This is a genomic window from Microvirga vignae (assembly GCF_001017175.1).
GTDB lineage: Bacteria > Pseudomonadota > Alphaproteobacteria > Rhizobiales > Beijerinckiaceae > Microvirga > Microvirga vignae.
Genome location: NZ_LCYG01000023.1, coordinates 1 through 113,851 on the forward strand (window position 1 = coordinate 1; position 113,851 = coordinate 113,851).

Annotated in this window: 104 protein-coding genes, 3 tRNA genes and 2 pseudogenes (1 of these 109 cut by a window edge); 55 read left to right on the top strand and 54 right to left on the bottom strand. The window is 62.5% G+C overall.

Annotation, left to right across the window (positions count from 1 at the left end):
* Positions 1-204: 204 nt before the first annotated feature.
* Together AA309_RS10505 and AA309_RS10510 are read left to right on the top strand one after the other, a co-directional pair.
* Complete coding sequence (locus AA309_RS10505; RefSeq protein ID WP_150117486.1) at positions 205-690, top strand: hypothetical protein; 486 nt, start codon at positions 205-207, stop codon at positions 688-690.
* Positions 691-703: 13 nt separating this feature from the next.
* Entirely contained in the window at positions 704-907 is a 204-nt protein-coding gene (locus AA309_RS10510) for a hypothetical protein (protein ID WP_047188980.1), read from the top strand.
* A 277-nt stretch (positions 908-1,184) separates the two neighbouring features.
* Here the strand turns inward: AA309_RS10510 and AA309_RS10515 are convergent, their stop codons facing one another.
* On the bottom strand, positions 1,185-1,997 hold the full coding sequence (locus tag AA309_RS10515; RefSeq protein ID WP_047188981.1) for an IclR family transcriptional regulator: 813 nt from the start codon (positions 1,995-1,997) through the stop codon (positions 1,185-1,187).
* A 178-nt stretch (positions 1,998-2,175) separates the two neighbouring features.
* On the opposite strand from AA309_RS10515, the gene AA309_RS10520 reads away from it, so the two are divergent.
* The 8 genes from AA309_RS10520 to AA309_RS10555 all read left to right on the top strand — a co-directional run bounded on the left by AA309_RS10520 (position 2,176) and on the right by AA309_RS10555 (position 9,330).
* Positions 2,176-3,240, top strand: coding sequence for an ABC transporter ATP-binding protein (locus AA309_RS10520; RefSeq protein WP_047188982.1), 1,065 nt, complete (start codon positions 2,176-2,178; stop codon positions 3,238-3,240).
* A 9-nt stretch (positions 3,241-3,249) separates the two neighbouring features.
* Positions 3,250-4,110, top strand: coding sequence for an ABC transporter permease (locus tag AA309_RS10525; RefSeq protein ID WP_047188983.1), 861 nt, complete (start codon positions 3,250-3,252; stop codon positions 4,108-4,110).
* Between the two features lie 5 nt (positions 4,111-4,115).
* On the top strand, positions 4,116-4,910 hold the full coding sequence (locus tag AA309_RS10530) for an ABC transporter permease (RefSeq protein ID WP_047189108.1): 795 nt from the start codon (positions 4,116-4,118) through the stop codon (positions 4,908-4,910).
* A 10-nt stretch (positions 4,911-4,920) separates the two neighbouring features.
* Positions 4,921-5,211 carry a (2Fe-2S)-binding protein gene (locus AA309_RS10535; protein ID WP_047188984.1) on the top strand — a complete coding sequence of 97 codons (291 nt, stop codon included), beginning with the start codon at positions 4,921-4,923 and terminating at the stop codon, positions 5,209-5,211.
* Positions 5,208-6,584, top strand: coding sequence for an FAD/NAD(P)-dependent oxidoreductase (locus AA309_RS10540; protein WP_047188985.1), 1,377 nt, complete (start codon positions 5,208-5,210; stop codon positions 6,582-6,584). The genes AA309_RS10535 and AA309_RS10540 overlap by 4 nt, the downstream gene beginning before the upstream one ends.
* Entirely contained in the window at positions 6,581-7,756 is a 1,176-nt protein-coding gene (locus AA309_RS10545; RefSeq protein WP_047188986.1) for an NAD(P)/FAD-dependent oxidoreductase, read from the top strand. Before AA309_RS10540 ends, AA309_RS10545 begins: the two co-directional genes overlap by 4 nt.
* Complete coding sequence (locus AA309_RS10550; RefSeq protein WP_047188987.1) at positions 7,753-8,805, top strand: polyamine ABC transporter substrate-binding protein; 1,053 nt, start codon at positions 7,753-7,755, stop codon at positions 8,803-8,805. The genes AA309_RS10545 and AA309_RS10550 overlap by 4 nt, the downstream gene beginning before the upstream one ends.
* 282 nt (positions 8,806-9,087) lie before the next feature.
* Positions 9,088-9,330: a hypothetical protein gene (locus tag AA309_RS10555; protein WP_047188988.1), complete on the top strand. Its 243-nt coding sequence runs from the start codon at positions 9,088-9,090 to the stop codon at positions 9,328-9,330.
* Between the two features lie 430 nt (positions 9,331-9,760).
* Here AA309_RS10555 and AA309_RS10560 read toward each other — a convergent pair whose 3' ends face one another.
* Together AA309_RS10560 and AA309_RS10565 are read right to left on the bottom strand one after the other, a co-directional pair.
* Positions 9,761-10,609 (bottom strand): lysine/arginine/ornithine ABC transporter substrate-binding protein, encoded by an 849-nt coding sequence (locus AA309_RS10560; protein ID WP_047188989.1) that lies wholly within the window; start codon positions 10,607-10,609, stop codon positions 9,761-9,763.
* Positions 10,610-10,843: 234 nt separating this feature from the next.
* Positions 10,844-11,206 carry a hypothetical protein gene (locus AA309_RS10565; RefSeq protein WP_047188990.1) on the bottom strand — a complete coding sequence of 121 codons (363 nt, stop codon included), beginning with the start codon at positions 11,204-11,206 and terminating at the stop codon, positions 10,844-10,846.
* Between AA309_RS10565 and AA309_RS10570 the strand changes: the two genes are divergently transcribed.
* The gene (locus AA309_RS10570; protein WP_047188991.1) at positions 11,205-11,726 is read left to right on the top strand and encodes a hypothetical protein; all 522 of its coding nucleotides are present in this window, start codon (positions 11,205-11,207) and stop codon (positions 11,724-11,726) included. The two genes, AA309_RS10565 and AA309_RS10570, sit on opposite strands and share 2 nt — an antisense overlap.
* An 821-nt stretch (positions 11,727-12,547) precedes the next feature.
* Here the strand turns inward: AA309_RS10570 and AA309_RS10580 are convergent.
* Together AA309_RS10580 and AA309_RS10585 are read right to left on the bottom strand one after the other, a co-directional pair.
* On the bottom strand, positions 12,548-12,889 hold the full coding sequence (locus AA309_RS10580) for a cupin domain-containing protein (protein WP_047188993.1): 342 nt from the start codon (positions 12,887-12,889) through the stop codon (positions 12,548-12,550).
* A gap of 20 nt (positions 12,890-12,909) precedes the next feature.
* Positions 12,910-13,107 carry a CsbD family protein gene (locus tag AA309_RS10585; protein WP_047188994.1) on the bottom strand — a complete coding sequence of 66 codons (198 nt, stop codon included), beginning with the start codon at positions 13,105-13,107 and terminating at the stop codon, positions 12,910-12,912.
* Positions 13,108-13,740: 633 nt separating this feature from the next.
* On the opposite strand from AA309_RS10585, the gene AA309_RS10590 reads away from it, so the two are divergent.
* A complete protein-coding gene (locus AA309_RS10590; protein WP_052954622.1) occupies positions 13,741-14,334 on the top strand; it encodes a class I SAM-dependent methyltransferase in 594 nt (197 codons plus the stop codon).
* A gap of 99 nt (positions 14,335-14,433) precedes the next feature.
* On the opposite strand, the gene AA309_RS37200 is transcribed toward AA309_RS10590, so the two are convergent.
* A complete protein-coding gene (locus AA309_RS37200; RefSeq protein WP_280136894.1) occupies positions 14,434-14,565 on the bottom strand; it encodes a hypothetical protein in 132 nt (43 codons plus the stop codon).
* A 148-nt stretch (positions 14,566-14,713) separates the two neighbouring features.
* On the opposite strand from AA309_RS37200, the gene AA309_RS10595 reads away from it, so the two are divergent.
* Both AA309_RS10595 and AA309_RS10600 read left to right on the top strand, forming a co-directional pair.
* The gene (locus tag AA309_RS10595) at positions 14,714-15,706 is read left to right on the top strand and encodes a Bug family tripartite tricarboxylate transporter substrate binding protein (RefSeq protein ID WP_425286865.1); all 993 of its coding nucleotides are present in this window, start codon (positions 14,714-14,716) and stop codon (positions 15,704-15,706) included.
* A 576-nt stretch (positions 15,707-16,282) separates the two neighbouring features.
* Positions 16,283-16,489: a hypothetical protein gene (locus AA309_RS10600; protein WP_047188996.1), complete on the top strand. Its 207-nt coding sequence runs from the start codon at positions 16,283-16,285 to the stop codon at positions 16,487-16,489.
* Between the two features lie 603 nt (positions 16,490-17,092).
* Here the strand turns inward: AA309_RS10600 and AA309_RS10610 are convergent.
* The 7 genes and pseudogenes from AA309_RS10610 to AA309_RS10635 form a co-directional block, all read right to left on the bottom strand.
* Positions 17,093-17,422, bottom strand: a pseudogene (locus AA309_RS10610) (AMP-binding enzyme); the annotation flags it as partial.
* 752 nt (positions 17,423-18,174) lie between these two features.
* Positions 18,175-18,489 (bottom strand): integration host factor subunit alpha, encoded by a 315-nt coding sequence (locus AA309_RS10615; protein WP_047188999.1) that lies wholly within the window; start codon positions 18,487-18,489, stop codon positions 18,175-18,177.
* Positions 18,490-18,852: 363 nt separating this feature from the next.
* The gene (locus tag AA309_RS37635; RefSeq protein ID WP_425286866.1) at positions 18,853-18,963 is read right to left on the bottom strand and encodes a hypothetical protein; all 111 of its coding nucleotides are present in this window, start codon (positions 18,961-18,963) and stop codon (positions 18,853-18,855) included.
* Between the two features lie 64 nt (positions 18,964-19,027).
* Positions 19,028-19,285 carry a helix-hairpin-helix domain-containing protein gene (locus AA309_RS10620; protein WP_047189000.1) on the bottom strand — a complete coding sequence of 86 codons (258 nt, stop codon included), beginning with the start codon at positions 19,283-19,285 and terminating at the stop codon, positions 19,028-19,030.
* Between the two features lie 153 nt (positions 19,286-19,438).
* Entirely contained in the window at positions 19,439-20,194 is a 756-nt protein-coding gene (locus tag AA309_RS10625) for a Crp/Fnr family transcriptional regulator (RefSeq protein ID WP_047189001.1), read from the bottom strand.
* A 704-nt stretch (positions 20,195-20,898) separates the two neighbouring features.
* Entirely contained in the window at positions 20,899-21,267 is a 369-nt protein-coding gene (locus tag AA309_RS10630) for a hypothetical protein (RefSeq protein ID WP_150117487.1), read from the bottom strand.
* A gap of 384 nt (positions 21,268-21,651) precedes the next feature.
* Positions 21,652-21,729 (bottom strand) — tRNA-Pro (locus AA309_RS10635).
* 257 nt (positions 21,730-21,986) lie between these two features.
* On the opposite strand from AA309_RS10635, the gene AA309_RS10640 reads away from it, so the two are divergent.
* Positions 21,987-22,598 carry a DUF4142 domain-containing protein gene (locus tag AA309_RS10640; RefSeq protein ID WP_047189003.1) on the top strand — a complete coding sequence of 204 codons (612 nt, stop codon included), beginning with the start codon at positions 21,987-21,989 and terminating at the stop codon, positions 22,596-22,598.
* A gap of 229 nt (positions 22,599-22,827) precedes the next feature.
* Positions 22,828-23,397 carry a DUF1003 domain-containing protein gene (locus AA309_RS10645; protein WP_084731076.1) on the top strand — a complete coding sequence of 190 codons (570 nt, stop codon included), beginning with the start codon at positions 22,828-22,830 and terminating at the stop codon, positions 23,395-23,397.
* A gap of 43 nt (positions 23,398-23,440) precedes the next feature.
* Here AA309_RS10645 and AA309_RS10650 read toward each other — a convergent pair.
* The 7 genes from AA309_RS10650 to AA309_RS10680 form a co-directional block, all read right to left on the bottom strand.
* A tRNA-Val gene (locus tag AA309_RS10650) sits at positions 23,441-23,516 on the bottom strand.
* Between the two features lie 156 nt (positions 23,517-23,672).
* Positions 23,673-23,951 (bottom strand): HU family DNA-binding protein, encoded by a 279-nt coding sequence (locus AA309_RS10655; RefSeq protein ID WP_047189004.1) that lies wholly within the window; start codon positions 23,949-23,951, stop codon positions 23,673-23,675.
* A 192-nt stretch (positions 23,952-24,143) separates the two neighbouring features.
* Entirely contained in the window at positions 24,144-26,570 is a 2,427-nt protein-coding gene (gene lon, locus AA309_RS10660; protein ID WP_047189005.1) for an endopeptidase La, read from the bottom strand.
* A 230-nt stretch (positions 26,571-26,800) separates the two neighbouring features.
* On the bottom strand, positions 26,801-28,069 hold the full coding sequence (clpX, locus tag AA309_RS10665; RefSeq protein WP_047189006.1) for an ATP-dependent Clp protease ATP-binding subunit ClpX: 1,269 nt from the start codon (positions 28,067-28,069) through the stop codon (positions 26,801-26,803).
* A gap of 225 nt (positions 28,070-28,294) precedes the next feature.
* On the bottom strand, positions 28,295-28,927 hold the full coding sequence (locus AA309_RS10670; RefSeq protein ID WP_047189007.1) for an ATP-dependent Clp protease proteolytic subunit: 633 nt from the start codon (positions 28,925-28,927) through the stop codon (positions 28,295-28,297).
* Positions 28,928-29,006: 79 nt separating this feature from the next.
* Positions 29,007-30,401 carry a trigger factor gene (gene tig / locus AA309_RS10675; RefSeq protein WP_047189008.1) on the bottom strand — a complete coding sequence of 465 codons (1,395 nt, stop codon included), beginning with the start codon at positions 30,399-30,401 and terminating at the stop codon, positions 29,007-29,009.
* Between the two features lie 108 nt (positions 30,402-30,509).
* Positions 30,510-30,594 (bottom strand) — tRNA-Leu (locus AA309_RS10680).
* A 167-nt stretch (positions 30,595-30,761) separates the two neighbouring features.
* Between AA309_RS10680 and AA309_RS10685 the strand changes: the two genes are divergently transcribed.
* A complete protein-coding gene (locus tag AA309_RS10685; protein WP_047189009.1) occupies positions 30,762-32,120 on the top strand; it encodes a multicopper oxidase family protein in 1,359 nt (452 codons plus the stop codon).
* Here the strand turns inward: AA309_RS10685 and AA309_RS10690 are convergent.
* Positions 32,113-33,597 (bottom strand): NAD(P)H-hydrate dehydratase, encoded by a 1,485-nt coding sequence (locus AA309_RS10690; protein WP_150117488.1) that lies wholly within the window; start codon positions 33,595-33,597, stop codon positions 32,113-32,115. The genes AA309_RS10685 and AA309_RS10690 overlap by 8 nt on opposite strands.
* A gap of 180 nt (positions 33,598-33,777) precedes the next feature.
* On the opposite strand from AA309_RS10690, the gene AA309_RS10695 reads away from it, so the two are divergent.
* The 3 genes from AA309_RS10695 (at position 33,778) to AA309_RS10705 (ending at position 36,180) form a co-directional block, all read left to right on the top strand.
* Positions 33,778-34,116, top strand: coding sequence for a P-II family nitrogen regulator (locus AA309_RS10695; RefSeq protein ID WP_009490961.1), 339 nt, complete (start codon positions 33,778-33,780; stop codon positions 34,114-34,116).
* Positions 34,117-34,181: 65 nt separating this feature from the next.
* Positions 34,182-35,591 (top strand): type I glutamate--ammonia ligase, encoded by a 1,410-nt coding sequence (glnA, locus tag AA309_RS10700; RefSeq protein ID WP_047189011.1) that lies wholly within the window; start codon positions 34,182-34,184, stop codon positions 35,589-35,591.
* Between the two features lie 238 nt (positions 35,592-35,829).
* On the top strand, positions 35,830-36,180 hold the full coding sequence (locus AA309_RS10705) for a DUF1236 domain-containing protein (protein ID WP_047189012.1): 351 nt from the start codon (positions 35,830-35,832) through the stop codon (positions 36,178-36,180).
* A 119-nt stretch (positions 36,181-36,299) separates the two neighbouring features.
* Here the strand turns inward: AA309_RS10705 and AA309_RS10710 are convergent, their stop codons facing one another.
* Both AA309_RS10710 and AA309_RS10715 read right to left on the bottom strand, forming a co-directional pair.
* Positions 36,300-36,947, bottom strand: a complete 648-nt coding sequence (locus AA309_RS10710) for an outer membrane protein (RefSeq protein WP_052954624.1) — start codon at positions 36,945-36,947, stop codon at positions 36,300-36,302.
* Between the two features lie 310 nt (positions 36,948-37,257).
* Positions 37,258-37,956, bottom strand: a complete 699-nt coding sequence (locus AA309_RS10715) for an alpha/beta fold hydrolase (protein ID WP_047189013.1) — start codon at positions 37,954-37,956, stop codon at positions 37,258-37,260.
* Between the two features lie 179 nt (positions 37,957-38,135).
* Between AA309_RS10715 and AA309_RS10720 the strand changes: the two genes are divergently transcribed.
* Complete coding sequence (locus AA309_RS10720) at positions 38,136-39,584, top strand: DEAD/DEAH box helicase (protein ID WP_047189014.1); 1,449 nt, start codon at positions 38,136-38,138, stop codon at positions 39,582-39,584.
* A gap of 168 nt (positions 39,585-39,752) precedes the next feature.
* Here AA309_RS10720 and AA309_RS10725 read toward each other — a convergent pair whose 3' ends face one another.
* Positions 39,753-40,109, bottom strand: coding sequence for a TfoX/Sxy family protein (locus AA309_RS10725; protein ID WP_047189015.1), 357 nt, complete (start codon positions 40,107-40,109; stop codon positions 39,753-39,755).
* A gap of 5 nt (positions 40,110-40,114) precedes the next feature.
* Positions 40,115-40,495 (bottom strand): HesB/IscA family protein, encoded by a 381-nt coding sequence (locus AA309_RS10730; RefSeq protein ID WP_047189016.1) that lies wholly within the window; start codon positions 40,493-40,495, stop codon positions 40,115-40,117.
* Between the two features lie 174 nt (positions 40,496-40,669).
* Here AA309_RS10730 and ybaL point away from each other — a divergent pair, with 174 nt between their 5' ends.
* Together ybaL and AA309_RS10740 are read left to right on the top strand one after the other, a co-directional pair.
* Complete coding sequence (ybaL, locus tag AA309_RS10735; RefSeq protein ID WP_047189017.1) at positions 40,670-42,535, top strand: YbaL family putative K(+) efflux transporter; 1,866 nt, start codon at positions 40,670-40,672, stop codon at positions 42,533-42,535.
* A gap of 169 nt (positions 42,536-42,704) precedes the next feature.
* A complete protein-coding gene (locus tag AA309_RS10740; protein WP_150117489.1) occupies positions 42,705-43,469 on the top strand; it encodes an SDR family oxidoreductase in 765 nt (254 codons plus the stop codon).
* Positions 43,470-43,556: 87 nt separating this feature from the next.
* Here the strand turns inward: AA309_RS10740 and AA309_RS10745 are convergent, their stop codons facing one another.
* The 6 genes from AA309_RS10745 to AA309_RS10770 all read right to left on the bottom strand — a co-directional run bounded on the left by AA309_RS10745 (position 43,557) and on the right by AA309_RS10770 (position 50,217).
* Positions 43,557-43,853 carry an SUF system Fe-S cluster assembly protein gene (locus AA309_RS10745; RefSeq protein ID WP_425286867.1) on the bottom strand — a complete coding sequence of 99 codons (297 nt, stop codon included), beginning with the start codon at positions 43,851-43,853 and terminating at the stop codon, positions 43,557-43,559.
* A gap of 98 nt (positions 43,854-43,951) precedes the next feature.
* Positions 43,952-45,187, bottom strand: coding sequence for a cysteine desulfurase (locus AA309_RS10750; RefSeq protein WP_047189020.1), 1,236 nt, complete (start codon positions 45,185-45,187; stop codon positions 43,952-43,954).
* A 135-nt stretch (positions 45,188-45,322) separates the two neighbouring features.
* Positions 45,323-46,636, bottom strand: a complete 1,314-nt coding sequence (gene sufD, locus AA309_RS10755; protein ID WP_047189021.1) for a Fe-S cluster assembly protein SufD — start codon at positions 46,634-46,636, stop codon at positions 45,323-45,325.
* Position 46,637: 1 nt separating this feature from the next.
* Positions 46,638-47,390 (bottom strand): Fe-S cluster assembly ATPase SufC, encoded by a 753-nt coding sequence (gene sufC / locus AA309_RS10760; protein ID WP_047189022.1) that lies wholly within the window; start codon positions 47,388-47,390, stop codon positions 46,638-46,640.
* 114 nt (positions 47,391-47,504) lie between these two features.
* A complete protein-coding gene (sufB, locus tag AA309_RS10765) occupies positions 47,505-48,977 on the bottom strand; it encodes a Fe-S cluster assembly protein SufB (RefSeq protein ID WP_047189023.1) in 1,473 nt (490 codons plus the stop codon).
* A 67-nt stretch (positions 48,978-49,044) separates the two neighbouring features.
* Positions 49,045-50,217: a cysteine desulfurase family protein gene (locus AA309_RS10770; RefSeq protein ID WP_047189024.1), complete on the bottom strand. Its 1,173-nt coding sequence runs from the start codon at positions 50,215-50,217 to the stop codon at positions 49,045-49,047.
* A gap of 238 nt (positions 50,218-50,455) precedes the next feature.
* Between AA309_RS10770 and AA309_RS10775 the strand changes: the two genes are divergently transcribed.
* A complete protein-coding gene (locus AA309_RS10775; RefSeq protein WP_047189025.1) occupies positions 50,456-51,118 on the top strand; it encodes an alpha/beta hydrolase in 663 nt (220 codons plus the stop codon).
* A gap of 243 nt (positions 51,119-51,361) precedes the next feature.
* Here the strand turns inward: AA309_RS10775 and AA309_RS10780 are convergent, their stop codons facing one another.
* The gene (locus AA309_RS10780) at positions 51,362-53,122 is read right to left on the bottom strand and encodes a M10 family metallopeptidase (RefSeq protein WP_084731078.1); all 1,761 of its coding nucleotides are present in this window, start codon (positions 53,120-53,122) and stop codon (positions 51,362-51,364) included.
* 204 nt (positions 53,123-53,326) lie between these two features.
* Here AA309_RS10780 and tyrS point away from each other — a divergent pair, with 204 nt between their 5' ends.
* On the top strand, positions 53,327-54,601 hold the full coding sequence (tyrS, locus tag AA309_RS10785) for a tyrosine--tRNA ligase (RefSeq protein WP_047189026.1): 1,275 nt from the start codon (positions 53,327-53,329) through the stop codon (positions 54,599-54,601).
* 190 nt (positions 54,602-54,791) lie between these two features.
* Here the strand turns inward: tyrS and AA309_RS10790 are convergent, their stop codons facing one another.
* Complete coding sequence (locus AA309_RS10790; protein ID WP_052954626.1) at positions 54,792-58,310, bottom strand: YhdP family protein; 3,519 nt, start codon at positions 58,308-58,310, stop codon at positions 54,792-54,794.
* 102 nt (positions 58,311-58,412) lie between these two features.
* Here AA309_RS10790 and AA309_RS10795 point away from each other — a divergent pair, with 102 nt between their 5' ends.
* Positions 58,413-58,877 carry a peroxiredoxin gene (locus tag AA309_RS10795; protein ID WP_047189114.1) on the top strand — a complete coding sequence of 155 codons (465 nt, stop codon included), beginning with the start codon at positions 58,413-58,415 and terminating at the stop codon, positions 58,875-58,877.
* A 48-nt stretch (positions 58,878-58,925) separates the two neighbouring features.
* On the opposite strand, the gene prfB is transcribed toward AA309_RS10795, so the two are convergent.
* The 3 genes from prfB to AA309_RS10815 form a co-directional block, all read right to left on the bottom strand.
* Positions 58,926-60,054 (bottom strand): peptide chain release factor 2 gene (gene prfB, locus AA309_RS10800; RefSeq protein WP_150117490.1). Its coding sequence is split into 2 segments (ribosomal slippage): positions 58,926-59,984 and positions 59,986-60,054, totalling 1,128 coding nucleotides; the frame shifts between segments, so codons are not numbered across the junction.
* Positions 60,055-60,224: 170 nt separating this feature from the next.
* Entirely contained in the window at positions 60,225-62,654 is a 2,430-nt protein-coding gene (locus tag AA309_RS10810; protein ID WP_047189029.1) for a penicillin-binding protein 1A, read from the bottom strand.
* A gap of 148 nt (positions 62,655-62,802) precedes the next feature.
* Positions 62,803-64,062, bottom strand: coding sequence for an N-acetylmuramoyl-L-alanine amidase (locus tag AA309_RS10815; protein WP_047189030.1), 1,260 nt, complete (start codon positions 64,060-64,062; stop codon positions 62,803-62,805).
* A gap of 609 nt (positions 64,063-64,671) precedes the next feature.
* On the opposite strand from AA309_RS10815, the gene AA309_RS10820 reads away from it, so the two are divergent.
* Complete coding sequence (locus tag AA309_RS10820; protein WP_047189031.1) at positions 64,672-67,398, top strand: Rne/Rng family ribonuclease; 2,727 nt, start codon at positions 64,672-64,674, stop codon at positions 67,396-67,398.
* A 177-nt stretch (positions 67,399-67,575) separates the two neighbouring features.
* Here AA309_RS10820 and AA309_RS10825 read toward each other — a convergent pair whose 3' ends face one another.
* On the bottom strand, positions 67,576-68,757 hold the full coding sequence (locus AA309_RS10825) for a pyridoxal phosphate-dependent aminotransferase (RefSeq protein WP_047189032.1): 1,182 nt from the start codon (positions 68,755-68,757) through the stop codon (positions 67,576-67,578).
* A 234-nt stretch (positions 68,758-68,991) separates the two neighbouring features.
* Here AA309_RS10825 and AA309_RS10830 point away from each other — a divergent pair, with 234 nt between their 5' ends.
* The 5 genes from AA309_RS10830 to aat all read left to right on the top strand — a co-directional run bounded on the left by AA309_RS10830 (position 68,992) and on the right by aat (position 73,251).
* Positions 68,992-69,771, top strand: coding sequence for a DsbA family protein (locus AA309_RS10830; protein ID WP_047189033.1), 780 nt, complete (start codon positions 68,992-68,994; stop codon positions 69,769-69,771).
* A gap of 295 nt (positions 69,772-70,066) precedes the next feature.
* Entirely contained in the window at positions 70,067-70,534 is a 468-nt protein-coding gene (gene aroQ, locus AA309_RS10835) for a type II 3-dehydroquinate dehydratase (protein WP_047189034.1), read from the top strand.
* Between the two features lie 26 nt (positions 70,535-70,560).
* On the top strand, positions 70,561-71,037 hold the full coding sequence (gene accB, locus AA309_RS10840; RefSeq protein WP_047189035.1) for an acetyl-CoA carboxylase biotin carboxyl carrier protein: 477 nt from the start codon (positions 70,561-70,563) through the stop codon (positions 71,035-71,037).
* Positions 71,038-71,045: 8 nt separating this feature from the next.
* The gene (gene accC, locus AA309_RS10845; RefSeq protein ID WP_047189036.1) at positions 71,046-72,401 is read left to right on the top strand and encodes an acetyl-CoA carboxylase biotin carboxylase subunit; all 1,356 of its coding nucleotides are present in this window, start codon (positions 71,046-71,048) and stop codon (positions 72,399-72,401) included.
* A 184-nt stretch (positions 72,402-72,585) separates the two neighbouring features.
* Complete coding sequence (gene aat, locus AA309_RS10850; RefSeq protein WP_047189037.1) at positions 72,586-73,251, top strand: leucyl/phenylalanyl-tRNA--protein transferase; 666 nt, start codon at positions 72,586-72,588, stop codon at positions 73,249-73,251.
* A 141-nt stretch (positions 73,252-73,392) separates the two neighbouring features.
* Here aat and AA309_RS10855 read toward each other — a convergent pair whose 3' ends face one another.
* From AA309_RS10855 to AA309_RS37205, 4 genes are all read right to left on the bottom strand, one after another.
* Positions 73,393-74,013 (bottom strand): DUF2155 domain-containing protein, encoded by a 621-nt coding sequence (locus tag AA309_RS10855; RefSeq protein WP_047189038.1) that lies wholly within the window; start codon positions 74,011-74,013, stop codon positions 73,393-73,395.
* Positions 74,014-74,161: 148 nt separating this feature from the next.
* Positions 74,162-74,389 (bottom strand): hypothetical protein, encoded by a 228-nt coding sequence (locus AA309_RS33005; RefSeq protein WP_084731082.1) that lies wholly within the window; start codon positions 74,387-74,389, stop codon positions 74,162-74,164.
* Between the two features lie 29 nt (positions 74,390-74,418).
* Complete coding sequence (locus tag AA309_RS10860) at positions 74,419-74,832, bottom strand: NADH:ubiquinone oxidoreductase subunit NDUFA12 (protein WP_047189039.1); 414 nt, start codon at positions 74,830-74,832, stop codon at positions 74,419-74,421.
* A 284-nt stretch (positions 74,833-75,116) separates the two neighbouring features.
* Entirely contained in the window at positions 75,117-76,748 is a 1,632-nt protein-coding gene (locus tag AA309_RS37205; RefSeq protein WP_052954627.1) for a calcium-binding protein, read from the bottom strand.
* Between the two features lie 907 nt (positions 76,749-77,655).
* On the opposite strand from AA309_RS37205, the gene AA309_RS10870 reads away from it, so the two are divergent.
* From AA309_RS10870 to AA309_RS35160, 3 genes are all read left to right on the top strand, one after another.
* Positions 77,656-81,366 (top strand): vitamin B12-dependent ribonucleotide reductase, encoded by a 3,711-nt coding sequence (locus AA309_RS10870; protein ID WP_047189040.1) that lies wholly within the window; start codon positions 77,656-77,658, stop codon positions 81,364-81,366.
* Between the two features lie 592 nt (positions 81,367-81,958).
* A complete protein-coding gene (locus AA309_RS10875) occupies positions 81,959-82,177 on the top strand; it encodes a hypothetical protein (protein ID WP_047189041.1) in 219 nt (72 codons plus the stop codon).
* 228 nt (positions 82,178-82,405) lie between these two features.
* The gene (locus tag AA309_RS35160; RefSeq protein WP_047189042.1) at positions 82,406-82,681 is read left to right on the top strand and encodes a hypothetical protein; all 276 of its coding nucleotides are present in this window, start codon (positions 82,406-82,408) and stop codon (positions 82,679-82,681) included.
* A gap of 132 nt (positions 82,682-82,813) precedes the next feature.
* Here AA309_RS35160 and AA309_RS10885 read toward each other — a convergent pair whose 3' ends face one another.
* Both AA309_RS10885 and AA309_RS34190 read right to left on the bottom strand, forming a co-directional pair.
* Entirely contained in the window at positions 82,814-83,161 is a 348-nt protein-coding gene (locus tag AA309_RS10885; RefSeq protein ID WP_047189043.1) for a hypothetical protein, read from the bottom strand.
* Positions 83,162-83,319: 158 nt separating this feature from the next.
* Positions 83,320-83,550: a hypothetical protein gene (locus AA309_RS34190; RefSeq protein WP_150117491.1), complete on the bottom strand. Its 231-nt coding sequence runs from the start codon at positions 83,548-83,550 to the stop codon at positions 83,320-83,322.
* Positions 83,551-83,918: 368 nt separating this feature from the next.
* Between AA309_RS34190 and AA309_RS10890 the strand changes: the two genes are divergently transcribed.
* The 4 genes from AA309_RS10890 to AA309_RS10905 all read left to right on the top strand — a co-directional run bounded on the left by AA309_RS10890 (position 83,919) and on the right by AA309_RS10905 (position 86,067).
* Complete coding sequence (locus AA309_RS10890; protein ID WP_047189044.1) at positions 83,919-84,155, top strand: hypothetical protein; 237 nt, start codon at positions 83,919-83,921, stop codon at positions 84,153-84,155.
* Between the two features lie 123 nt (positions 84,156-84,278).
* Entirely contained in the window at positions 84,279-84,509 is a 231-nt protein-coding gene (locus AA309_RS10895; protein WP_047189045.1) for a hypothetical protein, read from the top strand.
* Positions 84,510-84,699: 190 nt separating this feature from the next.
* Positions 84,700-84,960 (top strand): hypothetical protein, encoded by a 261-nt coding sequence (locus tag AA309_RS10900; RefSeq protein WP_150117492.1) that lies wholly within the window; start codon positions 84,700-84,702, stop codon positions 84,958-84,960.
* 96 nt (positions 84,961-85,056) lie between these two features.
* A complete protein-coding gene (locus AA309_RS10905) occupies positions 85,057-86,067 on the top strand; it encodes a DUF6635 family protein (protein ID WP_200901977.1) in 1,011 nt (336 codons plus the stop codon).
* Positions 86,068-86,130: 63 nt separating this feature from the next.
* On the opposite strand, the gene AA309_RS10910 is transcribed toward AA309_RS10905, so the two are convergent.
* Complete coding sequence (locus AA309_RS10910; protein ID WP_084731085.1) at positions 86,131-86,859, bottom strand: NADPH-dependent F420 reductase; 729 nt, start codon at positions 86,857-86,859, stop codon at positions 86,131-86,133.
* A gap of 465 nt (positions 86,860-87,324) precedes the next feature.
* On the opposite strand from AA309_RS10910, the gene queC reads away from it, so the two are divergent.
* The 6 genes from queC to folK are packed head-to-tail and all read left to right on the top strand — an operon-like array spanning position 87,325 to position 90,792.
* Entirely contained in the window at positions 87,325-88,035 is a 711-nt protein-coding gene (queC, locus tag AA309_RS10915) for a 7-cyano-7-deazaguanine synthase QueC (protein WP_047189048.1), read from the top strand.
* An 8-nt stretch (positions 88,036-88,043) separates the two neighbouring features.
* The gene (gene queD, locus AA309_RS10920) at positions 88,044-88,400 is read left to right on the top strand and encodes a 6-carboxytetrahydropterin synthase QueD (protein WP_047189049.1); all 357 of its coding nucleotides are present in this window, start codon (positions 88,044-88,046) and stop codon (positions 88,398-88,400) included.
* Complete coding sequence (gene queE, locus AA309_RS10925; RefSeq protein ID WP_047189050.1) at positions 88,397-89,128, top strand: 7-carboxy-7-deazaguanine synthase QueE; 732 nt, start codon at positions 88,397-88,399, stop codon at positions 89,126-89,128. The genes queD and queE overlap by 4 nt, the downstream gene beginning before the upstream one ends.
* Positions 89,128-89,961 carry a dihydropteroate synthase gene (gene folP / locus AA309_RS10930; RefSeq protein ID WP_047189051.1) on the top strand — a complete coding sequence of 278 codons (834 nt, stop codon included), beginning with the start codon at positions 89,128-89,130 and terminating at the stop codon, positions 89,959-89,961. The genes queE and folP overlap by 1 nt, the downstream gene beginning before the upstream one ends.
* A complete protein-coding gene (folB, locus tag AA309_RS10935) occupies positions 89,958-90,326 on the top strand; it encodes a dihydroneopterin aldolase (RefSeq protein ID WP_047189052.1) in 369 nt (122 codons plus the stop codon). Before folP ends, folB begins: the two co-directional genes overlap by 4 nt.
* Positions 90,319-90,792 carry a 2-amino-4-hydroxy-6-hydroxymethyldihydropteridine diphosphokinase gene (gene folK, locus AA309_RS10940; RefSeq protein WP_047189053.1) on the top strand — a complete coding sequence of 158 codons (474 nt, stop codon included), beginning with the start codon at positions 90,319-90,321 and terminating at the stop codon, positions 90,790-90,792. The genes folB and folK overlap by 8 nt, the downstream gene beginning before the upstream one ends.
* 308 nt (positions 90,793-91,100) lie before the next feature.
* On the opposite strand, the gene AA309_RS10945 is transcribed toward folK, so the two are convergent.
* From AA309_RS10945 to ftsH, 7 genes are all read right to left on the bottom strand, one after another.
* Positions 91,101-91,331: a hypothetical protein gene (locus AA309_RS10945; RefSeq protein ID WP_047189054.1), complete on the bottom strand. Its 231-nt coding sequence runs from the start codon at positions 91,329-91,331 to the stop codon at positions 91,101-91,103.
* Positions 91,332-91,357: 26 nt separating this feature from the next.
* A complete protein-coding gene (locus tag AA309_RS10950; RefSeq protein WP_047189055.1) occupies positions 91,358-92,509 on the bottom strand; it encodes a hypothetical protein in 1,152 nt (383 codons plus the stop codon).
* Between the two features lie 30 nt (positions 92,510-92,539).
* A complete protein-coding gene (locus AA309_RS10955) occupies positions 92,540-93,700 on the bottom strand; it encodes an SMP-30/gluconolactonase/LRE family protein (RefSeq protein WP_047189056.1) in 1,161 nt (386 codons plus the stop codon).
* Positions 93,701-93,792: 92 nt separating this feature from the next.
* Positions 93,793-94,392 carry a hypothetical protein gene (locus tag AA309_RS10960; RefSeq protein WP_047189057.1) on the bottom strand — a complete coding sequence of 200 codons (600 nt, stop codon included), beginning with the start codon at positions 94,390-94,392 and terminating at the stop codon, positions 93,793-93,795.
* An 18-nt stretch (positions 94,393-94,410) separates the two neighbouring features.
* Entirely contained in the window at positions 94,411-95,586 is a 1,176-nt protein-coding gene (locus tag AA309_RS10965; protein ID WP_047189058.1) for a zinc-dependent alcohol dehydrogenase, read from the bottom strand.
* Positions 95,587-95,831: 245 nt separating this feature from the next.
* Positions 95,832-98,114: a PAS domain S-box protein gene (locus tag AA309_RS31880; protein ID WP_052954628.1), complete on the bottom strand. Its 2,283-nt coding sequence runs from the start codon at positions 98,112-98,114 to the stop codon at positions 95,832-95,834.
* Positions 98,115-98,345: 231 nt separating this feature from the next.
* Positions 98,346-100,250 carry an ATP-dependent zinc metalloprotease FtsH gene (ftsH, locus tag AA309_RS10975; protein ID WP_084731086.1) on the bottom strand — a complete coding sequence of 635 codons (1,905 nt, stop codon included), beginning with the start codon at positions 100,248-100,250 and terminating at the stop codon, positions 98,346-98,348.
* A gap of 184 nt (positions 100,251-100,434) precedes the next feature.
* Here ftsH and AA309_RS10980 point away from each other — a divergent pair, with 184 nt between their 5' ends.
* Entirely contained in the window at positions 100,435-102,180 is a 1,746-nt protein-coding gene (locus AA309_RS10980) for a cation:proton antiporter (RefSeq protein ID WP_052954629.1), read from the top strand.
* A 146-nt stretch (positions 102,181-102,326) separates the two neighbouring features.
* Here AA309_RS10980 and AA309_RS35810 read toward each other — a convergent pair whose 3' ends face one another.
* From AA309_RS35810 to AA309_RS10995, 3 genes are all read right to left on the bottom strand, one after another.
* Complete coding sequence (locus AA309_RS35810) at positions 102,327-102,671, bottom strand: hypothetical protein (protein ID WP_200901978.1); 345 nt, start codon at positions 102,669-102,671, stop codon at positions 102,327-102,329.
* A 62-nt stretch (positions 102,672-102,733) separates the two neighbouring features.
* A complete protein-coding gene (lon, locus tag AA309_RS10990) occupies positions 102,734-105,145 on the bottom strand; it encodes an endopeptidase La (protein ID WP_047189059.1) in 2,412 nt (803 codons plus the stop codon).
* Between the two features lie 12 nt (positions 105,146-105,157).
* Positions 105,158-105,562, bottom strand: coding sequence for an Hsp20/alpha crystallin family protein (locus AA309_RS10995; RefSeq protein ID WP_150117493.1), 405 nt, complete (start codon positions 105,560-105,562; stop codon positions 105,158-105,160).
* Positions 105,563-105,859: 297 nt separating this feature from the next.
* On the opposite strand from AA309_RS10995, the gene AA309_RS11000 reads away from it, so the two are divergent.
* From AA309_RS11000 to AA309_RS11040, 9 genes and pseudogenes are all read left to right on the top strand, one after another.
* Positions 105,860-106,123, top strand: a complete 264-nt coding sequence (locus AA309_RS11000; protein WP_150117494.1) for a hypothetical protein — start codon at positions 105,860-105,862, stop codon at positions 106,121-106,123.
* Positions 106,124-106,162: 39 nt separating this feature from the next.
* Complete coding sequence (locus tag AA309_RS11005; protein ID WP_047189062.1) at positions 106,163-106,408, top strand: hypothetical protein; 246 nt, start codon at positions 106,163-106,165, stop codon at positions 106,406-106,408.
* A gap of 226 nt (positions 106,409-106,634) precedes the next feature.
* Positions 106,635-109,505, top strand: a complete 2,871-nt coding sequence (locus AA309_RS11010; protein WP_047189063.1) for an ATP-dependent Clp protease ATP-binding subunit — start codon at positions 106,635-106,637, stop codon at positions 109,503-109,505.
* Between the two features lie 148 nt (positions 109,506-109,653).
* Positions 109,654-110,199: an ETC complex I subunit gene (locus AA309_RS33010; protein ID WP_084731087.1), complete on the top strand. Its 546-nt coding sequence runs from the start codon at positions 109,654-109,656 to the stop codon at positions 110,197-110,199.
* A 105-nt stretch (positions 110,200-110,304) separates the two neighbouring features.
* Complete coding sequence (locus AA309_RS11020; RefSeq protein WP_084731089.1) at positions 110,305-110,922, top strand: DUF1269 domain-containing protein; 618 nt, start codon at positions 110,305-110,307, stop codon at positions 110,920-110,922.
* A gap of 38 nt (positions 110,923-110,960) precedes the next feature.
* Positions 110,961-111,406: pseudogene (locus tag AA309_RS11025) on the top strand (TCP-1/cpn60 chaperonin family protein); the annotation flags it as partial.
* 116 nt (positions 111,407-111,522) lie between these two features.
* Positions 111,523-112,140: an Hsp20/alpha crystallin family protein gene (locus AA309_RS11030; RefSeq protein ID WP_047189065.1), complete on the top strand. Its 618-nt coding sequence runs from the start codon at positions 111,523-111,525 to the stop codon at positions 112,138-112,140.
* 79 nt (positions 112,141-112,219) lie between these two features.
* The gene (locus AA309_RS11035; RefSeq protein WP_047189066.1) at positions 112,220-112,735 is read left to right on the top strand and encodes a phosphate-starvation-inducible PsiE family protein; all 516 of its coding nucleotides are present in this window, start codon (positions 112,220-112,222) and stop codon (positions 112,733-112,735) included.
* Between the two features lie 73 nt (positions 112,736-112,808).
* On the top strand, positions 112,809-113,851 hold the 5' portion of the coding sequence (locus AA309_RS11040) for an FAD-dependent oxidoreductase (RefSeq protein ID WP_047189067.1). It continues 664 nt past the right edge of the window; 1,043 of the gene's 1,707 nt are visible here — the first part of the coding sequence; its start codon is at positions 112,809-112,811; its stop codon lies off the right edge, out of view.

Below are 113,851 nucleotides of genomic sequence, written 5' to 3' on the forward strand. Positions count from 1 at the left end.
AGACAGGCCCGGGACACCACCCCGGGCCTTGCGTCCATTGTCGACCTGCCAAAGAGGGAAAAGAGCAGACCGCGAGCAACCCACTTCCCTGGGCACGAGGCCCCTGCAGTGTTCGCGTTGAAGTTTGCGCCGTGACAACGATGAGCCGTGCTGGATGCGCAAGCGTGGCCGCAACGAATCCTGAAAACCGAAGGGGGACCTAACTTGAAGACCCGTACCTTGCTGCCGACGATCCTCGTGTCGGTGGCAGCGCTTGCTGTGACTGCCGCCGGGATGAGGACCTATGACGCCTGGCAGAGGCGGGAGGACGCAGCAACCCTCCTCAAGGTCAACCATGTAGAGGAGCGTCTGCTGGATGTCGCCGGGGCGCTCGCCGTTGAGAGAGGACTGACCGTCAACGCGTTGAGCTCGCTCCAGCCGATCACCCCCGCACAGCGACAGGCCATTGATAACCAGAGAGTGAGGGCAGATCAGGCTTACTCGGAGGCCGTCAAAGGCTTGGCGGAGTTCCCTGTCGCCGCCGCAACCCAGGCGATTCTGACACGGGCCGAGCAGCGATACGAAAGGTTCAAATCGTTTAGGGAAGCCCTGGACAGAGCATTGTCGCAGAGGATGCTGGGGCGTCCAACGGAGCCCGTGCAGGACTTCGTCCCGCTGCCAGGGGGCCGACACATTCCGGCGCGTCTTTAGCCAGGAGGTTCCCATGGCAGATATCATTCACCTTCCCGTTCCCGTTCCGGACGAGGGCCGCACGAAGGACGCCAAGACAGACATCCTGGAAAGCCTGGTGCAGGTTAGCCGTGGCCTGAGGCAGATCCAGGGGCGCATTGCTGAGTCCGACCTGGACGATAGCGAGAAGCTCGCGGCAAGTCAGGCCATTTTGGCGGCGGTCCGGGAGCTTCAATAGACTGCCGCAACGGTGGAGCGATCCATTGCCTTGCCCGCACCGGTGCAGGAGCTCGCTCACTGAGCTGCTGTGGACTGGCGATCCTTGCGGCTTTGTCGCACGGGGCTGACTGCGCACGCACTGATCGCGTCCACAGACCAGGTACAAAGGATACGGCCGTGTTCCGTCCGCGAACACAGCGCATCCCCCGTCGCTCGTTTGAAGCGGCTTGCGAACGTCTCCACCAAGGCACGACGCTTGTAAGCGCGTCCAGAACCAGGGCTGCTTGCTAAGACGACTATGTCGCTTCCATACCAAGGCTTCGGGTGGGGTAGCGCAGCGTTGGGTCGAAAGGATTGAGTTGCCGACCAATTCCCTCCGCTTCCTTCCGCAGCAACTCGACCACAAGCGGCAACCGGTCTCCCTCCAAGCGCTCCGACAAAGTCCCGATACTCAGGGCGGCCACCGCGCGCCCCTCCGGGTCGAGGATGGGAATACCCACCCCGGCCATTCCGGGAATGAGGCCCGTGTTGAGGCTGGCGAAGCCTATCTTGCGGACGTTCTGGATCTGCATCCGCAATCCGACCTCGTCGAAGCCGCCCCGGTCGAGCAGACGGGGAATGTTGAAGCGAATGACAGTCTCGCGCTCCTCCTCCGGCAGAAAGGAAAGGATGGCGAGACTGCCCTGCCCGATGCCGAGAGGCACCTTGCCGCCGATATCGCCCGTGAAGGTCCTGATCGGGAACGGGCCTTCCACCCGGTCCAGGCAGACTGCATCGAACCCGTTCCGGACCAGAAGAAAGACGCTGTCGCTCAAGGTTGAGGCGAGGCGCAGAAGCGCCGGTCGGGCCATGCTGCGCAGACCTCCCGCGTGCGCAGCTCGCGCGGCCAGGACGAAGAAGTCGAGGGCTAGTCGATACTTTCGGCTAGCGTCGACCTGCTCGACAAAGCCTTCAGCCATCAGAACCTTCAAGGCCCTATGGGCGCTAGGTTGGCTCATACCGCTTACCGAAGCGATGTCCGTAAGGCGCATGCCCTGCGGGCTTCCGGCCCCAAGGACCTTGAGAAGGGCGAGAGCGCGCTGTGTTCCGGATACAGTATCTTCCGACATAAAAAATTATCTCTCCATCTTCCGACATCTTTTTCCGTTATATGGAAGAAAAGTCAAAAAAATTTCGTTTATTGAAATTACCGCGTTGACTCGGCCCGAGGCCTTGTCCGTGATGTCGATCCGGGCGTCGTGCTCACTCGGGCTGCGGCCCGATGCTTTGCAATGATCGGAGGACAGAATGGCGTTCCTGACACTCGAAGGAGTTTCCAAGGAATTCGGCACGTTCACGGCCGTTCGCGATGTCGACCTGAAAATCGACAAGGGCGAATTCGTTTCGCTTCTTGGTCCCTCAGGCTGCGGGAAGACAACGACGTTGCAAATGATTGCCGGCCTCGTCGAACCGACACAGGGCCGGATTTCTCTCGACGGTCGCGACATTACCCATGAGAAGCCCAATCGCCGCGGCCTCGGCGTCGTCTTCCAGAGCTACGCCCTCTTTCCTCACATGACCGTTGCGCAGAACGTCGCCTTCGGCCTCGAAATGCGGCGCGTGCCGCAAGCGGAGCGCACCAAGCGCGTGCGCGAGGCGCTCTCGCTCGTGCAGCTCTCTTCCTTCGCCGATCGCTATCCCCGCCAGCTCTCGGGTGGACAAAGGCAGCGTGTCGCCATCGCCCGCGCCCTCGTAATCGCGCCACCCGTCCTCCTGCTGGACGAACCCCTGTCCAACCTCGATGCCAAGCTGCGGGAGGAAATGCAGTTCGAGTTGCGCCGGATCCAGCGCAAGGTCGGTACGACGACCATCATGGTCACGCACGATCAGGCGGAAGCGCTCTCCATCAGCGACCGCGTGGTCGTGATGGAAGGCGGATGCATGACGCAAGTGGATGCCCCCTACCGGCTCTACGAGCAGCCCTCGAACGCATTCATCTCGTCCTTCGTCGGCAAGACCAACCTTCTCGCCGGCACCTGGCGCCGCAACGGCGCATCAAGCGCCGTGGATATCGGAGGTGTGCTGCTGGAGGCCACAGCGAAGGATATCCCGGCCGCGACACCGGTCACGCTTTCAATCCGCCCCGAGAAGATCCTCCTGCGCGAAGCGGGCACGGGCCGCCTCGACGGACGCATCGCCAGCCGCTTCTTCCTGGGCAGCCAATGGCTCTTCACGGTCGACACACCTGTCGGAATCGTGACGGTCTCCGCACCCAATCAGGGTGGCGAGCCTCCCGAGGAAGGATCAGCAGTCGGCCTCGACTGGTCGCCCGCCAATCTCCGGGTCATCGCGGACACCGCCGTAGCGGCTTGAGGAGCAGAAATGACCGCGCGCTCTTCCTTCGTCCCCGCTCCATGGCTCCTCGCCGGTCCCGGAACCCTTTTCTTCGTCGGGCTGGTGCTTCTGCCCTTGGCGCTGACGGTCATTCTGTCGTTTCACGCCTATGATCATTCGAGCGGCATCCAGAACACCTTCACCCTGTCGCACTACGTCGCCGTCGTCACCGACGAATACTACCTCAGCATCTTCTGGAGAACCTTGCGGATCGCGGCACTGACCACGCTCATTTGTGCTGCCATAGGTGTCCCGGAGGCCTACATCCTGTCCCGCATGCGCGATCCCTGGCGCTCGATCTTCCTTCTCGTCATCATCGGTCCGCTACTCGTCTCCGTCGTCGTCCGCACCTTCGGGTGGAGCATGCTGCTCGGTTCGCAGGGCCTCGTGAACCAAGCTCTCGAGCTGTTCGGATTTCCGGCGGCCAAGATCCTCTACACGGAAACGGCCATCGTCATCGCTCTCGTCCACGTCATGCTGCCGTTCATGGTCATTCCCGTGTGGACGGCACTGCAAAAGCTCGATCCCATGGTCGAAGCCGCCGCCTGGACACTTGGCGCCTCGCGCTTCACGGCCCTTCGCCGGGTGGTCATGCCTCAGGTAACGCTCGGCATGCTCTCCGGCAGCCTCATCGTCTTCGGTCTATCGGCGAGTGCCTTCGCCGTTCCGGCCCTCCTCGGCGGCCGCCGCCTCAAGATGGCAGCGACGCTGGTCTATGACGAGTATCTGCACGAGCTGAACTGGCCGCTTGGAGCAAGCATCGCAATCATCGTGCTTGTCGCAAACCTCTGCATCATGCTGGCTTACAACCGCTTGGTCGAGACCCGCGCACGTCGGACATTGGGGTGACCACCATGCAAAAGAACGGCCCCGTGGCCCTCATCTTTCACACCCTCGTCCTGGCCTTCGTCCTGGCGCCGCTCGTCATCATCTGCCTCGTTGCGTTCACGCCCGAGAACACACTGAGCCTGCCGACGACAGGTCTGTCCCTGCGCTGGTTCAAGGCCGTCTTCGCGCATCCGGATTTCGTGACGTCCTTCTGGAACAGCATCTGGCTGGCAACGCTCTCCGCGACACTGGCCATCGCGCTCGCAGTCCCTGCGGGTCTTGCCATCAGCCGCTACACTTTCCCAGGCCGGGACTTCATGAACGCCCTGTTCCTGTCGCCGCTGATCATTCCCCATCTGGTGCTCGGCGTCGCCTTTCTGCGTCTCTTTGCTCTCCTCGGTGCCACGGGGAGCTTCGCGTGGCTTGTCGCAACACACATCATCGTCGTGACACCCTATGTGCTGCGCCTCGTGCTGGCGGCCTTGTCGGGTCTCGACCGCAGCGCAGAGCAAGCCGCGCGGACGCTCGGCGCGGGGGAATGGACTGCGTTCCGCCGCATCACCGCCCCCATGATCCTCCCCGGTATTACGGGTGGGTGGCTGCTGGCGTTCATCAACAGCTTCGACGAACTGACCATGTCGATCTTCGTCACCTCACCCGCGACCGTGACGTTGCCGGTGCGCATGTACATGTACGCGACGGAATCCATCGATCCGATGATGGCGGCGGTCTCGACCCTCATGATCGCCATCACCGCGATCGCCATGCTGGTGCTGGACCGCGCCTTCGGGCTCGATCGCATCCTAGTCGGACAGCGCTGAGGAAATGCATATGGCTCTTCTCAAACGCCTTGCTCGCCAGAAGCTGCCGCCCATCGCCTTCACCCTGAACGGTCAGGCATGTTCCGGCCGCGCGGGCGACACGGTCCTGACTGCACTTCTTACGCAAGTCGATTGCTTGCGCCTCAGCGATTTCTCGCACGAGCCGCGTGCCGGCTTCTGCCAGATGGGAGCGTGTCAGGATTGCTGGATTCTGACGGCCGAAGGCAAGCGCATCCGCGCCTGCAATACGGTTCTCGAACCGGGAATGAACCTTCGAACCATCGCGGAGCCGAGATCGTGAGCGATATACTTCGACCGCTGATCGTCGGCGCCGGCCCTGCCGGCATTCGTGCCGCGCAGACGCTCGTGGGCGCGGGCATCAGACCTATTGTCGTCGATGAGGCACCGTCCGGTGGCGGGCAAATCTATCGCCAGAGGATCGTGCCCGACGAGCGCTCTCCGCAGGATCTCTATGGATCGGAGGCTGCGAAGGCCACCGCCCTGCATGAAACCTTTGCGCAGATCAGGGACCGGATCGATTATCTCCCGGAGACCCTCGTGTGGAACGTCCGCGACAAGGCCGCCGATGTGGCAACCGGCAATCGGACCCGCCGCATCGACTTCAGCCACTTGATCCTTGCTACGGGCGCGACTGACCGCGTGCTCCCCTTTCATGGCTGGACCACTCCGGGGGTCTTTACCCTCGGCGGTTCGCAGATTGCCCTGAAGTCGCAAGGCTGCGCCATCGGCGAGCAGGTCGTCTTTCTCGGCTCCGGACCTCTGCTCTATCTCGTCGCATGGCAATACGTGAAAGCAGGCGCAGGGGTTGCCGCCGTACTCGACACGGCACCGTTCTCAGCGAAGTTTCATCTTCTGCGCGGCCTGCTGGCTCAGCCTGCTGTCGTGCTGCGCGGTTTCCGCTACGCGGCCGAACTCATGGCGAGAGGCGTCCCCGTTCACTTTGGTGTTCAACCGGTCCGGATCGAGGGTAAGGCCAGGGTCGAAGGGATCGTCTGGCGCGAGCGCGGCAAGGAGCGCCGCCTTGCCTGCGATGCAGTCGGTTACGGCTTCGCACTGCGCTCTGAAACGCAGCTTGGGGATCTTGCGGGATGCCGCTTCATCTTCGATGCGCGGGATCGGGCGTGGCGACCTGAATGCGACATGGCAGGACGCACCAGTGTGCCAGGCATCTATATCGCGGGCGACGGTGCCGGCATTGCCGGCGCGGATGCTGCCGAACTCGCTGGAGAGCGGGTTGGCCTCATCCTTCTCGAAGATGCAGGTTTTTCGGTCGACCGCACGCGGATCAGCGTGCTGGAGCGTAGGCTTGCCGCCATCCATCGATTTCGTGACGTTCTCGAAGCGGCTTTCCCTTTTCCCGACCCGTGGGCAGGCAGCATCGCCGACGATGTGACCCTCTGCCGGTGCGAGGAGATTTCCGTCGGCCATGTGCGCGCTGCTGTACGCGATCAGGGAGTTTTCGAACTCAACCGTCTCAAGGCACTGACACGTGTCGGCATGGGCCGGTGCCAGGGACGGATGTGCGGAAGCGCTGCGGCGGAAGTTCTGGCAACCGCATGCAACCAGTCGCTGGACTCCGTCGGACGATTGCGCGCGCAGCCGCCGATCAAGCCCCTCCCCCTTGAGATTGCGGCCGATGGAGAAGCCGCATGAGCCCGACACTTCTCAGGGATGTTGCCATCATCGGTGGCGGGCTTGTCGGAAGTTCCGCAGCGCTCGCCCTGCGGCGCATGGGGTTTTCCGTGGTCCTTCTCGACAAGGGCTTCTGCGGTGCGCAGGCGAGTGGCGTGAACTACGGCGGTGTGCGTCGTCAGGGTCGCCCTCCGGAGCAGATCGCCCTTTCCCAACGGGCCCATGCCATCTGGCCGCGCCTGAATGAGATCATCGGCATCGACGGTGAATTCGTGCGCTCGGGCCATCTCAAGCTGGCCAGGACCGAGGTCGAGATGGCATCCCTCGAAGCCTATGCCGCACGCGTCGCGGAGCTGGGGCTCGACCTCGAACTGATCGGCAGCAACCAGCTTCGGGAGCGTTTTCCCTGGATCGCGGGAAATGTCACAGGAGCATCGCTATGCCCGGGTGACGGACATGCCAATCCACGCCTCGTCTCCGCAGCCTTCGCCCATGCAGCGCGGCTTGCCGGTGCGGATGTTCTCGAACATACCCCTGTGTCCCATGTCGAGAAGGCACCGGACGGCTTTTATCTGTCGGCAGGCTCAGCCACGCAGATCAAGGCGCAGTTCGTCATCAACAGCGCCGGAGCTTGGGCAGGCCCCTTCGCGGAAGCTTTCGGGGAGCCCGTGCCGCTCAATCGCATCTACCCGAGCATGATTGTCACCGAGCCCCTCAACGTGTTCATGGACGTGAATATCGGTGCCGAAGGCGGCGGCATCTATGCGCGTCAGGTGGAGCGCGGCAACTGCATCGTCGGCGGCATGCGTGGTGAACCGCTTGCAGCTTCCGACTTCTCCCGCCCCACGGGCTCAGGCGCCGTCACCATCATGAACCGCGCCGCAGCGCTGTTCCCGCCCCTACGCCATGCTTACGCCATCCGTTTCTGGAGCGGCACCGAAGGCGAGATGGCGGACCGGAACCCCGTGATCGGCTTCAGCCGGACCACGCCGAATCTTATTCACGCCTTCGGCTTCTCGGGAGCCGGATTTCAGATCGCGCCGGGAGTTGGCGAAGTCCTGGCCGAGCTCGTCCGTGACGGTGAAAGCCGCACGCCGATTCAAGCTTTCGCCATCGATAGATTTGCCCGCACGGCCCAAAGCTCCCGGGCGGGTAGCGTACCTGAGCCAATAAAGAGGGAAACAGCGCAATGACCAAGACCAAGCTTTTGCAGGCCACGGCCTTCGCCGTGCTCGCCATCACTGCCGCCGGCGCAGCCCAAGCGCAGACAAAGACGCTCTATGTCGGCATGAACGGCGGCAACTTCGAAAAGACCTTCACGCAGCATGTCTTCCCGGATTTCGAGAAAGCGAACGACGTGAAGGTTGTCGTTGTGCCGGGCACATCGTCCGACATTCTGGCCAAGGCCACCGCAGCCAAAGCCAATCCCCAGATGCACGTGATGTTCCTCGACGACGGCGTCATGATGCGCGCCATCGGCGCCGGCCTCTGCGAGAAGATCAAGGATACGCCGGCCCTGGCCGATCTCGCTCCGGGAGCCCGGCTGAAAGACGACATGGCGATCGGCATCGACCTTGGCATGACAGGCCTCGCCTACAACAAGAAGATGTTCGAGGAGAAGGGCTGGGCTCCGCCGACCTCCTGGATGGATCTCGCTGACCCGAAATACAAGGGGAAGGTCGTGTTCCAATCGGCTGCTGCCTCGTCCTTCGGCCTGCATGCCTTCCTGATGTTCAACCGGATCCAGGGCGGCAATGAGAAGAATGTCGAGCCAGGATTCTCCAAGTTCAAGGACACCATTGGCCCGAACGTGATCGAGTACATCCCGAGTTCGGCCAAGATCTCCGAGATGGTGCAGACGGGCGAAGCGGCAATCTTCCCGCTGACTCCCACCGCCGTCGCGGCCCATCAGGAGAAGAACATCCCCGTGGAATATGCTCAACCCAAGGAAGGCTCCGTCGTGTTGATGGTGACCCAGTGCGTCATTGCCAACAACAGCGAGCCGGAACTGGCTCAGAAGCTTGCCGCATATCTCTTGTCACCGGAAGCTCAGAGCAAGGCGCTCCAATACGGCAACATCGTCCCCTCGAATGTGAACGCCAAGGCCCCCACGCCAGAAGCAGATGTCAAGCTCAAGAAGTTCCACGAGTACATGAAGACCGCCGTCACGCTTGACTGGGATACGATCAATGAAAAGCGGCCGGAATGGAACAGCCGCTGGAACAAGACTATCGAGCGCTGATACGGCGAAGCAAGGCGGACGCGTTCAGCGTCCGCCTTTTGCTCCTCTACCAGTATCAGAGACACGGAAGAGCGACGGAGGATAACGGAATGCCTGCGGCACAGGCCAAACAGCCCGTGTCCAAACTCCCGCTCGCACCACCGCGATCCAAGCCATTCACATGAAGCCGTCCCTAGATCGAACCAGGAACCCCCGCCCCTTTTCGGAGTGCCTGCTTAGATCAATGGCGCAAGGGTGACTTGACACGACCAAGCTGCGCGTCATCCGGAAGTTCGCCCGGTTGTGGGCGAGGAGATCGTAGAGGCGGCGATCCCTTTCATCTCATTGAGCGAGACCGACGAGGCCATGCAGGCGACGATGCAGGGCATTCGCGGCAGCATCGACGCAGAGGCCGAGCGGTTCAGAGAGTCGGGCTTAAGCAAAGAACACATCACCGTGTGGCGGAACGTCATTACAGAGACAATATGGGCACACCCAGTACCATTCCTTGGTCTGCAGAAGGAAACCCGCCCGACGATCCAATGACGGGCGTGTAGCCCCGTCCGCCTTGATTTTTGAGCACAGGGCCGCGAGGAGTCGCACCTTGCTCAGTAAGGTTCGGGACTGCTTGTAGAAAACGTGGACTATGGCTCAATCTATAGCGCTACGACGTCGAGCGAATGAGACTTTGCCACTATTGACATCTCACGACATTTCCTCTGACTGTTCGGTCCCAGCCACAAAGCGGACCAAGATGTCACTTCCGCTTTGTGCCAACTCCGGACCTTCGTTTTTAATCAAACGTAAATTGGCTCAAGTGCCAAGATCACGATTTGATGACAGCCGGACAGGGTGGGCCTGGAGGATTTGCTTTCCATCAGGCCGATCATTCGGACAGCTAGAGCATCGTGCGGAAATGTGGATCCGGCTTTCGGCTCCGAACGATGCACTCACCGGAAGGCTGAGGATCGATGCGCTAGCCCTTTGGCGTCACGTCGACCTTGAACCACTTCATCGACAGGGTCTTGGCAGTGCCGTCCTTGATGGCAGCCTGAATGGCCTCGTTGAACTTTGCCTTCAAGTCGGTGTCGTCCTTGCGCAGACCGATGCCGATGCCACCACCGAGCACCCCTCCGGTGAGGGAGGGACCCACAAGCGCGTACCCGGTTTTGAAGTCAGGCTTTTCGAGCGTGCCCATGATCTGTGTTGCGCCCGCAAAGACTGCGTCTAAACGACCGGCTGCGAGGTCGAGATCGTGCTGTTCAACGGTCTTGTATTCGCGGACGTCCGCGATGCCCTTCAGGTACTTGTCGGCGAAGGCGGACTGGATTGTCGAGACCTGCACGCCAATGGTCTTGCCTTTCAGCAATGGCTTGATGGCCTCGATAGCCTTCTCGGCCTCCGCGGATTGGCTGGAGAGATTGTAGGCTTGTCCCGTGCCCGGCATCTTGGCGAGCGGCGAGTCGCTGGAAACGAGGAAGCCGTTCGGGGAATCGGCGTAGCGGTCGCTGAAGTCGATGGTCTTCCGGCGCTCGTCCGTGATGGTCATGGCATCCATGATGGCGTCGAACTTCTTGGCATTCAGGGCCGGGATCATGCCGTCCCAATCCTGAGCAACGATCTCGCATTTCATCTTCATGCGGGCGCAGAGATCATTGGCGAGATCGATCTCGAAACCTTCGAGCTTGCCACCCGCTCCCGTGAAGTTCCATGGCGCATAAGCGCCTTCCACGGCGATCCTCACCGTTCGGTCCTGAGCCGTCGCGGAACCGGCGGCGAGGGTTCCGGAGAGAAGAGCAATGCTGAGTAGCTTGACGAATTTCATGGCGGTTTTCCCGGATCGGAGACTGATCGCAGAGCGAAGGCTCCCCGGATCACCGATCTCTGTGCGCGTGGCCACTGGATCCCATGTGTATCGCCCATCGCTCAACACGGGCCAGGACACTAGAGCATCGAACCCAAAAGTGGAATGCACTTTTGGGCTCCATCCGATGTTCCATGTTCTTCACCGGCGCATCGTTGAGCGCGGAAGACCGGCTCCACTTTTCCACACGATGAGCTAGTCGCCGGCCGCCGCCGATTTCTTCCGCGGGGAGGACCGCCTGCCGCCCTTCCTGCTGTCGCCGGTGCCGCGGTCCATGCCCGCCCCACCGCCGAGTGCGCTCGTCACGACCTCACCTGCGGCTCCGATAGCAGCCGCTGCGACCTCCAGCGGAGCGGCGACCATCTCGGCGCCGAGGCTGCCTGCGGCCGACACAGCATCCCGGCCTTGCTGCGTTCCGCTGCCCTGTCCCCGCTCGCTGCCCTGTGGCTTCTCAAGCACGTTCGCGACCGCCCTGAGGGCCTCCGCTAGCACCGCGCGGGCCTGCGGGGAGGTGATCGTTGTCTCGAGGGTCGAGAGCCATGCCATCGGGTTCATCATGCTGCCCTGCGACCGCGAGCGAGCCTGCGTTGTGGAACGCGACCTCGTCGCGCCGGAGGTCGAGCGTGCTGCCGTGCGCGATCCTGCGGAGGACCGGGACTTCGCGGGAACAGCTTGGGACTTCGTCGCGGACCGGGAGCCGGCCATCGCCTTGGGCTGCGCGCGTTTGGGAGCGGCAGTCCCTCTCTTGGTAGCAGTCCGGGAGGTGGCCTTCGATGCCGACTTCTCCGGTGCCTTCCGCCTCCTGCTGGGTTGTGAAGTACCGTCTTTCTTGTTCGTAGCCATTGTCATTCCTTCTTCTGCTGGGGCCGTAAGCCGGCCGTGCCGAGGAACAGTGGTCCTCGCCGATGACAATGACGATGTGGCCGTTCGGTTCGCCCGCACAGGCAGCAAGGACGGGGATCCTGCCGCTGAACCTTTGAGCACGTTCGTGATTGGCAGCGGAAGATCCGCACCGGGTCAAACTCGGAAACTCCCGTGCCCTTCGCGAAGGTCTGCTGAGGCCTCCGGAGCGGACTGAGGCGTTACGTCCGCTCTGTGCCATCAGGAGACATTCCGGGATCACAGGATCCCACACGCCAAATCCTTGACTGCTTACAGGCAGAATTTCGTGGATGCCGTTTATGGAATGACGCTGGCGGGTTGAGGCCCGCCAGGATACAGGTCCTCGATGTTCTTGACGCCTCGGCAGTCAGAACTTGCACTGCGGCGCAGGCGCGTCCAATTCGCCGCGGAATGATTGTCCGACCGGAGCAAAGATGACTGTGACGCCACTGGCTGGCGCTCCGGACTCGTTGCGGCCGATATGCCTCTTTCCGGTATCGACAAACCATGGCCCTTCGAGACCACCTTGGGCTTACACGACGGATCGTCGCGCGCGTAGAACGTGTCCCGCCGCAGCGCCGCGGCGGTCGTGCCCTGGTTCATCCCTCTACTGTCTGATCCGGTTTGCCGCCTCCCGCCATGCTGCCCTCCGGCGCTTTGCCAGGGAATGATCTTCACCGTGTTGAAAGGCGACGGGATCAAGAAAAGCAGCCAACTCAGCAATCCGCAGGTCCTGATCATTATGCTTTGGCATTCTACGCGACCTCAAAGCTGTCCCACAAAAACATTGGATGAAGCTGTCCAACGATCTGAGGAAGTGAGAGTTTCTCTGCCGGGATGCGCACATGAAGACACGCGGCCGCTCCTGGGGCGGAACAAACCCAAGCGCTTATCGGGGTCTGCTTAACCCTGACAGCCGCCATCTGCTGCCACAAGGGTGGAGGTCCAGTCACTCAACATTCCCTGCCGGACAGATTCCGGCAGCCACCCGGGCCCAGCGACGACCCGACAGCGTCACTAAGGCTGCTCACGCTTATGGACCTGAGCAGGAGGAGCAGTTGCTTCGACGGCCGTAAATGTCTCCAGAATGCGATAAGTATGCTCGGACCCTGCAGGTACGACCCAGGAGTCGCCCGGCTCCAGCCGCACGGTCTGACCCTCGATCTCCAGTTCCGCCCTTCCTGAGATCACGTAGCCGACAACCTCATACTCGTGCTTGCGGCTGGGCTTGTCCTGGGTTGGCGGCTCATCCCGCCACAGTCGCATGGACATCCGCTTGCCCGACGCGAGATAGACCTCGCCCTGGCTGCCACTTGGTGAGTAAGCACTGCTCACTTTGGTCACGGTCGTGTCGGTCATTCGACCCTCCTGTGCTCGGCCTAGAGATGGTGCTCCCACTCCCGAACCTCCTGCTGCGCCCGCTCATGAGCATAGCCATAGCGTTCCTGTAGGCACGAAATGAGAGTCTCGCGATGGCCTTTGATCCGGGCGATATCCTCGTCCGTCAGCCTGTCCCAGTGGAGCTTCGCATGGCGCTGGAACTGCTTCCAATTGGCTTGAATGTGACCCCAACTCATGAGCACCTCCTTGGAGGTCTGCCGGAAGCAAGTAGCACCTACTCAATAAGTTCCGCAGGGAGTGATAAACCCGCGTTGCGGGGACGCTTACGTCAGACACTGAGACCCGGAGGAGGCATACGGATAGGAAGCATGCCCTGGTTGAGCAGTGTTCCTCCACGCATCGCTAACGAAGGTTAACGCCGAGCTGTGCGAGCGGACAAACGGTCTATTGCCGCTTAGTGCCATTAGGAGACATTCCGGCCCCACATCTTCCCTCACGTTGCAACCTCCTTACAGGTAGAACTTCGCGCAACGCTATTTATGGGATGCGCTTCTGGTTGGCGGCGAGAGCGGCTCCGAGGCGAGCACGTGACGCCCTCACCAGATCGTTGGCGGGGACAGCGGCCGCTTGGAACCTCGCTCTAAGCCTCTTCAAGGAAGCCCAAGACGCCGATCAGCCGCTTTCAGGAGATCACGGGCAAGAACGTGCGCCAGCACACCGTGTGCCGCAGGACTAGGTATATCGTGTTCCGTGTGTCGGATGTGCCGCGTGAGCTAAGCCTCTAGAGGAGGATCACGGGTTCACGACATCATCCGCTCAAGAGTCGTCAGAACAGTGTGCGAGAGCACTCCTCGCGCAGGAGGCGATCCATGTTGTGCTTTTACGATCTTTCCGATGAGGAGCGCTGCAGACGCACAGCGTCGGCGCTCATGGCGGGCCGGACATTGCTGGAGCGATGGCAGGCCCTCGAGGCGGAGGGGCAAAACCGATGGGCGCGCAGGGCCCAGAGAGCCGCCGATTGGTTCATAGATGCCAACATCACGAGAGTTCTTGATCTCGGGTGCGGGACGATGACCCTCGAACGCTCTCTTCCCACCTTCATCCGCTACCTGCCCTCTGATGTCGTCCGGCGGGACGATCGTACAATTGTTTGCGACTTGAACTGCGATCTGCCGCCAAAGGTCGAAGCTGACGGGGTTGCTTGTCTTGGTCTGCTGGAATACCTTCTTGATCCGCAACAGGTCTTAACCGAACTGGCTGGTCGCCATCGTGTCTGTGTTCTGAGCTACAACACGACGAACACACTGCCTAATCTCACCATCAGGCGCAGTCACGCTTGGTTCAACGACTTTTCCCAATTCGATCTTGAAAGGCTCTTCGAACGAGCAGGTTGGTCCGTTGATCGGGCGGAGCGCTTCGGGCCGACGCAGATGCTGTGGCTTCTGAGAACATTGCCGCACTGATCGTGGATCAGGACACTTACTTTTCCCGGCAATACCACTGTGCAAGGTTTCCCGCGCAAGGATTCCTAAAGCCGCGTTTTCGGTCCTCTTGTCGAGGTCTTAGGAAACGCGCGTCAGGACCACTCCGGCAAGAACCGGATAGAACGTAGTCCCAATGACATTGCCGATGACACGGCCCGCACGGACAGCCGGATCGTTAGCGGTTTCGTTGCCGAGCAGTTGAGCAATCATTGTTCATCCGTGAGAGTGTACGCGACGCTCTCTTTACTGTTTCCGGCGTTCAACTCCGCACAGGTTTTCGAGCCACGGACGTGGATCACGCGTTGGTTCTGTGAGATTACCCAGCATTCCTCGAAACCGAAACGTCTTCATGGGAGAAGTGATCGTGAACAAGGCAACTCGACGCCAAGCCCTTCTCATCAGCGGTGCCCTTCTGGCCAGCACCGCCCTGGGTCTAGGGCCTTCGACAGCCCAGACCTTTCCCACGCGCCCGATCACTATGGTCGTGCCCTTTGCGGCCGGCGGCTCAACCGACGTGGTCGCGCGTATCATTGCCCAGAAGATGTCCGAGGGCCTGGGCCAGCAGGTGATCATCGAGAACGTGGCCGGTGCCGGCGGCAGCACCGGCGCCGCCCGTGTCGCGAAGGCAGAGCCGGATGGCTACACGATCCTGATGGGCACGGTCGCCACCCACGCGCTCAACCCGCTCATGCTCAAGCGCAAGCCCTACGATGCCATGACGGACTTTACCCCGGTCTCCCTGCTTGTCCTCGTGCCCAACGTGCTGGTGGTCCATCCCAGCCTGCCGGCCAAGACCGTCCCGGAGCTGATCGCGCTCCTGAAGGCGGACCCCTCCAAGCACAACTACGCCTCCTCGGGTGTCGGCACGCCCCTGCATTTGTCGGGCGAACTCTTCAAGAGCATGGCCAAGGTCTCGATGCAGCACATCGCCTACCGCGGCTCCGGCCCCGCCCTGAATGATGTGGTGGCCGGCCAGGTGCCGATCATGTTCGACAACCTGCCGTCGGCCTCCGAGTTCATCCGGGCCGGCACGCTGCGTGGCATCGCGGTGACGACAAAAGAGCGAGCGCCGTCGTTCCCCGACATGCCAACGATCGCCGAGTCCCTGCCGGGCTACGAGACATACACCTGGAATGCCCTGTTCGCGCCGCCCAAGACCCCGAAGGAGATGGTGGACCGCCTGAATGCCGAGGCCCGCGAGGCCGTGGCGGACCCGGCCGTGCAGGAGCGGCTCAAGACCTTCAGCGCCACGGTGGTCGGCTCGACGCCGGAGGCTCTGGCCGAGCACGTCAAGACCGAGATCGCCAAGTGGACCCCGGTCGTGAAGGAGGCGGGCGTCCAGATCGACTGATCCGGACAGAACCTTGTTCATTGCCCGGGTCGAGCAAGGGACGAGAGAGGTGCGAAGGCCTGCCAATCACATGATTGGCAGGGGCTCTCGCCATAGGCGGTGCGTTGATGGGCACCGTCCCACCCGGAGCGAAGCAGATACCGAGACGAAGATCATGGATCGGGCGTAAAATCAGGACCCTTTGTTCGGGAGCTTGAACACAAGTCGCAGGACTCCAGCCACAGCGATGGCGAGGATTATCTCCAACAAGATGTTGTCCAAGCGTAGATCGGTCACGACGCCGAGAGCGCCGGCGATCACGATCCCAGCTACGTGCTTTGCATCCATGAGGTCAGCTTACGCCGTAGAACCTCCAATGCACTCAAGGATCCTTTCACGAAACCGGCCGGCACATGCCTTGGCATCGCAATGTCCCACCTGACAGTGCCGTGCCGGGTTGCATGCATTTCGGGTTGTGTGACAGCGCAATGGACTGCACACACCCTCGCAGCTGTAGCAAGAACCACTGGAGGGCGGCAGCGTTAACGACCGACCTGTCGGGACAGCGATCTACCCGACTAAGCGGGAGACATCCGAATGACGAATCTCCTTGAATCCCTTGATGAGAAACTTTCGGAGAATCTTCAGAAGCACGGCCATTACCTGACCGATCCGCACGCCGGCGATGAGGAGAAACTGAACGGAATCATCGACGGGCTGGCAGCCTTCGTGCCGGAGGATCGGTGGCCGCAGGTGCGTGAGGAACTGTTGAACATCATCAGGAGCAACCAAGTGTCACGCTAGCGGCACGCCAATCCATTGCTTCCATGTGCTTACGGGATTGGTCAGCCGTGGAACATCCGAGGCTCGACGTCAGTTAGTCGAGGCCTGCACCCGCCCGTTCAGATCGTCTCAAAGATCACGCCGGGCTCCATGACCGAACAAAACGGCGTAGTTTCGGCTCCTTAACCTCCTCGGAGGCCTGCGGCCAAGGTAACCATGTTCCTCAAGCGTATCATCCTCGGTCCGCCCCTTCCCAATCGCGTCCATGCAGAACGCAAGATCGGCGCCTTCGAGGGCGTATCGGCCATGGGTCTCGATGGCCTGGGTTCCTCGTCCGTTGGTACAATCTGGCCGGCCGCCCGTTTCAGGAAGCCCATCTGCCGCTGCTGCAAACCGAAAACCTCGCATCATTCGACGGAATGTCCGGGTAGCGTCGGACTCGGAAGTCCCCTGCCCTTCTTGAACGTCCGCTTACCGCTCGCAAGCTGACCAAAGCGCAATGTCTGAGAAGTGCCAGAAGGAGACGTTCGGCAATTCGCATGAGATCAGGATCAGTTAGGAAAGCGCAGATGTTGGGCCGCGATTTCTCTGTATAATCGCCCGTGATATCCTCTGCCTCGCCGTCTAGGACGCCCGTGCCGACGGAATGTACAGATCGGCGAAGTGCTCGCGCAGCACGTTCTTCTGCACCTTGCCCATGGTGTTGCGCGGCAACTCATCGACGAAGACGACCCGCTTGGGCAGCTTGAACTTCGCCAGCCGGCCATCGAGCGCCGCCAGGATCGTCTTCTCGTCGACCCCTGCCTCCTTCGAGCGGACCACGACGGCCGTGACGCCCTCGCCGAAGTCCTTGTGCGGCAGGCCAATCACGGCGCTCTCGAAGACGCCCGGGATGGCATCGATCTCGTCCTCGATCTCCTTCGGATACACGTTGAAGCCGCCGGTGATCACCAGAGTATACACATGGCGTTTTCTAATCAGGTGAGGACCTTCCTCAGTTGACGATAATCTTACGCTGCTTTCGGCCCCTTTCGTGTGCGCAAATGGATAGCGGCCCTTTGATTAATTGATGGTGTAGGCTTGTGGGACGTGCGGCAACTGGACGTGCCCCCTCGACGCGATTCTCAATCAGGACGAGGGCGCGTTGAATCGATCGGATTGATGACGTTCCGGCGATCAGGTCGCGATATCGTCCTGGTCCTGATTGCGGATACGATCCGCGCGACTCAAGGCTTGAGGACGGATCGCGCGGCGGCACACTTCTCCCCCTGCAACGATGCGGCGGCGGCAGTTGTGGTACAGTCGCGGATCCGACGTTCCTGAGCCTTACTGCTTGACTAAGCTTCTGTGTGAGCTTCCTGATTTAAGCTAGGCCCTGCTTCAACCTGGTCGGGCGTGCTTTTTGTATCGCCAAGCTGAAACGGATACTCGACTGGATCATTCCTCTCGCGGAGGTTGCTTCCCGAAAGAACCTTCAGGACTAGGAGGCCTTCTCACCTACTGACAAAAGCGGGTGAGAAGGCCTTTCCTGTGCCGAAGCCATCCCCAAGGCGCAGTTCAATCGGAAGCATGGGAAGTCCGCAAGCGCCATTGGTATAGGTAGAGACAACAGGCCATTGACTCCCTGCTGCTACACAACTCCCTGCTGTTACACACAAGGCAGGCTGCATTGCGTATCAAGCCTCCAAACAGAACCCCGTTCGACTCTACCCCGGGAGGGGTTTCTTTTTGCCGCTATTCACATGGGCCTTGAGAACATGTGAGGCATGAAACGAAATGGACCGGCGGGGCTCGATGGGCGCCTCAACCCCTGTCTTTGGATTCCGCCCCACCCGCAGGCCCTTCTCGCGCACGGTGAACGTGCCGAACCCCGACAGCTTCACGGTCTTGTCCGCTGCAAGAGTGTCGCAAATCTCCCGAAGAACCTGCCCGACCAACTCGGTCGACTCTGCCCGCGAGAGGCCGAGTTGCTGACGCACGGCCTCCATCAACTCCACTCGGGTTACGTTCTTGCCCGCCATCATCGTGCTCCCGTTAACGAGAAACGCCCCGGCATAGAGCCGAGGCGCTTCCCAAGAACCAAGAAGGAGTGCCCCCGCAGCCTTCCAATTTGAACAGGGGAAGAGTGCCTGATTTGCCGGGGTGTGGCTGTACCGGGAAAGACACAGGCCGTGATCCGACCGAGTGCTGCGGTGGAGCGATGTTTTCGCTATCGGCTGCCTCCTGCCGTAACGGCTCTCCACCAGTTCCACAAAGGGGCTTCTCGGAATGACACTGCTTTACCGATTGGCACCGATCACTTCCGAGAACGGAACCACCAACAGCGTTTGGCCACTCTCGTTCGCGACCTCGATGACGGCGTGAAAATGAACTTCAGGCCAGTCTCACAGCTCTCGCGCCATCCTCAAGGCGAGAGCATGGGCCGTGTCGATGTCGCCTAGGGTTGCGCCGTCGGAATCGAGGTCAAGATACTCTCCCTCGGGGCGGTTTCGAATGTGGAAATACTACTGAGGCATGTGGGTCTGATTAAAGGCACTTCTGCGAATTACGGTACAGGTGCTACTCCTTGTCCGAAGGCGGCGCTTCGGGCGGTGTGGCACGGGCGAGCTCCTCTCGGATCAGTTGCGCCGTCTTAGTTCCAATGCCCGGCAACTTATGGAGCCGGTCAGCCACAGCCCTGAGCTGGTCGAGGGTCGTGATGCCTTGCTCATGCAGCATCTCCCAAGCATAGCGGGGCAGACGCAGCCCTGGGATGTCTCCCTCGTGGGCATGATTACGGTAATAAGCCCTGGAATTGCGGTAATAAGACTTGGACACCTGCCATCACCTCCCGCCCCTTTGTTCCTATCATCAGGGTACGAGGAGGACAGTGACCCTATCCCAGAGGGATTGCCTTATATCCTTATTTTCCTTGCAGTGGCGCCTGAACTGCGTCGTTCCATAAGGGTATCCTGCGAGTTGCGCAGATGCTCACGGCGATTTCGATCCAGACGGGACCTGTGGTGAGTAAGAGCCGGGCAAGAGGCGCTGGTAGATGCGCCGGATCCGGCCGTAGCATTCGCAGGTGCTGTCTTCGAGCCCCGCCCGGTTGGTCACGGTGATGCTGCCGCGGCTCTGCTGGATCAGTCCGGCCGCCTGCAACGTTCGCAGGACAACGCTCACGGTCGGGCGTTGCACCCCCAGCATCTCGGCCAGGAATTCATGCGTGAGCAGCAAGGTGTCCCTCCCCACCCGATCCTGTAGCCTCAGGATCCAGCGGCAGCAGCGCGCCTCAACGCTGTGAACGGCATTGCAGGCAACCCTCTGAAACGCCTGCGCCAGCAACGCTTCGCCATAGCTCATGATCAGCCGCCGCAGGGCCGGGCAGGCATTCCTCACCTCGTTCAGGAAGTCGACCGGAATGCGTGATGCCGTGCCGGGCATCTGCACGACATAGCGCCCGAAGGCCTCCTGCGTGACTTGCGCACTCAGCAGGCCTAGAACCCCCTCGCGCCCGAACACGCTCACCTCGGCGGTCTGGCCATCCTCAAGAACATTCACGAGCGACACGACAGTGTCATTCGGGAAGTAAGCGTAGGATATGGCCTCGCCCGTGTCATAGAGCACCTGGCCCCGCGCCAGTTCGACGAGTTCGAGGTGGGGCTCCAGAAGCGCAAAATCCTCCGGCTTCAGGGCAGCCAGGAGCCGGTTGGTGCGATGATCGGCTGAAAGAGCCTGGGGTGGCATTTCTTATCTTCTTGATTGCCTCGACAACAGGGGAGGCTTGTATAGACAGGCTTATCGGCTCTTCGCCCACCGTATTCCTACGTCGGAATGTACCGACAGGGCGAAACAGATCTTTCCGGATCGGAGGCCACTGTGACTTGTGCCCCTACGGATCGGACCTTCGAGCGCCCATGAGACGTCGGGCGCTTTTTTACGCTGAACCATCGTCTCTGGCACAGGCTATTCATTGCAAGCGATGCATCCAAGGTTCGACCGCGGGCTGTACGCCTCACCGCAGGCAACGCATGCCAACAAGGGCGATGCTGATGCGCGACATCGTTTTCACTGCATCAGGAACGAACTTAAGACGCTGGAAGCGCAGGTTTCTGGCCGTTCAGCCTTATCGGAATTACGCAGCCGCCATCGGAAATGCGTTGACGGGATCCTTATAGCTGAAGGCCTTGTCTCTCCCCGGTCATCCGTGCCGAGAAATTGCTTTCGGTGTCCAGTCTTAGGTCATTCAGGCTGAGGGGCGGCGCCTCAGGTTAATCGAATTCACATCCTTGAGGATATGGGCGCTGTCATCGAGAAGAACCTCGCGCAGGAGTTGACCCCTCCGGTCTTTGCTGCCACCTGAGTTCTGTCGCAGAGAAGCCAGGACAGATACCGCTCAAAAACGCCAGTGGTCAGGTCCTGCTCAACAATCAGGACATGGTCACCCCGGATCAAAAGAAGCTCATGCCGCGCAAGACTTCGGCATCGTTTGGCTTCACAAGCTCTCGAACCTCAAGCTCGGCCACGTTGGCTGCACTCTGCATAAGAAGCGGGATATGAGTATCCTCGCGGAAGCGGACTAGCTCTCCGTAGACATCGTCACTCTTGGTTGCCTTTCGGCCATTGAGCAGAATACTCCCATGATCCAGATCCAGGCAGGTCCGGAGTTTGGCTGCCGCATCAAGCGGCACACCATCGACCTGATGCTGTAGAGCCTGAGCAACCGAGTCAGCCAATGTCCCGGCAATCAGCGGTCCGAACTTCGGTGGAGACAGCGGTAATGAACACGAACGCGCTTGGTCGGCATCGATAAGCCTCAATACCTAAACTGCTGGAACCTCACGGGCTGATAGCCTCACGGGACAAGGGCGGCAGCGCGCTCGTGCGTAGGTTCTGGCCCGCCAGAACGGCAATCGAGTACGACGGCTGCCTCCGGGGCTTTGGCTGGGAGCATCGTCGGCGTGCCCAGCCCAACGTTGTGCGGAAAGCTGGGAGAGCTATTGGCGCTCATGGCGCTATTGGCACATCGTTGATGACAGGGGGCGGGTCAGAGCTGAAGAGACCTCTACATGCCGGAGGATTTCAGGGCATCGCCTGAGAACTAGGCTAAAGGTTCGATAGCGGCACAGAGGACGCCCCCCGGCTTCATGCTTCCGGAATATCGAACTTCCGGACGCAGAAAACCTCTAAGCTCTTGAAAAGAATGGTCGGAGCGGCGGGATTTGAACCCACGACCCCTAGTCCCCCAGACTAGTGCGCTAACCGGGCTGCGCTACGCTCCGACACCTTGAACGGCCTGTGTCAATTAGCTTCGGAAGCACCGGTTCGCAACCCCTGAAATGCACTTTCGTGGCCAAAAGGACCTGAAATGCACATCTCGAGACCAGCCACCTCAAGAACAGCTTATTCCGCCTCGCTTCCCGTCAAGCTGAAACAAAGGCAATGGTCCAGCGTTCGCGACAGCAGCGGCAGCCCAGAGTCGAGCGCCATCCCCGGCGTGTCGCGGCCCGGCCGTGAGCTTTCAGCAGGAGAAATTCCTATGGACCGTCGCGCCCTCCTTCTCGGTGGCCTTGCTGCCGCCATCGTGACCGCCCCTGCCCTCGCGCAAACCAGCGGATCATCCTCCACCATGCAGCCCGGAGCCTCGGGCGGCTCCTCTCCGAGCCGCATGGGCGGCCAGATGGGACAGGCCGAGATGCAGCACATGCAGCAGACCATGCAGCTTGGCATGGTTGCCATGGAATCGAGCCGTATCGCCATGAACAAGGCGCGTCACGAAGATCTGAAACGCTTCGCGAATTTCGAGGTGCAGGAGCAGACCACTCTGGCCGAGGTTCTGCGCTCGATGATGGATCCCGGAGCCACCGCCGCCACCGGTCAGGCGGGCGCGAACATGCAGGGCGCGATGCAGATGGACGCCAGCACCCGTGACATGATGCAGAAGCTGCAAAACCAGCAGAGCGGCGCCGAATTCGACAAGGCCTATCTGGAGGCTCAGCTTCAAGGCCATCGCGACCTGCTCCAGGTGCAAGAGCGCTACCTGCAATCGAACTCGCAGAACCGCGAGCATATGAACGTGGCCAAGATGGCCCGCGGTCATATCCGCGAGCACATCGCCATGCTGGAAACCATGCAGCAGACGATGCGGTAACGGCTCTGACTCACGCGCAGGAAGGGGCCCGCTCCACATGTCGCGGAGCGGGCTAGTTGCAGGAGCGTCTCGGGAGGAATTTGCTCAAAACTATTGGCCATCCCGCTTGTTGCAGGGGTGCGGCGTTCCACCTCAACCCCGCGCGTCGCTCCTCCTCCGGCAAAGCTCCTGAACTCTTCAGCTCACCAGTCGTTCTTGTCCTGCCGACACGAGAAGAAGGATCGAGTTTGTGACGGAGCAGAAACGGGATCACAGGCGGAATAGCCCAAGCACTGGAGCACTCCGGCCCGGCGACTTTGCGTCTGTTCTGGAGCGCAACATCCATGTGCTTCGCAACAAGCGACAGGAAGAGGCAAATCAGGCCGGTCTGCAGGATCGTATCGCCGATACCATTACGCGCTTCAGCGGCAGCATGCTCTTCGTCTACCTGCATTTGGCACTGGTTGGAGCATGGACCGCCATCAATGTGGAGCTTGTCCCCGGCATCGCACCGTTCGATCCGAGCTTCGTCATCCTGGCGACGGTCGCCTCTGTGGAAGCCATTTTCCTCTCCACCTTTGTGCTCATCAGCCAGAACCGCGCCGCGGCGGAAGCCGACCGCAGGGCCGAGCTCGATCTTCAGACCAATCTCCTGTCGGAGCACGAGATCACGCGGCTGCTTTCGCTCACGATAGCCATTGCTGAGCACCTCGGCATCCAGGACGCCTCCGATCCCAGCCTGAAGGAACTGCAAAAGCACGTGGCACCCGAAAAGGTGCTCGACAGGCTGGCAGAGGACGAAAAGGAAAACGAGACCTAAAGCCCGGCCCTACGGTCGTGTGACCTGAGGCAGGGGAAGGAAATGGTGGGCGGTGAGGGGATCGAACCCCCGACCTGCGGTGTGTAAAACCGATGCTCTACCAGCTGAGCTAACCGCCCTTTTGCGATGCCTTCGAGAATCTTTCGCCGAAGGAGCATGCGTCTTATCAGAAGCTGTGGATGTTTCCAGCCCTGATGCGCCCCTGACATAAAAAGAGAAGGCCAACAACGCAAGCGTGTTGGCCCTCTTAAAAGCGAATGCGGCTTTAAAAGCGCTTACTTCGCGTTGACGGCGTCCTTGAGGCCAGCGCCGGCGCGGAACTTCGGGGTCTTCGAAGCCGGAACCTTCACCTTCTCGCCGGTGCGCGGGTTGCGGGCTTCACCGGCAGCACGGTTGGTCACCACGAACGTGCCGAAGCCGACGATCTTCACCTCGTCGCCCTGCTTCAGAGCGCCGGTGATCGCCTCGATGGCGGCGTCGATCGCCTCACCAGCCTGGCCACGAGAAAGACCGACCTTGTCGGCGACGGCAGCAACGAGCGCGCCTTTGTTCATTTTGTATCCTCCAGTGATCACGGCGATCGTAAAGTTATGTATCACCGTTTCAGGGAGCATTCGTGTGGCCTAAAGCTGGCCCTGAAGCAACCCCCAAAGCGCCGCAAATGAGCCATTTTTTGCCGTTTCTCACCAAAAAGCCCCCGAATTCGCCATCCGGGGGCCTGTTTTCACTTAACGTAGCGTCAGACGTTAGTGTGCAACGACTCCGGCTCCGTCGTCCTCGACGGCGGGCTTGGGGCCCTTGAGGACCGAAGCTTCGTCCCACTCGATCGGCTCAGGCACGCGCACGAGGGCATGCTGGAGCACCTGATCCATCGTGGAGACCGGGACGATCTCCAGGCCGTTCTTCACGCTCGCCGGGATGTCGACCAGATCCTTGGCGTTCTCCTCAGGGATCAAGACCTTCTTGAGGCCGCCGCGAAGGGCCGCCAGGAGCTTTTCCTTCAAGCCGCCGATGGGCAGCACCCTGCCCCGCAGCGTGACCTCGCCCGTCATGGCGATATCGCGGCGAACCGGAATACCGGTGATGACAGAGACGATGGCGGTCGCCATGGCGATACCGGCGGACGGACCATCCTTCGGCGTCGCGCCTTCCGGCACGTGCACGTGGATGTCGCGCCGATCGAACAGCGGCGGCTCGACGCCGAAGGCAACCGCACGGGAGCGGACGTAGGACGCCGCGGCCGAAATCGATTCCTTCATGACGTCACGCAGGTTGCCCGTGACGGTCATCTTGCCCTTGCCCGGCATCATGATGCCTTCGATGGTAAGCAGCTCGCCCCCCACCTCGGTCCAGGCAAGACCCGTAACCGTACCGACCGAATCCTCCGTCTCGGCCTCGCCGTAGCGATAGCGCGGGGGACCAAGGAAGTCCGGCAGGTTCTCCGTGGTGACCTCGACGGACGGGACCTTGGAGAGAAGGATCTCCTTCACCGCCTTGCGGACGAGATTGTTGATCTCGCGCTCGAGGTTACGCACACCCGCCTCGCGGGTGTAGCGGCGGATCAGCATGAGCAGAGCATCATCGCCGATCTTCCACTCCTTCTCCGCCAAGCCATGCTTCTGCATGGACGACAGGATCAGGTGCGTGCGGGCAATCTCGGCCTTCTCTTCCTCGGTGTAACCCGCGATACGGATCACTTCCATACGGTCGAGAAGCGGGCTGGGAATGTTGAGCGTGTTGGCCGTCGTCACGAACATCACGTTGGAGAGATCGTAATCGACCTCCAGGTAATGATCATTGAACGAGTTGTTCTGCTCAGGGTCGAGAACCTCCAGCAAGGCAGCCGACGGATCGCCGCGGAAGTCCATGCCCATCTTGTCGATCTCGTCGAGCAGGATGAGCGGGTTGGACGTCTTGGCCTTGCGCATCGACTGGATGATCTTGCCGGGCATCGAGCCGATATAGGTCCGGCGGTGACCGCGGATTTCCGACTCGTCACGGACGCCGCCGAGCGACATGCGCACGAACTCGCGCCCCGTGGCCTTGGCGATCGACTTGCCGAGCGAGGTCTTACCGACGCCGGGAGGACCGACGAGGCAGAGGATCGGACCCGTGAGCTTGTTGGCGCGCTGCTGCACGGCCAGGTACTCGACGATGCGCTCCTTGACCTTGTCGAGACCGTAATGATCGGAATCGAGAATGTCCTGAGCAGCCTTCAGATCCTTCTTCATCTTCGAGCGGCGGCCCCACGGAATGCCGAGCAACCAATCGAGATAGTTGCGCACGACGGTCGCTTCCGCGGACATGGGCGACATCTGGCGGAGCTTCTTCAGCTCGCCGAGCGCCTTTTCGCGGGCTTCCTTCGTGAACTTGGTCTTTTCGATCTTCTCTTCGAGCTCGGCCAACTCGTCGCGACCTTCGTCGTCGCCGAGTTCTTTCTGGATCGCCTTCATCTGCTCGTTGAGATAGTACTCGCGCTGCGTCTTCTCCATCTGACGCTTCACGCGAGTCCGGATGCGCTTCTCGACCTGCAGGACGGAGATTTCGCTCTCCATCATGCCGAGCACCTTCTCGAGGCGCTGCGCAACGGTCGGCGTCTCCAGGATCGCCTGCTTGTCGGCAATCTTGATGGCGAGGTGCGAAGCAATCGTATCGGCGAGCTTTGCGGGCTCGTCGATCTGGGTCACGGCGGAGACAACCTCCGGCGACACCTTCTTGTTGAGCTTCACGTAATTCTCGAACTCGGCCACCACCGAGCGAGCGAGAGCTTCGGCCTCGATCTGGTCGCCAAGGGATTCCGGAAGCACTTCGGCTTCGGCCTCGTAATATTCATCGGTGCGGACATAGGTCTTCACCTGCGCACGGCTCGCACCCTCGACCAGTACCTTCACCGTGCCGTCGGGCAGCTTGAGGAGCTGGAGCACGTTGGCAAGCGTACCGACCTTGTAGATCGCGTCCGTAGCGGGATCGTCATCCGTCGCATCGATCTGCGTTGCGAGCAGGATGTGACGGTCGTTCTTGACCACTTCCTCAAGCGCGCGGATCGACTTCTCGCGACCGACGAAAAGCGGAACGATCATGTGCGGGAAGACGACGATGTCGCGAAGAGGCAGAACCGCATAGGTTCCGGTCGAGCCCGGGACAACAGGCTGACGTGGCTTCGACTGTGTCATGAGACAACATCCTTATGTATGCGTCCGGAGGGCCCCTTGAATAAGCTGGTTCCCGGACGGGATACCGGAATGCTCAGGCTTTTTTTATGGGCTGCATCCGGTACGTGGCGCCGTCCCTCGGGGGATGAGCGGACAGCCGCCACGCAAGTAAGTATGTGGCGTTGCAGAATACGCGTTTCAAGAACCGTGCCCGCAACGTCCTTCGTCATGAAGGGAGCCCCCTGAACCCCTTAAGCGCTGGCGCTCGCAGTCTGTTCGCTGCGGTCGCCATGGATGAAGAGCGGCTTGGCCTTGCCCTCCACCACCTCGGGGCCGATCACCACCTGCTCGACGGAATCGAGGCCAGGCAGGTCGTACATGGTCTCCAGCAGGATGCCTTCCATGATGGAGCGCAGGCCGCGGGCACCCGTCTTCCGCTCGATCGCCTTGCGGGCGATGAGGGTCAGGGCCTCCTCCTGGAAGGTCAGCTGCACGTTCTCCATCTCGAAGAGACGCTGGTACTGCTTCACGAGAGCGTTCTTCGGCTCCTGCAGGATCTTCTTCAGGGCTTCCTCGTCGAGGTCCTCCAGCGTCGCCAAGACGGGCAGACGGCCAACGAATTCGGGGATGAGGCCGAACTTCAGGAGATCCTCGGGCTCCACCTCGCGGAAGATCTCGCCCGTGCGGCGGTCATCCGGCGAGCTCACCGTGGCGCCGAAGCCGATGGATGTGCCCTTGCCGCGACCGGCGATGATCCGCTCGAGGCCGGCAAAGGCGCCGCCGCAGATGAACAGGATGTTGGTCGTGTCCACCTGCAGGAATTCCTGCTGCGGGTGCTTGCGCCCACCCTGCGGAGGCACGGAGGCAACGGTGCCTTCCATGATCTTCAGGAGAGCCTGCTGCACGCCCTCGCCCGACACGTCGCGGGTGATCGACGGGTTGTCGGACTTGCGGGAGATCTTGTCGATCTCGTCGATATAGACGATGCCGCGCTGAGCCCGCTCGACGTTGTAGTCGGAGGCCTGGAGCAGCTTCAGAATGATGTTCTCGACGTCCTCACCCACATAACCGGCTTCGGTCAGCGTCGTGGCGTCGGCCATGGTGAAAGGCACGTCCAGAATGCGGGCGAGCGTCTGCGCAAGCAGCGTCTTGCCCGAGCCGGTCGGACCGATCAGCAGGATGTTGGACTTCGCCAGTTCCACATCGTTGTGCTTCGTCGCGTGGGCCAGGCGCTTGTAATGGTTGTGGACCGCTACCGAGAGCACCTTCTTGGCGTGCTCCTGGCCGATCACGTAGTCATCCAGAACGCGGCTGATTTCCTTCGGGGTGGGCACGCCATCCCGGGACTTCACGAGAGACGATTTCGACTCCTCGCGGATGATATCCATGCAGAGCTCGACGCATTCATCGCAGATGAAAACCGTCGGGCCAGCGATCAGCTTGCGAACCTCGTGCTGGCTCTTGCCGCAGAAGGAGCAGTACAGCGTGCTCTTGGAGTCGTTGCCGCCAGCCTTGGTCATTATCACATCTCCAATCCGTGCCGGGACGACCCTGCGCCGACCCCGCACCTCTTAAGTTATGAGCGTCAGAACTAATGAAAGGTTCCGACGCTAACAATTTTCACAGTCAAATCGCCTCGTTTCCCGAATCCACATGCAATCACGGCCCGAGCGCGCGATCAACAGAAACGGGATTACAGGCCAAAAAGACGCACCTGAGGAGAATTTTTCCCCAGGTTTTAAGGATTAGACCGGGGTTGCCGCCGGCTCAGGACGCTTCTCGATCACCTGGTCGATGAGGCCGAACTCACGGGCAGCTTCCGCCGTCATGAAGTTGTCGCGCTCAAGGGCCCGGTCGATTTCGTCGTAGTTGCGGCCGGTATGACCCACATAGATCTCGTTGAGGCGGCGCTTGAGGGCTTCGCTCTCACGGGCGTGAATCATGATGTCCGTGACCTGACCCTGGTAACCGCCGGAGGGCTGGTGAACCATGATTCGAGCATTCGGGAGCGCAAAGCGCATGCCCTTCTCGCCTGCAGTCAGGAGAAGCGAACCCATCGAGGCAGCCTGACCGACGCACAGCGTCGAAACCGGGCAGCGGATGAACTGCATGGTATCGTAAATCGACAGACCCGAGGTCACAACGCCGCCGGGCGAATTGATATAGAAGGAAATTTCCTTCTTCGGGTTCTCGGCCTCGAGGAAGAGAAGCTGCGCCACGATGAGCGAAGCCGAATAATCTTCGACCGGACCCGTCAGAAAGATAATCCTCTCGCGCAGGAGGCGCGAATAGATGTCGAAGGCGCGCTCGCCGCGGTTCGACTGCTCGACCACCATGGGAACGAGCGTGTTGTTATAGAGCGCTACCGGATCTCTCATGTCTCACTGCTCCAAAGCGGCCGCGCAAAATGCGCGGCCGTCTGATTGATGCAAGCTACGAGACGCTTGAGATGAAGCGTTACTCGCTCTTGCTGGCTTTCTTACCGCCCTTACCCGTCGGCTTGGAATCGGTCTCGGCGTCATCGTCGCTGAAGAGAGCGTCCTTGGAAACCTTCTCTTCATCCACCTTCACCTGGGAGAGGATCTGGTCGACAACTTTCTCCTCGAACAGAGGAGCCCGGATTTCAGCTAGAGCCTGCGGGTTCTTTTGGTAGAACTCCCAGACCTGCCGCTCCTGGCCGGGATACTGGCGGACCCGCTCGATGAGGGCCTGAGTCACCTCGTCGTCGGAAATCTTGATATCGGACTTCTCGCCGATCTGTGCAAGGACCAAGCCGAGACGAACACGGCGCTCGGCGATCTTGCGATAGTCCGCCTTGGCCTCTTCCTCAGTGGTGTCCTCGTCGGCGAAGGTGCGGCCGTTCGACTTCATGTCGGCTTCGACCTGCGACCACACGGCAGCGAATTCCTGCTCGACCAGGGTCGGAGGCAACTCGAAGCTGTACTTGGCGTCGAGAGCGTCGAGGAGTTCCTTCTTCACCTTGCGCCGGGACTGAGTGTCGAAGTCGCGCTTGATGGCGTCGCGAATGGCTTCTTTGAGCTTGTCCAGGGACTCCATGCCGAAGCCCTTGGCCATCTCGTCGTCGATCTTCAGCTCGCCGGGAGCCTCGATCTCCTTCACGATCACGTCGAACTCGGCGTCCTTGCCGGCCAGGTGCGCGGCCAGGTAGTTCTCCGGGAACTTGACCTTCACGAGCTTGGTGTCGCCAGCCTTCAGGCCGATGAGCTGCTCCTCGAAGCCCGGGATGAAGGTGTTCGAGCCGAGCTCCACACGGATGTCCTGGCCCTTGCCGCCCTCGAACTCGGCGCCGTCGATGCGGCCCACGAAGTCGACGACCACGCGGTCGCCGTCGGCCGATGCGCCGTCCTTCTTCTCGAAGGCGCGGTTCTGCTTGGCCATCCGTTCGAGCGACTCGGTGATCTCGGCATCGGAGACCTCAGCCACCGGCTTCTTCACGCTCACGCCGGAGAGATCCACCAGCTCGAACTCGGGGAGAACCTCGAGAGCCACGGTGAAAGCCAGATCGCCCTTGGCGTCCATGGCCTTCTCGATCGTCTCCTTGTCCTCGGGGAACTGGATCTGGGGCTCGTGGGCGAGCTTCAGGCCGTTATCCTCGACGATCTTGCGGTTAGCCTCGTTGACGGCGTTCTGGAGAACGTCGGACATCACGGAACGGCCATAGACCTTGCGCAGATGGGCCGCCGGCACCTTGCCGGGGCGGAAGCCGTTCAGGCGCACGCGGCCCTTGATGTTGTTGAGTTCGTCGTTCAGGCGCTGCTCCAACTCGGTGGCCGGGAGCACGACCTTGAACTCTCGCTTCAAGCCTTGGGACAGTGTTTCCGTCACCTGCATTGTTCTATTCGCCTTCGTTCACTCGAAAAATTGATGTTAGGCTCCGGCCGATGCGGCAATAGTGCCGTCAACCAGTTGCCAGGAGCCTCCGGACCCAATCCTGACGATTGGTGCGGGCGGAGGGAGTCGAACCCCCACGACTTGCGTCGCTGGAACCTAAATCCAGTGCGTCTACCAGTTCCGCCACGCCCGCCTGGGAGCAGCACGATACACGCGCCCCTCTTCCGGGACGCGGCTCTATAGCACGCTTGGCGCGCCATGCATCAAAAAAGTTCGTGTGGTCTGAGGCGGCAACCGAACTTGGCCTTTACCGTTCAAGAAGATACCCCCTAGGCTCGATTTCCCTCGCGAGTTCTCCCGATGATCACCCGCCGCACCGCCACCGCAGGCCTTGCCACCACACTGATCGGCCTGGCGGGACGGGCGGGAGCCCAGACAGCCTCCCCGCCAGTTGCAGATGGCCACAACGGCAACGGGCTTCGGTGGACCGTCACCGCAAAGCCCGCAGCGCTGCGCCTGCGCCCGGATGCGGCGAAGGAAGCCGACCTCTGGACCTTCAATGGCGAACTGGCCCCTGTGTTCAGCCTGAAACAGGGGACGGATGTGCGGCTTTCTCTGAAGAACGAGACCGCCCTGCCCCTATCCCTGCACTTTCATGGTGTTCGGGTTCCGAATTCCATGGATGGTGTCGGCGGCCTGACCCGGAAGCCCGTCGCCCCCCGCGAGAGCTTCGATTACACCTTCACCCCGCCCGATGCGGGCACCTTCCTGATCCGCCCCTGCGTCCTGGGCGGCAGCGCCGAGCCTATGGAGCGCGGGCTGTCGGCCTTCCTGATCGTCGAGGAAGCCAATCCTCCCCAGGTCGATCAGGACATCACACTTCTTGTGGACGATTGGGCTCTCGCCGACGACGGCAGCCTTTCTCTCGCCGAGCCCGCCCCTGCAGGGCGTCTCGGCAATTTCCTGTCTCTGAATGGCAAGCCGGCCCCTCAGCAGATCAAGGCCCCGCCTGGCGGACGAATCCGACTTCGGCTTGCCAATGCCTGCAATGCGCGTGCCATGCGCCTGCGCTTCGACGGAGTGAGGGCCTATGTGATCGCCGTGGATGGGCAGCCCTCCAGCACCTTCGAGCCATTGAAGGCCATGCTGCCTTTTGCGCCCGGCAACCGTTATGACCTCCTGATCGACCTGCCGGCTGAATCGGGCCGGAGCGGCACCGTGATTGCCCAAATCGGCAACGGGTTCCCGCTTGCCGAGATCATGACGGATGGCGACACGCGCGAGAGCCAGCCGCCCATCGCTCCGCTGCCGCCCAATCCCAAGCTGCCGGATGCTATCAGGCTCCAGGACGCCACGCGCAGGGATGTGGTGATCAGGGGCGATCCTAAGACCTCGAACGCGCCTTGGACCGTCAATGGAGCTGCAGGCAAGCCCTCGGACGCGCCTCTCGTGAAGGTCAGGCGCGGCACGCCCGTGGTCCTGGCCTTGAGAAACGAGACTGCCTTCCTCCAGTCGATGCACCTGCACGGCCATTCATTCCGGCTCCTGCACCCGCTCGACGACGGCTGGGAGCCCTATTGGCTGGACACGGTCCAGGTGCCTGAGAACAGGACGGTCCGCATCGCCTTCGTGGCCGACAATCCCGGCAGGTGGCTTCTCGCCTCGACCGTGATGGAGCGGTTCGACGCGGGTCTGTGGACTTGGATCGAGGTCAGTTGAGCAGCTTGCGGAGAACGCCCGGCACCAGCTCGGCGAGGTCTTCGGCAATCAGCCCCGGCCCGAAGCTCGCGCCCGCCTCTGCATGGATCCAGACACCCGCACTGGCGGCTTCGAAAGGCGGCATTCCCTGGGCCATGAGCCCGGCGATGATGCCGCACAGCGTATCGCCCGTGCCTGCCGTGCCGAGATAAGGAGTGCCGTTCTCGTTGATCGCGGCCCGGCCATCGGGAGAGGCGATGACCGTATCCGGCCCTTTCAGCACCACGACCGCGCCCGTATAGACCGCCGCGCGGTGCGCACGCTCGATTTTCGATTCCGGATCAAGGATATCCGGGTGGCCGTTGAACAAGCGCTTGAACTCGCCGTCGTGAGGCGTCAGCACGGTCGGGGCATAATGGAAAGCCTGATGAAGCTCCGAGGCCAAGTCTTCGAAGGAGGTCAGAGCATCCGCATCGAGCACGAGGCTGCGGCGCGCATGAGCGGCAACGGCCACCATGGCACGGGTGCCGGAATGCACCCCGAGCGCCGGTCCCAGCACCAGGGCGTTGAGGCGCACATCCTGCAGAATATGATGGAGTCCCTCGGGGCCATCGCAGCCCCTGAGCATCACGGCGGTCAGCTGGGCCGCATTCACCCCAAGAGCCTCGGGCGGCGAGGCCACGGTGACAAGGCCCGATCCGATCCGCAAGGCCGCCCGGGCGGCCAGCCGGGCTGCGCCGGTCCGGGTCGCACCGCCGGAGACCACAAGCGTGTGGCCACGGTCGTATTTATGAGATGAGAGCTCCGGTCTCGGCAGCTTGTCGAGCCAGAGAGAGGGAGCGTTGGCGAAGAGCTTTCCGCCCGATGCTGCAAGCGTCTTGCTGGTAATTCCGATGTCAGCGACCTCCACATCCCCGCTGAAAGCGCGTCCCGGCATCAGCAGATGGCAGGGCTTGCGGGCAGCAAAGGTCACCGTGCGCATGGCCCTAACTGCAACGCCCCTCACCCGGCCTGTGTCGCCATCGATGCCGGATGGCAGATCGACGGCCAGGATCGGCCTACCGGAAGCGTTCATGCGCTCGACGGCGGCGCGGGCCGAGCCATAGAGGTCACGTGCGATCCCGGTGCCAAACAGGGCATCGACGATCAGATCCGCCTCCGGAAAGGGCAAGTCCTCGGCGGCCTCGACCGGCCCCTTCCAATCCTTCGCAGCCAGCGCGGCATCGCCCGAGAGCCGCTCCACATTTCCCAGCAATCCGAGGGAGACACGGTGGCCCTGCCGGACCAGCAGAGTCGCCACGACGAAGCCATCGCCTCCATTTTGCCCAGGGCCGGCAGCAACGACCACCTTCGCCTCTTTCGTGAGCATTTCGGCAGCAGCTTTGGCGACGGCACCGCCGGCGCGTCGCATGAGTTCGATGCCCGGGATGCCCGCTGCGATGCTCGCAGCGTCCGCTTGCTTCATTTCTTGGGACCGAAGGACGAGTTCAGGGGGCATTTCGAGCCTCAAAATCATTGCTCGGAGCCCCTTTGCTGCCGAAATCCGCACATGCACAAACTTTGAGCAGGAAGTGCCTTCGAGGGGTGCAATTCTGCCCGGTTTGAATCGTAGAGGCCATGGAAGGCACCCCTGTCCTGGTGCTAAAAGCGGCAAGTCCTGAACCGAAACGGTTATCCGATGAAGAAGATCGAAGCCATCATCAAGCCTTTCAAGCTCGATGAAGTCAAAGAAGCCCTCCAGGAGGTTGGCCTCCAGGGCATCACAGTCATCGAGGCAAAAGGCTTCGGCCGCCAGAAGGGCCATACCGAGCTGTACCGTGGCGCGGAATACGTCGTCGACTTTCTGCCCAAGGTGAAGCTCGAGATCGTCCTCAACGACGACATGGCTGAAAGCGCCATCGAAGCCATCCGCAAGGCGGCCCAGACGGGCCGCATCGGAGACGGAAAGATTTTCGTGTCGACGGTCGAAGAGGCCGTCCGCATCCGTACGGGCGAGACCGGATCCGACGCGATCTAAGCTCCCCCATCACAAGCCAAGGCTGAAAAAGCCGAGGACAATCAAGGGCAGAAGAGGACTACGACATGCAGACCGCCAAGGATGTGCTCAAGGCGATCAAAGATAACGACGTCAAATACGTCGACTTCCGGTTCACGGATCCGCGCGGCAAGTGGCAGCACGTGACCTTCGACGTCTCGATGGTCGATGAGGACCTGCTCGCCGACGGCATCATGTTCGACGGCTCGTCCATCGCCGGCTGGAAGGCGATCAACGAATCCGACATGACTCTCATGCCCGACCCGACGACGGCCCAGATGGACCCGTTCTTCTCGGCAGCCACCATGTCGATCAACTGCGACATTCTCGAGCCGGCGACGGGCGAGCCCTACAACCGCGACCCGCGCGGCATCGCCAAGAAGGCAGAGGCCTACCTCAGGTCCACCGGCATCGCCGACACGGTGTATGTGGGCCCCGAGGCTGAGTTCTTCGTGTTCGACGACGTGAAGTTCATGGCCGACCCCTACAACACCGGCTTCAAGCTCGACTCGTCCGAGCTGCCGATCAACGGCGACACGGCTTACGAGGGCGGCAACCTCGGCCACCGCATCCCGACCAAGGGCGGCTACTTCCCGGTTCCCCCGCTGGATTCCGCTCAGGACATGCGCAGCGAAATGCTCGCCGCCATGAAGGCCATGGGCGTGACGGTCGAGAAGCACCACCACGAGGTGGCTTCCGCCCAGCACGAACTCGGCACGAAGTTCAACACGCTCGTCCGCACCGCCGACGAGATGCAGATCTACAAGTACTGCATCCACAACGTCGCCCAATCCTACGGCAAGACGGCCACCTTCATGCCGAAGCCGGTCTACGGCGACAACGGCTCGGGCATGCACGTGCACCAGTCGCTCTGGAAGGGCGGCAAGCCCCTCTTCGCCGGCAACAAGTATGCCGACCTCTCCCAGGAGTGCCTGTGGTACATCGGCGGCATCATCAAGCACGCCAAGGCCCTGAACGCCTTCACCAACCCGTCGACGAACTCCTACAAGCGTCTCGTCCCGGGCTACGAGGCTCCGGTTCTGCTGGCCTATTCGGCTCGTAACCGTTCGGCTTCCTGCCGCATTCCGTGGACGACTTCGCCGAAGGCCAAGCGCGTCGAGGTTCGCTTCCCCGATCCGACCGCCAATCCGTACCTCGCTTTCGCGGCGATGCTGATGGCTGGTCTCGACGGCATCGTGAACAAGATCGATCCCGGCCAGGCGATGGACAAGGATCTCTACGATCTGCCCCCGAAGGAGCTGAAGAAGATCCCGACGGTTTGCGGCTCGCTCCGCGAAGCTCTCGCGAGCCTCGACAAGGACCGCGCGTTCCTCAAGGCCGGCGGCGTGTTCAACGACGACTTCATCGACAGCTACATCGAGCTGAAGATGACCGAGGTCGCTCGCTTCGAGATGACCCCGCACCCGGTCGAGTTCCAGATGTACTACTCCTGCTAAGCAGGACCGGAGATTCCTCCCGGCTGCAATTTCCGCAGCCTGCCTGCCGGAGCCCTCAAGGCTCCGGCTTTTTTGTTCCGACCAGGAATTTTGAGGCGGCCCGATAGGATAAAAAGTGACAGCGAATCAGGAACGTTTCCTGCTCCTTCCGAGTTAGCCCGCCCGAAGCGGTCGATCAGAGTGACCGCGGGCCTGAGTCCGGCTCAGGCGATTCAGAAAGGCTCAGAGGAGTAGAACGATGAAAGCTACGATGCTTGCCGCCGCCACCGCTGTTGGCCTTATGGCCGCTGTTCCGGCTGGCGCCCAGACTTCGGTGACGACCACGACCACGGAGACCACCGGCTCCATCACGATCGCTCCGGAAAAGCGCACTGTCATTCGTCAGCGTCTGAGCACGGCAAAGCCGGTCACCGTGAAGGAAAACGTCACTGTGGGCTGGACGGTGCCAGAAACCGTTGAGCTGCAGACCGTCCCCGACACTATCGTGTCCGATATCCCTTCGGTGAAGGGCTACAGCTACTTCGTCTATAACGACGACGTAGTCCTGGTGGACCCCAAGACCCGCAAGGTCGTGACCATCGTCGAGTAAATGCAATTTGCTTAGGAAGGGCCGCTCCCTCGCGGGAGCGGCCCTTTTCTATTAGGCATCGCCCTAACGAAAAAGGCCCGGGTCTCCCCGGGCCTTTTCTGTCGCGGAAGCGACGGATCTTAGTAGGTGCCGAAGCGGTAGTTCAGACCAGCGCGCACCACACCGAAGTCGGTGTCGTTGTCGAAGTCGAAATCGAAGTCGTCATTGTCGCCGTCGAGGCTGACATACAGGCCTTCGATCTTGGCCGACAGGTTGTTGGTGAAGGCGTACTCGAGACCACCACCCACGGTCCAGCCGTTGGCATCGTCGGCAAAGGCAAAGCCGCCGGTGGCGTAGATGAGAGCCTGACCGAAGGCCACACCGGCGCGAGCACGCACCGTGCCGAACCAGTCGCTGGAGTCGAGATCACCCGTGAAGGTGTCGCCGGTGACCGGATCCACGAACGTGAAGGCGCCCTCGCGGCCGAAATCCGCAAACTGGATGTCGCCTTCGAGACCAACCACGAAGGAGCCGATCTGGTAGTTGTAGCCAACCTGGGCGCCGCCGACGAAGCCGCCGTCGTCATCGTCATCAGCGAAGTCGACGCCGTCGAGGTCGTCATCGCTCCAGCCGTAGCCGGCGTTCACACCGACATAGAAGCCGGTCCAGGTGAAGACCGGAACAGCAGCGACGACAGGAGCCGGAGCGCGGCGGGAGGGAAGGTCGGCAGCCGAAGCAGCAGCGGTGAGGCCGAGCAGAGCAACCGAAGCGAGGAGAATCTTTTTCATAGTTATATCCGTTCACAAAGAAGGCTATGGCCCCGCTTCTAACCCAGAGACCCCGAAACGTCTGTCACTTTTGCGCCACACTTTCCCAGGGAAGCTTCGCCGCGTCCTCCCGCAAGGGGAGAGTGGCCCGATTGAAGGGTTGAGATTGCGCCAACCACGATGGCAGCAAGGAATGCAGAGAGGACGCAAGGCTTTGGAACAGCGGACATTTTCCCAACGCCTCAATGGTTAACAGGACCCCCAACTGCCGTTCGCAGGCTGATAAGGAATCATTGACCATTCTTCAGGGAATGCCTCTCCCGCCGCTTGATCAGCCTTCTTCGAGCCATAGTCGTAGGGCGTGCGTGACATGCTCGGGCTGCTCAAGGGCGGACAAGTGCCCCGCTTCGGGAATCACTACGAGGGAAGCCCATTCGACCATTTCGGCCATTTCCCGGGCAATTTCAGGTGGGGTGATGGCATCGCCCTCCCCGACGAGAATCAGCGTCGGAATTTCGATTCCAGATAGCAGAGGTCGTGAATCGGCACGCGCCATAATGGCGTGTTGCTGTCTGATATAGGCCTCTGCACCGACCTGCCGCATCATGCCCGCTACCACGTCCTGCAGAGCCTTGTCGTCACGCCGATCAGGATGAACAAGGCGGGGCCACCAATTCGTGATGATGTTTTCGTAACGCCCGGACTGGGCCAAAGCGATGAGGCGCTCCCGATCCTGGCTTGCCTCCGGGGTATCGGGTCTGGCGGTTGTGTCGAGCAAGGCAAGGCGCTGAATGCGTTCAGGAGCCTGGCGCATGACCTCCATAGCCACGTATCCGCCCATGGAGAGCCCCGCGAGGGAGAACCGCTCCGGGACATTCTTCAACAGGCGGGCCGCAATCGCAGGAATCGAATCATCTTGGGCATGGTCGGCGGCGACAATGTTCCTGCTGCCGGACAGGGCCGAGATCTGCGCCTCGAACAGGCGCGCATTGCAGGCTAAACCCGGAATCAGAACGAGCGTGTCGGCCATCGCCTCTTTATCCTCGCAAGTTTGCTTGTATTGACAAGCTGATAGCTTGTCCTATGGTCCCGCCACACCTTCACTTGAGCAAGAGCCTCAGGTGAAACCAGTCTCGCGCCTGTTTGTTGCCGTAGAGCGCGGCCGGCACGTTAAGCGCACCCTGCCCCAAACGGTATAGATAGATATTCATGTCGTTCGCCGAACTCGGACTTAGCGATAAAGTTCAACAGGCTGTTGCCGCTTCCGGTTACACGGAGCCGACGCCGATCCAGGCCAAGGCAATCCCCCATGTGCTTGCCCGCAAGGACGTGCTGGGCATCGCTCAGACGGGCACCGGCAAGACGGCCGCCTTCACGCTGCCCATGCTCACCATGCTGGAGCACGGCCGCGCCCGGGCCCGCATGCCGCGCACGCTGATCCTCGAACCGACCCGCGAGCTGGCGGCCCAGGTTCAGGACAACTTCGACAAGTATGGGATCAACCACAAGCTCTCGGTGGCCCTGCTCATCGGCGGCGTGTCCTTCGGCGACCAGGATGCCAAGATCACCCGCGGCGTCGACGTGCTGATTGCCACGCCCGGCCGACTGCTCGACCATTTCGAGCGTGGCAAGCTTCTGCTGACCGGTGTCGAGCTTCTCGTCATCGACGAGGCGGACCGCATGCTCGACATGGGCTTCATCCCCGATATCGAGCGTATCGTGAAGCTCGTGCCGTTCACGCGGCAGACGCTGTTCTTCTCCGCAACCATGCCGCCGGAGATCCAGCGCCTCGCGGATGCCTTCCTGCACAACCCGGTGAAGATCGAGGTCGCCCGCGCCGCCTCGACGGCGGCGACGATCACGCAGCGCTTGGTGGCGACGGGCCGAGAGGATTGGCAGAAGCGCGAGACGCTGCGCGGCTTGATCCGCAATGCGACAGACCTGCAGAACGCTGTCGTTTTCTGCAATCGCAAGCGCGACGTGGCGGTGCTCCATCGTTCGCTCCAGAAGCATGGCTTCGGAGCTGTCGCTCTTCACGGCGACATGGACCAGCATGCCCGCATGGCGGCCCTCGACAGCTTCCGCAGCGGCGAGATGCCCATTCTGGTGGCGAGCGACGTGGCTGCCCGCGGTCTCGATATCCCGTCCGTGAGCCACGTGTTCAATTATGACGTGCCGCATCATGCGGAGGATTATGTCCACCGCATCGGCCGCACGGGCCGCGCGGGCCGCACGGGTCAGTCCTTCACCCTGGTCGGTCCGGGCGATGAGAAATCCCTGGCCGCCATCGAGAAGCTGATCAACACGTCGATCGAATGGGAAGGCCCAACGCTTGCGGAGCTTCCGGCATCCGAAAGCTCGTCATCCCGCCGCGGCGGGCGCGGTGAGGAGCGCTCCCGGGGTCGCAAAGTGAAGGTTCGCTCCGGTGACCGGCAACGCGCCCGGGCCGAGCATACGGGAGAGGAGGCATCACCTGTCCGTGCCCCCCCCGCACCTCAACAGGAGGAAACGCGCAGGGCTCGCCCCGATCGTGATCGGCCAGCCTCGAAGGGCAGCCAGGGACGTTCGCGTCGCGATGATGATGACGTGCCGGTCAAAGGCATGGGCGATCACGTGCCAGCCTTCCTGATGCGTCCGGTCACGATCAAGAAATCTTAAAGCACAGGTTCGGGGACGGGCTTTCGCGACTTGCGAGCAGGCGAAGGTTTCTTCGCCTTCTTGGCGCTAGTGCATCGTGCGGACCCGAAGGGCCGCGTCAGCGAAAAGTGGACCCGGTTTTCCGCGCCAAACGATGCGCTCCTCTAAAAAAGAAGCATCGGACCAATCCTAAAAGTGCAAGTCCACTTTTAGGCCCGATGCTTTAGCGGCTTTCGCCCGAATCGCAGATTTGAAAGCCATGCGCGCCAGCTCGGCCGCCTCATCCGGATCGTCCAAAGCGGATTCCGGCATGAGCCAATAGCTCATGATCGTGGTCCGGCCATCCTTCGTCTGGTAGCTGAAGGGCCGTGAACCAAGATCGCGCAAGCGGCCGACACTTTCGCCGTCCACCTTCAGGTAGAGCTCGCCCTCGTCTTCAAGGGCGAACATCACACCATCGCAGTAGATTCCCTGCCCGCCGAACATGCGACGGATGCTGACCGGGCCAAACGCCTGAAAGATCTCGCGGATGGCCTCGGCGTCCATGATGCTCAGCCCGCCGTGTGGAGCGCAGGCGGCGTGGCCGGCGTAATCGCAACGGATTCGCCGCAACCGCAGGCCGAAGTCTGATTCGGGTTGTTGAACACGAACTGGGACGACATCTTCGTCGTCTGGAAATCCATTTCCGTGCCGAGAAGGAACAGCACCGCTTTGGGGTCGATGAGCACGGTCACGCCCTTGTCCTCGACCACTTCGTCGAGGGGGTTGATGCTTTCTGCATATTCCATGGTGTAGGACATGCCGGCGCAGCCGCCGTTCTTCACGCCGACGCGGACGCCGACAATGGGCTTGTCCGCTTTACTGATGATGTCCTTGACGCGGTTCGCCGCCGCATCGGTCAAGGTGACGACCTTGAAGCCGGGTAGAGCCATAAGCCTTCTCTCCTGACAGCCGGGTTCAAGGCCCGGGCAGAACGAGTACAATTATTCCATAGATAAGAGATCGAAACGCAAACGTCGAGACCGGCCGGGGTTGTGGCGACGGTCTAGCTGGCCCATATCGGGAGAACCCACCCGAAAAGATAACCTGCCTGTGAAGGAGAACAGATGCCGCATCACATGCCGCTGATCTCAACCATCGTCGTCGGCCTTGTTCTGGCATTCGTTCTCGGCGCCATGGCGCAACGCATCCGCATTTCTCCCCTCGTGGGCTATCTCCTCGCGGGTGTCTTGGTCGGCCCCTTCACACCCGGCTATGTGGCGGACCAGACGCTCGCCAACCAGCTCGCCGAGATCGGCGTGATCCTGCTGATGTTCGGCGTCGGTCTTCACTTTTCCTTGAAGGATCTTCTCTCGGTCAAAGCCATCGCCGTCCCCGGCGCCGTCGTACAGATCGCCAGCGCCACGCTCCTCGGCATGGGACTCGCCTGGGCAATGGGCTGGAGCATAGGCGGCGGCCTCGTCTTCGGCTTGGCCCTCTCGGTTGCCAGCACCGTCGTGCTGCTGCGCGCCCTGCAGGAGCGCCGATTGGTCGAGACGGAACGCGGCCATATCGCGGTCGGCTGGCTGATCGTCGAGGATCTCGCGATGGTGCTGACGCTGGTGCTGTTGCCAGCCTTCGCCAATGCCACTTCCAGCGCTTCGGCCGATTTCGAAGGCATCGTGATCTCGCTCGGCCTCACCCTCGGCAAGGTCATTGCCTTCGTCGCCATCATGCTGATCGTGGGCCGCCGCGTAATCCCATGGATTCTGCATTACGTGGCCCATACAGGCTCCCGCGAACTGTTCCGCCTTTCGGTTCTCGCCATCGCCCTTGGCACGGCCTTCGGCGCAGCGGAACTGTTCGGTGTGTCCTTCGCGCTCGGCGCCTTCTTCGCGGGCATGGTGCTCAGCGAATCCGAGCTCAGCCATCAGGCCGCTTCGGAAACGCTGCCGCTTCGGGACGCCTTTGCCGTCCTGTTCTTCGTCTCGGTCGGCATGCTGTTCGATCCGATGATCCTGATCAACGAATTCGGGCCGGTGCTGGCCACCTTCCTGATCATCGTCATCGGCAAGTCGCTCGCGGCCTATGCCATCGTCCGCCTCTTCCGCCATCCGGATGCAACAGCCTTCACCATTGCAGCGAGCCTCGCCCAGATCGGCGAATTCTCCTTCATCCTGGCAGGCCTCGGCGTCGAACTGCAGCTGCTGCCGGACCAGGGACGCGATCTCATCCTGGCAGGCGCCATTCTCTCGATCCTCATGAACCCGTTCCTGTTCGCGCTTCTGGACCGGTGGTTTGCGAAGCGCGAGCCCGCAAAGGCGGAGAAAGCCGCTGCAGCGGAAGCCACAGAAGCACACCCGGAGCAGCCCTCCATCGTGCGAGAACCTTTGCCCGTAACCGCACTGACGGATCATGTCGTCCTCGTGGGCCATGGCCGGGTCGGCAAGTTCATCAGTCGGAAACTCACCGCTTCCGGAACACCTTTCCTGGTGATCGAGGCCAACAAGAGCCAGCTCGCCGATCTCGAGAGAGATGGCAATGAGACCCTCGTCGGCAATGCCGCCGACCCCGAGATTGCCGCCGCTGCCAATCTCAAGGAAGCCCGCTGCCTTCTGGTCGCTATCCCTGACGCGTTTGAAAGCGGCCAGATCGTCGAGCAGGCCCGCAGGCTCAACCCGAACCTGCCAATCATCGCGCGCGTCCATTCCGCTGCTCAGGAAGAACACGTGACAAAGTATGGCGCGACAAAGGCGGTGATGGCCGAGCAGGAAATCGCCCGCGCGATGGTCTCCGCCGTTCCCGATGCTCCTCGCCAGCCGGTCCTCTCATCCGTCGAGGAAGCGGACGAGATCATGGCTGGCCTCGCGGACGAAGCCGCGCCGGACCGGAATGGAGACGAGGCCGACCCGCATGTGATCCGGCCTGAGGCCAATGCCGACGAGGCGAGCGGCAATTCGCCTGAACAAAGGTCAGCAGGCCAGCAACCATAAAACCGGGTGCGGACAGATCGGCGTCCGGCTTGCTCCCTCAGCCGATGATGAAAAGCGACGCTGTGGTGACTTCGCCACAGAAATCGGGCGCAGGAAACGGGTGGGAGCCACAGGTGAGATCTGAAAATCCAATTCTGAGCATTGGGCTCACCTGAGGAAAGGAACATCTGTGACGACGCTCATGAACAAGACGGCCATCGTGACCGGAGCCAGTTCAGGAATCGGCTATGCAACGGCAAAACTGTTTGCACGGGAAGGCGCGAACGTCATCGTGACGGCGAGGCGATCGGAGATGCTGAACGCACTGGTCGCGGAAATCGAAGAAGCCGGCGGGCGCGCCACTGCCGTTGCCGGCGATGTCAGAGACGAGGCATTGGCCCATGCACTCGTCAAAACGGCGGCCGACCGTTTCGGCGGGCTTGACATTGCCTTCAACAATGCGGGCACGAACGGCGAAATGGGGCCGACGCAAGACATATCGCTCGCCGGTTGGAACGAGACGCTCGCAACCAACCTCACCGCCGCCTTTCTTGGCGCCAAATACCAGATTCCGGCCATGCTCGACCGTGGAGGAGGCTCTCTCATCTTCACCTCCACCTTCGTCGGCTATACGGCCGGCATGCCGGGTGTTGCAGCATACGCAGCCAGCAAGGCTGGATTGATCGGACTCACCCAGTCTTTAGCCACCGAGTTTGGACCGAAAGGCATTCGCGTCAACGCGTTGCTGCCGGGAGGCACGGATACGCCCATGGCGGAAGCATGGGTCAGCACGCCTGAGGCGAAGGCCTTCGTCGAGGGCCTGCATGCTTTGAAGCGGCGCGCCCGTCCCGAGGAGATTGCCCGGTCAGTGCTATACCTCGCCTCGGATGCGTCGAGCTTCACGACGGGCACAGCCCTTCTTGTCGATGGAGGTGTTTCCATCAACCGGACCTGATTTCCCGAACGAGGGCAGACATGAAGATGGCCGGGGCGAGCCCGGCCATAACGCGTGAGAAACCCCAAAGCGTAACGTTTTTCTGGCTCACCACATATCGAGCGCGACCCGCGCCTCGTCCGACATGCGGCTCTGGTCCCACAGTGGATCGAACACGATGGTGGCCTTGACGCTCTGAACGCCAGGAACCGATGCCACCGCATTCTCCACCCAGCCCGGCATCTCGCCGGCCACGGGGCAACCCGGAGCCGTGAGAGTCATGTCGATGGAGACGTTGCGGTCGTCGTCGATGTCGACCCGGTAGATCAGGCCGAGCTCGTAGATATCGGCCGGGATTTCGGGATCATAGACGGTTTTGAGTGCCGCGATGATGTCGTCCGTCATGCGGTCGAGCTCTTCCGGCGGGATCTTCGAGCCGGGGGACACCTGCGGCGCGTTGGGCGCATCTTGGACGGGGGTCTGATCGTTCACAGGTCTATCCTTCAGGCAAACAGGGCTTCCGCCTTCTGCAAGGCGTCCACCAGTTTATCGACTTCTTCCATGGTGTTGTAGAGGCCGAACGACGCGCGGCAGGTCGAGGTCGAGCAAAAACGGGCGAGAAGCGGCATGGCGCAATGCGTGCCGGCCCGAACGGCCACGCCCTGCCGGTCGATGATCGTGGCCACGTCATGAGCGTGGGCATTCTTCAGCTCGAAGGCGATGATCGGGCCCTTGCCCTTGGCTTCGCCGATGATGCGGATGGAGTTCATGGCCCGCAGGCGCTCATGGGCATAAGCCGAGAGGGCCTCCTCATGGGCCCGGATATTCTCCCGGCCGAGCTGCATCATGAACCGCAGGGCGGCATCGAGACCGATGGCCTCAAGGATCGCGGGCGTGCCGGCCTCGAAGCGGTGCGGCGGATCGTTGTAGGTGATCGCATCCTCGCGCACCTCGCGGATCATCTCGCCACCGCCCTGGTAAGGCGGCATCTTCTCGAGGAATTCGCGCTTGCCGTAGAGAACGCCGATGCCGGTCGGTCCATAGACCTTGTGGCCCGTGAACACATAGAAGTCGGCATCGAGATCTCGCACGTCCACGTCGAGATGCACGGCACCCTGCGCACCATCCACCAGAACCGGAACCCCGTGCCCGTGGGCGATGCGGATGATCTCCTTGATAGGCGTCGTGGTGCCCAGCACGTTGGACATGTGCGTGATCGCGACGATCTTGGTACGGGGAGAAAAGAGCTTCTCGAACTCCTCGACGAGGAAGTTGCCCTCGTCGTCCACCGGCGCCCACTTGATCACGGCGCCCTTCCGCTCGCGCAGGAAGTGCCAGGGCACGATGTTGGAATGGTGCTCCATGATGGAGAGGATGATCTCGTCCCCCTCCCCGATATTCATGCGCCCGAAAGAATCCGCCACGAGGTTGTAGGCTTCCGTGGCCGACTTGGTGAAGACGATCTCTTCAATGGAGCCAGCGTTGATGAACTCGCGCGCCGTCTCTCGCGCGCGCTCGAAGCCTTCCGTCGCCACATTGGCCATGTAGTGCAGGCCGCGATGGACGTTGGCGTAGCCCGTCTCCATGGCGTTCACCATGGCATCGATCACCGCGCGCGGCTTCTGGGCCGAGGCGGCATTGTCGAGATAGACGAGCGGCTTACCATAGACCTGCTGCGACAGGATCGGGAACTGCGCCCGGATCGCCTCGACGTCGTATGGCTTGATTTGCAAATTCATCGCCTGAGCCTTCCTCCGCCGTCATCCCTGGCCCATTCCGGGGTCCACGTCTTTGCTCCACGACAAGGTGGGAAGACGTGGATGGCCGGGACTGATCCCCGGATCAAGTCCGGGGACGGCCATGACGGATTGCGTTTACGTGCGAGCCTTCAGCCAGCTCTCGACCGTACCGACGAGAGCCTCGCGGGCGCTCTCGTTCTCAACGAACTCGATGGCCTCGCCGAGGAACGCCTGAACCAGAAGGCTCTCGGCCTCCTTCTTCGGCAGGCCGCGGGCCATGAGGTAGAACAGGAGATCCTCGTCGAGCTGACCGCAGGTGGCACCGTGGGCGCACTGCACGTCGTCGGCGAAGATTTCGAGTTCCGGCTTGTTGTTCATCGCAGCGTTCTCGCCGAGGAGAAGCGCCGCCGACATCATGCGACCGTCGGTCTTCTGGGCGTGATGCGGAACGATGATCTTGCCCTGGAAGACGCCGGTGGCCTCATCATCGACCACGGTCTTGAACAGCTCGCGGCTCTCGCAGTGGAGAGCATTATGCTCGACCACCAGCGTGGAATCGCCGTGCTGAGTACCCTTCAGCATGGTCGCGCCGTTGACTCGCAGGTTCGTGTTCTCGCCATTGAGAATGGCGTAGACCTGGTGACGAGAGGTAGCAGCGCCAGTCACCACGTTGATGCTGTTGAAGACCGCCTCGCTGCCGATCTTCAGAGCGAGCGTCGACAGAGCCAGCGTCCTGTCGCCTTCGGCATTCTGACGAACGTGCTGCACGTTCGTCCGGTCTCCGACGAGCATTTCGACCACGTCGTTCGGCTGATGGTTGGCGCCGTCCGTGCTCTCGTGGGACTCTATGAGCGTGAAGGAGGAGCCCTCTTCTACCACCACGAGCACTCGGGTCGCGGTCGCGACGGCCGAGGCAGCAGCGGTGACGAAGCGTAGGTGAACCGGCGTCTCGACAGAGCCTGCAACGCGGATCATCACCCCATCGGCCATGAAGGACGTGTTGAGCTGATAGACCGGGTTGTCGCTCGCCCATGGCACCGGGCTTAAGTGAGCCAGCCACTCGTGGCCGTCAGCCAGAGCCTCGCGCAGGGGCACGAGCTCGATGCCCTCCGGCAGATTATGGAAGTCCACGGCCTCGCGCACGAAATGGCCGTTCACGAACGGCACCTGCAGCGCGGCCACATTGCTGAAGGCCTTCGAGCCCTGGAGCGCAACCTTGGTTTCGTCAGCCGTCGGCACGCCCGCGAAGGGAGCAATCTCGCGCAGGAGAGCGCGAAGATCGGTATATTTGAACTCCTCCACGCGGCGATGCGGGAGGCCCCGGAGGTTGAACTGCTCGAAGGCCTGGGCACGCGATTCAGCGTTGCCCGGAAGCGTCGTCTTGGCGCTTTCGAAAGCCTGCGCCAGCGCGGTTTCAGCCGGCGTCTTCATGAGAGTGACGTCAGCCATCTTACGCGGCCTCTTCTTCCCGGTAATCGGCGTAGCCGTTGGCCTCGAGCTCAAGGGCCAGCTCCTTGCCGCCGGTGCGCACGATGCGGCCGCCATGCATCACGTGCACGGTATCGGGCACGATGTGGTTCAGGAGGCGCTGATAGTGCGTGATGACCAGGAACGAACGATCCGGCGAGCGCAGCGAGTTCACGCCTTCGGACACGATACGCAGCGCGTCGATATCGAGGCCGGAATCCGTCTCGTCCAGGATGCAGAAGGACGGCTGGAGCAGTGCCATCTGTAGGATCTCCATCCGCTTCTTCTCACCACCGGAGAACCCGACGTTGAGGGCGCGCTTGAGCATGTCTTTCGGCATCTCGAGCTTGGCGGCCGCCGCGTTCACCTGCTTGATGAAGTCGGGGGTCGACAGCTCATCATCGCCACGCGCCTTGCGCTGTGCGTTCAGGGCAGCCTTGAGGAAGGTCATGGTGCCGACGCCGGGGATCTCAAGCGGGTACTGGAAGGCGAGGAACACGCCGGCAGCGGCGCGCTGATCCGGCTCCATCTCCAGCAGGTTCTGGCCGTCGAGCAGGATCTCGCCGTCGAGGATTTCGTAGTCCTCCTTGCCGGCGATCACGTAGGACAGGGTCGACTTGCCCGAGCCGTTCGGGCCCATGATGGCGGCAATCTCTCCCTTGCTCACGGTGAGGTTGAGGCCGTTGAGAATGCGCTTGTCCTCAATCTGGACAACGAGGTTCTTGATTTCGAGCATCTGAGTATTCCGTTGTTTTAGGCGTGGATGGCCAGATCAAGTCCGGCCATGGCGGGCCTGGAGCGTCTCGCGTCATGCCCAGGCTGTCCCGGGCATCCACGTCTTGTTCCTGAATTAACCGACCGAGCCTTCCAGCGAGATCGAGATGAGCTTCTGGGCCTCCACCGCGAACTCCATCGGGAGCTGCTGCAGAACGTCCTTCACGAAGCCGTTCACGATGAGCGCCGTCGCCTCCTCTTCCGAGAGGCCGCGCTGCTGGCAGTAGAACATCTGATCTTCCGAGATCTTCGACGTCGTCGCCTCGTGCTCGAACACGGCGCTGGCATTCTTCGACTCGATGTAAGGCACCGTATGCGCGCCGCACTGGTTACCGATCAGCAGCGAGTCGCAGTTCGTGAAGTTGCGCGCGCCGGTCGCCTTGCGGTGGGCCGAAACCAGACCGCGATAGGTGTTGTCGGACTTGCCCGCAGCGATACCCTTCGAGATGATCCGGCTCGTGGTGTTCTTGCCGAGATGGATCATCTTGGTGCCGGAATCGACCTGCTGCATGCCGTTCGACACGGCAATCGAGTAGAACTCGCCGCGCGAATTGTCGCCACGCAGGATGCAGGACGGGTACTTCCACGTGATCGCCGAACCTGTCTCGACCTGGGTCCAGGTGATGACCGAGTTACGTCCACGACAATCGCCGCGCTTGGTCACGAAGTTGTAGATGCCGCCCCGGCCCTCCGCATCGCCCGGATACCAGTTCTGCACCGTAGAATACTTGATCTCGGCATCGTCGAGCGCAATCAGCTCGACCACGGCGGCGTGAAGCTGGTTCTCGTCGCGCTTGGGCGCTGTGCAGCCCTCGAGATAAGAGACGTAGGAGCCCTTGTCCGCGATGATGAGGGTACGTTCGAACTGGCCGGTGTTCTTCTCGTTGATGCGGAAGTACGTGGACAGCTCCATCGGGCAGCGCACGCCGGGCGGAACGTAGACGAACGAACCGTCGGTGAAGACCGCCGAGTTCAGCGTCGCGAAGAAGTTGTCCGTCACCGGCACGACCGAGCCGAGATACTGACGCACGAGGTCCGGATATTCGCGGATGGCTTCCGAAATCGGCATGAAGATCACGCCGGCCTTCTTCAGCTCTTCCTTGAAGGTCGTGGCGACCGACACGCTATCGAACACCGCGTCCACGGCCACACGGCTCTGCGGCTCGACGCCGGCCAGAATTTCCTGCTCGCGCAGCGGAATGCCGAGCTTCTCATAGGTCTTGAGAATCTCAGGATCCACCTCGTCGAGGGACTTCGGCGCCGGGTTCTTCTTCGGAGCGGCGTAGTAATAAATGTCGTTGTAATCGATCTTGTCGTACGACACGCGCGCCCAGGTCGGCTCCTTCATGGTGAGCCAACGCTTGTAGGCATCGAGACGCCACTGGAGCATCCACTCGGGCTCGGCCTTCCTGGCCGAGATGAAGCGAATCACATCCTCGGAGAGGCCTTTCGGAGCCTTCTCCATTTCGACCTCGGTTTCGAAGCCGTATTTATACTGGTCGACGTCGATCGACCGGACCTGGTCGATCGTCTCCTGCACTGCAGGCATCTGTCTCTCCCACCGCTCACGGTTTCAAGGACCGCGGGTTGACGACATGGAAATCGGGCAGGGCTTTTTAAGCCGCGCTCGCCTTCCGCTTATATAAGGTGCCGACCACCCTTTCGCACGCCTCCGCAAAGCGGATCACGTCCTCTTTCGTGGTCGCCCACCCCAAACTCACACGTAAAACACCCTCAGAAAGGGTTGGCTCCACGCCCATGGCGTCGAGCACATGCGAACGCTTGACCTTTCCGGACGAGCAGGCCGAACCGGATGACAGGGCAATGCCCGCAAGATCGAACGCGATCAATGCCGTCTCGGCCTTGAGGCCGGGTATGGCAAAGGCGAAGGTATTAGGCAACCGCTCAGCGTCGGAGCCCACAACAAGAGCGTCCGGCGCAATCCGGCGCACATGGGCCTCAGCCAAATCGCGCAAATGCCGTAGCCGCTCGGCCTCCTGCGCCAGCCCTGTCAGGGCAAGCTTGGCCGCAGCTCCGAAACCTGCAATGGCCGCCACATTCTCGGTGCCGGCCCTATAGTTCTTTTCCTGCCCGCCGCCGCGGATCAGGCGCTCGCCGATCTCGTATTGGTCGGAGGCGAGAACCAGAGCCCCGGTCCCTTTCGGCCCCCCGAGCTTGTGTGCCGAAAGCGTCAGCGCGTCGACACCCAGACGGCCAAGATCGACCGGAACCCGGCCTGCCGCCTGCACCGCATCCGTATGGACGAGCCCACCATGCTTATGAACCAGCTGGGCGATTTCGATCATCGGCTGAAGGACGCCGGTCTCGTTGTTGGCAAGCTGGACGGATACCAGAACCCGCTCGTCCCCAGCCCTCTCGAGGAGGGTCTCGAGCCAGGCGAGATCAAGGATTCCGTTCTCGTTGACGCGAACGGTTTCGACTCTGTCAGCCGGGAAACGATGACCGTTCAAAACGCAAGGATGCTCGGTGGCGCCGATGAAGAGCCTCGCCGCATCCGGCTGGCCGAGGCGGCGGAACGACGGCGTGAGCGCGAGGTTAGCGGCCTCGGTACCGCCGCTCGTAAAGATCACGTTCTTAGCCTTGGCGCCCACCAGCTTGGCAACGGAGACCCGCGCCCCCTCGATCTCGGCCCGCGCGGCGCGACCCTCTGTATGAATCGAGGAGGCGTTGCCCGGCAGCCGCATCGCGCGCACGACCGCCTCCGCTGCCTCCGGCCGCAAGGGGGATGTGGCGTTATGGTCGAGATATGTGCGCTGGCCGGTCGCCATGGCTGTCTGTCTCAAGCCTCACGAAATTCTTGCAATTGACCCTGGTTACTATGCTAAAGCACCGCAACCACATATGTCCCGTGTCTCCCCGACGGCTCGCGCCCCGGAAATTTTTGAAACACAGGAACATTTTAGAACAATTCTAAGGGTTCCTACTTAAGGGAATCTGAGACCTGAAGTCAAGGTCGCACGGGGTTTTCCCTCTCTACAAGGAGAGGTGATCAAGAGGTTCGCGTATATGCCTGAAGTCATCTTCACGGGTCCCGCCGGTCGTATCGAGGGGCGCTATCAGCCTGCCAAGGAGAAGGGTGCACCCATCGCCATCATCCTGCACCCTCACCCGCAATTCGGCGGGACGATGAACAACCAGATCGTCTACAACCTGTATTATGACTTCGTGAAGCGCGGGTTCGCGGTACTGCGCTTCAACTTCCGCGGCGTCGGCCGCAGCCAGGGCACGTTTGACCACGGCCAGGGCGAGCTCTCGGATGCCGCAGCGGCCCTCGATTGGGCCCAGGCCATGAACCCTGACGCGCGCGCCTGCTGGATCGCCGGCGTGTCCTTCGGTGCCTGGATCGGGATGCAGCTCCTCATGCGCCGCCCGGAGATCGAGGGCTTCATCTCGATTGCCGCCATGGCGAACCGCTACGATTTTTCATTCCTCGCCCCCTGCCCGTCCTCCGGCCTGTTCGTGCACGGCTCCGAAGACCGCGTGGCTCCCGTCAGGGACGTGGTCAGCGTGATCGAGAAGGTGAAGACCCAGAAGGGCGTGAAGCTCGAACACGCGGTCGTCGAGGGCGCCAACCACTTCTTCGACGGCAAGGTCGACGAGCTGATGGTGGCCGTCGACGAATATCTAGACAAGCGGCTCGGAGCAGTCGAGGCAGCCGAGCAAGCCTGATACGGACCATCCGAGGAGCTACGAAGGATTGTCTAATCCCGTGAGTCGAGTACGGGTGCCCGTTCTCTGCGACGAAGAGAGCTCGTATCGCAACGAGCTCTCTTAAGCTGCCAGCTCAAATACCTCTCTCGACTACACAGCTCAGCATAGGCCTCAAGTGTCTAACGAGTGTCTAAGCTGCATTCGGCTCTCAACGATGCAAATGTGGGATCGCGATTGTCATTGACGATCCATCTCGCATATTTAGACGAAACTGAAATTGCTCGACACCAAGCTCGATAGGTGAACATCTTTGAGCACGAGGTGTAAATAGTTGGACTTGTCAATGACAACGTCATTACCGACTTGAGTGGCGGCGGCCATGACGGCATTGAAGTCGTTTAGATAAGCTGCATCGAGGACAATATGCTCGCCTGAAGGCCCTGCCATAAAGTCCTGGATGACCGTGTCGAATGATCCGAAGACTTCGAAGGTATCGACGCCGGCTCCGCCGACCAAAGTGTCCGCCTGTCCAAGGCTCCAACTCCCGCCAGTGATAGTATCGTCGCCCGCCCCTCCATCGAGATAATCTGCTCCTCCATAACCAGTAATTCGGTCGTTTCCTCCAAGGCCGAGGATGACATTCGCGACGTCACTGCCGGCCAGCACATCACCCGCTTGCCCTCCAATAATATTCTCGAAGTTGGAGATCACATCACCTGTGGCGATATCTCCGGAAGCGGTGTTGTTATAGAGATAGATGGTGACCGAACCTGTCGCATCGCTGTAATCGACCGTATCGTCGGTGCCGGCACCCCCATTCAGCACATCGGCACCCGACCCTCCCCTCAGATGATCGGCCCCCTCGTCGCCAAACAGGCTATCGTTGCCGTCTTCGCCAACAAGTGTGTCGTCGCCTGCGTCCCCATCCAGCACATCGGCATCAGATCCTCCGTTCAACTGGTCGGCTCCCTCGCCACCATGCAGGCTATCGTTGCCGTCTTCGCCAACAAGTGTGTCGTCGCCCGCCCCACCCCAAAGAGCATTCGAGGCGGCGTTACCACGAATCTGGTCGTTCATGGATCCGCCAATAGCATTCTCGATCAGTGAACGTGGATCGTCTTGATACTGCAGCGCATTGAAAACGTTGCCGCGCGCTTTGAAGTCGTCCCCCAGATCAGCAAGCTGATCCGAATCAACAACAGACCAGCCTCCAGGATTAAGGTCGATATCGACACTCGTGTCAGAATTGCTGCAATCGTAGGTATCGAATCCACCTCCGTCCCAGATCGTCATGAAAATCGTACCGCCAAAACTGCTATTCGCCGCCTGACCGTTAACGTAGACCCCGCCGTAGTCGTCCCAGCTATAAACTGTATCGGTATTGTTCGTGTCGAAATTCGCACCGTAGAGATACTGCAAGGCGGCGATGTCATACATCATGTAGGTGCTGGAGGCGGTCGCATTAAAGAAAGCACCGTCATCACCGACATGCGTCCGATAGGTCATGACTGAAAATTCAATGGAATCGCGATCCGCCGGCAGCACGACGGAATTGCCATTATCGGCTTCATGCGCGTGCTTAAGGCCTAGAGCATGTCCAAGTTCATGGAGGATGTTGCGATGACCCCATGTCCCCACATGAGCGTATGTTATATAGTTGTTAAGCCAAACGTCCCCTCCGGGCGCGTCACCTTCCGGATAGTAGGCCATGGATCTGTCAAACCATGAAGTACGGGCGACAGCAATGTCTGCAGGCGCATTGCCAGCGAAGTAGAAATGAAGATTTGTGAATGACTCGACAGAAGTAAGGCTCATATATGAATTGATCGGATAATTACTTCCTATACTACCCTGTAAAGCGAACCGTACCGCTTGCTGAAGATGGGTTTCTATGGGCTCAAAGCCTTCGAAATAACTGTAGGAATAGGAATAATCGTTTCTCGAATCCGGAAAGCTGAAACTGATCGGATAGTTTCCCCAGGAATAGCCTGAAAGGAGAGCCTGAACATACTGACTAGGCATGATTCACCCCAAAAATCTCGAGGTATGTTTCGTTATAACATGTATTTTAAGCAAAAAATCTTAGTTTTCAAGCCTTACTTTTGGGTTCGGCTGAACGACTATGGAGATTGCTGCCGGCGCAGCAGGCACAACCAAAAAACCAGTTGCGGAGCTTAGAGGGGCTGCTAAACGAAGTCGCCGAATTCAAGTGTAAATTGAAATGCAATGAACGCGCCACGATCCGAATTCCTGAAGGTGCTCACCGAGCGAGGCTTCATTCACCAGACCTCCGACTTCGAGGGCGTGGATACAGCCGCTCTCGAGAACCGGCTGACGACCTATGTGGGCTATGACTGCACCGGCCCGTCGCTTCATGTGGGCCATCTGCTCTCGATCATGATGCTGCACTGGCTCCAGAAGACCGGGGCGGGCAAGCCGATCACGCTCATGGGCGGCGGCACGACCAGGGTTGGCGACCCTTCCGGCAAGGACGAGAGCCGCAAGCTCCTGACCGTCGAGCAGATCCAGGCCAACAAGGAGAGCATCAAGACCGTCTTCTCGCGCTTCATCAGCTTCGGCGAGGGCAAGACCGACGGCAACACCGACGCGATGATGGTCGACAATGCCGAGTGGCTGACCAAGCTCAACTACATCGAGTTCCTGCGCGATGTCGGCCGCCATTTCTCGGTCAATCGCATGCTGTCCTTCGACAGCGTGAAGCTGCGCCTTGAGCGCGAGCACGAGCTGTCGTTCCTGGAATTCAACTACATGATCCTCCAGGCCTACGACTTCGTGGAGCTCAACAAGCGCTATGGCTGCGTGCTGCAGATGGGCGGCTCGGATCAGTGGGGCAACATCGTCAACGGCATCGATCTCGGCCGCCGTCTCGGCACGCCTCAGCTCTACGCCGTCACCTGCCCTCTGCTGACCACGGCCTCCGGCGCCAAGATGGGCAAGACCGCCTCCGGCGCGGTCTGGCTCAACGCGGATATGCTCAGCCCCTACGATTACTGGCAGTTCTGGCGCAACACGGAGGATGCGGACGTTCCGCGCTTCCTCAAGCTGTTCACGATTCTGCCGATGGATGAGATCGCCAGGCTCTCGGCTCTGCAGGGCGCCGAGATCAACGAGGCGAAGAAGGTGCTGGCCACGGAATCCACTGCCCTCCTCCATGGTCGCGAGGCCGCGGAACTGGCGGCAGAGACAGCGCAGAAGACTTTCGAACAGGGCACCCTCGCAGAGAGCCTGCCCACCATCGAAGTCGCTTCCGGCATCCTGAAGGAAGGCCTCGGCGTGCTGACGGCCTTTGGCCCGGATTATGCGAAGCTCGTGCCATCATCGAGCGAGGCCCGCCGTCAGGTCAAGAGCGGCGGCCTGAAGGTGAACGACCAGACGGTTTCCGACGAGCGTGCGACGCTCAATCTTTCGGACCTCACGAGCGAAGGCGTGATCAAGCTGTCCTTCGGCAAGAAGAAGCACGTGCTTCTGCGGGCCATCTAAAAGCACCGCCCTCACCCTTCGAGACGGACCGCTCACGCAATCCTCCTCAGGGTGAGGCTTTGAACCTGCTTGAGGATTTCAGCTCCAGAGCATCGGACGAGAAAAGTGGATTTGCACTTTAGGGATCGATCCGATGCTCATTTTCCGAGGAGTGCATCGTTCGAGGCGAACGGAAGGTCCGCACGATGCGCTAGCGCTCCGGAGTCACAGGCGGCGGATCGCCCTGCGGCTCCATTCCCACACCCACACCGAATAGCTTGCGCAGGAAGCCCGGCGCCACGGCCGAGAGCGGATTGACCGTCAGCGTCGGCGCACTTGTCGAGCCCATGGCGCGGAAATTGACCGCGAACAATCCCTCGTACTGCCCGCCTCCGAGCAGCGGCCCGAAGAGCGGCACCTTGGCAAAAGCGTTGTTCAGCCCATAGGCCGGCACGAAGGTGCCCGAGATATCCATGCGATCCCGGCCGTAATCGATGAAGCCGCCGAGAGTGAAGCCGATCTGATTGCCGTAGATCGCCGTGTCCTTGAAATCGACGCGGCCCGCCGTGCGGGTAAATTCGGCTCTTGCCCTGGTGAAGGTCACCTCGTTCACATCCACCCGGACGGTCTGCGGATTGCCGGCCTTGTCCTGTCCGGCGATCACCTGCGTCTGGGTCGGGATGATCCGGCGCAGGGCTGGCTCGTTGACCAGTGTGAAGGAGCGCAGCAACAGAAGTCCGGGCTGAGCCCCCTCGCCCGTCGCCATGTTGATGATGAGATCGCCACCCGCCATGCGCTTGTACACATCGGTAAAGCGCAGAAGCGCACCCGCATCCTCCGCCTGGAGGATGATGACCGAGCCGCCCCTCCCCTGAGCATCCGTGCGGGCAGCAATGTTCGTGGAGCCGAGGCGACCCTTCATATCGAGCTGGCGCAGGGTGTCCTTGCGCACGGACGCCTTGATCGTGGCGTTGGTGATCGCCTCGTCGTTGTAGCCGGTCAGGATGTTGAGCGCGAGGTCGATGTCGACATCCTTGGAGTCCTTCTGCGCGCTTCCGCTACGAGACGAGGATTGCGAGCCGAAACCTTTCAAGAAGGGGCGCGCATCGCCCACGTTCCCGCGGACATTCACCTTGTAGATGCCGCCGGACTGTTCGATTTGCACCCGCATGTCGTCACCGGGCGAGAGCTTGAAGGTGGGCAGATCCGCCTTCTCGATCTCGCCGTCCTTCGACAGAGTCGCAGTGCCGCGCAACTGCACCGTGCCGCTGTCGAGCTGCAAATCGCGGAGTTCGTTTTCGGCCCCCTCGACCATCGCGAAGGTCAGCTTGCCCGGCCTGCCCGCAGGCTTTACCCAGCCGGGAATGAGCTGATCCACACCGGCTTTGGCGAAGTCTGCCTCGATCAGCATGCCGGGCGCATCGGGGTTGCCCAGAGGCATGCCGACCTTGAGTGCGACACTGCCCGTCAACCGCGGGCCGAAGGAGAGCCCGCGCTTGCTGCGCGCCGACTCGTCGAGAACGAAGGAGATATTCGCTTGGCCGCCCTGGCGGTTCTTCTGCACGTCGACATTAGCCGGGCCGCCCCCCATCTTGCCGTCGCCTTTGATCGACAGGTCTCCCCTATCGTAGGCAATCGTCAGATTGGCCGCTTCGAGCTTCTCCTTGCCGAACAGCTTGTCGAGGGTGAGATCGTTCAGTGTTCCTGCAATCTTCAGCGGAAGATCGGCAATGGCTGGAATGTTGTTGACGGCGAGCCCGATCCCAACCCGCAGATCCGCCTTGCCCTTCATCGTGGCGGGATCGACCTCGAACCCGGCGATCTCCTTGACGACCGGCTGCTGGAGCATGGCGCCGACACCATCCGCCGAGCCCAGGAGGCGGAAGTCGATGCGCGCAACCGCATTGTCGTCCCAGTAATTGTCGAGAGCGAAAGAGCCCTCGGAGGCAGCCAGGCTGTAATGACCGGCCATCTCGATGCGCCCGGCCGGCGCACGTAAGGCAACCTTCGTACCGGTCACCTGCCCGGTCACATCCATCTCCGACACGGGCGGCAAACCCTCGGCTGCCTGAAGGATGCCCTGAGAAATCTGAAAATCGATCTTCACGGAGTCATCTGGAATGGGTCCGCCGGACATGGACTTTTCAACATCGGCCCCGGTCATCCCGACCTTGAGCCTGAACATTTCGAGCGTGCCGCTCTTGAGGTTCGCCACTAGGAAACGTCGAACAGGAGGAGCCACGGCCTCCGGCCAGACGCGCAACGCAGACCGGACATTGGTCTGCGTGGCCGTCACGTCGAATTTCAGCCCCTTAGGGTCGGCTGAAGCCGCAAGCGCACCGCTGATGTCCGTGGTGAGGTCAGGCCCGCGCAGCCTGATGCTGTTGATCATGACGCCATTGGGACCGGAGAGATCTGCGTCGAACTGCGAAACCTGAAGCGGGGCATCGCCGGGAGCTGCACCTGACCAGACGATATCCTTGCCGCTCAAGAACAGGCGCCAAGGAGCATTCGCTGTTGGCGTCGATAGCGCGCCTTGGAGCCTGACGCGCGTCTCGCCGCCTTTGAGCTCAAGGGTCGGGAGATTGAGGGTCTTCTTGGCCTCGTCCCATTCGGCCACGATCGTGGCGCGCTCGACAGGCAAAGCCGAGGTATCCTTGTCCTCGATCTGGATCATGCCCGTATTGCTGTCGAGGCGAGTCTTCAACTCCGTCACGCGGCCATCCGCATAGGCCACGTCGAAGCGCCCCGAGAACTCGAGATCGGTCGCAGCCGGCAGGCCTGACAACCCGCTGAGCAGCAGAATGTCCTGGATCGGCGCGGAATCGGCGACGACCGCCGCACGGTAGGCCGTCCCGCTCTCGGCTCTCGCATCGCCGTTGAGCTGCCAGGGGCCCTGAGGACCTTCAACGGTCGCGGCGAAATGACGTCCGCCATTCTCCGACCAGTCGAAAGTGGCGTCGACCCGTTTGAACCTGGCCCTCTCTCGACGATCCGCATCGATGAAGACGAGCTGAGCATTGGTCAGTTGCGCGCGCCCAAGGGAGTTGAGGACACTTCCCGGACCGACGACCAGCTCGAACAGAGAGCCCACGGTGCCCGAGACCTGAGACGGGCCATCGGTGCTCGCGGCCAAGGAAGCGGCGGCCTCCTTGGAAGGAGCGGGTTCGGCTGTCGCGTCAAACGCAGCGTGCAGTTCTTCCGTCGTCTGCACGGGCGAGAAGGTCAGCGAACCATCCCGGTTGACCAGGATCCGCAATTGCAGGTCACGCACCTCGATGGCTTTGGGCTGCAGATTGGCTGTGAGCAGCGACAGGAAGTCGACACTGACAAGAGCATACGGGGCCCGAACAACGAGTCCTCCGCCAGGAGCTCGGATGTCGAGGCCGTTCGCCCGCAGAGCCGGCGTCCCCTCATGCAGTTCGATGGCCGTGTTGCGCAGCGTCACGGCCCATCCGGGGCCGATGCGGGCGGCCAGAGCCTCGGCAACGCGCTCGGGCAGGCGTCCGAAGGTCATGGGGCCGACGGAGAGACGCAGGTAAAAAAGCCCCCCGACAACGACAAGAAAAGCGATCAGCCCAAGCTTGACGTAGAGCGTACCACGGAGCACCCGCCGCCAAAGGCTCTTCTTGGCCGGTTCTCGCCGGGACAACGTGGTACGGAACGGTAACTTCATTCTTGTGATGTCGGCAATCCGGTTCTTGCGCTTGTGCGGCAGCGAGGGAATCACTGGGGAACTTAACCGTCCCGGCAGCCTCCCGCGACCGCCACTTTTCCGTCGTGCACACAAGAGGCTTCCAACCAGCACAATCCGCCAAAAGGAAGGCGAATGATGGCCCTGACGCCCGGAACCAAAGCCCCTGCTTTCTCCTTGCCCGCCACTGGAGGGAAGGACATCTCCCTGGAGAGCCTCAAAGGCAGGAACGTGGTGCTGTATTTCTATCCGAAGGACGACACGAGCGGCTGCACCCTGGAGGCCCAGAATTTCCAGGCCCTTCGCAAGGAGTTCGAGGCCGCCGACACCGAGATCGTCGGCGTCTCCCCCGATCCCCTGAAGAGCCACGACAAGTTTCGGACCAAGTACGGCCTCGAATTTCCCCTCGCTTCCGACGAGGCGACCGCCATTCTGGAAGCCTATGGCGTGTGGGTCGAGAAAAGCATGTATGGCCGAAAATATATGGGCGTCGAGCGCACTACGGTGCTCATCGACCGCGACGGCACCATCGCCAAGGTCTGGAACAAGGTGAAGGTGCCGGGCCACGCGGAGGAAGTGCTGGCAGCGGCACAGGCGCTCTGAAGGCTCACCAAAGTGAAAGGGCCGCTTCGACGAAGCGGCCCTTTGCTTTTAGTCGATATCCTCGACCTCTTCGCCCCCGCCATAGACGCGCTGGGCGAGCGAGGCTTCCATGAACGGGTCGAGATCGCCGTCGAGCACGTCCTGCGGGCTCTGGGACTGGGTGCCCGTGCGCAGGTCCTTCACCAGCTGATAGGGCTGCAGCACGTAGGAGCGGATCTGGTGTCCCCAGCCGATATCGGTCTTGGCGGCAGCTTCAGCGTTCGCTTTTTCCTCGCGCTTCTTCAGCTCGGCCTCGTAAAGACGCGCGCGCAGCATGTTCCAGGCGGTGGCGCGGTTCTTGTGCTGCGAGCGCTCCTGCTGGCAGGCCACGACGATGCCGCTCGGGATGTGCGTAATGCGCACAGCCGAGTCCGTGGTGTTCACGTGCTGGCCGCCCGCGCCGGAGGAGCGGAACGTATCGATGCGGCAGTCGGATTCCTTGATCTCGATGTTGATGCGATCATCCACTACCGGATAGACCCATACCGAGGCGAAGCTTGTATGGCGGCGCGCGTTGGAGTCGTAGGGCGAGATGCGCACCAGACGGTGCACGCCCGACTCGGTCTTGAGCCAGCCATAGGCGTTGTGGCCCTTGATCAGGAGCGTGGCGCTCTTGATGCCGGCTTCTTCACCATCGGTGATTTCGAGGAGTTCGACCTTGAACTTCCGGCGCTCGGCCCAACGGGCATACATGCGCTGAAGCATGGAGGCCCAGTCCTGACTTTCCGTGCCGCCGGCACCCGAGTGCACTTCGAGATAGGTATCGTTGGCGTCGGCCTCGCCCGAGAGCAGGGTTTCCACCTGACGGCGGGCAGCCTCTTCCTGGAGGCTGCGGATCGCCTCCTCGCCTTCCCTGATGGTGTCTTCGTCGCCCTCCATCTCGCCGAGTTCGATCAGCGTGACCGCGTCATCGAGCTCCTGCTCCATGCGCTTGATGGACGAAATCTGATCCTCAAGGGTCGTGCGCTCGCGCATGATCTTCTGCGCGGCCTCCGCATCGTTCCAGAGGTTCGGGTCTTCGGCTTGGGCGTTCAGTTCGGCGAGGCGGCGCTGGGCATTATCCCAGTCAAAGATGCCTCCTCAGCAGCCCGACTGACTGCTTAGTCTCTTCTACGAGGTGTTCGATTTCGGCGCGCATTTTGTCTTGCTGTCCGTGCCTTGAGTTCGAGGGCGTCTTAAGCGGACCGCCCCATGGTGTAAAGAAGCCTTTCCGCAAGCTGCCGAGCACTGCAGTCACCCTCGTGTCTGCCGTACTCATGCGTTTTCGTGCTTGTCAGGAAACGCACTTCATATGGTGAGGAAGGCGGATCAATACAATCCGCCCGGGCTTGCTCCCACCGCCCGCTGTGGCGGAGGCGCGGGCGAGTACTCGGCCTGTGGGGCCGCGTCCTCCTCCTCGGCAGGAGAATAGTATTGCGGCGGCGACTGTCCGGGCTTGAAGGCCTCCAGGATCGTACCGGCGCCATCGCCGGCGCGGGTGCCGGTGGCGGCGCTGACCCGGATCAGCTTGATGCCCGGAGGCACGCGGAACGGAGTCGCAGGCTTGTCCTTCAGGGCCAGCTGCATGAAGTCACGGAACACGGGCGCAGCATACTGGCCGGCGGTAGCCGCATTGCCGAGGGACTTCGGCTGGTCATAGCCGAGGAACACGCCCACAGCGAGGTCGGGCGAGAAGCCCACGAACCACACATCCTTTGCGTCGTTGGTGGTGCCGGTCTTGCCGGCGAGCGGCTTGCCGACGGCCTTAACCGACTGGGCTGTGCCGCGCTGCACCACGCCTTCGAGGATCGAGGTCATCTGGTAGGCGGTCAACGGGTCGAGCACCTGCTCGCGATTATCGGTGAGCTTGGGCGCAGCGCCGCCATCCCATTTCTCGGCATCGCAGGTGGCGCATTTGCGGTCGTCGTGGCGATAGATCGTGCGGCCGCTGCGATCCTGAATCTGGTCGATCAGCGTCGGCTTGATGCGGCGGCCGCCGTTCACGAACATGGAATAGGCCGCCGTCATGCGCATGACCGTGGTCTCGCCAGCGCCGAGCGACATGGAGAGCAGCGGCAGCATGTCGTCATAGACCCCGAAGCGACGGGCATATTCGGAGATGACCGGCATGCCGATCTCGTTGGAGAGACGCACCGTCATCAGGTTCTTCGAATGCTCGATGCCGTAGCGAAGCGTACGCAGGCCCGCAGACTTGCCGTCATAGTTCGACGGAGCCCAGGCGGCCTGCCCCGGTCCCATATCGAGCACGAAGGGCGCGTCCATGATCTGGGACGAAGGCGTGTAGCCGTTGTCGAGAGCCGTCGCGTAGACGATGGGCTTGAACGAGGAGCCCGGCTGGCGCATCGCCTGCGTCGCGCGGTTGAACTCGCTCTGGTCGAAGGAGAAGCCGCCGACCATCGCATGGACGCGGCCCGACTGGGGATCCATGGCGACGATGGCACCGGAAATTTCAGGCACCTGGCGCAGACGATACTGGCCCTGCTTGCCGTCGATGGGCTCCACATAAACCACGTCGCCGACAGCAAGCGCCTTCTCGACGGCACGGCGCGTCCACTTCACGCCGTCGGCGGTCACGAAGCCGGTCTCGCGGTCGCGAGAAAGCTGACCGGAGGATTCCTTCTTCGGCTGAAGGCCGATTCGGGCACGTCCGCCGGAAACTTCGAGCACCACGGCCAGACGCCAGGGCTGCACGTCGCCCATGGACTGAACCTCGGCCAGAGCCAGACCCCATTCGCGGCCCGCCAAGTCGAGCTTCTGCTGGGCGCCGCGCCAGCCGCGCGCTTCGTCGAAGCGCACGAGACCGTCGACCAGGGCCTTACGGGCCATGGCCTGCATCTTGGGATCGAGGGTCGCGCGGATCAGGAGACCGCCCTCGTAGAGCTTCTCTTCACCGTAACGCTCCGCGATGTCGCGACGCACGCCTTCGGCGAAGTAGCCTGAGGCGATGCTGTTGGGAGACACGACGCGCGGCGTGACATTGAGCGGCAGCTTCTTGGCGGCTTCCGCCTCCTCCGGCGTGATGTAGCCGTTCTCGGCCATTCGGCCGATCACCCAGTTGCGGCGCTCGATGGCGGCCTGGCGCTGACGGAACGGATGATAGTTGTTCGGTGCCTTCGGAAGAGCGGCCAAGTACGCGACCTCGGCAATGTCGAGCTCGTGGAGCGACTTGCCGAAATAGTTCAGCGCCGAGGCGGCGACGCCGTAGTTGCTAAGGCCGAGATAGATCTCGTTGAGATAGAGCTCGAGGATCTTGTCCTTCGAGAAGGTGGATTCCATGCGCAGCGCGATCAGAGCCTCACGGATCTTGCGCTCGTAGCTCCTCTCGTTGCCGACGAGGAAGTTCTTGGCCACCTGCTGCGTGATGGTCGAGGCACCCTGCTCGCGTTTTCCGCCCGACTTGACGTTGACCAGGATCGCGCGAACGACGCCCTCGGGGTCGATGCCCGGATGCTTGTAGAAGTTCTTGTCCTCGGCGGACAGGAAGGCGGCCTTCACCAGCTTCGGCATAGCCTGGATCGGCACGTAAAGGCGGCGCTCGCGGGCATATTCCGCGATCAGGCTGCCGTCCGAGGCATGGACGCGTGTCATCACCGGCGGCTCGTAATTGGCGAGCTGCGCGTGATCCGGCAGGTCCTTGGAGTAGAACCAGAATCCATAGGCCAGCCCGACGGCGCCGATCAGGAAGAAGATCGCCCCGATGCTGAACAGGAAGCCGAAGAATCGTAGGACAAAACGCATCCGAAGATATTCCGTTGTCGGCGCTTCAAAAGCACCCGTTTATGCAAGATCCCGAACGCCGTTTCCCACCGGCACAGGAGCGGCACTCAGATCTGCCCGCTCTGTTAACCGAGGAATCGCGCCCCCGCTACGGGTATCCACACTCTATCTATGGTAAAACTGCGGCAGCATCCTGCCGGGCGAGGCGTGCTGCGAAAAAGCGATCCACCGCCGCGCTCATGGCGGAGACCATTTTGCCCCGCCATTCCTCGGACAGGAGCAGGTCGAGGTCCTGCTTGCTGGAGAGATAGCCCAGCTCCACCAGGACCGAGGGCACGTCATGGGCCCGAAGCACCTGGAAGCGGGCCTGACGGTGCGGGTTCTTGTTCAGGCGGGCGACCGAATCGAACGCGCCGACCAGGCGGGTGGCGAAGCCATGAGAGAAACTGCGCGTCTCACGCAAGGTCAGTTCCACCAGGATGTCCGACACGTCATCCGGCATGTCGGTGCTCTCAACGCCTGCCACCGCGTCAGCCTTGTTTTCCCGCTCGGCGAGCCAGGCCGAGTCGGCGTCGGACGCCCTCTCCGACCCTGTATAGACGGTCAGTCCCCGCACCTCCTGGCCGCCGGAGATCGAATCAGCATGGATGGAGATGAAGAGATCGGCCTGGGCACTCCGAGCCGCGCGGACGCGGTCTCCAAGGGAGATGAACACGTCCTTGTCGCGGGTCATCAGAACCTTGTAGCGTCCGCTCGCTTCCAACGCCTTCTGCAGCTTCTGGGCAAAGGAGAGGACGAGATCCTTCTCGAACACGCCCCCAACCGAATTGGCACCGGGATCGATGCCCCCATGGCCGGGATCGATCACGATGACCGGGAGGGCATCCTTGGCGAGCGAAGCAGGCTCCGCCGTGGTGGGTTGGGCCGCCTTGGCCGCAGAGTCAGCGGCCGCGCGATGGAAATCAGCGCGCTCGGTGCGGGTCAGCTCGATGGTCAGCAGCGCCGTGCCGCCGGCGGCATTCGCGTCGACGGTCATGCCGGAGACGGTGGCCGGCTGGGTCAGCTCCATCACGACCCGGGAGCGCCCCGGAGCGAAAAGACCATAACGATAGGAGGAAATCAGTCCCGCCTTCTGACGTCCGGCCTCGGGAGTCAGGTGAAACGCCACCTCCGGCAGGTCGATGATGAGGCGGTCCGGCTTCTCCATAAGAGAGGCCTGAGCCGTCACCGGCTTGGAGAGCGCAATCCGGAACCGGGTCTTGGCGCCTTCAACCTCGACCGAGACATCCGCCGCAATCACGGGAGCAGCAGCCTTGCTCGCATCGCTGCCCGTCGCCCAAGCGGGGCCCGTCCCCGAGGCGACGAAGGTCGCCACGAGACTCACGAGGAGGCCCACGCAGATCAGGCGTATCAAAGCTTTGATTCTCATACTGCCGCTGGAAGTTTCACGCCCTCTTCCTATCTCATTAGAAGGCCTTTGGTTAAGGAAGCTTCTCCTGCGGAAGTTTATTGTCGAGACACTGTTGCATTAACGACACATCGCCTCGGCATCTTGCCAAATGCCCCATTCGATCTGTAATGATCATGAACCCCGTCCGGCATGGCCGAATCTGACGGCGGACCTGAGGAGATGGTTGTGTTGACCGGTCCTCTGAGGATCCCGTCACCCTCGACAGGCGCTCGGAAGGGTTCGGTGGCGATACAGATCGCTGCATTTTACCGATGGCCGGATCCGTTCGGGTCATCGATTCCTAGAAAGGGCCGTCTTGAATGGTTGCGAACACGAAGTCAGCTTTGACTCTCGTTCCGGCACCGTTCGAAGCGCGCGTTTCTTTTCGCGCTCGCCCTTCCCTCACCTCATCCGGCTCAAAGCCGTCCCGTTTTAACCCAGAATGCGCCCCTCTGCGGCGCACGATGGCGATCGACAGCAATCCGAACGCAATTCCAGCCCGCCGCCGCTTCGTGCGGCGTGGCCACCCGCCTTCACTGCGGCTAATGCCTCAGGTCCTGCCCTCGATCGCCATGTCGAGAGTTCAACATGGCAAACAAGATGCTTATCGATGCCTCCCACCCGGAAGAAACCCGGGTCGTGGTGGTACGTGGTCAGAAAGTCGAAGAATTCGACTTCGAATCCGCTAACCGGAAGCAACTGCGCGGGAACATCTATCTCGCGAAAGTGACCCGCGTAGAGCCGTCCCTTCAGGCGGCCTTCGTCGAATATGGCGGGAATCGCCACGGCTTCCTCGCCTTCAGCGAAATCCATCCCGACTATTATCAGATCCCGGTCGCCGACCGTCAGGCGCTGCTCGAGGCCGAAGCCGAGGCGCAGGCTGAAGAAGAGCGCGAGGAAGAGCGCCGCCGCAACCGCCGTCGCCGGTCCGCCCAGCGCCGCGTGGCGAGCGACGACGCGGTTGTCTCCTCCGAGGCCGAGGCCGGCACGGAAGAAGGCGCCGAGACTCAGGCTCCTGCGGAAAGCACCGAAGAGACCATCGACCTGATCGCCGCCGGCGGTGATTTCGAGCTTGCCTCCGGCGAGCCCGCCGAGCCTGTTCAGACCGCTGAGGGCGTCGAGGAACTGAAGGCCCCTGCCGAGGAGCAGGAAGCTCTGGCTGAGACCCAGGAGACCGCAGAAGCTTCCGAGGCTGAAGAGGTCGAGACTTCCGGTGAGGAAGGCGACGAGGACGAGGACGAGGGCGACGACGAGAACGAAGGCGAGGAGGAGGACCACGTCGAGCAGCTCGGGGGCGGCGATGCGTTGGAGGACGTTCCCCAGCGCCGCGTTCCGCGCAAGCAGTACAAGATCCAGGAAGTCATCAAGCGCCGTCAGATCCTGCTGGTTCAGGTCGTGAAGGAAGAACGCGGCAACAAGGGCGCGGCTCTCACCACCTATCTTTCGCTCGCTGGCCGCTATTCGGTGCTCATGCCCAACACGGGTCGTGGCGGCGGCATCTCGCGCAAGATCACGAACGCGGCTGACCGCAAGCGTCTGAAGGAAATCGCCCAGGAGCTGGAGGTGCCTGAAGGGATGGGCATCATCCTGCGCACGGCCGGTGCGTCGCGCACCAAGCCGGAGATCAAGCGCGACTACGAATATCTGATGCGCCTCTGGGAGAGCGTGCGCGAGCTCACTCTCAACTCGTCGGCTCCCGCGCTGGTCTATGAGGAAGGCTCGCTCATCAAGCGCGCCATTCGAGACCTCTACAACAAGGAGATCGACGACATTCTCGTCTCCGGCGAGGACGGCTATCGTGAGGCCAAGGACTTCATGCGCATGCTCATGCCGAGCCATGCCAAGATCGTCCAGCCCTACCGTGAGCCGCAGCCGCTCTTCGCGAAATACGGCGTCGAAGCTCAGCTCGACGCGATGTTCTCAAACATCGTGACGCTGAAATCCGGTGGCTATCTCGTCATCAACCCGACGGAAGCACTGGTCTCCATCGACGTTAACTCGGGCCGCTCCACCCGTGAGCACAATATCGAGGACACGGCGCTGCGCACGAATCTCGAAGCGGCGGAGGAAATTGCCCGCCAGCTTCGCCTGCGCGATCTCGCAGGCCTCGTCGTCATCGACTTCATCGACATGGAAGAGAAGCGCAACAACCGCGCTGTCGAGAAGAAGCTGAACGAGTGTCTGAAGAACGACCGCGCCCGTATCCAGGTGGGTCGCATCTCGCCCTTCGGGCTTTTGGAGATGTCGCGCCAGCGCATCCGCACGGGCGTTCTCGAATCCTCCTCCGTCCCCTGCCCGCACTGCGCCGGCACCGGTTTCGTCCGCTCGACGCCGTCAGTGGCGCTGCACGTGCTGCGCTCGATCGAGGAAACCCTCATCAAGAATTCGGGCTACAACCTCATCGTTCGCACGCGGATGGAGGCAGCCTTCTACATCCTCAACCAGAAGCGCATCCACCTGCGCGATCTGGAGACCCGCTTCGGCGTTGCGATCTCCATCATTGCGGACGGCTCGCTCACCGGCACGACCAACTACGTGATCGACCGCGGCGAGCCCGCGCTGCGGCTCGAGCACAAGTCCGCCGCCACCGGCATCCAGATCGACGCCATCGCTCCGATGGACGTGGTGGAGGAGATCGAACCCGAGATCGAAGCCGAGGACGAGGAACTGGCTGACGAGGAGGCTCGCGCCTCCGAGGAAGGCCGCGGCGAAGAAGGCGAAGGCGGCCGTCGCCGCCGTCGCCGCCGCCGCCGTCGTGGACGCGACCGCGAGCCTTTCGCGGGCGCTGCCCAGAGCGAAGAAGGAGCCGAGACAGAAGCTGATGAAGGTGAGGAACTCGAAGGCGTCGAAGCCGAGGCCTCCGACGAAGAGGGTGAAGCCGCCGAAGGCTCAGAGGCCTCCGACGACCGTGGCCGTCGTCGCCGTCGTCGAGGCCGCCGTGGTGGTCGTGGCCGTGGCCGGGACGAGGCCATCGAGACCTTTGCCACGGAGGAAGGTTTCGCGGCTGCCACCGAGGCTGTCGCCGAGGCCGTCAGCACCCTGGACGAGGAGCCGGTGCGCGAACCCGCTCCTGCTCCGGAGCCTGCCGTATCGGAAGAGCCCATCGAGACCAAGCCCGCTCCGCAACCGACCGAAGAGCCTGCGGAAGCCCCGCGTCCTGTGGTCCCCGAGGCTGTGGTCCCTGAGCCTGTGGTCCCTGAGCCCGTGGTCCCCGAGCCGGAGCCGGTCGCCGTGGTCCTCACCCCGCCGGACCCGGAGCGCCCGAAGCGCGCCGGCTGGTGGTCCAAGGCCAAGTCGGTCCTCAGCGGGTCGTAAGTTCCAGAAGCAAAAATGCCCGGCGAAAGCCGGGCATTTTTGTTGAAGAACTCGTCAATGCCATCATGGCCGCCCCGGACTCGATCCGGGGATCGGTCCTAGCCATCCACGTCTTTGGGCAACGTGCTTCGAAGACGTGGATGCCCGGCCTTGTGCCGGGCATGACGGGAATAAAAGTTATTTCAACCAGCCCCTGAGCCGTTCCACCGTCTCGCGGCAATCGTTCTCCGAACCTGCGAAGGAGAGGCGCATGTAATGCGCGCCTTCGATGGGGTCGAAGTCGAGGCCGGGGGTGGCAGCAACGCCCGTCTCCTCCAGCATGCGCTTGCAGAAGCCGATGGAGTCGTTCGTGTAGCGGGCGATGTCGGCGTAGATGTAGAAGGCGCCATCCACCGGGTGCATCTCGGCGATGCCGATCTTGGGCAGCTCTTCCAGGAGGTAGGCACGGTTGCGCGCGTATCCGGCCTTCACCGCCTCCAACTCCTCGGTGGCATCGAAGGCCGCCAGCGCGGCCACCTGCGAGAGATAGGGCGGCGAGATGTAGAGATTCTGCGCCAGCCGCTCGATGGGGCGCACCAAGCGCTCGGGCACCACGATCCAGCCGATGCGCCAGCCGGTCATGCAATAGTACTTCGAGAAGGAGTTGATCACGACCGCATCGTCGTCCGAGGCGAGCGCCGTGGAGGCTGCGTCGCCATAGGTCAGACCGTGATAGATCTCATCAGAGACAAACCACAGACCGAGGCGGCGGCAGATTTCCCCGAGCTCCGCGAGGGCCTTGCGCCCGATCATCGTGCCGGAGGGGTTCGCCGGGCTCATGGCGAGAATGCCGTGGAGAGGCTTTGCCGCATGGGCCTTCTCGATGGCCTTGGCGGTCATGATCCAGCCATCGGCTTTGTTAAGCGGAATGACGACGGGTTCGATGCCGAGCGCTTCGAGAATATTGCGATAGGCCGGATAGCCCGGCGCCGTGATGGCGACACGCTGGCCCGCATCGAAAAGGCTTAAGAACGCGAGCACGAAACCCGCCGAGGATCCCGTGGTTACGACCACGCGCTCGGGCGCGATAGAGACGCCGTAAGTCTCTCGGTAGTGCTTGGCGATCCGCTCTCTCAAGGAGGCGATGCCGAGCGCCTCCGTGTAGCCGATTCGGCCGAGGTCCAGCGCGGCCTTGGCCGCCTCGCGGGCCGCGCGCGGCGCGGCAGCGGACGGCTGGCCCACCTCCATATGGATCACGCTGTCCCCTCGCCTTTCTTTCGCCGCAGCGGCGCTCAACACATCCATGGCCAGGAAGGACGAGACCCGGTCCATGCGGCGGGCAATGAGGGGCAGGTTCTGATCCGCGATTGATTTTGTCATGGAAAGGCTCGTAACCCGTTGGAAAGCCAGCCTCAAGAACCATGTTTGAGCCGTCATGGCCGCACTTGGTTTACGGCCATCCACGGCTTCTCCCGGGATGAAGGCGTGGATCCCCGGAACAAGTCCAGAGATGACGAGCTGGGTTCGCAAAACGAAGCCGTGATTTGACGTCGCGCTTTCAAAACCGCTAACTCACGCCAGATATCGTACGGAAAATTCCGCAAAGGACCGGATATGCGCTTCTCGCTTCTCAAAACCTGCCAGGCCATGGCTCTGTTCGGCGCTCTTGCCGTTGCACCTGCCGCCCAGGCTCAGAACGCCGTCTTCAACGAGCAGCAGAAGCAGGCGATCGGTGAGGTCGTGCGGGAATACCTCCTGAAGAACCCGGAGCTTCTGGCCGAGGTCATCAGCGAGCTCGAGAAACGCCAAGCCGAGGCCCAGCAGGTTGCCCAGACGAGCGCCGTGAAGGAGACGAAGCAGACGCTTCTGAACGCGCCCCATTCCTATGTGGCGGGCAATCCTTCGGGCGACGTCACCCTGGTCGAGTTCTTCGATTACAATTGCGGTTACTGCAAAAAGGCTCTCGCCGACGTGCAGACGCTCATGAAGAGCGATCCGAAGCTGCGCGTCGTGCTGAAGGACTTCCCCGTTCTCGGGCCTGATTCCGTGGAGGCGAGCCGCGTGGCCCTTGCGGTGAAGAACCAGCTGCAGGGCCAGAAGCTCTTCGACTACCACGTGAAGGTTCTGGAGACCCGCGGCCGCGTGGGCGGCGAGCGGGCCATGGCCGTGGCCAAGGAGATGGGCGTCGACATGGCCAGGCTCCAGAAGGATCTGGACAGCGCGGAGGTGCGCAACGCCCTTCAGGAAAACATGGCGCTGGGCGACAAGCTGAACCTGACCGGCACCCCGGCCTTCATCATCGGTGAGACGGTCATCCCCGGTGCGGTCGGCATCGACCCGCTGAAGCAGGTGGTCGACAACGTCCGTGCCTGCGGCAAGGCTACGTGCGGATAAGCCCGACCCGTCATTCACCATTCGTCATGGCCGTCCCCGGACTGGATCCGGGGATCAGTCCCAGCCATCCACGTCTTGAGGCGAATTAAAGACGTGGGTCCCCGGCATAAGGCCGGGGATGACGAGAGGCCGATCTGATAGCGAGAGCAAAAAGCGGCCTTTCGCCTTGATACCCTGACGGAAATCGCCCCAAGCTCTGGAAAGGCTTGGTTTTCCCCTTCCCCCATGCCCTCCTTTTGGCTAAGAGGGCGTTTCAGCTCCGCCTGACGGAGTTTCACGGAACGCTCCTTTCGCGATGATCAACGTCCACGTCCTTAACGGGCCCAATATCAACCTGCTCGGCCGTAGAGAGCCCCAGATTTACGGCAGCACCACGCTGGCGGACATCGAGAAGCTCGTGCGCGACAAGGCTGAGACCTTGGGGGCGGCGATCACGTTCCGCCAGTCCAACCACGAAGGACAGCTGGTCGACTGGATCCAGGAAGCAGGAGCCCAAGGCGCGGGCATCGTCATCAATGCCGGCGCTTACACCCACACCTCGATCGCGCTGCGCGATGCCATCGCCGGCAGCGGCGCTCCGACGATCGAGATTCATCTTTCCAATGTTCATGCTCGCGAAGGCTTTCGCCATCGCTCGTTCATCGCACCCGTGTCAGTCGGCGTGATCTGCGGTTTCGGCCCCATGAGCTATCTGCTCGGCCTCGAAGCGGTTCATCATGTCATGGTGGAACGGGCCCGGCTTCAGAAGCCCTCCCAGCACTAGTTCCTCACAATAAAGAGGTGAGCCCCATGGCCAAGGAAAACCCTTTCGATCCCGATCTCGTCCGGGAGCTGGCGAACCTGATCGCCGAAACGGATCTCAGCGAGATCGAAGTGGAGAAGGGCGACCTTCGCATCCGCGTGGCGCGCGTGATCCAGGCGGCCGTGACGGTTCCGGTTGCGGCTCCCGCGGCGCTTGCTCCGGCCCCTGTCGTGGCCCCGCCCCCGGCGGCTTCCGAAGCCGCAGCGGCCGCCAAGCCCGGCGCTCCCCACCCGGGCGCCGTGCTCTCCCCGATGGTCGGAACCGCCTACCGCAAGCCCTCGCCGGACGCGAAGCCCTTCGTGGAGATCGGCTCCAAGGTCCAGGCCGGCGACAAGGTGCTGCTCGTCGAGGCGATGAAGACCTTCAACGAGATCGTCGCTCCCCGCGCCGGTACCGTGACCGCCATCTATGTCGAAGACGGAACCCCTGTTGAATACGGCGAACCCCTCCTCGTCATCGAGTAAGGCGCGACATGTTCGATAAGATCCTCATTGCGAACCGAGGCGAGATCGCCCTGCGCATTCTTCGCGCGGCGAAGGAACTCGGGATTGCCACCGTCGCTGTGCATTCCACTGCCGACGCGGACGCCATGCATGTGCGCCTCGCCGACGAGAGCGTCTGCATCGGTCCGCCTGCGGCCCGCGACAGCTATCTCAACATCCCGGCCCTGATCGCCGCCTGCGAGATCACCGGCGCGGATGCCATCCACCCCGGCTACGGCTTCCTCTCCGAGAACGCCCGTTTCGCCGAAGTGCTGGAGCATCACCGCATCGCCTTCATCGGCCCCAAGGCGGAGCACATCCGCATCATGGGCGACAAGATCGAAGCGAAGCGCACCGCCAAACGTCTCGGCATTCCCTGCGTGCCTGGCTCCGAGGGCGGCATCTCCGATGAGGACGAGGCCAAGCGCGTCGCCAAGGAGATCGGCTATCCGGTCATCATCAAGGCTGCTGCCGGCGGCGGCGGGCGCGGCATGAAGGTCGCCCGCAACGAGGCCGATCTCGTCCATGCGCTGCAGACCGCCAAGACCGAGGCGAAGGCCGCCTTCGGCGACGACGCGGTTTATATCGAGAAATATCTCGAAAAGCCGCGCCACATCGAGATCCAGGTTCTCGGCGACGGAAAGGGCGGCGCGGTCCATCTCGGCGAGCGCGACTGCTCGCTCCAGCGCCGCCACCAGAAGGTCTGGGAAGAAGGCCCCTCGCCGGCTCTGAACGTCGAGATGCGCGAGCGCATCGGCGGCGTCGTGGCGAAAGCCATGCAGGAGTTGCAATATGCCGGCGCCGGCACCATCGAGTTCCTCTACGAGGACGGCGAGTTCTACTTCATCGAGATGAACACCCGCATCCAGGTGGAACACCCGGTCACGGAGATGATCACCGGCATCGACCTGGTGAACGAGCAGATCCGCGTGGCGGCAGGCCATCCGCTCTCGGTGAAGCAGGAAGACATCAAGATCGAAGGCCATGCCATCGAGTGCCGCGTGAATGCCGAGCATCCCTCGACCTTCCGTCCCTCGCCCGGCACGATCAGCTACTTCCACCCGCCAGGCGGTCTCGGCGTGCGCGTTGATTCGGCAGCCTACCAGGGCTACCGCATCCCGCCGCACTATGATTCTCTCGTGGGCAAGCTCATCGTGCATGGCCGCACCCGCAACGAGTGCCTCATGCGCCTGCGCCGGGCGCTTGACGAGTTCGTGGTGGACGGCGTGGATACGACGCTGCCGCTCTTCCGTACCCTCGTTCGCAACCCGGACATTCAGAACGGCCAGTACGACATTCACTGGCTCGAGAACTTCCTGAAGACGGGCGGACTGGAAGAAGCGTAATCGATGCCCCGCTTCCTCCAGGTCGGTCGCGGTGGTGAGCGCAAGGCACAGGCTCTGCGCTCGTCCCATGCAGCGGACCCGGAGGAGCACCTTCTTCCTAAAATTGACGTGTCGCCCGTCTAACCTTAGGTGCCGGGCGTTCTATCTGTGCTGACATGGCCCGAAAGATTGGACATGCTGGTGAATGACCCAGTCTTCCGATGATACCGTCACCATTACGCCTGAGATCCTGCTGAAAGCCTATGCAGCCGGCATCTTCCCCATGGCGGAAGATGCTGACGATCCTTCCCTCTTCTGGGTCGAACCGCGCGAGAGGGGCATCATTCCTCTCGACGGCTTTCATCTTCCCAAGCGTCTGGCTCGCACGATTCGCTCGGATGAATTCGAGGTCCGGGTGGACCAGGATTTCGACGCGGTCATTGCCGGTTGTGCGGCGCCAGGGGCGGATCGCGAGAAGACCTGGATCAACAGGCGGATCCGAGATCTCTACGGGCAGTTGTTCGATGCCGGCTTCTGCCACACGGTCGAGGTCTATCGGGACGATCGCCTCGTTGGCGGGCTTTATGGCGTGCGCCTGAAAGGCGCTTTCTTCGGCGAGAGCATGTTTCATACCGAGCGCGATGCCTCGAAGGTCGCCCTCGTGCATCTCGTCGCCCGCTTGAAGCGCGGCGGCTTCACGCTTCTCGATACCCAGTTCGTCACCTCGCACCTTGCACAATTCGGCGCCGTCGAGGTTCCCCGGCGCACCTACAAGCAGATGCTGCGCGCGGCCATGGAGCATGAAGGCCAGTGGTACGTCTGGCCCAAAGGCCGAAACGTGAGCGGCGGGGAAATCCTCGCCGTGATGTAGACCAGCTCAGCGTATCGTGCGGACCCGAAGGGCCGCGTCAGTGAAAAGTGGACCCGGTTTTCCGCCCCAAACGATGCGCTACTTCATAAATTGAGCATCGGATCGATCCCAAAAGGGGAGTCCACTTTTGGGTCCGGGGCTTTAGCGATCCGTATTGATGAGAGGAGCGTTCCGGTTGAAATCCCGGGTCGGACGCTGTGCAGGCTGGCGCGGCTGCAGCGGAGCCGTGTTGAGCGGCGGTGCAGGCGGCAACGGCCGGGCACCCTCCGCTGGAGCCATGATGCCGCCGGGCCGCGGGGCCTCCTCCGCAGGCGTGCGCTGCGTGGTCGGCTCGATCGGCGGCAGTTCTTCCACCACTTCCTTGGGCTCGGCGATCACCTCGGTGCCGCCTTTGCAGTCCACGAGCCAGAGATCGTAGACCGGGTGCTCGATCCCGTGCAGGCCGGGGCTCGATGCGAACATCCAGCCGGAGAACACCTTGCGGACGTTCCCGTCCGTGCCGGTCTCCTCCACCTCGACGAAGGACGTGGTGTTCGGGGTCTCGGTCTGCGGCTTGGTAAAGCAGACGCGCGGCGTCATCTGCAGAGCGCCGAACTGCACCGTCTCATCGACCTTCACCTCGAACGACACGATGCGTCCGGTAATCTTGTCGAGCCCGGAAAAGACAGCCGTCGGATTCTTGATTCTGTCCGCCTGGGCGGCGCCCGCCGTGCCGATCAGCGATGCGAGCACCAGAGCCGCCCGCGTCCATTCGAACTTCATTGTTGGTCCATGCCCCTTGTGAGCTGGCTGAGCGGCCGAGCACGGCCGCTGTCGGGTTCCGGCAACGCGATAACACGCGAACCATGATGGAAAAAGGGCAAGCGAGACCAGAAAGCCCATTACGCCGCGTCTTTTAAGGGCGGCGCGCCTATCGAAAACCACGTTCCAGGGGATTAGGCGCGGGCTCCTTCATGGGATCGCCCTCTTTCTCCCGCTTGTCATAATGGGCGGTGGAGCAGGTCACGGAGCACAGCAATCCACGATCCGACCAGTAGGACGGGCCGTTCTCGATCCTGCCGGCGTGATACGCGAAGTCCGTGTGGCCGTAAGGTAGGCCACACTCGACGCAGGTGCGGGAATTGAGTCGGTTCAGCATGACGGGGTCAGGGCAAGGCCGGAGCGGTCTTACTCACCCGGCGTCCACGGAACATAGTCGCCGGTAGCGGCGGGGCGCCGGCCGGTCGAGAGCTGCGAGCCCTGCGGGCGGTAGGCCTGGGGCGTACCGGTCATGTTCGGCACGTAGGGCTTCTCCCACGAGCGCGGCTGATAGTTCTCCTCGCTCGGAGGAACATCGCCGTTGTGGCAGAGCCACGCGCGCCAGCCCGGAGGAACCCGCGAAGCGTCGGCATCGCCGTTATAGATGACCCAGCGGCGCTCGGCGCCGACGTTCGAATCGATCGGCTGAGCCTGGGTATAGCGGTAGTAGCGGTTGCCGAATTCGTCCTCGCCCACGAACTGCCCCTTGCGCCAGGTGAAGAACCGGGTGCCGAGGGTCTGTCCGTTCCACCAGGTAAAGAACTGAATCAAAAACTGTTTCATCGCTACCGCCGAGGGGGGATTCCTGAAGTTGCGCGGAATATGGCCGGAGCATGAGGCGAAGTCCAGGGTAAAGATAGGCTCCCGGAAAGCGTCTTCTCCAGCGTAACACCAGGACATGCTTGGACGCCTTCGTGCCAATAGCCCAGCTCAAGCTCGACAAGATCGACGAGAGCCTTGAGAAGGCCATGGCGGCCTGAACCAGGCCTGCCCCGCACGAGTCCCTCACAATGGAGAAGGGCGCAGCCACCGCTGCGCCCTTGCCTGTCTCAGGACCGCGCGGCACGTCAGACGAGGAAGAAGTCGGCCGCCGTCAGCGCCTTGCCGGCCCCGATCGTGGCCAACTTCACCGCAGCCCCCGCCCCCGAGCCATCGGCGTCAAACCACAGCGCCCCCGTGCCGCGGTCGTACAGAATCTTCTGGTCCGCCGTCCCCGCCGCCGCGCCCAGCCGGAACGCCGCCGTCGCCAACGTCCCCGCCCCGAGGCCGAACAGGCTGGCCGACAGCTGGATCCGGTCCTCGCCGACGGTAAAGTCGATGATCCGGTCAGGGCCGCTGGCATCGAGCACGAACACGTCCTGGCCGTCACCACCCACCAGCTCGTCCGAGCCCGCGCCGCCGATCAGCGTGTCGGCGCCGGCCTCCCCGCGCAGGGCATCGCTGCCGTCGCCGCCGTCGATCAGGTCGGCGCCGGCCCGGCCCAGGAGCACGTCGTCGCCGCCCTCGCCGTAGAGCAGGTCGGTGTCGTCGCCGCCATCGAGGGTGTCATGGCCGGTCGAGCCGAACAGCGTGTCGGAGCCGGCCCCGCCGTCGACGAGATCGTTGCCGGCATCGGCGATGATCCAGTTGCCATTGGCGTTGCCGATCAGGATGTCGTGGAAGGCCGAGCCCCAGAGGCCGTTGACGGCGATGAACACGTCGCCGGCCGCCTCGCCGGTATTGGCGGCGGCGTCGCTCAGGTTCGCGGTGACGGCGATGAAGGCATGCTGGTAGGAGGCGACGCCGAAGCCGCCGGAGCCGTCGAGGGTGTCGGCGCCGCCGCCGCCCTCGAGCAGGTTGTTGCCGCCTCCGCCGTAGAGCAGGTCGCTGCCGAAGCCGCCGACGAGGCTGTCGTCGCCGAGGCCGCCCTGCAACAGGTCGTCGCCATCGGCCCCGTTCAGCGTGTCGTTGCCGTCGCCGCCGTCGATGTAGTCAGCGCCAGAACCACCATACAAAACATCATCCCCAGCGCCGCCATTGAGCATGCCGTTACCTGTGATGACATCATTGCCTGACGTACCGATCACCGCCCGCGGTATGACCATGAGCAAGGAGCTGCTTTCACCTGCGATCTTGATTCTAATGATGTCATGACGAGGGCTGGTAATAGGCGGTACAGGGTCCAGCCATCCAGGAGAGGCATCATCCTTCGGTCGAGGAGCGCCTTCAGGTGTCAAGAAGTGAGGGAGAGGCCACAGCCAAATATTTCCTCCATCGATGAGATGATTATTTTCGTCGAGCTGGTAGACCCGCACACTGATCCATGTCGTGCCATCGGGGAAAATGAGATATTCGGTTCCATCTTCGGTGGAGACTGCTTCTGGCGTGAAATCGACAACAGTATGTTCGAGGTTAGGAACCCATTCGACGTCGGGAATCTCGGGAACGATCATATCTTCAAGAATTCCGGCGTACTCGCCGTTCTGGATGCTCCCCATATTGCCGGCGAGTATGCTGTAGATGCTGGCGAACAGGTTTGTGGTCGTGACGGTGAAGAGCTCATGAAACTCGTCATCGCTCAACTCACCGTCGCCATCCTGGCTGCCGCTGCCGGACCCTGATCCGCTGCCGTAGCCGATGGAAATGGTGGCTTGCACAGGCGTGCCGTTCACCACCCTGTCCTCGAGCATTTCCAGCTCGGTCCAAAGATTGAATGCCATTTAGTTCTCCTGATCTGCATGGAAGCAGTGGAGATCGCCCCCATTTGCGGAACCGTGAACAGCCCCATGAGCGCCCCACCTGTAAATTGTTATTATGTTTCATTTCGTGGTCAACAGCTGCATCTCACCGTCCGGCTCTTTTTGGTGACTGGGCTTCTTACGCAGAGAATTGAGGAGTATTTTCAGGAGTATATAGGATTACAGACTTATGTCTAACATCGCCAGGGAACCTGTCACTTCACGTTGTGACCCTGCGGCGTAGGAAAACAATTTCCTCCCTTAGCCCGCTTCCCGGCATCTCCCGGCCAATAGGGAACAGAATCGGCCGCCTCGATTCGTCTGAGGCGATTCTGAGGCGGTTTTTCCCGGATTCACGGGATTCTTGCGCCGGAAAGAGTTTTTTCGCCGCTTTGATCTTGCCGGTGTCGATTGATGCGCCGGCACAACATTTGCCGCCTCTTATGCATGGCAAAATTGCAAATCTGAGCCGGCCAACCTTGGCCATTGGAAAAATCAGATTTGGAATCTGAAAGGAGTCTCCAAGGCTTAGCTACTTTTCCACATTCTTAACACTTGCCCACTATATATAGTTGGAACAAGAACGCTCAGCACAAGTTCTTGACGTGAGGCTCGCAACACGACTAGCTTGCCGGGGTTCCGATCCGAGACCGGCGACCAGCCCGAAAGGGCGGTCGAAATCTCCCCAGAGCGAGCGTTCAGAGCCCGCAGCAACGTCGTTGCTGCGCGACCTGTGGCGTCTGAAGGAGGCCGTAACTCGGGCGTGTTGCGTGTGGCGATCCGGAAAAAGGATCGTCGGGGTGTCGAACAAAGTTTTTTGGGGCTGAAGAGCCACAGGGGCAACTTGTGGCCGAGGGGACGTTTGTCCCCAAACTTGAGGATGTCAAAGATGCGGATCGAGCGGCGTTACACCAAAGCTGGGCAGTCGCCTTATTCCTCCCTGGCCTTCCGGCTCGCCACGAGCGAGATCCGCAATCCGGACGGCTCCGTCGTCTTTAAGCTTGAGAACATCGAGGTGCCGGAGACCTGGAGCCAGGTCGCGTCCGACGTTCTCGCCCAGAAGTATTTCCGTAAAGCGGGCGTTCCGGCCCGCCTGAAGAAGGTCGAAGAGAACGACGTTCCTTCCTGGCTCTGGCGCTCGGTGCCCGACGAGGCCGCGCTTAGCCAGTTGCCGGAAGAGAGCCGCTTCGGCTCCGAGATTTCCTCCAAGCAGGTCTTCGACCGGCTTGCCGGCTGCTGGACCTATTGGGGCTGGAAGGGCGGCTACTTCTCATCGGAAGAAGACGCCCAGGCCTTCTACGACGAGCTGCGCTACATGCTCGCCAACCAGATGGTGGCGCCGAACTCGCCGCAATGGTTCAACACCGGCCTGCACTGGGCCTACGGCATCGATGGCCCCGGCCAAGGCCACTATTATGTGGACTACAAGACCGGCAAGCTGACGAAGTCGAAATCGGCCTACGAGCATCCGCAGCCGCATGCCTGCTTCATCCAGAGCGTCGAGGACGACCTGGTGAACGAAGGCGGCATCATGGACCTGTGGGTCCGCGAGGCGCGCCTCTTCAAGTACGGCTCGGGCACGGGCTCCAACTTCTCGAAGCTTCGTGGCGAGGGCGAGAAGCTCTCCGGCGGCGGCCGTTCCTCGGGCCTGATGTCCTTCCTCAAGATCGGCGACCGCGCTGCCGGCGCGATCAAGTCGGGCGGCACCACCCGCCGCGCGGCGAAGATGGTCGTCGTCGACGTCGATCACCCCGACATCGAGAGCTACATCGACTGGAAGGTGAAGGAAGAGCAGAAGGTGGCCGCGCTCGTTGCCGGCTCCAAGCTCGCCTCCAAGCACCTCAAGGCGATCCTGAAGGCTTGCGTGAACTGCGAGGCTCCTGGTGACGCCTGCTTCGATCCGGAGAAGAATCCGGCTCTGAAGAAGGAGATCAAGCTGGCGCGCCGGGTCCAGATCCCGGACAACTACATCAAGCGCGTCATCCAGTTCGCCAGGCAGGGCTACACCGACATCGACTTCCCCGTCTACGACACGGACTGGGACTCGGAAGCCTATCTCACGGTATCCGGCCAGAACTCCAACAACTCCGTCTCGGTGACGGACGACTTCCTGCGGGCCGTTGAGAACGACGGTGAGTGGAAGCTCACCGCCCGCAAGGACGGCAAGGTGCTGAAGACCCTCAAGGCGCGCGACCTGTGGGAGCAGATCGGCCACGCCGCCTGGGCCTCGGCCGATCCGGGCCTGCACTTCAACACCACCATGAACGACTGGCACACCAGCCCCGCCGGTGGCCGCATCCGGGCGTCGAATCCCTGCTCGGAATACATGTTCCTGGACGACACGGCCTGCAATCTCGCCTCCGCGAACCTGCTGCAGTTCTTCGACCGCGCGGCGCATAAGTTCGACGCCGAATCCTTCGAGCATGCCTGCCGCCTGTGGACCGTGGTGCTCGAAATCTCCGTGATGATGGCGCAGTTCCCGTCAAAGGAAATCGCGCAGCTTTCTTACGAGTACCGCACGCTCGGCCTCGGCTACGCGAATATCGGCGGCCTGCTCATGACCATGGGCCTGCCTTACGATTCCGACGCGGGCCGTGCGCTCGGCGGCGCGATCACCGCAATCATGACCGGCGTGTCCTATGCCACTTCCGCCGAGATGGCGGGCGAGCTCGGCGCGTTCCCGAACTACAAGGCCAACGCGAAGTCGATGCTGCGCGTGATCCGCAACCATCGCCGCGCGGCGCATGGCGTGTCGGAAGGCTACGAGGGCCTCTCCGTCAACCCGGTGCCGCTCGATCACGCCTCCTGCCCCGACCAGGACCTGATCGCTCATGCGAAGGCCGTCTGGGATAAGGCGCTCGAACTCGGCGAGAAGAACGGCTACCGCAACGCGCAATCCACCGTGATCGCGCCCACCGGCACGATCGGCCTCGTGATGGATTGCGACACCACCGGCATCGAGCCCGACTTCGCTCTTGTGAAGTTCAAGAAGCTCGCCGGCGGCGGCTACTTCAAGATCATCAACCGGGCCGTTCCGGATGCGCTGCGCGCGCTCGGCTACCGCGAATCCGAGATCGCCGAGATCGAGGCTTATGCGGTCGGCCACGGCTCCATGAAGCAGGCGCCCGCCATCAACCCGTCGACGCTCGCCGCGAAGGGCTTCACGGACGAGAAGATCGAGGCTGTCGAGAAGGGCCTGAAGAGCGCTTTCGACATCAAGTTCGTCTTCAACCGCTGGACGCTGGGAGAAGACTTCCTCACCGGCACGCTGAAGGTGCCGGCGGAAAAGCTCAGCGATCCGTCCTTCGACCTGCTCCAGCACCTCGGCTTCTCGAAGGCCGACATCGAGGCCGCGAACATCCACATCTGCGGTGCGATGACGCTCGAAGGCGCGCCCTTCCTGAAGCTCGAGCACTATGCGGTGTTCGATTGCGCCAATCCGTGCGGCAAGATCGGCAAGCGCTATCTCTCGGTCGAGAGCCACATCCGCATGATGGCGGCGGCGCAGCCCTTCATCTCGGGCGCGATCTCCAAGACCATCAACATGCCCAACGACGCCACCGTCGAGGATTGCAAGAACGCCTACATGCTCTCCTGGAAGCTGGCGCTCAAGGCGAACGCTCTCTACCGCGACGGCTCCAAGCTCTCGCAGCCGCTGAACGCCGCCCTCATCTCTGATGAGGAGGACGATGCCGAGGACGCCGCCGAAACCGTGGCCGCCATGCCGGCTGCCGCGAAGGCCGCCCACGTGTCGGAAAAGATCGTCGAGAAGGTCGTCGAGCGCATCGTGGCTCTGCGCGAGCGCGAGAAGATGCCCGACCGCCGCAAGGGCTACACCCAGAAGGCCGTCGTCGGTGGCCACAAGGTGTATCTGCGTACGGGCGAATACGACGACGGTCGTCTGGGCGAGATCTTCATCGACATGCACAAGGAAGGCGCCGCCTTCCGTGCGATGATGAACAACTTCGCCATCGCGATCTCGCTCGGCCTGCAATACGGCGTGCCGCTGGAAGAATACGTGGAGGCCTTCACCTTCACCCGCTTCGAGCCGGCCGGCTTCGTGCAGGGCAATGAGCGCATCAAGTCCGCAACCTCGATTCTCGACTACGTGTTCCGCGAGCTCGCCATCTCCTATCTCGGCCGCAACGACCTCGCTCATGTGGACCCGTCGGAGCTGGGCCCCACCACCATCGGCCAGGGCGAAGCCCAGTCGAAGGCGCCGGAAGCGGCACCCGCCACGGCGATCGTCTCCCGCGGCTTCACCCGCGGTAACGTGGACCGCCTCATGCTGATCCCCGGCGGTGGCGGCAGCGCCGCAGGCATCACTCAGCGCACGGGCACGGTGACCGTGGGTGCGAATGCCCTGAAGGGAGAACTTAGCCAGCCCGCAGCGCAGGAGCAGGTCGTCGGCGAAGCCGAGATGTCCAAGCTCGCCTTCTCTGCCCCCGCTGCCTCTCCCTCGATCGCCGACAAGCGCGCCGAGGCCAAGATGAAGGGCTACGTGGGCGAAGCCTGCCCCGAATGCGCGAACTTCACGCTGGTGCGGAATGGGACGTGCTTGAAGTGTGATACATGCGGTTCGACGACGGGGTGTTCGTAAAACATCGATCTTAGGATAGAAGATGTACCTACAGCTATAAATTTGCCTTTTGGGGTGCTGCCTCTTCCTTTTTGCTAGCTATAGTTCTTCCTCCCGCTGGAACAGCGGGAGGAAGCAAGTGACAGGTTTCACTCTGCAGGCGGACGTCCAGCGGCTGCAGGCGATAGCTGTGATGAATGATGACAGAGGGGTGAGAGGCCAATCGCTCACCCCTCCTCGCTTTCTCGGCGAGGTGCGTGGAGAAAAGGGACCTCATTAGAGGCTCGCCACGCCCCCTTAAGTGGCATGCCCTGGAGCTTTCACTCCCAGAGGCCAAAAGTCGCTCAGAGCCTCTCTAAATCGCTTTCAGCGGCATCTGCTACATTGTTGCACCAATCAAGTACGTTCACGCGAGGTCCTAAAGCGCCCGGCCTACTGCCAGCCGACCAGCGCCATGCGAGGTTCCGAGGATTTCCCGTCACCTACGAGGTTGTGAGGCCGGTGAAGATCGGGCGGCTTTAACGAGATGCAGACTTGTCGGTTCTCACGGAGGTGGAGCCCTTTTGTCGGACAAGCTGTTGTAGAGTGAGACCCGACACGAGGAGGGTTGGTCATGGCCACATATGTCGTCGCGATCAGGCGGGAGGCACGGTCGGAAGCTATGACAGCCGAGGAATGGGTCCGCCAAGTGCCTGGCGTACAGGTTACGGGGGCAGGCAACCCAAGCCGACTGGTGATCGAGGCATCGCCTCAGGCCGTATCCGAGATCGAGCGTCGCTTCGGCGACAAGCTCATCGTCGAGGCAGAAATTCGTCACAACCACCTATTGTAACCTGATGGGCACTGGCAGGCGGAACGTGCATTGATTTGCACGCATGTGTGCATTGACGACATAGAATTCCAGAATCAACCGGTCTGGCATCACTATCTTTCGCATCGGCGTGTTCTGGACGATGGACGCAACGGTTCTCTGGATAAGAGGGTTTGCCCCTCTCAACTTGAGGCCGCTGGGAGCAGCGGTCTTTTTCTTGACTGGGCACCACGTCAGGGCGTGACTGGAATGGCGAGCATCGGACCAGATCAGGTGGGAAGGGAAGCGCGGGCGCTGCTGAAGGAAGCCATCGAGCGTTCAGGATGGTATCCCATCCTCTCCCGTGCGGAGCGAGACAAGCGCATTGAGCAGGATGTCGAGCGCTATTGGCATGTGATGGCGCAGGAAGCGGCCCGGCGCCTCCTCGATCGCTTTGAGGCGTGCTCCCGTGTCGCTTGTCACAGAGTGGGTCGGGCTAAGGACGTCGGCTCTGCAGCCGGTTTTAGGCCTTCGGGAAGGGGATGAACTCCTGATCCTCGTTCGACGGTCGAAGCAGAGCTCCGAGGTGATCACCGGCGTCAGAGTTCAAGTTTTTCAGAGCATCACAGCTACATGGTGAGGCAGGACGTGATCCAAGGTTGCCGGCCAGAGCCAGGCTCAGACCGTCAGGGTCTTGAGCCGGCGTGGTCGGTTGGGATCCAGCTTCAACGGCAGCACGGTCACGATCACCTTCGTCCGGCGATCATAGACAATCCTCACTTTTGGAGAGACGGCAGGATTCCGCCGCGTCAGCTTCGCGACGATCATCACCTTAGAGTGCTTGTCCCAATAAGGATTCGCGAAGGCCGTGCCGTATTTGCCTTCGATCCGGTCCACAAGGTCGACTAAAGCCTCTGGCTCGTAATCGGCGGGGTCGTACCGGGCGCAGAACTGCTCAAGGGCGTGGATTGTCCAGTGACGCCTCAGCAAGGCAATGGGGTGCTTGCGGAACTTGGTAGCAGTCATGGCGGCCTTGGAGCTGCGCTGATCACCTCACATCACGATTTACCATATCTGCGGCCTTCATTGCTTCGGGCATTCGCCACCGGCGGTGGACAACCCGTTTAGCGGCGGTCTGCGGGAGTGCGATCGTCCTCCGGATGTTCCTCCTATGAATTGAGTCATCAACCCGGCAGGGGCCGGCACACGATCGGCGTTGCCAGACGAGTGTCGATCCGTGCTGGAGAGCACAACCAGCCCGCTGTCAGGCGAACCACAAGAAGATCGCCCTCCGGTGTGGGGCGGCGGGCGACGGTCGCAGCCCCCTTTGGTACACTGAGCGTATCGAGCAACTCCTGACGGATCCGAAGGTCCGCTTTCCTGGCAGGGTCATTCGGGCTTTGGGTATCGATCACAGTGTCGGGGCCGACCTCCTTAGCGTAGGTCTATTCTGCCAGAGATGGGCGCTTCGGCAGCGTCTTGTTCCGCTGACATTTGCCAACAGCCTGTTGGCAAATGTGCTTCTCGGCCGCTCTGCAATCTACCAGAATATTTCCGCAGCTTTGAACCAACGGCACCGCCTCTCGCCTTGCGTTGTCTGACATTGCGATAGGGCCACGAGGCTCCCTCCAACGAGCGCGTGGGATCTCCGAACGAGGCAACATTTGAATGTGTGCCTTACGGCGATGTCTACACATTCCACAGACCTGGAACAAACAAGGAACATTTCTATAGCGGATCGGATCTAGAATCGGTAGCGTCACAGCTCGTACAGGAGAGCACGATGACCGAACAGTTTCAGGCAGCATGCGCCGATGACCCCATGGAAGCTGATGTCACGGCCGTGATTGAGGCTTGCGGCGGCGATCCGAGAACCGCCATCAAAGCCCTTCTTATCGAACAGTATATCCAGGAACAGCGGATCGAACGTTTGGCCGCAGCTCTGTCGTTCGGGTACGTCCGCGGACGGATCGGCGGGAGGCCAGTCCGCGCAGACTCCAGTCATTCCAGAGGAATCTGATCATAATGCGTCGAGCGCTGGCTCGGCGCCTTTGTCACCGCCGCCTCACAGACGAGAGCCAATACAGAACTTTGAGGCCTCAATCCCATGCGACACGGTCATTCGAGAAAGTCCCGACGCTTTATGACCCGTGAGGTCGCCGACAGACTGCTGGAGTCCCTGCGCCCGACCCGTCACCTTCTCACCCGGACGTTAGCCGACATCCCGATCGGCGGCCCGGAGTACCGGCAGGTCGACCGTGTGGTGCAGGAGATTGATGGCTTGGCTAAGATCCTCATCGGCGACGAAACCCACTACTATCGGGAGAGCCACCATCTCGCTCAAGGAACCGATCCAGAGCGTGGTGACCGGTAGGCGTTCCGCGACGGGGCAGATTGGGACCTTTACCGATCCGTGCTTACGATCTTGCATCCCTCTGGCCCGATCCCCACCTTAGCCTAGCCTTAGGGTCCGGGCCCCTCTGGCGAGCGGGTCGCCGCTCGCGATGTCGGACTTCTTCTCTTGCCTTTGCGCCCACGAGCGCGACCGCAACTGGGGATCCACCATGGACTACATTGCCTTTCGGACCACCGACCCTAAACCCGCAGACCGATTGATGGCCCTCGTCACTAGACTGGTCGCTCTGGCTGCAGCAGGGGCTATTCTGCTGACTCTTGCCCTCGTTGGCTTCTTTGTCGTGCTTCCGCTGGTGGTGGTTGGCGGCATCGCGTCGTATTTCTACCTTCGCCGTCGCGTACGTCAGGCACAGTGGCGTGCATGGAGCGGTATGATCGACGCCGAGTACACGGTCATTGATCGTCGATAAAGTTCGGAAGCCTCCGCTCCAACGGTCGAGAACCCTGATGCTCGCCACATCGTTGATGCGGGCAGGCATCAACTCTCCCCAATGGCGGCATGTTCGATGGCGGATGACCTTACCACGCAACCCGAGGAGAACGGTCGGCTGACACCCGAACAGGCGGGACGCATCGTTACGGATTGCGCCCAGCGCTACTTTGACAGTCGCCGATCCCGCGTCGATGCGTTCGTCGACCGCCACTTCTCGCTGGCCGGATCGGCCACGATCCACCGCAAGGCGGTGGGATGGGACATGCTGAAAGCGCCCGCCAACATCACGCTTGCGGTGCCCCAGTTGGCCACACGCCTCGCGGCGGCCGGTGCGCAAGCCGTCGGCGCCAAGCAAGCCGCAGACTATCTTGGTTCTCGTAAGCTGCTGTTCGACACAGCCGTCGGTCAGGAAATCGAGTGGCTCATCATGACCGAGCTCCTGGAACTGCCGTTCCGGCAGAGCGAGCGGGAGTCCCGCAAGGATGCCTTGGCTGAGACCATCCTGTCCGCCCCCGAGATCCAGGAAACGCTGAGCGAAGCGCTCTTGGCGATCGGCCGGCGCGGGGACGATCCTGCCTTCCGGCAGCGGCTCGAAGATTCCATGACGACCTACGCCGAAACACGGGCCGCCGCAGCCGAAATCACGACGGCGCTGATGACGGTTGGGGCCGGAGCCGTTGCGGTCAAGCAGGCCACACCCGGCGTGATGACGCTCGGGCCAGCCCTCGCTGCCGCACTGGCGCAGCAGGCGGCGATCGCGTCCTTTCCTCTTGGGGTCGGCCTGGGCAGCGTGTGGTATGGCCTCTTTCCGGCGGCCGTGTCGCCGGCACTGATCGGCGGGGTCACGGGTGGTCTCCTGGCGGTCAGCTCCATCGCGGCAGCCTTCGCCGGCATTGTGGCCGATCCGATCCAGCGGCGCCTCGGCCTCCATCATCGTCGGCTGCTGCGCCTGATCGATGCCCTGGAACGCCAGTGGCAGTCTGAACACGAGGCATCAGGTTTTACCGCCCGCGATCCTTACGTGGCACGCTTGCTCGACCTCGTCGATCTTCTGGGTAGCGCCTATCGGATCGCGAAAACATAGGGCGGCCGGATCAAAAGACAGGTCGGCCCCCTCTCGTGAAGGCAGACAAAGGGTTTGGCAGCCTTACCTAGCGCGCCAGTCCGGCGTGCGCTCGCGGCTGGCCTCCGACAGGGCGCGTCGGACACCCTCGGCATCGCGGTCTGTCCCGTACACCGGCGTTCCCGGCTGCTGTCGCCAGGATTCGTCCAGGCCTCCGGCGTCAACGCCGTCGAACCCGAGCTCGTCGACGAGCTGAAGCACCACGGCCTTGGCCTTCGGATCGTCGCCTGCAACCGGCAGGGCAATGCGGCCAGGAGTTCCCCGCGGCTGACCGCGCTCGAGCAGGTGCCGGGCATAGATGTTGTTGAACGCCTTGATCACCGGCCGGCCCAGCTGCCGCTCGACCCAGCGGCTTTCGGGCATGCCATTCTCGATGTCATCGATGCGACCATCACGCTGCTGCGGGTAGTAGTTGCCGGTGTCAATCACGACGACATCAGACCTGACCCCGTCGAACAATCCTGTTGGCAGGTCGGGGATGTTCTTTTCCGGGATCGTGACGACGATGAGATCCTTGTCCCGGACGGCCTCCGCGACCGAAACCGCCTTGGCTCCTGTCTCCTGCGCCAACGGGGCGAGCGTTTCAGGTCCGCGGGAGTTGGCCACCGAGACCTCGTGCCCGAGCGCGGTAAAGCGACGGGTCAGGTTGCCGCCGATATTGCCTGCGCCGATGATGCCGATCTTCATCTCTGCCTCCTTTGAGCTGCGGTTCTCCGACCTGTGCGGGTTCGCGCGAAGGCAAACTCGCAGCATCTGGCAGAATTCACAGACCCAACTTATAGCGAAATCCTTCGCTGAACATCGTTCTGGACGATGAAACCGACGCTCTGGCCCACGTCCAGGAAACCACTACCCTTCGCAAGGTCCGCTTCACAGCCGATATGGCCAGAGCCAACGCGCGCATCTTCAGCTACTCGTCAGGTGGCAACTCCTGGATTTGCGGATCGCGTTCTAAGATCGGCTTTCGTGATGGCGTGTGCGGCAGTCGTACTTTGGCTGCCGCTCGCCCCCGGTCAGCCTCCGCGACGGTTTTTCCGGCCCACCCGTAGTTGACTTCCTCTCAATACAGGTCTTTCTACGCGGGAAAGCGGATCGAGCGCTCTTGTGCTCCATCTGCTCGCATTGCGGGTGGCCCCTTTTCAGGTGCGATCCGTCTCATGCTTATCGGCCCCTGAGCCGATCCGGTCGCAGCCTACCCGGTCAAAACAAGGAGCCCTCGTGAAGACTCTCGTCATCTGTTCCGGCGGATTGGACTCCGTCACCCTCGCCCACAAGGTCGCGGCCGAGCGAACCCTCACCCGCCTCGTGTCTTTCGACTACGGCCAGCGCCACAAAAAGGAGCTCGACTCCGCGCGGGCCTGCGCCGCGCGCTTCGGCGTGCCGCATGACATTATCGACATCTCCGCCGTCGGACGCCTCCTGAGCGGATCGGCCCTGACCAGCGGCGAACCGGTTCCGGAGGGGCATTACGCGGAAGACACCATGCGGGTCACCGTGGTGCCCAATCGCAACGCCATCATGCTCGCGATTGCCTTTGGCATAGCTGCCGCCGAGCAGGCTGAGGCGGTAGCGGCGGCCGTCCATGGCGGCGACCACTTTATCTACCCGGATTGCCGTCCGGACTTCATTGAGGCGTTCGAGGCGATGCAGCGCCATGCCCTGGAGGGGCTGGCGACCATCGCCCTCTACACGCCCTTCGTGCGACTGAGCAAAGCCGACATCGTGCGCGAGGGCGCACGGCTCGGCGTGCCCTTTGCCGAAACCTGGTCCTGCTACCAGGGCGGCGAACGGCATTGCGGCCGCTGCGGCACCTGCGTCGAGCGGCGCGAAGCGTTCCACCTGGCTGGGGTTGAGGATCCAACCCCATACGAGGACCCGCACTTTTGGATCGAAGCCTGTCGCGAGCATCAAGCTGGGCAACCAGCATAGGCCCAGCCATGTACACCATTGCCAAACGATTTGCCTTCTCCGCCTCGCACATGATCGGCGGCCTGCCGGCGGAGCACCCCTGCTCCCGGCTGCACGGCCACAACTATGAGGTCGAGGTCATTCTGCAAGCGGCCGAACTCGACCGGGTCGGCTTTGTCCGTGACTACCGTGAACTCTCCGAGCTCAAGGCATTCATCGACAACACCCTCGACCATCGCCATCTCAACGAGGTCCTCGGACACGATCAAACGACCGCCGAGGTCATTGCCCAATGGCTCTACGACTGGTGCAAAGCGCGCTGGCCGGAGGTTGCGGCCGTGCGGGTCAGTGAAACCCCAAAAACCTGGGCGGAATACCGCCCATGAAGGGCAGCATCCGCATCAGTGAGATCTTCGGTCCGACCGTGCAGGGCGAGGGTCCGTTGATCGGCCGCCCGACCGTGTTCGTGCGCACGGGCGGCTGCGATTACCGCTGCCATTGGTGCGATACGCTCTACGCGGTGCTGCCCGAGTTCCGCGAGGACTGGACCTTGATGGCACCGACCGAGATCATGGCGCAGGTCGAGCGCCTGTCCGGCTCCACGCCGGTGCTCGTGTCGCTGTCGGGCGGCAATCCGGCGCTTCAGCCGCTGGCACCGCTCATCGCGCTGGGCCGGCAGAAGGGTTACACGTTCGCACTGGAGACCCAAGGCAGCGTGCCCCAGCCTTGGTTTGCCGCACTCGACTGGCTCATGCTCAGCCCGAAGCCGCCATCCTCGGGCATGGACACCGACTGGCAGGCCCTGGACGAGTGTGTCAGGGCCGCGGCAGGTGGACCACACTGCGCCGTCAAGGTCGTTGTGTTTGACGAGGATGACTATGCCTATGCCCGGCGGGTAGCCAGCCGGTATCCGGCTCTGCCAGTTTACCTGCAGGTCGGAAACCCTGCTCCGCTGGTGACTCACTCCGGTCCAGGCAGTGAAGAGGCCGACCTCGACGACGTGATGGAGCGCTTCCGTTGGCTCGTCGACACGGTGGCGGCGGATCGGTGGTTCACGGCGACGGTCCTGCCGCAGTTGCACGTCCTCGCCTGGGGCAACAAGCGAGGCGTCTGATGAATTCGGGTTCGACCACATCACCAACCTTGACCGGCCTAGGCTCACGCACCCTGATCATGGGCGTCCTGAACGTCACGCCCGACTCGTTCTCGGACGGCGGCCTGTTCAGCGACCACGAGGCTGCACTTCGACATGCCCGCGAGATGGAGGACGCTGGGGCTGACATCATCGATATTGGTGGGGAGTCCACGCGCCCAGGACACACGCCGGTTGGAGCTGAGGAGGAACAGCGGCGCACTATTCCTGTCATCCGCGACCTCGCCGGCATTCTCAATGTGCCCATGTCGATCGACACCTACCGGGCTGCGACCGCTCGCGCGGCCCTGGCGGCGGGCGCCAGGGTCGTGAACGACATCTGGGGTTTCCAGTACGATCCCGATATGGCCGCCACCGTGGCCGAGCATGGGGCTATGGCGGTCGTCATGCACAATCGGGCGGAGGCGGATCCTTCGCTCAATCTCATGGTGGACATGCAGCGCTTCTTCGAGCGCTCCCTGGATCGCGCCCGGCGGGCCGGCATTCCCGACACGCATCTGATCCTTGATCCCGGCATCGGCTTCGGCAAGACGGCCGATCAGAACCTCGAGGTCTTGCGCCGCCTGCCCGAGCTCAAGGCCATGGGCTTCCCCGTTCTGGTGGGAGCCTCCCGCAAATCGGTTCTCGGCCGATTCTACAAGCCCGAGGTGTCGCCGCGCGACCGGCTGTACGGAACCCTGGGCGCACATCTCGTGGCGGTGTCGCGCGGCGCAGACATCATTCGGGTTCACGACGTGAAGGCTCACGTCGAAGCGTGCCGGGTCGCCGATATTCTGTTGAGAGGCCAACCTTGACCGATATGATCATCCTCTCCCGGCTGGCGCTCTATGCCCACCATGGCGTTCACGCCGAGGAGGCGCGCCTGGGGCAGCGCTTTTACGTGAGCCTCACCTGCGCTCTCGATCTCAGGCCCGCCGGGCAGGTGGACGACTATCACCAGTCCGTCTGCTACGCGAGCCTTGCCAAGCTGGCCTATGAGGTCGGCACCACGCGCCGTTTTCACACCATCGAAGGCTTGGCGGAGGCCATTGCCGCAGGCGTGCTGGAACGGTTTCCACGGATTACGTCCCTGACGGTGCGGGTCGAGAAGCCTGAGGCGCCGGTTCCGTTCATCCTCGACAGCGTTGCGGTCGAGATCCGGCGCTCGCGCGATGGCTAAGGTGGCGCTCAGCCTGGGCAGCAACTTGGGCAACAAGCGCGGCAACATTGCCAGGGCTCTTTCTGCCCTTGGTCGGGGCGGAGCACGGATTGTGGCCCGCTCAGCCGACTTTCGCACCGAGCCGTGGGGGCCTGTTGCCCAGGACTGGTTTGTGAATGCCTGTGCCGTTGCTGAGACCGATCTCTCGCCGGAAGACCTTCTGGCTCTCTGCCTGCGCGTCGAGCAGGAGCTTGGGCGCGTCCGTGAGACCAAGTGGGGTCCCCGAGCAATCGACATTGATGTCCTGACCTATGATGACTTGGAGATTGGCACCCCCGCTCTGACACTTCCCCACCCCTATGCGGCGGAACGCGCCTTCGTGCTCGTGCCACTGGCCGAGGTCGCCCCTGAGCTGAGGCTTGGCGGAAGGCGCATTGTGGAGCTGCTTGCCACCGTGAGCCGTGGCGGCATCACCAAACTCACCTGACTCAGCGTCGACGCCACTTTAGTCGCGGTCTGCCACACCTTCGCCAACTTCAGCTTGGGCCATCCAAGGAAATTGCCAACGCCTCAGGAATGTCTGTTGTCCACTTCGAGCCTGTGTGAAAGCTCAAATGACGCTCGTTGCGCTGAAGTTTTGTACAAGTTTGTGCCCGCATACCTGGAACTTCCTGGTCAATCAGGCCTTGCGAGATATAAAATTACTCTAAGAGGCAGACCATCAGCGTTTTCACACAGGCTCCCCTTCCTCAGCGGACATTCGGCGTACTTCAGGGACATGCCAGAAGAAGACGTTCATGCAACGCCACGATGGATTGCATCGAAGCCAAGGTCCGTCAATTCGACTGTCCCGGCGTCCGGCACGTTCACGTATCCACGCTGCTTCAACTCGGAAATGGCCACGGCAACAGCGGGATCCGTCCCGAAGTGCGCATCCAGTGTTGCCATTGTCACGCGGGCGCCGGGTTTTCGGTGGGTCTCACGAAAGAACCCAAGGATCTCGCAGGCCGTCTCGCTGAGCGGCATTCTCGCCTCCATCGGATCAGCTCCCGCTATTCAGCCACATGTAGGCGGAACCCGGGATGGTTCGGGCTGTCCTTCGATCCTAAACCGCTCATTGCGGCGTCAATCTCCTCCATGCTGTAAGCCATGGAGGGGGCCAGGTTTATGATATGATGGTTCCATTGCATTCGGCACGAGATGTAGGCCTCGGCGCCAGCCTGCCCGTCAGCCGTGATCTCGATCCCTGCCTGCTGAAGCCGAAGCAGGGCAGCACGGTAGCGTGCTCGCCAGCAGTCTCTGGTCTGCTGATCCGGTTGGACCTCCCGGTCCGGTGCGCCTTGGGGAAGGAAGGTGTTCTCCAACGTGGTGACCAGCATCATTGACGCTTCCCACAGCTGCGCGACGGCTCCTGCCTCCTTCAGCCAGCGGTCCTTCTGATCATCCAGGGCGCTCTTGATCAGGCTCACCGTGTCCAAAGCGACCAGCGTGGAACGGGATACCGAGTGGTATGGGTCACTGAACCGGAAATAGAACAGCACCGGGTAGAAGTGGTGTGCCTCCTTGGCTTGGGTCATCTCGACGGCGAGTTCCGACAGGTTCGTGTAGCCACCACTGAACTGCCCCTGAGGTCCGAGACGTGCCAGCAATTCGGCGGCGTCGCCTGTGCATCCTGAGAGGAAGTGGATGTTCATGGCCAGCACGTTACGCCGCTGGAGCGCTGTATAGACCTGCATCAGGTACATCAGCGTCAGCGACATCACCGACATGCCGATCAGCGAGTTGAACAGGAAGAGCAGCCGTGTCGGGCTCGTGTGCGGGGTAAAGTCGCTCGCCCCGACGATGGCCATGCTGGTCCCCCCGGCATACATCGCGGTGACGAAGTCGGTGGGCGTCTCGCCGTTCGTGGCGCGGATGGACGTGCCGAGTTCCGGGTGCATGATCAAAGCGGCCCCGAGCGTCAGCCCGAGAGCCCAGACCCCAACCAGCAGAACGAGGATGACCGGACCGCAGAAGGACAGAACGGCTCCTCGTCTGGAACCAAAAACATTCGAGGCTGCGACGAAGGAGGCCCAGACCAGCCGTCTGACCCTGGATGCGATGATGCTGGTGCCGATCCGGGCGTAGAGCACGGTCAGAAAGATATCGAGCAAGATGATCAGGATCAGCAGTATCCCAAGGCCCTGCTCCAATCGCCCCGTCATGGCAGGCCTCCTGTCATCCCCACTGCTCCGTCAGGGTCGTTGGGGCTGCCCGGTCGAGCCGGTCGCCTCCCCGTTCTGTCCGGGCTCGATGCGCCACAGCTGCGTTTCAAGGCGCGGACCGGTCTCGGGCTTGAACCAGCTCATGTCCTGGATGCGGGAGCTGGTGACGTAGATTGTCCCGTCGGGTCCCTCCGAGAATGTATCGGGCCAGCGCAGCCGATTGTCCTGGACGAGAGTGGTGATGCGATCCCCATCGCGGACCTTCACGGCATCCTGCTCAATCGCGCTCAGATAAAGCCGCCCGCGCCCGTCGATCCAAAGGCCATCCGTCGGCTCGGTTTCGGCGGCACGCTCGACCCGAGCCTCAAGGTCCTTCTCGGACAGACGCGGGTTCTCCAAGGCATCCGTCGCGATGCGATAGAGTGTCCGGCCGGTCAGGGCTTTCCAATAGAGCGTGCGCCCATCGGGAGAGAGCGCGATGCTGTCGGCGGCAAATTCAACCCCGCGCCCGTCGGGCCGGCGCAACTCCTGCCCGTCCGTCTTCACCACCACATCCTTTTCCGGCTGGGTGCTCGGGTGGCCATCAAGGGCACGTCGAGCCTTTCCGTTCTGGAGATCCACAACAACGAGAGCACCCTTGGCCCCGGCATCGGTCAGGTAGGCATGCCGCCCATCCGGCGAAAACCGCACATCGTTTAGGTAGCTGCCCTGAGGTGCGACCGTCTCGTCGAAGCGGATTATCTGCGCAACCTTGTTCGTCTTCAGGTCGATCCTGACGAGCTTGGGCCCACCCTGCACAACGGGTGCTGTGGCTGGCGCGGCCGGATCGACGACCCACAGATTGCCGTGCGCATCGGCCACGACGCTCTGGACGCACACGAAGTGATCTCCGGCTGACATCTGGTTCTTCTTGGCATTGCGCCAAGAATTCCACTCGTCATCCGGATACGGTTTGATCTGGCCGTCGCGCATCACCTCGGCCACCGAGATCGGTGCATCCTCCGTCCATCGCGGGAAGTTGACGAAGATGCGCCCATCCTTCGAAACGGTCACTCCGGTCACCTGGTGTTCAAAGCTGGCGACCTGCTGCAGTTGCGCCGGCCCCTGAGATGGTGCCGCACTCTGCTGTGCCATGGATGTGGTGGCCAGGAGCGTTCCGAAAAGCAGGGTCGCCGCTGAGAGCCTGAGCATGGTCACCTCCATCGCGGGGCAATGATCGTGTGGGATACGGCTGCCCCCTCGCAGCGTGAACGCCGCTCGAACGCAGCCGTATCGTCGCTCGGTCAGTGGGGACGTGCCCTCTCCTGCGGGGCCCGATCAGACACCGCGGCGAGGGTTGGTGCGGCCCGCATGTCCGGCGGCACCTGGAAGTCCCTGGCGGCGCCTCGCGCCGCCTGGACACCCTGCGGGAAGCCAGTCCGATCCCTGTAGGAGCGCGGCCGACCACGGGGGCGGCTGTGGCGGGCCGTGACCCCCTGCGCGCCAATAATGTCGAGCAGCGTCACCCCCAGCACCGCCGCAAGAGCAATCCCGACATTGTCGCGCTTCGGATTGTCGTGCCGCATGGCCGTCATCAGGGTGGCGATGTCGAGCCCGTCACCGGCCACCCGGCTCCACAATCCGAGGTGCTTGTCGGGCGAGAGCGAGACGATACCATGCCCGAGTTCGCGAACGCCATAGGCCCGCACGAGGGCCTCCTTGCCCTCCATGCCGAGCGCCCGGGTGATGCGCTCCGCCGCGACCAGCTCCGCTATGCCCAGGCCAATGCTGAACCAACCCAACGCTTTGGCCATGCGGTCAGCGGCTCCTAACGAGCTGGGGCCGGCGTGAAGGACCTTCGGGTCACCCTTGGACCGGGCGATGTTCGAGATGTAATAAGCCATGTGTTCTCTCCCGGGTCGTTAGGGCTTCAAAACCACCTTGATGCAGCTGTCCTGCTTGTCGCGGAACACCTTGTACATCTCGGGCCCCTCATCGAGGCTCACGGTGTGGGTGATGACAAACGATGGGTCGATCTGGCCCTCCTCGATGCGGCGCAGAAGGTCATCGGTCCAACGGTTGACGTGCGTCTGGCCCGTCCGGATGGTCAGCCCCTTGTTCATCACCTGACCCATCGGGATCTTGTCGACCAACCCGCCATAGACACCGGGGATCGAAATCACCCCGGCCGGGCGGCAGACGTAGATCATCTCGCGAAGGATGTGCGGCCGGTCGCTTTCGGCTCCCAGCATCTGCTTGGCGCGGTCGTAGACCGTATCCGGCATGGAGGGCGAGACATGGGCTTCCATTCCGACGGCATCGATGCACTTCTCCGGGCCCTCGCCACCGGTGAGTTCGTTCAGACGTTCGACCACGCTCTCCTCGTCGAAGTTGATCGTAATGGCACCACCGGCTTCTGCCATTTCCAGGCGCTCGGGCAGGTGATCGATGGCGATCACCTGCTTGGCGCCGAGGAGGACGGCGCTGCGGATCGCCATCTGACCGACGGGACCGCAGCCCCAGATCGCTACCGTGTCCGTCGGCTGGATGTCGCACTGGACAGCGGCCTGCCATCCGGTCGGGAAGATATCGCCGAGGAAGAGAACCTTCTCGTCCGGGATCCCATCCGGCACCTTGATGTGGGTCGCATCGGCAAAGGGAACACGGAGATATTCGGCCTGCCCGCCAGGATAGCCGCCGGTGAGATGCGTGTAGCCGAACAGACCTGCGGTCGCGTGGCCAAAGACCTTGTCAGCAAGATACTTCTTGCGGTTGGTGGTCTGACACACTGAGAAGTTGCCGCGCTTGCACTGATCGCACTCGCCGCAGATGATCGTGAACGGGACAACGACGCGGTCCCCCTTCTTGAGCTTGCCCCTCGCTTCAGGCCCGACCTCAACGACCTCTCCCATCATCTCATGCCCCATGACGTCGCCGGGCAGCATGGCTGGAATGAAATTATGAAACAGATGAAGATCTGAGCCGCAGATGGCGCAACTCGTCACCTTGACGATGGCGTCGCGCGGTTGCTCGATCTCAGGGTCAGTGACGGTGTCGCAGCGAATATCTTCCTTGCCATGCCAAACGAGGGCTCGCATGCCTTCCTCCTCCTCTTGTCCAACGAAGATGCAGAGGCTTCCGCGTCCGCAATTCGTGACAGTACGGGGCAGATCTCTGTGGGGATGGTCGTCAGGGCTCGTGGCCTTTTGAACGTTTGCGCTGAGGGGAAGTGCTGCGGATGATCCCTGAGGGACATTCCGCTCTGTTTTGAGGCAGCGCGTTTCTCCCGCTTTGCCCACCTCTGGCGAGGGCAGCATGTTGAGCGGGACATTCCGGCAGGCGTTCAGGTTTCGGGCTTGTCTGATCCGTGCGGCACCTTCGGCCCTGGGCTGGGCGACTCGAACCCCGCGGAGGTTGCGACCAGCACGGCTTGTGACAGGGTCTGTACGCCAAGCCGCTGCATAACGTGGGCCCGATGGGTCTCCACCGTCCGAGGGCTGAGGCCGATGTCCCGTGCGATTTCCTTGTTGGTCTTGCCGGCCAACAAGCCTGCCAGGACCTCGCGCTCCCGTTCCGACATTTCGGCAATCCGGCGCCGCCCCCGCTCTGCCTCCTGGTTCTGCTCATCCTCCTCATGGGTGCTGGCCAGGGCCGACGCCACTGCGGCCAGAAGCTGGTCCGAGCCATACGGGACCGGCAGGAAGTCCACGGCTCCAGCTTTCATTACCTGCACCCCAAAGGTCACGTTGCCTTTGGCGTCGCCCAGAACAATAACCGGCAGGCCGATGTGCCGGGCCTTGAGCTCGCTCGGAACCACCAGACCACCAGCGCCAGACCGGCAAATGTCGAGAACAACGCACCCGGCCGCGAGAGCCGGGGCCGCCTCCAGGAAGGATTTGCCGGACGAAAAGACTCTGACCCTGTAGCCGGCGTCGCGAAGGAAATGGGAGAGACCTCGGTGGGTGGCCTCTTCATCATCGACCACATACACGAAACGCCCATCCCGTCGGGTGATGTCCTGGGCAATGCCGCCGGCGCGACGGATCTGGCCCTGCGCGTCGCGAATGGGGAAGAAGGTGTTCCGGATCCACCGCACGACCCCATCCTGCCGGATAATGCGAAACTCCTCGGTGCTGATTTCGCTCAGTCTGACACGTTCAAGCGCGCCTTGCGCGCGTTCGCGATCATCCGGATGGAGGAAGCGGCTCCAACGGCTGGGATCGCCGAGCACTCCCTCCCGAGGCTCGCCCCAAACGGGTTCAAAAGCGGGGCTCAGGTATTCGAGGTTCATCGTCTCGAAGTTCAGGATCCAAAGGGTGCTGCTGGAGTGCTCGGCGAACTGCCGGAAGCGCTCCTCACTCTCACGCAGGGCTGCTTCGGCCCGCTTGCGTTCCGTGATGTCCAAGGCGGCTCCCATGAACGCAACGGGACGGCCATGCTCGAACGTGGTCCGGCCTTGGGTGGAAACCCAGCGCTCGACCCCATCCCCGATCCCGATGACGCGGTATTCAATGGCGTAGATACCAGGACCGGCAGGATCGCTGCACTGGGCGATAATGGCCTCGACACGCGGGCGATCCTCGGGATGCATGCCGGACAGAAACACCTCCTCGTCGACATGAGCATCAGCCGTCAGCCCCCACATCGCCTTTAGCCGGGCGTCGCAGTCCAGTGCTCCCGTGACCGGATTCCAGGTGTACGGCGACAGACCGACGAGATCGATGGCAGCCTGGAGCCGCGCCTGGCTTTCGCGCAACGCCTGCTCCGTCCGCTTCTCCCGCTCGACGACCTGCACCACGAAGACTGCGCCCAGACCCTCCTGAGCGGTGTTGCGGAAGGGCGCAGCGCTCACCCGCGTCCAGATCTCCTGGCCATCGGGGAGTGTGACGAGGAAGTCGACGCCTGGAACAACCGTTTCACCCCGCAGGGCTCGCGCGCTCGGATAGTCGGAGCGGCTGAGACGCTGGCCCTCAGGTGTGTAAGCGCGCCAGCGCTCGCCTTGCACGGGATCTCTGGAGGGGATTTTATCAAGGGCGTACTCCTTGAGGATCTGGTTGCTCAGGACGATGTTCCCCTCCGGGTCGACGAGGCCCACACCAACCGGCAATTGCTCCAGAATGGCTGCCAGCTTGTTCTCGCTTTCGCGCAGGGCTGCCTCAGCCTGGACGCGCTTGGTGGTCTCATGGACAGTGCACAGCACCCCGCCGACTCCCCCGGTTTCGTCACGGATGGGGCTGTAAGAGAAGGAGAACCAGGTCTGCTCGGGGTAGCCTCTGCGCATGAGCGTCAGCGGCAGGTCGTCGAAGTAGCTGGCCTCCCCTCGCATGGCCCGCTCGGTGATCGGACCGATGGTGTCCCACACCTCCGACCAGACCTCAGGGAACGGCCGCCCAAGGCTGTTCGGCTTGTCACCCATGATCGGAATGTAGGCATCATTGTAGAAGCTCGTCAGTTCCGCCCCCCAGGCCAGGTAGGTGGGAAAGGCGGAGCTCAGCATGATGCTCAAGGCGGTGCGGAGCGACTGGGGCCAAGTCTCCGATGGCCCGAGGGGCGTGGCTGCCCAGTCGTGGGTCCGCAAGCATTCGCCCATGATGCCTCCGTTGGGAAAGGCTTCCGCCGTGCTCATTTCATTCTCCTTAGAAGCACATCATGAGCGGCCTTCCGACAGATCTCTACGATTGTAAGGGCGGCTTGCCCAATAGGACCCGGGATTGCGCGTCTTCCCCAGCCGATCCTGACCACACCATTACATCACAGGAACCCACAGCCCCTTTGACGCCATTGATCCAAGTCTCCTGGCGCCTAGACATTCTGCTGCTCGAGCCCCGGACGATGCTCCAGCGCTCCCACCCGCTCGCTACTGCGGTCGCACCGGGTCAGATGCCGCCGGGGCACGCCCGCCCTGCGCCCACTGGTCACGCTCGATTTCGACGACCGAACCCCGTGGCTGGGCAGACGACGAACTGGCGAGCTGTTGCAGTTCAACCTCGTCAAGTGTTTCCTTTTCAAGCAGCCGTCGCGCTGTTCGCTCCAGGACGTCGCGACGCTCCCGCAGGAGCGCGACCGTCCGGTCGAACACCCTGTCCACCGTTGCCCTCACCTCGTCGTCAATCGCCGCCGCGGTCTCGTCCGAGTAGGACCGCTCGCGCGCGCCGTTGCCAAGCGGGTTCGGGCTCAGAAACGAGCGCTCGTCCTTCTCCAGCGCGACGTTCCCGAGCTTCTCGGACATGCCGTAGCGCGTGACCATGCTGCGGGCGATGTCGGTCACGCGCGCGAGATCGTCGGCGGCCCCGGTGGACAGATGGCCGAAAACGATCAATTCGGCGGCTCGTCCGCCGAGCAGCACCGACATCTTGTTTTCCAGCTCCTCACGGGTCATCAGGAAACGGTCTTCCGTCGGCCGCTGGATGGTGTAGCCGAGGGCCCCGACCCCGCGCGGGATGATCGACACCTTGTGCACCGGGTCCACCCCAGGCAGCGCCATGGCGACGAGGGCATGGCCCATCTCGTGGTAGGCCACGATCTCGCGCTCCTTCGGGTTCAGGAGGCGGTTGCGCTTTTCGAGACCAGCCACGATGCGCTCAACCGCGTTGTTGAAGTCCGCCATCGTCACCGCGTCGCCCCCCCGCCGGGTGGCAAGCAGCGCCGCCTCGTTGACGAGGTTGGCCAAGTCGGCGCCCGTAAATCCGGGAGTCAGCGCCGCCACCTTGTCGGAATCCACATCCGGCGCGAGCTTTGCCTTGCGCATGTGCACCTGGAGGATCTGGATGCGGCCCTTCTTGTCGGGCCGGTCCACCAGAACCTGCCGGTCGAAGCGCCCGGCGCGCAGCAGCGCCGGATCGAGGATCTCGGGCCGGTTGGTGGCCGCCAGCAGCACCAGACCGGTGCGGGAGTCGAAGCCGTCGAGCTCCACGAGGAGCTGATTGAGGGTCTGCTCCTTCTCGTCATGTCCTCCGGCCAGGCCGCCGATGCCGCGGGCGCGGCCCAGGGCATCGAGCTCGTCGATGAAGATGATGGCAGGGGCCTTCTCACGCGCTTGACTGAAGAGGTCGCGCACGCGGGACGCACCGACACCGACGAACATTTCGACGAAGTCCGAGCCCGAGATGGAAAAGAACGGCACCTTGGCCTCGCCGGCAACGGCCTTGGCGAGGAGGGTCTTGCCGGTGCCGGGCGGCCCAACGAGCAGAACGCCTTTGGGCATGCGCCCGCCGAGGCGGCCATACTGCTCCGGGTTTTTGAGGAACTCGACGACTTCGCGCAACTCGTCCTTGGCCTCGTCGACGCCGGCCACGTCATCGAAGCGCACACCAGTATCCGCCTCAACATAGATCTTGGCTCTGCTCTTGCCGATCTGCATCAATCCGCCGCCGAGGCCGCCCATTCGGCGGATGAGCAAGGCCCAAATACCGAAGAAGACAAGGATGGGCAGAACCCAGGAGAGAATGTCACGCAGCAGGGTGCTCTCAATCTGCCCCGTGTAGGTGACCCCATACTGTTGCAACTCCTGGGCGAAGTCTGGGTCAACGCGGGTCGTGGCGAACCGGGTCTGGCCGCTCGGAAGAGGTTCCTTGAGCCGGCCTTGGATGAAGCGGTCGGAAATACCGATCTCGGCGACCTTGCCGCCCCGGAGAAGCTCCTGGAATTGGCTGTAGGGAATGGGCGCGATCTGCTGGGCCGTGCCGATGAGGTACTGGATCAGCAGGATGCCGACAATGGCGGCGACCCAGTACCAGGTGTTGAAACGCCGGCTCTTGTCCATGGAGGTCCCTCGCAGCAGCCTTGGCAACAGGCACGAGCTTTTGAGACTCACAGGTCAACGTGAGGCAGTGGCTCTGGTTCGAACACGGTGGTTCGGTCGTCCTCCGCCTTTTTAACCGTTGGCCGCTTCGACCCGGCTCCGCTCCCGCGCGTTCTCCGATTCATCAGGTTGAGGAGACGCTGCCATGGCCGAGCGGCTGTTGTTCGAGGTGCTCGTGATCGTAGTGGCATCGTTCGCCGTGGTGACGGCGCTCGTCCACCTCCGCTTCTCACCCGTCACCGGTTATCTGCTCACCGGTGTTCTGATCGGTCCGCATGGGTTGGAGCTCCTGCCGGACACGGAGGGCATCCGTTTCCTTGGCGAGCTGGGCGTCGTGCTCCTCATGTTTATTATCGGGCTGGAATTCTCCCTGCCGCGCATGCTGGCGGCCCGGGCAGTGGTTTTCGGCCTGGGCAGCCTGCAGGTCGCTCTCACGACCCTGGCCGGCAGCGCCCTTGCATGGTTTGCTGGCGTTGGCTGGGCGGGGAGTCTGCTGATTGGCGGGGCCGTTGCCATGTCGTCCACCGCCATCGCCGCCAAGCAGCTCTCGGATCAGCAGGAGCTGAACACCCAGCACGGGCGCCTCGCCCTCGGAATTCTCCTGTTTCAGGATCTTGCGACGTTGCCGTTCCTCATCCTCACGGACGCCATGAGCGGTCGGGGCCAGGCAAGCCCCACCCTCGCTGCAGGCCGAGCAGCTCTTGCCGTGGTGCTCTTTCTCGCCATCGCCCTGCTGGTGCGGCGCACCCTTGGGCGGATGTTTGAGGCGCTGGCCCGCACCCGCTCAGCCGAGGTCTTCCTGCTGGGCGTCCTCTCGCTCGTGCTGCTGGCCGCGTTCGGAGCGGAAGAACTCGGACTCTCGCTGCCGATAGGAGCCTTCCTAGTCGGCATGATTACCGGCGAGAGCGACTTCCGGCACCAGGTCGAGGACGAGATCCGCCCCTTCCGCGATGTGCTCCTGGGACTGTTCTTTCTCACGGTGGGCATGGCGGTTGATCCCCGTACCATCCTCACCCACCCGCTTCCCGTCGTTGCTGCCCTGACCTCCCTCGTGGCTCTGAAGGCAGCCATCGTTTTCGGAGCGGCGTGGATCGTGGGCTGGAGTGCATCCTCGGCGCTCCGTGGTGGTCTCATCCTGGCCCATGCTGGCGAGTTCGCCCTTCTGTTGATCACCCAGGCGCTCGCGGCAGCGCTTGTCCCTGCGGACATGGGGCAGGTGGTCTTGGTCACTGTTGTCCTAAGCATGGCGCTGGCACCTCTGCTGATCCAGTGGAACGGGATCCTGGCCCGGCTGCCCGACCTTGGCTCCTCTCGACCTGCACCCAAGCCGGATGAAGCCGTCGTGGCCGAAGCCAGCGGTAACCTGTCGGGGCACGTCATTCTTGGAGGGTGCGGCCGTGTCGGATGCCTTGTCGCCACGGTGCTAGACATCGGCGGGATCCCTTATGTTGCCATTGAGCATGACATCGACCGTCTGAGGCAGGCGCGAGCGCGGGGGCATCATGTCGTGTTCGGGGATGCGACGCGGGCCGCGATCCTCCACGCGGCGGGCCTGGAGAGGGCAAAGGTCATCGTTGCCACTTTGGACAGCCTGTCCGGATCGGAGCGGCTGGTCCACCGCGTGCGCCATATGGGCCTTACGATCCCGGTCCTTGTCCGGACCCATGACATGGCCTCGGCGAAAGGGCTTGAGGAGGCTGGCGCAACTCACGTCCTTCCCGACAGCCTCGCCGCCGGACTCGGACTATCAGAGCACCTTCTTCGGGTTCTTGGTGTGGCGCCGCAGGATATCGTGGACCGCATCGAGCATGTCCGCTCCGTCTTCGACACCGCCGGGAATGGGCCCGGCTCCGCACAAGACCAGGGCAGGATCGGGTTCCATCGACAATAGACCCTCAGAACGCCAGTCCAAGCCTGCCAAAGGAGGCTCCCTATTCCTCGTTCGACCAGGGCAAGGTCGCTCGGCCCACGGGGACCCCGGTCGAAGGGGCCCTGAGGCTGCCGGCTGCGGGCAAGGTCGGCCGCACCGGATCCCCGCTAGCTGCTGACCGCGTCGATGTCGTCCTCCGGGGTGACGGGCGGCAGCACGCCCGTGCCAGGGGTCGCGAGCGGGTCTACGAGTTCAGGAACGTCGTGGGGGCCGGCGGGTGGCACGGACGCCTGAGCGGTGCCGTCGCTCACCAATGTTCCAATCAGACGAAGCAACTCCTGCTGTTCCGGGCCGCGCCCGGAGCCCAGGAATGGCCCAATCTCGATGTGGGCCACATGGCCTCCCGACGCCAGGTTGGCTTCGTGCCGCACGAAGACCTCCCCCGACGCATCCCGGATCAGATACCACCGGTCACCGTTGGGGCTGCAATAAAGCTTTCGTGCTTTCGCCATGGGTGGCCTCTCGCCTGGAGCGCGTCAACAAAGGTGGGTGCCGGATGTCCGGCAAGACACGGCTACTCGGCGGCATCCGGCACATTCGTCGGCTTGTCCTCCAGGGCGGCCGCGATGGCTTCGTCGACCCGCTCCAGCCAAATGAACTCAAGTCGGGCCCGCGTATCCTCGGGGATGTCCTCGAAGTCGCGCCGGTTGCGGGCCGGGAGCACCACCCGGGTGAGCCCCGCCCGCGCGGCCGCCGTGACCTTTTCCTTGATCCCGCCCACCGGCAGGACAAGCCCGCGCAGGCTGATCTCCCCCGTCATGGCCGTGTCGCTGCGCACCGTCCGGCCCGTCAGAAGCGAGACCAGCGCCGTGAACATGGCCACGCCCGCGCTTGGGCCATCCTTCGGAGTGGCTCCCGCGGGAACGTGGATGTGGATGTCGCTCTTCTCGAACAGGGTGGGATCGATGCCGAATGAAGCGGCGCGGCTCTTCACCAGGGTCATCGCCGCCTGTGCGCTCTCACGCATAACATCGCCGAGCTGCCCCGTGAGGATAAGGCCGCCCTTGCCTGGCGCGCGGCTGGCCTCAATGAACAGGATGTCGCCGCCCACCGGCGTCCACGCCAATCCTGTCGCGACCCCTGGCACGCTGGTGCGCATCGCCACCTCGTCCTCAAAGCGGGCCGAACCGAGGATTGCGGCGAGATCCCCGGCATCGATGCGCACGTGCTCGGCGCTGCCCTCGACGATTCGCACGGCAGCGTGGCGCAGTGCCCGGCCGATCTCGCGCTCCAGGTTCCGGACGCCGGCTTCGCGGGTGTAATCCCGGATGATCCGGCGCAGGGCCTCGTCGCTGATCTCGGCCTGCTCGGCCTTAAGCCCGTTCGCCTCCAGCTGGCGCCGAACCAGGTAGCGCCGGGCAATCTGAAGCTTCTCGTCCTCGGTGTAGCCAGCCAGGGTGATGATCTCCATGCGGTCGCGCAGGGGACCCGGAATGGTGTCGAGCATGTTGGCGGTGGCGATGAACACCACGCGCGAGAGGTCGAATGGAACGCCCAGATAGTTGTCGCGGAAGGTGGCGTTCTGCTCCGGATCGAGCACCTCCAGCATGGCCGCGGAGGGATCGCCCTGGACGCCGCGTCCCATCTTGTCGATCTCGTCCAGCATCATCACGCAATCGCGCGCCCCAGCCTTCCTGATCGCCTGGATGATGTTGCCCGGCAGAGCGCCCACATAGGTCCGCCGATGGCCGCGGATCTCCGCCTCGTCGTGGACGCCGCCGAGGCTGACCCGCACGAAGGGCCGCCCCATGGCGCGGGCAATCGACTGCCCAAGGGAAGTCTTACCGACGCCGGGCGGGCCAGCAAAGCACAGGATCGGGGCCTTGCCGTTCGGGGCGAGCTTACGCACGGCGAGGTACTCGATGATGCGTTGCTTGATTTTTTCGAGCCCGAAATGGTCCTCGTCGAGAATGCGGCGCGCCTGCGCGATATCGATGGGTTTCTCCTCGGGCAGGGCCCAGGGCAGTTCGACGAGCCAATCGAGGTAGGTCCGGATCATCCCGGCCTCCATGGCGCCTTCCGGCATGCGCTCGTAGCGGTGCAGCTCGCGGCGGGCCTGCTCCTCAACCTCCGGCGGCATGGTGGCTTTCGCAATCTTCTCGGTGAGTTCCTGGACCTCCTGGGCGCGCCCGTCGCCCTCGCCCAGCTGGCGCTGGATCGCCGCCATCTGCTCGCGCAGGATCACCTCGCGCTGGCGTTCGTCGAGGGTGGCCCGGGTCTGACGGCCGATCTCCTGCGTCAAGCGCAGGACCTCGATCCGTTCGGCCAGCAGGCGGGAGACCTTGTCGAGCCGCGCGGTGAGATCAATGGTTTCCAGAAGCTCCTGCCTCTGGTCAGCACTGACATCGAGATAAGCCGCAACGAGGTCTGCCAAAGTCCCAGGCGTAGCGGCGGCCTGCACGGTCCCGACAAGCTCCTGTGGCACCTGCGGCAGGAGCTGCAGCGCCTCAAGTGCCTGCTGCCGGAGGTGAAGAAAGCGGGCCTCGATGTCCGGTGTCAGCATCCCCGGCTCCTCGATCCGGAGAACCCGCGCCACGATAAACGGCCGCTCCTTCACGAACTCGGTGACCCGGAAGCGCTGCTCGCCCTGGAGGACGACATGGTGCGTGCCGTCGGGCGCGTTCACGTAGCGCAGGATGTTGGCGATGGTGCCGGTTCTGTGCAGATCAACCGCGGCCGGGTCGGCCGCCTCCGCGTCCCGCTGCATCAGGAGGCCGATCTGACGCTCCTCCCTCACCGCCTGCTGGGCCGCGGCGATGGAGCGCTCACGGCCGAGCGCAATGGGGAACACGGTTCCCGGAAACAGGACCGTGTTGCGCACGGATACGATGAGAAGGCCATCCGGTGGAAGGGCGTTCGCGGAGCCGTCCAAACCAGGGCTTGTGCCTTCCTCGGCCGCGCGCGGGAGACCATGTGAAGCGATCATGACGGGTGCTCCTCAGGGCGCTTTGCGGAGGCTGATAACCAGGCACCCGTCTCCGGCGGCACGCCGGACGGCATCATAGTGGCCTGGCGGCAGGGGAATGCGCCGCTCGAATCGGCCCTGCGGCAGCTCCAGCCGGTGGATCACGGCGGTGCGCAGTTGCGGCGGCAGGACGCGGCGGCCGGCGACCACGAGGGTTCCGTCCTCGATCACCGTCTCGACCTGGTCCGGCGCCACTCCGGGCAGAGCGATGAGGATGAGAACCTCCTGCTCGGTTTCAATCACGTCGACGGGGGGTTCCCAAGCTGCGCGGCGCGTCGCCGAGGGCGGTTGGAACATCTGCCGGTGCAGGCGCTCGGCGCGTGCAAGGGCCTCAATCGCTTCCGAGAGCATCCAGTCCGCCGGATCCCGCATGGCCACGCGTGCCTCAGCTTGTGGTTCGAGCCCGAAGCCTGTTTTTCCGCGTCTGCGTCAAGGACGCTCCGGGGACAACACCGATTGGAACATGCAACTATGTCAATGCGCCGGCAGCCCATTTGGTTCTTGATTGCGAAACGCATCAACCCAAATCGATGTCACGGGCACGCTTCCGATGGTGGCGTTCGCCTTGATGGCCAACCGGTCCGGCATCAGGATTCAACATCGATGGACCGGTCGATGAGAGATGATGTCGGTGTTGCTCCGGCAGAGCTGACAGCGGACCGGAAGGAGAGCACCATGCAGACCAACAAACCGAGACCCGATGACATCGACCCGGTGGACGAAGCCAGCTTGGAGTCGTTTCCCGCCAGCGATCCGCCGGCCTGGAACGGGACGCATCCCGGCCCTGTCGACGTCTCAGCCCTTCTTCACCGCACGAAGGAGGCGCGGTCGGTCTGGAACCATGCCCTTGAGGAGGCGGCCCAACTGGCGGACGGGACGGACCTGGGCTTGTCCTCACGGATACGGTCCCTGAAGCACGCCGAGCCAGATGACGGCTGACGCGTTGCCCGCGACCTTTGGCCAGGAGGATTCGAACCCATGAGCCTCAGCGAGATCGCCTGCGAGATCCTGGACCTGTTTCGCGAGACCCATCGGCGGCCTGGCGCCCGGATCACGATTGCCACCCTCGATCACCGCTTCGGCACGGATCCCGCGGTCGCGGTGGCCATCGCGGAACTGAGGGACGCAGGCTTTCTCATCACCCCTGACGCCGAGACGGTCGAACTGACTACCAAGGGCTTTGATGCGACCCAGGGCGGTAGTTACCATCCGGAGGACGACTGACCACCGGCATCGGCTGCTCTGTGATGTAAGGGTGGGCTGCTGGAGGTCGGCCCGCGCGTTTGGCTCGCCGCCACGTACCTTTCCTCAGTAATCGACCGGTATGCGTATCGGCTCCCGCAACTGCTACCCTCCACGAATCGCGCCGAAGCGGCGTGCTGCGGCGAGCGTCTGCTGAAACGACAGAACGCCCGCCCGGGGCACGGGACAGCCAGCATGGAGGCATGCCATGGCGGACGGATTGTGTGACATCTGTGGAGTCCGGCCTGCGACCGTTCGGGCGCAGGTGGTCAGCAACGGCCAGCGCCAGACCATGGAGCTCTGTGACGTCGATTACCGGCGTTTGGCGAGGCAGCAGCGGCCGAGTTCGCCGCTGGAGTCCCTCTTCGGCGGGCGCGGCAGCCTGTTCGACGACTTCTTCGGCGGCGATTTCTTCGGCGAGAGCCCGCGCAGCAGCGCAGGGAGACTTACCGATGAGCCTTCCGACACGGGGGATAGCGGCGGCACGCCCGTTCCGGTCCGGTCCGGGCGTGGACGCGCCCGCGGCCGCGGCGCGGCAGCAGGCGTGGCGGACCGTCTTAGCGAGCATGCTGAGGAGATCCTCCAATCGGCCGCCCGGCGGGCTGCCGAATTCGGCCGCCGCGAGGTCGACACCGAACATCTCCTGCTCGTTCTGACCGAAAGTGACGTCGTCCGCACCATCCTCGACCAGTTCAAGGTCTCGCTCGATGACCTGCGCAACCAGATCGTCCAGGAAAGCCCCCGGGGCGATTTTAATCCGGAGGAAGGCGGCGAGATCGGGGTCTCACCCCGGGTCAAGAGCGCCCTCTCGCGCGCCTTCTCGGTCTCCGGCGAGTTCGGCCACTCCTATGTCGGCCCCGAGCACCTGCTCATCGGCTTGGCCGAGGAGGGGGAAGGCATCGGACCCGATGTCCTGAACCGCTACGGCCTCACGCCGCAGGCCATCCGCCAACAGGTCACCAAGGTGGTCGGCCGCGGTGCCGAGGAAGGGCGGGTTGACACGCCCACCAACACCCCCAACCTCGACAAGTACTCGCGCGATCTCACCAAGCTCGCCCGCGAGGGCAAGCTCGATCCGGTGATCGGCCGCGCCAAGGAGATCGAGACCACCATCGAGGTGCTGGCCCGGCGCAAGAAGAACAACCCGGTCCTCATCGGCGAGCCGGGCGTCGGCAAGACCGCCATCGTCGAAGGCCTCGCCCAGCGCATCGTTGCCGGCGAAGTGCCGGAGAGCCTGCGCGATAAGCGCCTCGTTGAACTCTCGATCAACTCCATGGTGGCCGGCTCCAAGTACCGGGGCGAGTTCGAGGAGCGCGTCCAGCAGATTCTCAAAGAGGTCACCGAGCGCGAGGACGAGCTGGTCCTGTTCATCGACGAGATCCACACCATCGTGGGCGCAGGTCAGGGCGGCGGCGAAGGCGGGCTCGACATCGCCAACGTGTTCAAGCCGGCGCTCGCCCGCGGCGAGCTCAACCTGATCGGCGCGACGACGCTGAACGAGTATCAGAAGCACATCGAGAAGGATGCCGCCCTGGAGCGCCGTTTCCAGCCGGTGTTTGTGCCCGAGCCGACGGTCGCCCAGACCATCATGATCCTGCGCGGCCTGCGCGATACCCTCGAAGCGCACCACAAGGTCACGATCACAGACGAGGCCATCATCGCGGCGGCGGAGCTGTCCGACCGCTACATCACAGGCCGCTTCCTGCCCGACAAGGCCATTGACCTGATCGACCAGGCCGCCGCCCGGGTGAAGATCTCGGCTACCGCCCGGCCCGTGGACGTGCAGGAAATGGAGGCCGAGGTGCGCCAGCTCAAGCGCGAGCAGGATTACGCCTCCTCCCGCAAGCACTTCGACCGCGCCTCGGAAATCCAGGCCCGGCACGATGCCCGCAACAAGGACCTCCTGGACGCGACCGAACGTTGGCGCCGGGAACGCGGCTCGGCCTCGACGGAGGTGCGCACCGAGCATATCGCACAGGTGGTGTCCAAGCTCACCGGCGTGCCCGTCAACGAACTCACGACCGAGGAGCGCCAGCGCCTCGTGAAGATGGAAGAGCGCCTTCATCAACGCGTGATTGGTCAGGAGGAGGCGGTCAGGGCCGTCAGCGACGCCGTGCGTCTGGCGCGCGCTGGCCTGCGGGAGGGGCGCCGACCCATCGCGACCTTCCTGTTCCTCGGCCCCACCGGCGTCGGCAAAACGGAGCTGGCGAAGGCTCTTGCTGAAACCGTCTTCGGCGAGGAGGACGCGATGATCCGCCTCGACATGTCGGAGTACATGGAGCGCCACGCGGTCGCCCGCCTCATCGGCGCGCCTCCCGGCTACGTCGGTTATGAGGAGGGCGGGCAGCTGACCGAGCGTGTGCGCCGGCGCCCCTACTCCGTCGTGCTGCTGGATGAGATCGAAAAGGCCCACCCGGACGTCTACAACGTGCTGCTGCAGGTGTTCGACGACGGGCGGCTTACCGACGGCAAGGGTCGCGTCGTGGACTTCACCAACACGATCCTGATTGCCACGTCAAACTTGGGTTCCGACATCATCCAGCGCCACCTCAACCTGCGCGGCACGGCCGAAGACGATCAGGCCCGTCTCAAGCGCGAGTTGATGGATGTGCTGCGCGGCCATTTCAGGCCGGAGTTCATCAACCGGATCGACGAGATCATTGTCTTCCATGCCCTGGCGCGGAGCGAGATCCGCTCCATCGTCGAGCTCCAGCTGGAGCGGGTGAAACGCACCGCCCATGGCCAAGGCGTCGAGCTTGATATCGACGGCAGCCTTGTCGACCACTTGGCGGCCGCCGGATTCCGGCCGGAGTTCGGAGCCCGCGAGCTGCGGCGTCTCATTCGCTCCGAGCTGGAGACCCAGCTTGCCCGCGCGATGCTGGCAAACGAGGTTCAGGAAGGTGACCGGGTGCTCGCGCGCTGGGACGGAGACCAGCAGAGGGTAGTACTGGAGCCCCAGCCCAAGGCAGAGGGTGCCACAAAGGCCACAGGCGCGACGGATGACCACCGCAATGCGGTCGAGCTAGACCGGGAAGCCCAGCGCGGGGCCGGCGACGACAGCAGGACGGCCGCCGAGTGAGGACCTCGGCTGCCAGGCGACACGTCCGGAGGACATCGCATGCCATTTCGCATCTTGGGATCGACACTCCGGGCCGGGGTGCTCACGGGTGCCCTTGTCATGGCCACCTTTGGAAGCTGATCCAGGTTCGAATGTAAGGACTGGAGCCATGACAGCGCAAAGAGACCCGGTGGATCGCCGACACAACCAAGGGTGGGCTCCTGCCCTCCTGCCCGGCTCCAACACGGAGGCCGGTTCATTGCCGCCCGCCCGCATCCATCGGCTAGGCCGCTCCGTGACATCATCCGCACCCGCCCGGACAGGATGGGTGCTGGAATTTGAGCGCAGCTCGGCCCCATACATCGAGCCGCTCATGGGCTGGACCGGAGGCGACGATCCGTTCGCCCAAATCCGATTGAACTTCCCGGACCTGCAAAGCGCTATCGTCTTTGCCGAGCGGCACGGCTGGCCCTACCGCGTCGAGGATCCGCCGCCACAACGGACGCACCTTCTGTCCTACGCCGACCGGTTCAGGTACGACCTCGCGAGCGCCATTCGGCGCGCCTCGCCGTCTGTGGAGCCTGTTGCCGGCGAGCCGACCCGCCGACAGATCAACCGGATCGCCGGGGTGGGGACTGACGGCGGTGAGGATCGTCAGCCATCATTGCCCATCCACACCGACAAGGACAGGAGAGCTACGCTCCAACATCATTGAAGGGACCGCCCTTGAGCCACTCTCCACCTCGGATCCACCTCATGGACAGGAGCCTCCATCGGGCGGGACGGACCACTCGGCTCCTGAGCGACGTGGAGGAAGAGCATGGCTGAACTCATCGTGGTTGGCTTCGATGACCCCGACGAAGCGGATCGTGCCCTGAGCGAACTGGCGCGCCTGCAGAAGGAGTATCTGATTGACCTGGAGGACGCGGTGGTCGCGATCCGCGGCCCTGACGGCAAGCTGCGGCTGAAGCAGAGCGTCGATCTGGTTGGCGTCGGCGCCGCATCTGGAAGCCTGTGGGGCGCCATGTGGGGCTCGCTCGTCGGCCTGCTGTTCCTGAACCCTCTGCTCGGGCTTGCGACGGGGGCCGCCCTGGGCGCCGGCGCGGGGGCGCTGTCCGGGAAACTGGCGGACTACGGCATAGACGACGACTTCATCCGCTCGATAGGCGAGACGCTCCAGCCCAACACGTCGGCCCTCTTCGTGCTGCTCCGCAAGGTGCAACCGGAGAAGGTGCTGGACGAGCTGAAGCGCTTCCGCGGACGTGTCCTGCGCTCCTCCCTTTCGCCCGAGCAGGAGGCCCGGCTCCAGGCCGCTCTGTCGGGCTCCAACGTCTCCATGCCTGGCACCACCAGCACCACGCCGGAAGCCACCAGTCCAGCCCCCAGCGACACCAGCGCCACCCCGAGCACCGCCCCTGCCAAAGGAGCCGCATCATGACCTTCCGCCCGCTCCATGGCCGCGTTGTGGTGCGCCTGGTCGAGGCCGAGGAGAAGAAGAACCGCGTCCACCACGCCATGCACGACACCAAGGCCGCCGCGGAAGAGGGCGTTGTGCCTGGCGGCATCGCCCTGCTCCACGCCAAGGCCGCGGTGGCCAGGCTCAAGACCGACAACCCGGACATGAAAGCTGGCATCAAGATCGTGCAGCGGGCGCTGGAGGCTCCGATCCGCCAGATCGGCGAGAATGAGGGCGTGGAAGGCTCCATCGTGGTCGGCAAGATCAGTGACAACGGGCCCCAACCTTCGGGTTTGATGCGCAGGTTGAGGAGTACGGCGATCTCGTCCAGGCCGGCCCCTTCGATCCGGCGAAGGTCGTTCGCACTCCGCGGCAGGACGCCGCTTCCGTGGCCAGCCTCCTGATCACCACCGAGGCCATGGTGGCCGAGCTGCCGAAGAAGGAGTCAGCTCCGGCCATGCCCGGCGCATGGCCGGCAAGGACTTCCAGGTTCCCGGGAGGGAATGTTTCAGAGGCCGATGTCCTGAGAACCGAGCGTGTTGGAGCAAACCGAAGGAATGCCCCATCGAAAGGAGACACCTCATGGCACGCAATCCCCTGACCCCGTTTGGCTCCGGTTTTGGCACTCCGGGGGGAAGCGACCCCTTCCTCTCGCTCCATCGCGAGATGAACCGCCTGTTCGACGATGTCCTGCGCGGCACAGGCCTGCCCGCCGCGGCGGGTAACCAAGGCCAGGGCAGGGTCGGCAACTTCGTCAATGCCAGCATGAACGTGTCGGAGACGGAGAACGAGGTCCGCATCACGGCGGAACTGCCCGGCGTCACCGAGCAGGACATCGACGTCAGTCTCGAAGACGACATGCTCACGATTCGGGGCGAGAAGAAGTTCGAGCGCACGGACGACAAAGAAAACTTCCACTTCGTCGAACGGTCCTACGGCACCTTCCAGCGCTCGCTGCGGTTGCCCTACCCGGTGGATCCGGAGCGGGTGCAGGCAAGCTTCGAGAACGGCGTGCTCACCGTGACCGTGCCGAAGACCGGGCAACAGGAGCGCTCGCGCCGCATCCAGGTGCAGGGCCGCAGCTCGGGTGGCCAGGCTTCTCAGGGCGGTCAGGGCGCGTCAGGCGGCACCGGTGGTGGAGGCCGCCGAGGCGGACAAGGTAGCGCACCGGGCAGCACGCCCGGCGGCGCAAGCACCTGAGTCTGGCAGATCACACATGAGGCAGCCATCGGGCGAGGGAGACCACCCCCGGACCGAGCGAGACGATCCCCGCTCCACGATGGGAACTGGCCGGGCCCCGAAGGCCATGGGCCGCGCCCTGCGCGAGACCCGTGAGGCCTGGCCCGGCCTGAGCACCTACGAGCGTTTCGAGCAGGTCGTTTCGCTCGTGCTGACCAGCCTCATCGGGCTGGTGATCGCGGCCGCAGTGATCCACCTGAGCTTCCGCATCCTCATGCTGGTGCTGTCTGGACTTCTCGACCCGACGGAGACGGGCGTGTTCCAGGCGGTCTTCGGCATGATCTTCACGGTGCTGATCGCCCTGGAGTTCAACCATTCGATCATCAGCGTCCTTCATCGCAAGGAAAGCATCGTGCAGGTGCGCACCGTGGTGCTGATCGCCCTCCTGGCGCTGGTGCGCAAATTCATCATCCTGGATGCGAGCAAGACCGACCCGCTCACCATCGTCGGGCTGGCCGCGGCAATCCTGGCACTCGGCTCGGTCCATTGGCTCGTGCGCGACCAGGACAGGAAGGATGCCACCAAGCAGGATCAGCCCCGAGGGACTGCCGACTAGGCCGGAGCAGCTCCAGAATTTCAGTGCGGCCACCCGGCCCGATCATCTCATACTGTGAGAAGTAAGGTTTCCCATGGCCGCCATTGATCCCCGCGACGAGCAGATGTTTCCGAAATTTGGGACCGCGGACATCGGCCGCCTGCGCCGCTTCGGTGAGGTCCGACGTCATGCGGCAGGTGTGCCGCTCTTTGTCACCGGCGATGTTGCCCCGGGCATGTTCGTCCTCATCAATGGCTCGGTCAGGGTCACCCAACGTGACCCATGGGGGCGTCTGTCCCCCATCGTTGAACTGGGACCCGGCGACTTCGTCGCCGAGGTGGGGCAGTTGTCAGGCCGGCCAGCGCTGGTCGATGTTCATGCCATCGTCGATGTGGAGGCGCTGCTCATCCCGCCCGAAAACCTGCGGGCCTTGATGATTGCCGAACCCGCACTGGGCGACAGGATCATGCGGGCGCTCATTCTCAGGCGCGTTGTGCTGATCGAGACGGGCGCAGGCGGCCCGGTCCTGATCGGTCATGAAACCGATCCCGACGTGGTCCGTCTGCAAGGCTTCATGGTCCGCAACGGCTATCCATGCCAGGTGCTCGATCCCGCCCGCGACCGTGACGCGGCGACCCTCATCGAGCGCTACACGCCGGATCCGAAGGATCGGCCTCTCGCCGTTTGTCCCAGGGGAATGATTCTGAAAAATCCGTCCGAGCGCGATCTGGCGCAGGCACTCGGCTTGGTGCCCATCGATGCTCCGGATCGAACCTATGACGTCGTGATCGTCGGCGCGGGGCCTGCCGGTCTCTCGGCGGCAGTTTACGCTGCGTCGGAGGGGTTGTCTGTCATTGTCCTGGATGCGGTCGCCTTTGGCGGCCAGGCGGGCGAGAGCGCCCGAATCGAGAACTATCTGGGGTTTCCAACCGGCATCCCCGGCCGCGAGCTCGCGGCGCGGGCTTTCGTCCAGGCGCAGAAATTTGGTGCCGAGATGGTGATCCCGGCCGAAGCCGTCGGCCTCGATTGCTCGCAAATGCCGTATGGGATTCAACTCGCTGACGGCCGGCGGGTCAAAGGCTCCACGGTGGTCGTGGCCTCGGGCGCCCACTATCGGCGGCCTGACATTCCTCGCCT

What these genes read in the sequence shown, in the direction of transcription:
- AA309_RS10510 (WP_047188980.1), top strand. Translation starts at nt 704, where the DNA reads ATGGCAGATATCATTCACCTTCCCGTTCCCGTTCCGGACGAGGGCCGC.
- AA309_RS10515 (WP_047188981.1), bottom strand. Translation starts at nt 1,997, where the DNA reads ATGTCGGAAGATACTGTATCCGGAACACAGCGCGCTCTCGCCCTTCTC.
- AA309_RS10520 (WP_047188982.1), top strand. Translation starts at nt 2,176, where the DNA reads ATGGCGTTCCTGACACTCGAAGGAGTTTCCAAGGAATTCGGCACGTTC.
- AA309_RS10525 (WP_047188983.1), top strand. Translation starts at nt 3,250, where the DNA reads ATGACCGCGCGCTCTTCCTTCGTCCCCGCTCCATGGCTCCTCGCCGGT.
- AA309_RS10530 (WP_047189108.1), top strand. Translation starts at nt 4,116, where the DNA reads ATGCAAAAGAACGGCCCCGTGGCCCTCATCTTTCACACCCTCGTCCTG.
- AA309_RS10535 (WP_047188984.1), top strand. Translation starts at nt 4,921, where the DNA reads ATGGCTCTTCTCAAACGCCTTGCTCGCCAGAAGCTGCCGCCCATCGCC.
- AA309_RS10545 (WP_047188986.1), top strand. Translation starts at nt 6,581, where the DNA reads ATGAGCCCGACACTTCTCAGGGATGTTGCCATCATCGGTGGCGGGCTT.
- AA309_RS10550 (WP_047188987.1), top strand. Translation starts at nt 7,753, where the DNA reads ATGACCAAGACCAAGCTTTTGCAGGCCACGGCCTTCGCCGTGCTCGCC.
- AA309_RS10560 (WP_047188989.1), bottom strand. Translation starts at nt 10,609, where the DNA reads ATGAAATTCGTCAAGCTACTCAGCATTGCTCTTCTCTCCGGAACCCTC.
- AA309_RS10570 (WP_047188991.1), top strand. Translation starts at nt 11,205, where the DNA reads ATGCTGCCCTGCGACCGCGAGCGAGCCTGCGTTGTGGAACGCGACCTC.
- AA309_RS10565 (WP_047188990.1), bottom strand. Translation starts at nt 11,206, where the DNA reads ATGATGAACCCGATGGCATGGCTCTCGACCCTCGAGACAACGATCACC.
- AA309_RS10580 (WP_047188993.1), bottom strand. Translation starts at nt 12,889, where the DNA reads ATGACCGACACGACCGTGACCAAAGTGAGCAGTGCTTACTCACCAAGT.
- AA309_RS10585 (WP_047188994.1), bottom strand. Translation starts at nt 13,107, where the DNA reads ATGAGTTGGGGTCACATTCAAGCCAATTGGAAGCAGTTCCAGCGCCAT.
- AA309_RS10590 (WP_052954622.1), top strand. Translation starts at nt 13,741, where the DNA reads ATGTTGTGCTTTTACGATCTTTCCGATGAGGAGCGCTGCAGACGCACA.
- AA309_RS37200 (WP_280136894.1), bottom strand. Translation starts at nt 14,565, where the DNA reads ATGATTGCTCAACTGCTCGGCAACGAAACCGCTAACGATCCGGCTGTC.
- AA309_RS10600 (WP_047188996.1), top strand. Translation starts at nt 16,283, where the DNA reads ATGACGAATCTCCTTGAATCCCTTGATGAGAAACTTTCGGAGAATCTT.
- AA309_RS10615 (WP_047188999.1), bottom strand. Translation starts at nt 18,489, where the DNA reads ATGGCGGGCAAGAACGTAACCCGAGTGGAGTTGATGGAGGCCGTGCGT.
- AA309_RS10625 (WP_047189001.1), bottom strand. Translation starts at nt 20,194, where the DNA reads ATGCCACCCCAGGCTCTTTCAGCCGATCATCGCACCAACCGGCTCCTG.
- AA309_RS10640 (WP_047189003.1), top strand. Translation starts at nt 21,987, where the DNA reads ATGGACCGTCGCGCCCTCCTTCTCGGTGGCCTTGCTGCCGCCATCGTG.
- AA309_RS10655 (WP_047189004.1), bottom strand. Translation starts at nt 23,951, where the DNA reads ATGAACAAAGGCGCGCTCGTTGCTGCCGTCGCCGACAAGGTCGGTCTT.
- lon (WP_047189005.1), bottom strand. Translation starts at nt 26,570, where the DNA reads ATGACACAGTCGAAGCCACGTCAGCCTGTTGTCCCGGGCTCGACCGGA.
- clpX (WP_047189006.1), bottom strand. Translation starts at nt 28,069, where the DNA reads ATGACCAAGGCTGGCGGCAACGACTCCAAGAGCACGCTGTACTGCTCC.
- AA309_RS10670 (WP_047189007.1), bottom strand. Translation starts at nt 28,927, where the DNA reads ATGAGAGATCCGGTAGCGCTCTATAACAACACGCTCGTTCCCATGGTG.
- tig (WP_047189008.1), bottom strand. Translation starts at nt 30,401, where the DNA reads ATGCAGGTGACGGAAACACTGTCCCAAGGCTTGAAGCGAGAGTTCAAG.
- AA309_RS10685 (WP_047189009.1), top strand. Translation starts at nt 30,762, where the DNA reads ATGATCACCCGCCGCACCGCCACCGCAGGCCTTGCCACCACACTGATC.
- AA309_RS10690 (WP_150117488.1), bottom strand. Translation starts at nt 33,597, where the DNA reads ATGCCCCCTGAACTCGTCCTTCGGTCCCAAGAAATGAAGCAAGCGGAC.
- AA309_RS10695 (WP_009490961.1), top strand. Translation starts at nt 33,778, where the DNA reads ATGAAGAAGATCGAAGCCATCATCAAGCCTTTCAAGCTCGATGAAGTC.
- glnA (WP_047189011.1), top strand. Translation starts at nt 34,182, where the DNA reads ATGCAGACCGCCAAGGATGTGCTCAAGGCGATCAAAGATAACGACGTC.
- AA309_RS10705 (WP_047189012.1), top strand. Translation starts at nt 35,830, where the DNA reads ATGAAAGCTACGATGCTTGCCGCCGCCACCGCTGTTGGCCTTATGGCC.
- AA309_RS10710 (WP_052954624.1), bottom strand. Translation starts at nt 36,947, where the DNA reads ATGAAAAAGATTCTCCTCGCTTCGGTTGCTCTGCTCGGCCTCACCGCT.
- AA309_RS10715 (WP_047189013.1), bottom strand. Translation starts at nt 37,956, where the DNA reads ATGGCCGACACGCTCGTTCTGATTCCGGGTTTAGCCTGCAATGCGCGC.
- AA309_RS10720 (WP_047189014.1), top strand. Translation starts at nt 38,136, where the DNA reads ATGTCGTTCGCCGAACTCGGACTTAGCGATAAAGTTCAACAGGCTGTT.
- AA309_RS10725 (WP_047189015.1), bottom strand. Translation starts at nt 40,109, where the DNA reads ATGGACGCCGAGGCCATCCGCGAGATCTTTCAGGCGTTTGGCCCGGTC.
- AA309_RS10730 (WP_047189016.1), bottom strand. Translation starts at nt 40,495, where the DNA reads ATGGCTCTACCCGGCTTCAAGGTCGTCACCTTGACCGATGCGGCGGCG.
- ybaL (WP_047189017.1), top strand. Translation starts at nt 40,670, where the DNA reads ATGCCGCATCACATGCCGCTGATCTCAACCATCGTCGTCGGCCTTGTT.
- AA309_RS10745 (WP_425286867.1), bottom strand. Translation starts at nt 43,853, where the DNA reads ATGACGGACGACATCATCGCGGCACTCAAAACCGTCTATGATCCCGAA.
- AA309_RS10750 (WP_047189020.1), bottom strand. Translation starts at nt 45,187, where the DNA reads ATGAATTTGCAAATCAAGCCATACGACGTCGAGGCGATCCGGGCGCAG.
- sufD (WP_047189021.1), bottom strand. Translation starts at nt 46,636, where the DNA reads ATGGCTGACGTCACTCTCATGAAGACGCCGGCTGAAACCGCGCTGGCG.
- sufC (WP_047189022.1), bottom strand. Translation starts at nt 47,390, where the DNA reads ATGCTCGAAATCAAGAACCTCGTTGTCCAGATTGAGGACAAGCGCATT.
- sufB (WP_047189023.1), bottom strand. Translation starts at nt 48,977, where the DNA reads ATGCCTGCAGTGCAGGAGACGATCGACCAGGTCCGGTCGATCGACGTC.
- AA309_RS10770 (WP_047189024.1), bottom strand. Translation starts at nt 50,217, where the DNA reads ATGGCGACCGGCCAGCGCACATATCTCGACCATAACGCCACATCCCCC.
- AA309_RS10775 (WP_047189025.1), top strand. Translation starts at nt 50,456, where the DNA reads ATGCCTGAAGTCATCTTCACGGGTCCCGCCGGTCGTATCGAGGGGCGC.
- AA309_RS10780 (WP_084731078.1), bottom strand. Translation starts at nt 53,122, where the DNA reads ATGCCTAGTCAGTATGTTCAGGCTCTCCTTTCAGGCTATTCCTGGGGA.
- tyrS (WP_047189026.1), top strand. Translation starts at nt 53,327, where the DNA reads ATGAACGCGCCACGATCCGAATTCCTGAAGGTGCTCACCGAGCGAGGC.
- AA309_RS10795 (WP_047189114.1), top strand. Translation starts at nt 58,413, where the DNA reads ATGGCCCTGACGCCCGGAACCAAAGCCCCTGCTTTCTCCTTGCCCGCC.
- AA309_RS10810 (WP_047189029.1), bottom strand. Translation starts at nt 62,654, where the DNA reads ATGCGTTTTGTCCTACGATTCTTCGGCTTCCTGTTCAGCATCGGGGCG.
- AA309_RS10815 (WP_047189030.1), bottom strand. Translation starts at nt 64,062, where the DNA reads ATGAGAATCAAAGCTTTGATACGCCTGATCTGCGTGGGCCTCCTCGTG.
- AA309_RS10820 (WP_047189031.1), top strand. Translation starts at nt 64,672, where the DNA reads ATGGCAAACAAGATGCTTATCGATGCCTCCCACCCGGAAGAAACCCGG.
- AA309_RS10825 (WP_047189032.1), bottom strand. Translation starts at nt 68,757, where the DNA reads ATGACAAAATCAATCGCGGATCAGAACCTGCCCCTCATTGCCCGCCGC.
- AA309_RS10830 (WP_047189033.1), top strand. Translation starts at nt 68,992, where the DNA reads ATGCGCTTCTCGCTTCTCAAAACCTGCCAGGCCATGGCTCTGTTCGGC.
- aroQ (WP_047189034.1), top strand. Translation starts at nt 70,067, where the DNA reads ATGATCAACGTCCACGTCCTTAACGGGCCCAATATCAACCTGCTCGGC.
- accB (WP_047189035.1), top strand. Translation starts at nt 70,561, where the DNA reads ATGGCCAAGGAAAACCCTTTCGATCCCGATCTCGTCCGGGAGCTGGCG.
- accC (WP_047189036.1), top strand. Translation starts at nt 71,046, where the DNA reads ATGTTCGATAAGATCCTCATTGCGAACCGAGGCGAGATCGCCCTGCGC.
- aat (WP_047189037.1), top strand. Translation starts at nt 72,586, where the DNA reads ATGACCCAGTCTTCCGATGATACCGTCACCATTACGCCTGAGATCCTG.
- AA309_RS10855 (WP_047189038.1), bottom strand. Translation starts at nt 74,013, where the DNA reads ATGAAGTTCGAATGGACGCGGGCGGCTCTGGTGCTCGCATCGCTGATC.
- AA309_RS33005 (WP_084731082.1), bottom strand. Translation starts at nt 74,389, where the DNA reads ATGCTGAACCGACTCAATTCCCGCACCTGCGTCGAGTGTGGCCTACCT.
- AA309_RS10860 (WP_047189039.1), bottom strand. Translation starts at nt 74,832, where the DNA reads ATGAAACAGTTTTTGATTCAGTTCTTTACCTGGTGGAACGGACAGACC.
- AA309_RS37205 (WP_052954627.1), bottom strand. Translation starts at nt 76,748, where the DNA reads ATGGCATTCAATCTTTGGACCGAGCTGGAAATGCTCGAGGACAGGGTG.
- AA309_RS10870 (WP_047189040.1), top strand. Translation starts at nt 77,656, where the DNA reads ATGCGGATCGAGCGGCGTTACACCAAAGCTGGGCAGTCGCCTTATTCC.
- AA309_RS10875 (WP_047189041.1), top strand. Translation starts at nt 81,959, where the DNA reads ATGGCCACATATGTCGTCGCGATCAGGCGGGAGGCACGGTCGGAAGCT.
- AA309_RS35160 (WP_047189042.1), top strand. Translation starts at nt 82,406, where the DNA reads ATGGCGAGCATCGGACCAGATCAGGTGGGAAGGGAAGCGCGGGCGCTG.
- AA309_RS10885 (WP_047189043.1), bottom strand. Translation starts at nt 83,161, where the DNA reads ATGACTGCTACCAAGTTCCGCAAGCACCCCATTGCCTTGCTGAGGCGT.
- AA309_RS10890 (WP_047189044.1), top strand. Translation starts at nt 83,919, where the DNA reads ATGACCGAACAGTTTCAGGCAGCATGCGCCGATGACCCCATGGAAGCT.
- AA309_RS10895 (WP_047189045.1), top strand. Translation starts at nt 84,279, where the DNA reads ATGACCCGTGAGGTCGCCGACAGACTGCTGGAGTCCCTGCGCCCGACC.
- AA309_RS10900 (WP_150117492.1), top strand. Translation starts at nt 84,700, where the DNA reads ATGGACTACATTGCCTTTCGGACCACCGACCCTAAACCCGCAGACCGA.
- AA309_RS10905 (WP_200901977.1), top strand. Translation starts at nt 85,057, where the DNA reads ATGGCGGATGACCTTACCACGCAACCCGAGGAGAACGGTCGGCTGACA.
- AA309_RS10910 (WP_084731085.1), bottom strand. Translation starts at nt 86,859, where the DNA reads ATGCTGCGAGTTTGCCTTCGCGCGAACCCGCACAGGTCGGAGAACCGC.
- queD (WP_047189049.1), top strand. Translation starts at nt 88,044, where the DNA reads ATGTACACCATTGCCAAACGATTTGCCTTCTCCGCCTCGCACATGATC.
- queE (WP_047189050.1), top strand. Translation starts at nt 88,397, where the DNA reads ATGAAGGGCAGCATCCGCATCAGTGAGATCTTCGGTCCGACCGTGCAG.
- folP (WP_047189051.1), top strand. Translation starts at nt 89,128, where the DNA reads ATGAATTCGGGTTCGACCACATCACCAACCTTGACCGGCCTAGGCTCA.
- folK (WP_047189053.1), top strand. Translation starts at nt 90,319, where the DNA reads ATGGCTAAGGTGGCGCTCAGCCTGGGCAGCAACTTGGGCAACAAGCGC.
- AA309_RS10945 (WP_047189054.1), bottom strand. Translation starts at nt 91,331, where the DNA reads ATGCCGCTCAGCGAGACGGCCTGCGAGATCCTTGGGTTCTTTCGTGAG.
- AA309_RS10950 (WP_047189055.1), bottom strand. Translation starts at nt 92,509, where the DNA reads ATGACGGGGCGATTGGAGCAGGGCCTTGGGATACTGCTGATCCTGATC.
- AA309_RS10955 (WP_047189056.1), bottom strand. Translation starts at nt 93,700, where the DNA reads ATGCTCAGGCTCTCAGCGGCGACCCTGCTTTTCGGAACGCTCCTGGCC.
- AA309_RS10960 (WP_047189057.1), bottom strand. Translation starts at nt 94,392, where the DNA reads ATGGCTTATTACATCTCGAACATCGCCCGGTCCAAGGGTGACCCGAAG.
- AA309_RS10965 (WP_047189058.1), bottom strand. Translation starts at nt 95,586, where the DNA reads ATGCGAGCCCTCGTTTGGCATGGCAAGGAAGATATTCGCTGCGACACC.
- AA309_RS31880 (WP_052954628.1), bottom strand. Translation starts at nt 98,114, where the DNA reads ATGAGCACGGCGGAAGCCTTTCCCAACGGAGGCATCATGGGCGAATGC.
- ftsH (WP_084731086.1), bottom strand. Translation starts at nt 100,250, where the DNA reads ATGGACAAGAGCCGGCGTTTCAACACCTGGTACTGGGTCGCCGCCATT.
- AA309_RS10980 (WP_052954629.1), top strand. Translation starts at nt 100,435, where the DNA reads ATGGCCGAGCGGCTGTTGTTCGAGGTGCTCGTGATCGTAGTGGCATCG.
- AA309_RS35810 (WP_200901978.1), bottom strand. Translation starts at nt 102,671, where the DNA reads ATGGCGAAAGCACGAAAGCTTTATTGCAGCCCCAACGGTGACCGGTGG.
- lon (WP_047189059.1), bottom strand. Translation starts at nt 105,145, where the DNA reads ATGATCGCTTCACATGGTCTCCCGCGCGCGGCCGAGGAAGGCACAAGC.
- AA309_RS11000 (WP_150117494.1), top strand. Translation starts at nt 105,860, where the DNA reads ATGCAGACCAACAAACCGAGACCCGATGACATCGACCCGGTGGACGAA.
- AA309_RS11005 (WP_047189062.1), top strand. Translation starts at nt 106,163, where the DNA reads ATGAGCCTCAGCGAGATCGCCTGCGAGATCCTGGACCTGTTTCGCGAG.
- AA309_RS11010 (WP_047189063.1), top strand. Translation starts at nt 106,635, where the DNA reads ATGGCGGACGGATTGTGTGACATCTGTGGAGTCCGGCCTGCGACCGTT.
- AA309_RS33010 (WP_084731087.1), top strand. Translation starts at nt 109,654, where the DNA reads ATGACAGCGCAAAGAGACCCGGTGGATCGCCGACACAACCAAGGGTGG.
- AA309_RS11020 (WP_084731089.1), top strand. Translation starts at nt 110,305, where the DNA reads ATGGCTGAACTCATCGTGGTTGGCTTCGATGACCCCGACGAAGCGGAT.
- AA309_RS11030 (WP_047189065.1), top strand. Translation starts at nt 111,523, where the DNA reads ATGGCACGCAATCCCCTGACCCCGTTTGGCTCCGGTTTTGGCACTCCG.
- AA309_RS11035 (WP_047189066.1), top strand. Translation starts at nt 112,220, where the DNA reads ATGGGAACTGGCCGGGCCCCGAAGGCCATGGGCCGCGCCCTGCGCGAG.